This is a genomic window from Shewanella sp. SR43-8 (assembly GCF_014163775.1).
In the GTDB taxonomy this organism is placed as follows: domain Bacteria; phylum Pseudomonadota; class Gammaproteobacteria; order Enterobacterales; family Shewanellaceae; genus Shewanella; species Shewanella vesiculosa.
This window is the reverse complement of the sequence record NZ_JACJDX010000006.1, coordinates 1-115,343: the sequence shown is the minus strand read 5'-3', so window position 1 is coordinate 115,343 and position 115,343 is coordinate 1. Positions and strand designations below refer to the sequence as shown.

The following is a 115,343-nucleotide window of genomic DNA, read 5'->3' as shown; positions in this document are numbered from 1 at the left end:
GCACCTGGCGCATTGAGAATGTTTAAGTCAACAGCATTGATTTCAGCAATACCATGAGAAATTAGGGTACTTTCCCCCCAAGAAACCACTTGATTACCGACACGAACGCTTAATGGATTAGCGCCGTCGTTTAAATCCCAGTTGGCATAGACAAATGCATCCAATAAGCGAATGTCTTTACATTGCACTTCTGATGCTTTGCTGTCTGCACAAGGATCGAACTCTTTACCGGTTAATGGGTCATTAAAACCATAGTCACCATCATTGAGTTTGCGATCATAAAAATACATACCACGTAAAAACAAACCGTAGTTTTCATACTTAAGTGATAACTCATGAAGACCTTTAACGATCTCTGAAGTCGTATCACCTTTTGCATACAATAAGTTACTTAAATCATTGTTGCTTGAATATGAGCCAGGTTGAGCCCAAATTTCGGCTGACGTATATTTGGTTGAACCAAATGCGCCACCAAATGCTGAGTAACCTGACCAATCAAATTGTGGCTGATTCACCTTACCAATTTGACCACTCCAGTCTCTATCTGACACACGCCAACTGGCACCTGCGGTCCAAGTAGAGTCAAACGTACCTCGTACATCGCCCCATTGAAAAGAAGCAGCTGAGGCTGAAGTGCTCATTCCCAAACATAATGCCGACACCACCCCCAAAGCGAGAGCCGACTTGTTAAATCTTTTTTTAACAATATTCATTTTAGTTCATCTCCGTAACCTGTTGGATTAGTTGTTATAGGAATTTAACCAACATCTTGTTAGCCCACAGGCAACACCATTGTTACAGCATTTAACTATATTGAGCAAGGTCAAAAAAAAGAAAATGTTTAAGAAAATTAACGATGTCGGGGTAAAAATGGCTAAATAAAACCTGCCTATATTTGAATTAACACAGGCGATAAAAATACAATCATTTAACCACTAACGAAAAAAGTTTATTTTCATGTACTTATAAATGTTAACAGCTTGCTACTTCACACACGATTAATCAATCAAACGTTTGAAGTAAATACTCTATAATTTATTAAGGGATTTGAAATTCCCGTCAGGGCAAAGGACTAATTTAAACTCGCCATGGATGCCATTAGGGGTTAAATAAGGTCTAAAATACTTACCATTGATGTGCAATACACGACCTTTGTGGTCCCTTACTTGCACTTTTTCTGCAACCCCTTGGTAATATGGCAAAAAAGCTTCATAACTTACGTTAAGAGAAAAAAATAACTCCATAAATCACTCCATAAAAAGGAGAGCAAGCTCTCCTTTTTAACACACTAAACAGACTGATTAATCCTACTGGATAAATAGTAATTTAAGACTTTATTCAGCTAATGATTTAGTCACTTTCTCATATAAATCGTTCGACAAATCCGGTAATGATTTTAACTCGACCAAACACTGTTTCATTAATTGCTGACGTTCTTGGTCAAATTTAGCAAACTGAATTAATGGGGTAATCATTCGCGAAGCAACTTGTGGATTAGATTTATTCAATTTAACTAAAATTTTAGTTAAATAACGGTAACCTTCTCCATCAGCACGATGAAATTGGTAAGTGTTTGCCGCAGCAAAAGCTCCAATCAATGACCGAATGCGATTAGGATTAGAGAAACTAAAGCTGCTATGTTTAGTAAGTGTCTTAATCTGATCAATCACATCGTCACTATTAACTAAAGCTTGTAAAGTAAGCCACTTATCCATTACGAGTGGGGTTGATTTCCATGTGGACTCAAAGTCACTTAATAGCATAGGCAAACACGCTAACTTTGCCATCGCGGCCGCTTTCAAAGCACCTAAACTGTCGGTCATATTTCTGGCTGAATAGTATTGTTTTTCAACCAACGATTCATGGGTATCAGAGACTTGGCATAATAATGATAAGGCAATATTTTTAAATGCTCTGGCAGCTGGGTTATCGATTAATATCAGTGCTCGATAACACACTAACAGCTCATCTTCGCAAGCAGAGGCGAGTTCTTCAACAACAAATTCTCTGGCTTTTGCCAATGCATCTAAATCAACATGATCTACCTGCTCAATAAGTGCTGAAGCACTCGGGATAGACAAAATTTCAGCGACTAAAGCTTGATCAAGATTAGCATCTAAAATAACACCTCTAAAGGCTTCTATCACTCTGGTGTCAATCATCATTACTTGTTGCTGTTGTAACTGTGCAACGTTATCCCAGATGGTTTGACTGATTAATTGCACCGATGCTTCCCAGCGTGCAACTTCACTCGATGCATGGCGCATAAGATGAACAAGCTGGTCAATGCTAAAATCGTAAACGAGTTTCACCGGTGCAGAAAAATCTTGAAGCAAGGAGGCTGTAGGCGCACTGTCCAGTCCATCAAACACAAATGTTTGGCTGGCTTGTGTCACATCAAGTACTTTATTGACAATGGACTGTCCCGCTCGGTCCAATAACTCCACACTAAAAGGTATATGCAGTGTTTGGCCCTTTACACCTTGTGATACCACCTGCTGAGTAACAGTTAAATGATATTCGCCCTTGTCTGCATCGAAATGATCTTTGACCGTGACGACTGGTGTACCCGCTTGGCTGTACCAACGACGGAATAAGGTTAAGTCTTTACCGCTGGCATCTTGCATGGCATTAACAAAATCATCGCAAGTTACAGCTTGACCATCATGACGTTCAAAATAGCACTTCATACCCGCTTGAAAACCGGCCTCACCTAGAATAGTGTGCATCATGCGGATCACTTCAGCACCCTTGTTATAAACCGTCACTGTGTAGAAATTGTTCATTTCAATCACACTTTCAGGACGAATAGGATGAGACATAGGACCGGTGTCTTCAGCAAACTGTTGATTTTTCATCACGCGAATGGCTTGGATACGATTAACAGCGCGAGACCCCACATCAGAGCTAAATTCTTGATCGCGAAAAACGGTTAAGCCTTCTTTTAAACTCAGCTGAAACCAATCACGACAGGTTACTCGGTTACCCGTCCAGTTGTGAAAGTACTCATGACCAACAACTGACTCAATGCCGTGATAATCTTCATCGGTAGCACTGGCTTTATCAGCAAGAACGTATTTAGTATTAAACACATTCAAACCTTTATTTTCCATCGCTCCCATATTGAAAAAATCAACTGCCACAATCATATAGATGTCGAGATCGTACTCAAGACCAAAACGGGTTTCATCCCATTTCATCGATTTTTTCAATGACGCCATCGCGTGATCGGCTTTATGTAAATTACCTTTATCAACAAAAACTTGCAGCGTCACCTCGCGACCAGACTGAGTGGTATAGCTGTCATTAAGCAAATCAAAGTCACCAGCGACAACTGCAAATAAGTAACTTGGTTTTGGAAATGGATCATGCCACTTAACAAAGTGACGTCCAGAACGTGGCATCTCGCCTTTATCAATTAAATTACCGTTACTTAACAAAAAAGGAAAAGCATGTTTATCGGCTTCAATACGCACGGTATAAATAGCCAAAACATCGGGTCTGTCTAAGAAGTAAGTAATGCGACGAAATCCTTCGGCTTCACATTGCGTGCAATAAGCACCATCAGACATGTAAAGACCTTCAAGGCTCGAATTTGCCTCAGGGTCAAGTAAAGTAACCACCTCTAATTCAAACTCATTTAGCTCAGTGGTGATCGTTAATTGGCTTTCGTGTTGACGATAGTTTGCCGTTGTACCATTAAGCTTGACTGAGCTCAGAGAAATTTGTTCACCATCAAGCACTAAATCATGCTGATGTTGGCCATTACGGATCACCTTACTAACAGCCGTTACTTTGGTATTCTTGCCATCAAGAATAACGTTTAAATCTACATGAGAAATGGTAAATGCAGGCTTAGTATAATCTTTGAGGTGTTTCTCTTGCGCTTGGTTCATACAGGATCCTTTTCAATGGTACTCATGCCAATATGATTAAACTTGTGTGGGAACGTTATCGAATTGGTATTGTTTTTATTTCACTTCAGCCGTGGTTAAGTGATTGGATAAATGGGATAAAATATCAATATGCTGCCTATTCCACCTCAAAAAGGTCATTTTACTAACAAGCCGAATCGACCGCCGTTAACCTACTGCAAGTCGATACAACGCAGTTAGAGATGCGAAGGACTGTTTGCAACCGTTTATTATCCAGAGCTGAGGTTGTTATTATTAAGAAAAAACGCGCCTAAGCGCGTTTGTTAACTGTCACAAAAAATCACTTTGAGTTTGTTTTTGCCAATTTCTCTGCATCCGCCATATCAAGCGTGATATAAGCCGTTTCATCTAAAAAGGCATCCGGTAACTTACTGTCATCGGTCTTTTCTATATCATCTAGTGACTTAACAATTGCTAAACCATCGTGCTCTCTTCGGGCATTTTCTCGATCGAGTGCACGCTTGTCATCATCTTCACGAGAAGCAAGACGTTCACTTTCAACAAGCGAGATGGTTTTGTCATTGTGATGCTTTTTAAATTCAGCTATATCTTGATAAATATAACTAAACTCTTCGTCATTACTGATCCGCGCTTGATGTTTAACATCAAGAGAACTTATCAACATAGGCGTAATATTGCCCAATGTAGTGTATTGAACAGCAGGAACTTTATCCCATGGAAGTGCATTTTTCTCTTCCGATTCCCCATATTCACCCGCTTCTAAAGCAGTAGGCAAGCGCACATCTGGGGTAACACCCTTACGTTGTGTGCTGCCACCATTGATACGGTAAAACTTGGCAATGGTATACTGAACATGACCAATTGGTTTTTCATACATGTCATAAATTCGACCTAAACTTTTATGCTGCTGAACCGTGCCTTTACCATAAGTCGATTCACCCACAATCAAAGCGCGATCATAGTCTTGTAAAGCCGCAGCAAAAATCTCTGATGCAGATGCACTGTAACGATCTACCATCACAGTCAGTGGACCACTGTATGCACTAATACCATCATTATCGCGATTTTGATTAATGCCACCATTGGCGTCACGAATTTGCACAACAGGCCCTTGATCAATAAACAATCCGGTCAATAATGTGGCTTCAGTTAACGCCCCACCACCATTACCACGAAGGTCAATAATAATGCCTTCAACATTGTCTTTTTCAAGTTTAGCGATTTCTTTAGCCACGTCTTGCGACAGATTCATGTAAAATCCAGGGATTTGAATCACACCGACTTTACGATTGGCGTACTGACCTTCTTTAGGTTCAATTACTTTTGAGGTAGCTGCGCGATCTTCTAAACGAATTTTGTCACGGGTAATGACCACTTCAAAAGGTTTAGCATTTGCGCCACCTTTTTTGGGTAAAATTTGTAATACAACTTCGCTACCCTTTGGACCTTTGATCAAATCAACCACATCATCTAAACGCCAGCCAATAACATCAACAATGCCACCGTCTTTTTGACCAACACCAACAATTTTATCTTCTGGCGATAATTTATCACTGTTGGCAGCAGGGCCTCCTGCCACTAAACTTTTGATAACAGTGTAATCATCATCCATTTGCAACACAGCACCAATGCCCTCTAAGCTTAGGTTCATTTCCATTTGGAAACGTTCAGCATTACGTGGGGATAAGTAACTGGTGTGAGGTTCAACGCTGCGAGCAAACGCATTCATTACGGTTTGAAATACGTCTTCGCTTTGGGTTTGGCTTAAACGTTTAATGGCATTATTGTAACGTTTCTCGAGCACTTCAACAATTTCAGGCCATTTTTTACCGGTCAACTTGAGATTTAATGCATCATACTTAACCCGCTGACGCCAAAGCTCATTAACTTCAGCTTCATCTTTTGGCCATTGTGCATCTTTGCGATCAAATTCATAAGCATCGCCTGCTTGGGTAAAATCAAACTCTTTATCGAGCAAAGATAAAGCATAAGCAAAACGTTCGTAGCGACGTTGTTGCACAACTTCATACATAGCAAAGGCGGGGCTAATATCGCCAGACTCGACCATATTATCAAACTGTTCTTTATACTGACTAAAGCTCGCAATATCTGCCGCAGTTAGTACATTACGACGATAATCAAGCTGCTCAAGAAAGCGGGAATATATTTGTTCAGAAAATGCATTATCAAGATTAAAGCGATGATAATGCGAGCGAGTGAACAATGTTGTCACTCGCTTGCTAGCCACTTTATGTTGTGGCTCTTGTGCTAGTTTAGGTAACTCGCTGATTTGAATCGTTGGTGAAATTGCCCATGCCGAAAAGCCGACAAATAAACTGGCAATTGACGCGGCCAAGGTAAGTTTTCGCATCAACAAGTACTCCTTAAATTTCTATAATAGTATGTGCTCTGCACGTACTTTGATGGACAAGCCAGAATCTAACTGAACATGCACATCTTCTTTATTAATATCAGTCACAACACCTGGTACTGGGGTAGCACCTAACTTAACATTAACGCGTTGTTTTTGTTTTAAATCTTCAAGCTTAGCTGGCACAAGTTGAATCACAGGAGCAACGACTGGCGCTGGACGTTCTTTTTTGACAGCTGGAGCGCGTTTAGGTGCCACTTTCTTAGCCGGCTTTTTGGGTGCTAAAGCTTGACGTTTTGCTTTGGCTTTATCTTGGCTCTCTTTGAGCGTCAAAATAGCATGGTCAATATGCTCTTGCTCTAATTCAGCACATTCATTACCGTCAAGATCAATACGTTTAGCGCCCGCTTTAACGCCTTTCAAATAGCGCCAGCTGCTGGTGTAACGACGAAGCGCTACACGTAGTTGTGTTTTACTGACTTTAGAATCATCAGCTAACCGTTCAGCCAAATCTTGAAACAGACCAATTTTTAATGGCTTAGTTTCACCTTCTGCAATAAAGCATAAAGGAAAGGTTTCATATAAATACGCTAAAATTGCGTTGGTGTCGGTCAACTTGTCTGTTGATTCCATTTTTACTTCCACGTTAATAAAGGGACTGATTATGCGGCAGAAATTTGCCATGCAGTCGTTCATCTTTCGTTAAACCTTACCGTTAAGGCTCAACGTACAAAATATCACTATCCGCCAGTTTGCTAAAGTCATTGAAACAAACCTTAACAATTTAACCAAACTTACTCTCAGCTTAATCATCGCTCATCAGTAAATCCAGCACAAATGCGTTTAGCGGCATATTATAAAGCCCGCGACAGCGAATGCGACCATGATTTAATCTATTTTGTTCGCTATTTAACCAAATAGGCAAGTTTCGAAACTTTTTACCATGTTTTCTAAGCCAATTTGATCATCTTGATCGAAACGATTGAGTAATGGACTGTCAATATCTAACACTGCCACCACTTCATTGCCCTGCCTTACAGGAATGACTATTTCGGAATTACTCGCAGAATCGCATGCTATATGACCATCAAATTGATGCACGTCGGCGATGCGTTGGGTGATATTTTCTGCAGCAGCGGTGCCACAAACACCTTTGCCCATATCAATTCGAGTGCACGCAACTTTACCTTGGAAAGGACCAAGGACGAGCTGTTCACCACGCTTGATGTAAAAACCAGCCCAGTTGAGATCCTCAAGGTTGTCATTTAACAACGCTGAAAAATTTGCCATTGCCGCAATCAAATCATCTTCGCCTTCAAGTAACGCTTGAGCTTGACGATTTAATGTTTGGTAAAATTCGGTTTTCATTTCCATTCCTTAAGCTGGTATCTACTTCAAAAGTTTGAAATACGGCTATTCTGCAGCGGTATTTTTAGCCGTAGTCTTTTTGGTTTTAACTGCAGGAGCGTTTTTAACCTGTACTACGCCTTTTAGCAAGTTAGAAAGCTCATCTTTATTGTTTGCGAGATAAAATGCCAACTGTTCGCACTTATTTTCATCGAGTCCAAGATCTGCCTTTATAAGAAAAGGCACTAGGTTATCGGAAATATCGAGCATCTTATCGTAGGCATCAGCCTCTTTTTTCGATATAAATGTCATCTTTTCCACCCCTTCTCTGACCACGACAAATTGGGTTATCACTGCCATGATGTAATCCTCACTGTTTTTATATACAGTGCATAGAATCTCACATAGTTAACTTATGATGCAAGTGTTCTGATTATTCTGATATTATCAAATACACATTAATGAGTTTCTTTTAACAAATGACACATTTATTTGCCAATATGAGGCAAAGTTGAGAGGTTTACCTCTTAGCTACCCGATAATGATTTTCACTATGGATTAGATTAATTTTTCATGAATGAATTTGATGATCATGATTCTATAATATTATGCCGATCATGTGATTTGGCAGTGAGAAAACGAGCGTTACCCTCTAGTTCTCGCGCTATTTGTCCGCGTTGTCATACTGTTCTCTATGATTCACCGTACTGCTCTATCAATGGTATGTTGGCGCTATGCGTTGCCGCGTTAATTATTTTCATTCCCGCTAATTTGTTACCAGTACTCGAAATTCACTTTCTTGGCAGTGTCAGAACCACGACCGTAATGCAGGCTGCTATGACGGTTTGGGCCGAAGGATATTGGGTCGTAGGCTTAGCGGTAATGGTTGCGGCTGTTATCGCCCCTGGATTATTAATATTGTCGATACTGGCGCAAGTTGTTATTGTCAAATTAGAATTGCACAGCTCATTTTGGCAAAGAACTTATACGACATTGCTAAAAAATCATGGTTTGATATCACAAATGACCATGCTAGAAATTTATGTCATCAGCTTCTTGGTATCTGCATTCCAACTATCTGATTTTTCTGATGTCTATTTTGGTATGGGGACATTCAGTTTTACCATGCTGTTTGTCATCATTCTTTTTTTACAACGTGAATATAAACTTGAGCACATGTGGAGTTATGTTGATGCCTAAAACTCCAATGAATCCCGCTAATGAGCTATCCTCAGCAAGTGAAGAGCCTCATGTAAATATTAACCAGGAAGCCCCAAAAAAAGCTCAAGCCTCTTTGCAAGGGCAAAAGTTAGGCTTATGTTTATGCCCTGTCTGTCGCAAGCTGAATTTAACCAGCAAAAATCATTGCCAGCGCTGTTTTAGCCAATTGAGCAATCGTAATTATGCCAGTATCCAGCAGAGTTGGGCTTTATTGATTACAGCCACTATTTTACTTATCGTCGCTAACATCTACCCTATCACCCTCCTGACAAACCGCGGGGTGGTCACTAAGGATACTATTTTTAGTGGTATTAGCCATTTAGTGCAAACAGGCATGTTGCCGATAGCGGTAATTGTTTTTACTGCCAGTATTTTAGTACCTTGGCTTAAGATTTTTGGCTTAGCCACTTATTTAACCGCCATCAGTTTTAACTTGCCGGTATCAAAAAGAAAATTAATGGTTGGTTTTCACATTATTGAATGGATTGGCCGTTGGTCGATGCTCGACTTATTCGTTATCTCATTAACCGTTGCTTTAGTGAATATGGGACAACTGTTAGATGCTAAACCTGCACCTGCTGCAACTGCATTTGCGTTAGTGATCTTACTGACACAACTTGCGGCAAAAGTGTTAGATACTCGTTTACTCTGGGACCGCTTGGAAAACACCGATGACACAAATTGAATCACCGAAAATTGTTAAGAAAAAATTATTCTCGCCAATATGGTTATTGCCTATTGTCGCCTTAATATTGGGTGCTTGGTTAGGGGTAAAAAGCATTAAAGAGTCAGGCATTGAAATTTTAATCCACTTTCCCAGTGCCGCAGGCATTGATATTGGTAAAACATTAGTAAAATACCAAGGTTTATCGGTCGGTAAAGTCACCGATATTGGTATTGATGATGACCTTAAAGGTGTTAATGTCAAAGTGGTAATGGATTATCGCGCCGACCCATTTTTGAATAAAAACACCTTGTTTTGGTTAGTCAAACCCAAAGCCAGTATTACCGGAGTCGAAGGCTTAGATACGCTATTTTCGGGTAATTATATTGCCATCCAGCCCGGAGATGGCCGTTCGGCAACTGAATTTGAAGCACAGCGCGAAGCACCCGCAATTCTCCCCGGCAGTGAAGGCATAATGATCGAGCTTAAATCGCCTAAACTGGGTTCGATTGATGTAGGTTCACCAGTCTTTTTCCGTCAAGCACCCGTTGGCAGCGTTGTCAGCTATCGCTTAGATGGTAATAAGCAAATTATTATCAGCGCTTTTGTTCAAGAGCAATATGCCCATTTAGTTAACAAAGACTCACACTTTTGGAATGTATCTGGGCTGAAGATTGATGCCTCTTTAGCGGGTATTAAAGTCAGTACTGAGAGTATTGCATCTATTTTGGCTGGCGGGATCAGCTTTGATACCGGAAGCTATACTGAAAAAGCGCAAAATGGTGATGCTTATATTCTTTACCAGGATGAGCTTTCTGCTATTGGTGGGGTACATTTTAGTTTAACCGCGACAGACAACGATGGTGTAAATGAAGGCACGTCTATCATCTACCGCGGTATTGCTATTGGTGAAATAGAAAAAGTGAGTTTGACCGACACTGGAGTGCAGTTTAGCGCTCGAGTTGAACATCAATACCGAGGGCTGATCACCAGCGATAGTCAATTTTGGTTAAGTGGAGCTGACTTATCATTAAAAGGCATTAAAAACCTCAGTCGACTGGTCACTGGTAGTGTAATTAATGTGTTACCTGGTACTCAAGCATCTGATAAAGCAATGCAATTTGAGTTAGCCTCTGAGGCCCCAGATTTACTCACTCAAGCTAAGCTTAAGCTCACCGTAGTGGCCAATACGCATACGGGAGTCAGTAATGGCGCGCAAGTTAGATATAAGCAACTCCCTATTGGGCAAATTACCAGTATTAATTTAAGCAAAGACTTTTCAACCGTTGAGTATCAAATTGAAATTCTCCCGGAATTTAAAAACTTACTCACAAAGGGGAGTTTCTTTATTCCAGAAAGCGCCTTAGCCGTTGACGCTTCATTAGCCGGAATTAAGGTTAAGACTCGCGACGTGACCACTATGCTTGAAGGTGCGATTAGCTTAATTCCAAGTAATAGCGCTACCTTGATTGCACCTAACAGCACCTTACCCTTACATGAATCAATCGAGTCAGCACAGGTGCTTTACGCCCAGCAACAGATGACAAACTTTACCTTGACCAGTATTGATGGCGCCGATTTAACTGAAGGGTCACCGATTTATTATAAGAAAATGCAAATAGGTTCGGTCAATAAAATCAATTGGTTTGCTAAGACAGATAAATTTAATATTGATATTAGTATCGACAATAAATTTGTTGCTCTGGTCAAAGCCAATACTGTTTTTTGGCGCAATGATGCTGTCGCCATCAATGCCAGTTTAGCCGGTGTCGATATTAATGTGGCGCCTCTAAAAGGTGCAATCAATGGCAGTATTGCCCTTGGACACATTGACGAGACCGCGAATCCGCAGATCACACAACCTAATCTGCGTTTATATGAGACCAAGTCACTCGCCCTGATGCAGGCTAAGGTGATTAACCTTATCTTGCCTGTGAGTTCTAAAGTGGCTGAGAAAGCCGCTATTCGCTATCAAGGTCATAAAATTGGTGAAATATCACATGTGAAGCTAAACCAAGATTTAACCACAATTAATGCGCAAGCGTATATTTATGGCCAATATGCAAACCATTTTAGTGCCAGTGACAGTGAATATTTTATTGTTGATGCGCAAATTTCTTTAGCCGGTATTAATGCTCCAGAAACGCTACTCACTGGGCCTTACATTGGGGTAATCCCTGGTAATAGTTTGGAATTGATCGATAGCTTTGTTGCTCAACCTCACGCCAACTTTGAGGCTTCGGTGCCTAAAGATTCTTTATCATTCCAATTGGTTGATGATCAGTTAGGCTCTATTAAGGTTGGCACTCCGCTGTTTTTCCGCGGTATTAAGGTTGGTCAAATTGATGGTTATCAACTAGATAAATCAGGCATTGAAATTACCCTGTTTGCTCATGTCAATGCTGAATACAGCCACTTGATAAACCAAAGCAGCCAATTTTGGGATGCTTCTGGGATCAAGTTAGATATCGGTTTATTTTCTGGCGCACAGTTAGAAACGGGCTCACTAGAAACCATACTGGCTGGCGGCATTGCATTTGCAACGCGTGATACAACCTCTGACAGCAATGGTATTGATGCATCGAGCCGTTTTCCATTGCATAAAAATATGCAAGATGAATGGATACAATGGCAACCTTTACAAACTAAGTAGTCTTATCTCGAAATACTCGCGATATAGCAAGATCAAAAGGCCGATATATGTATCGGCCTTTTGATGTTTAACGCTCTTAAGTATCAGGAGGTAATGTTAATCATTAACCATAAAACCAATAACACACAGCGATTGCCGCAGTAATACCGGCAAAGTCGGCTGCTAATCCACAACCTAGCGCATGGCGACCATTACGAATACCAACAGAACCAAAGTACACAGCAAGGACATAAAACGTTGTTTCAGTGCTGCCTTGTAAAATAGCCGCTAGACGACCCGCAAACGAATCAACCCCATGATGACTCATGGTTTCTAACATCATGGCACGCGCGCCAGAACCGCTAAAGGGTTTCATCAATGCAGTAGGCATTGCATCAATAAAGCGCGTATCTGCGCCCAATGCACTAACGCCACTTGCCAACAAGTGTAACGCATAATCTAGTGCGCCAGAGGCTCTAAGAAAGCCAATGGCTAATAACATTGCCAACAAATACGGAATCAGCTGAATGGCTTGGCCAAAGCCTTGCTTAGCGCCGTCGACAAACTCATCATAAACAGCAATTTTGCGATAGCCTGCAACCAAAATAAAACTTAAAATCAGTAACAACAATATGCCATTGCCTAACACCATAGACACTTGCCCTATTGCATCTGCCGACAATGTCACCAAATAAGCTATTGCTGCCATGAATACACTCATAATGACAGCTGCATACGCTAAAATAACACTGTTAAATAACGAAATCCGTTGCACTAAGGCAACAACCAATAGCCCCACTACAGTAGAGACACTCGTGGCCAATAAGATTGGTAGAAAGATATCTGCAGGATTAGCCGCCCCTTGTTGGGCACGATATAGAAATACGGTGACGGGTACTAAGGTGACTGACGAGGTGTTTAACACTAAAAATAAAATTTGGGCGTTGGTTGCAACTGATTTGACAGGGTTAAGGGTTTGTAGATCGTGCATAGCTTTTAAGCCAAGAGGCGTAGCGGCATTATCTAGCCCCAGCATATTGGCAGTCAAATTCATGCTAATACTGCCATAAGCGACATGACCACGAGGCACCTCTGGCATCAACTTAGACAGCAAAGGCTCGAATATCCGCGCAAACAAACCGACAACACCGGCCTTTTCGCCTACTTGCATCAAGCCCATCCACAAGGCTAATACGCCAATTAACCCAATTGAAATGTCAGCTGCTAATTTAGCACTGGCAAACAATGCCGTAACCGACTCACTTAATATATTGACGTTGCCATTCACTAATTGGATTACGATAGACAAGGCTGCAATGATAAAAAATAATAACCACACTCTATTTAACACGCATATCTCCATCATCTAGTCAGTTTTACTAACGTCAATATACAGTAATCATTGCCGATCAGGGCGCACAATTCCGTGATATGATCGCTGCAATGACTGCAAAAATAATTTATCGTTTATTATTATGGCCCAATTAAATACAAACTTTATCAATCATATTGAGAAAGAGTTACCCACTCACTTATCTTTAGAAGAGTTTATCGCCTATTGCGACAAACCGCTTCGTAAATCTATTCGGGTGAATACACTAAAAATTAGCACCGCACAGTTCGTCAATATCATGAGGCAAGCAGGTTGGCTGCTATCGCCGATCCCTTGGTGTGAAGATGGATTTTGGATTGAAGGTAAAGACGATGTTCAACTAGGTAATGCCATAGAACATATCCAAGGCTTGTTTTATATTCAAGAAGCCAGTTCTATGTTGCCACCGACGGCATTGTTTTCAAGTAAAGCCAACCCTGAAATTGTTTTAGATGTGGCTTCTGCCCCCGGCTCTAAAACCACTCAAATGGCAGCCTTAATGAATAACAGTGGCTTGTTAGTGGCCAATGAATATTCTGCCAGCCGAGTAAAGGTATTACACGCCAACGTGCTCCGTATGGGCGCTAGCCACACGGCTCTAACCCATTTTGATGGCAGAGTCTTTGGCGAGTATTTATTTGAAGCATTTGACGCCATTTTACTTGATGCACCTTGCGGCGGTGAAGGTACGGTTCGTAAAGATCCATTGGCCTTAAAACATTGGGATATTGAGGATGTTACCGCCATAGGCGAAACTCAAAAAGATTTGATCGAATCGGCATTTTTAGCGCTAAAACCCGGCGGGACCTTAGTGTATTCAACCTGTACTCTGAGCCAGTTAGAAAACCAGCATATTTGCCAACATTTACAACAAACCTTTCCTGATGCAGTTGAGTTTATCTCATTGGCGCAGTTATTTGATGGCGCAGATAAAGCATGTACCGAAGAAGGTTTTCTACATGTTTGGCCGCAAATTTACGACAGTGAAGGATTCTTTGTCGCCAAAATCCGCAAAACAGCCTCGGTTGAACGACGAAAAAAACAGCCTAAGTCGCAAAAAAACTTCCCTTTTACGGTCGCAAACGATAAACAACAAACAGAGTTAAGGCATTATTTTAAAGAAAGCTTTTCCATCAATATCCCCGCCGACGACATCATTATGTTACGGGATGACGAGTACTGGTTATTCCCAGCTCAGTTTATGCCTTTTATTGGTAAAATGCGTTTTCAGCGTATTGGACTTAAACTCGCAGACGCAATGAAGAAGGGCTACAAAGCGAAACATGAAGCCATCATTGCCTTATCAGCATCAACATACGACGCCCCAAGAACCATTGAGTTGACAGCATCACAAGCTAAAGACTTTTTGATGGGACGCGATATTGCCAGCAACAGCTTTGATGATGCCATACAACAACGTTTGGCTATCACGACACAAGGCGAAATGTTAGTCAGTTATCATCACGCAGTATTAGGCGTAGTAAAGCATTTAGGCCATAGACTGAAAAACAATTTACCGCGAGAGTTAGTCCGCGATAACGTCAATCTAAGCCTATAACGACTTGTAACCAAGTCATTTTTAATCATGACGATAAACCCTATAATCAGTGGCTTGATGTAAAGATGAATTTAATATCAAATTAATAGTGATTTATTTGATTAAATTTCATGCAAAAACCAATCGACCTGACTATAGTTAATCAATGTTTGATTCACTATTTGGCTGCTTAAGCAATCTTAAGCAGCCACGACAGTAGCGCAAGGCTCTTAATCGAGCCCTTTCCCTAGACCCAGAACAATTGGATAGTTTTGGGTCTTTTTTTATCTTATTTTCCAATCAACAAGCAGCAATCCATTACCCCATTATATTGATTTAAAAGTCATTTAATGTGGGAAATGGATTATTATTGCCAGAATCTAGTTAGCGACCGATCAACTTAGCAGCATCTTTGAATAAATTAAAAAAGTTATCCGTGGTGTACTGCGCTAACGCTTCAAATTTTTCACCGCGTAATTCTGCAACAAACTCAGCAACATCTCTAACATAGGCTGGCTGATTCTCTTGACCACGATGTGGCACCGGCGCTAAATAAGGAGAATCAGTTTCTACCAGTAATCTGTCTTTGGGCACTTGACGAATAACACTGCGAAGCTCACCCGCGTTTTTGAAGGTCACAATACCTGAAACAGAAATATAAAAACCTAAATCGATGGCCGCCTTAGCCATTTCCCAGCTTTCAGTAAAGCAATGCAATACGCCGCCGACTTTGTCAGCGCCTCCAGCTTTAAGCATATTAATGGTATCTTCTCGGGCATCACGAGTATGAACAATTAATGGTTTATTCACCTCTACAGCTAAAGCAATTTGTTGTTCAAAACACTGTTGTTGCAAGGTTTTAGTATCATTTGAATAGAAGTAATCCAAACCCGTTTCGCCAATAGCCACTACGCGAGGATCGTCAGCAAAACGTTTAATGTCTTCAATATTCAAGCCTTCTTGCACATCGAGAGGATGTACACCAGAAGACAAAAAAACATTATCAAAGGCTGACACCTTGTCGCGCATGGCTTCAAAGCCTTGTTGGCGGACATTGACGCACAATAAATAGTCAACACCTTGAGTTTTGGCATTGTCCATAATGGATTGTAAACTGGCTGAGTCTGGGGCCGCTTTTAAACGGTCAAGGTGGCAATGTGAATCAATTAGCATGGGAATTCTTTCGCAACTACATTAAAAATAAAACAGATGCGCAAGAATACCTAGCTACATAGTGCAGGTCAAATCGCTAGAGGAAAGTTCGCTCGATAATAACTTTTCAATATGGTGTTTATGGCTTTCAACATCCGTTTTAATTTTAACCCCAATACCAGCAGGACGCCCACCGGATGCCCCTAATGGATTAATCCATACCACAGTGCCTTTAAATTCTGTGGCCTGGGTTGCATCAGGTAATCGATAAGCAATCGTAAGCTCTTGGCCTAAAAAATGACTTTCTGTAGTCGCAATAAATAAACCAGCAGGCTTAATAAACGGCATATAAGCACGATAGAGTTTATGTAATGTATCGTAGTGAACAACAAGATCGACCATAAGTAATTATTTTCATTCCATAAATAGGTTAGATGTTAGTATAACCAAATAGCGTTAATTGGTTAGCTTCCTAAATGCGAGAACATATTGTTGACACAATGCTTGAGTATTCACGCTGGGCATAGTTTCAAGCTTATGACACATCTTCATCACTTGCCCGCCAAGATCAATCACTTTAGCTTGAACTAACGGATTTAATGGCTGACGATCCGCTTTTACTCTACTACTTTTTAACACATATTGACGTAAGTACAAATACAAAACATTAAGTGCATCAACAATTTGTTGTTCAGACACCTTGAGTAAACTAGCACTTAAATGACCCGTTTTTAAACTGTGAGCCCAATCTTGGCGAAATGTTAGCAATTGTTGATAATGCTGACTGGTTAAACTGTTTGCTAACGCCAAAGGACCACCCACAACACTAAGACACCAAGTCACATCGTGAGTTTTACCCTCGGCATTGGCTGCAGGCAACAGCTGCTGCGCAGCTAGCCAGTGTTGGATATCTAACTTAGTCGGTTCAATAAATTTAAGAGTTTGGCAACGGCTAGTAATAGTCGCGAGTAACTGAGCTGATGTATTGGTTTGCAAAATGAGCACAACATCATCACCAGGTTCTTCAAGTGTTTTGAGTAATGCGTTTGCTGCGGCTAAATTTAAGCGCTCAGCATCAACGATTATCGCCACGCGCGCCCCACCTTGCTGAGCCGTTTGCGTTAATTTTTGACATAGCTGACGAATTTGATCAACTTTAATTTGGTTACCATCTGGCTCAATAATATACAGATCTGGATGATTACCAGCAGCCAATAGCAAACAGCTTTTACATTGACCACAAGCACCCACTGGGGTCAGTTGTTGGCAAAGTATTGTTTGTGCCGCAGCTTTAGCGAGCTTATCCCCCCCAAGCGCTCTATCAATATTGAACAAGTGGGCATGGCTAGTTTTACCGCGATAATGTTGATCAACAAAGCGCTGATGCGGCTCGGCTAACCATGGTAATTGGTCAATCTGATAATCACTCATATCGCCACATTATCCTTTTTTATAACAATCACAGCTCTGCCATAAGAACGGGCAAATGATGTTGTAATTGCATCTGTATATCATGATGAACCTGCGCCATAGATTGACTTGCATCGATAACCACTATGCTGTCATCCTCATGGGCTAATTGTAAGTAGGTACGCCTGGCTCGTTCGAAAAAATCAATCGCTTGCTGCTCAATTCTATCAAGTTTGCCGCGACTTGCCGCACGACTTAAGCCGAGTGTTGGATCGATATCTAAATACAAGGTGAGATCAGGTTTAAAGCCTCTCAAACAAGCATCACTGACCGCTTTGACTAAGGGCATTAATCCTCGGCCACCACCTTGGTAAGCCAGTGAAGATAAGTTATGCCTATCACCCAGCACCCACTTACCTGCAGCTAATGCCGGTTTGATAACATTAGCGATTAACTGTGATCGGGCAGCATAAATAAGCAAACACTCTGCTTCGTCACACAAGGGGTCAGTCTCATCAGCAATTTTAACTAAATCGCGCATTTTTTCTGCTAATGGCGTGCCGCCTGGCTCACGGGTACACACAGGAGCCTGACCAATATGGCGCTGAATAATATCATTAACCAGGGCTATCGCGCTTGATTTACCCGCACCTTCTAATCCTTCAATGACAATAAACTTGCCTTGCTGTTGACTCATTTTCTTTTTCTCTGAAATTCATTTACGGCATTGTTATGTGCTTTTAACGTGGATGAAAACACATGGCTACCATCATTACGTGACACAAAATATAAATAATTTACGTTAGCAGGATTGGCCGCTGCAAAGAGTGATGCTCGGCTAGGGGCAGCAATTGGCGTTGGTGGTAAACCATCAATAGTATAAGTATTAAATGCAGTCGCTTGGCGTAAATCTTTACGGGTAATATTGCCTTTATAACGCTCACCCATACCATAAATAACCGTCGGGTCGGTTTGCAAGCGCATGCCTTTTTTGAGTCGATTATTAAACACTGCGGAAACCCAATCACGTTCTTCAGGTTTACCAGTTTCTTTTTCAATAATAGAAGCAATAATCAATAGCTCATAGGGTGACGATAAAGCTAAATCAGGATCACGCCCTTCCCATGCTTGGGCTAAGCTCTCCTGCATCATGTTGTAACTACGATTTAATATGGTCTGTAAATTATCATCCGCATGATAATGGAATGTTTCCGGATAAAACTTACCTTCAGGCAAGCCAGATGTATCACCATGTTGTAATAACACTTGGTTAAAGTCATCTGCGTTTTTTGCTAAATGTTCAGTCGTTGCCAGAGTTTGTTGCCACTCAGCAATGGTTTTGCCTTCGATTAGGGTCACACTGAAAACCACTTGTTGGCCTAAATACAAACGTTTTAATAATGCTTCTAATGTATCGCCGGGGATCAATTGGTATAAGCCCGTCTTAATATTGGCAAACTTTGGTTCAAGTTTAACCAGGTATTTAACTTTCCAACTATCAGTAATCAATGATTGTTGCTCAAGCTGTTGCGCAAGCTTAATCACCGATGTGCCGGGCTCTACTGTCAGCGTCTGGCTTTCAGTTAACTGCAATGGCTGTTTTTGATAAGTCATTAGGCCAGATACTAGCCAATAGCCACCAATACAAGTCAAGGTGAATAAAGGAATTAAACTAGCTAATATAAATGTTTTTATTTTTTTAATCATATTATAAATTCACACTTAGAATTTGCCTGAATCGCGGTGTTTGCGTCCAACGGCTAAATTGAAAATCGTCAATGGCGGTAACATCAATCATGCCAAATAAACTGTTGGTTATAAATATATGCTCAGCAGCTTGAACATCGCTTAACGTAAGTCGTGTTGCCATCACAGCAATACCATGACAAAGCAGCGTATCAATGATGATTTCGCGCATCACGCCGCTGACACCCGCATGCGTTATTGCAGGGGTAAGTACTTGATTATTTTTGACGATAAAAAGATTAGCCATTGATGACTCAATCACATAACCATCACAATCAAACACCAACCAATCTTGATAAGTGTCAACTAGAGGTTGAGACTTAATTAGCACCTGTTCCAACCGATTAAGATGTTTTATGCCCGCTAAAAGTGGTTGTCTGCCTAGACATATCGATGATGATGCTAACGAAATGCCACTTTGCTGCCAATCAAGATAATGATCTGGAATGGCATTAACGGACACAACTTCAGTCACGTTTGAGCTTGACGGTGCTTGATAACCACGGCCGCCGACTCCGCGCGTGAGCAAAAGCTTAATACAATGTTGTGGGTATTGCCTTGCGAGTTGCTGCAGTTGCTCTATTAATAAATCACTGGCATGCCACTCAATACCCAAGCGTTCACAGCCCTGCTGCAAACGACAAATATGACCATCAAGGAATAAAATCCCTGCCGGCATATCAGCTGATGCGGTGCGCATAGTTGCAAACACACCATCACCATAAGCAACAGCACGATCAAATGGATTTATCGTGCCGTTCTCGTGATGATTAACCCAAACTGGCGCCATTATTTATCCTGGCTGATCCGGCTTGCGACAGCCTCTTGTTGATCTTTATATTTCGAACTTTTACGAGTGTTATAAGGGCGAGCGACCGCTGAACTTAAGCGCTCAAAATTAAGCGCGCCGATGGTCATGCCTGGGCGTAATGCTAATGGCAACTTGCCACTGTTAAAGAACTCAAGCACGATTTTCCCTTGCCAACCAGGATCAATACGATGCGCAGTCACATGCACCATTAAACCTAAGCGCGCAAGCGATGAGCGACCATCTAACCAGCCGACAACATCGGCAGGTAAAGTGACACTTTCATAGGTCACAGCCAAAGCTAACTCGCCAGGATGGAGGAAAAAAGCTTGGTCGTCAGCGATTTCAATTTTATCGCTCATAATTCGATCAAGGGCTATTTGCATTTCTGCACTGGGGCCACTTAAATCAATAAAAGGTGCCGTATGGTCTTTAAATACCCGAAATTGGCTGCCTAAACGGACATCGACACTGACACCAGAAATGGCTTCTATACCAGGGCGAGGATCGATGATAATGCTACCATTATCTAAACATTGCTCAATTTCTATATCGGTTAAACGCATGCGGCACTCTCTTAAATAAGGCTATCTAGCCAATAAATGCTGAATTCTAGTTTTTAAAATATCCGTTGCGATGCGGTTTTTACCACCACGAGGCACGATAATATCGGCATATTGCTTCGACGGTTCGATAAACTGTAAAAACATTGGACGTACTGTTCGTTTATATTGCGCAATAACGGTTTCCATTGTGCGGCCGCGCTCAGCAACATCGCGGGTTAACCGACGTAAAAAACAAATGTCTAATGGCGTGTCCATAAACACACTGGCATCCATTAACTCACGCAGCTTAGGGTCGGTTAATAACAAAATACCTTCAAGGATAATGACTTTTTTAGGCTGCATGTTAAGCGTTTCAGTGGTACGCGTATGCTCAGTATAGCTATAACAAGGAATACTAACGGCTTCACCTCGTTTTAGCTGAGTTAAATGAGTCGCTAATAATTGATGATCCAATGCTTTTGGATGATCGTAATTGGTTTTGACTCTATCTTCCATGGTCAAATGACTTTGATCCCGATAATAGGCATCTTCATTGATCACACCAATTTGATTGGTTCCTAAATCACGACACAATTCTTCAAAAATTGTTTTAGCAATTAAACTTTTACCTGAAGCCGACGCACCGGCAATCCCAATAATGACACACTGCTGAGAATTCATCTCTTAACCTTACTCGTCTTCTGATATGCTAATTTTTACGGTTGATTGTACTTGTTGAAGTGATAACTCAGCCCCAAGCTTGCGGGCAATTTCGCGATATATCCCTGACACTTCACTTTCTGGTTCGCTCATTACGCTCGGCGTACCATTGTCCATTGATTCACGAATATTGATATGCAGTGGCAGTGCGCCTAACAACGGCACGTTATAGCGTTTAGCTATTTCACTACCACCATGAGTACCAAATGGGTGTTCTTTATGACCACATTCAGGACAAAGATGGAAACTCATGTTCTCGATAATCCCAAGTACTGGGATATTGACCTTGTTAAACATGGTAATGCCTTTTTTAGCATCCGCTAAGGCAATGTCTTGTGGCGTGGTAACAATGACGGCACCGCTTACTGGCACTTTTTGCGACAAGGTTAATTGAATGTCACCGGTTCCAGGTGGCATATCGATAATCAAATAGTCTAATTCAGGCCATTGGGTTTCATTGAGTAACTGCGCTAATGCACCAGCCGCCATAGGACCACGCCATACCGCAGCTTCATCACCACTTAACATAAAACCAATTGATTGCGCAGAAATACCATGAACTAGCGCTGGCGTCATGTGCTTGCCATCTGGCGATTGTGGACGAAAATTAGGAATACCTAACATCAATGGAATAGACGGGCCATAAATGTCGGCATCCAAAATACCCACTTCAGCGCCTTCAGCCTTTAAGGCTAATGCAAGATTCACTGCGGTAGTTGATTTACCCACACCACCTTTACCTGATGCCACGGCAATAACTTGCTTTACGTTAGGAATAGGTGCAATAGCAGGCAGTGCTGAATAAACTCGAGGCTGAAAATCAATTTCACACTCCACTTCATCAATCGCGTCAAGTACAGCCAATTTATTGGTCACAGCCATCACAGTATCGCGATATTGTGTCATACACGGATAAGGATAAACTAAGCCTAATTGTAGGCGTTTTCCTTCTATCGACAGTGCGGTTACACATCCTGCACTCACTAAGCCTTTACGCAAATAAGGGTCTTCAAATGCTTCTAAAATATCTAACACTGGTGACAATAATTCATCACTTAATTGATAATTTGTATGTGTATTGACCAAAACGGCAACTCCGAAGTAGAAATTTGCTCAAGTGTATCAGAACTTGGTAAAAAAATAGCGACTATTAAGCTTTTTTAAGTCATGTTTTGGTGAAAAAAGTCTGCAAATCAGTTAGTATCAGGCAATATTTTTGGTGTAATTTGATATCGAGACAAAATGACAAAATCACAGCGTAAAATACTGGTCACAAGTGCCCTACCTTATGCCAACGGCCCGATCCACCTAGGCCACATGCTTGAGTACATCCAAACGGATATCTGGTCACGTTTTCAAAAATTACGTGGTCATGAATGCCACTACATTTGCGCCGACGATGCTCACGGCACACCGATCATGCTCAAAGCGCAGCAAATGGGTATTACACCAGAAGAAATGATTGCTCAGGTTCAAAAGGAACATCAGCAAGATTTCGCCGACTTCAATATCCAGTTTGATAATTTCCACAGCACTCATAGCGAAGAAAATCGCGCCTTAGCCTGTGATATTTACCTAAAACTGCGTGATGGTGGTTACATCAAAACCAAAACCATTTCACAATTATATGACCCTGAAAAATTAATGTTCTTACCAGACCGTTTTGTTAAAGGCACCTGCCCAAAATGTAAGTCTGAAGATCAATACGGCGATAACTGTGATAATTGTGGCGCAACCTACAGCACTACGGATTTAATCAATCCTAAGTCAGCCGTATCTGGCGCAACACCGATAATGAAAGACACCGAACATTTCTTTTTTGACCTACCTGCATTTGAAGGCATGTTAAAAGAGTGGATCCAATCAGGTTCCTTGCAACAAGAAATGGCCAACAAGCTTAACGAATGGTTTGATCAAGGCCTAAAGCAATGGGATATCTCCCGTGATGCACCTTACTTTGGATTTGAAATTCCTGACGCTCCAGGTAAGTTTTTCTATGTCTGGTTAGATGCACCTATTGGTTATATGGGGTCATTTAAAAACTTATGTAATAAGCGTGATGACTTAAACTTTGACGATTTCTGGGGCCTAGACTCAACCGCAGAGGTGTATCACTTCATCGGTAAAGACATTGTCTATTTCCACAGTTTATTCTGGCCTGCCATGCTTGAAGGCGCTGGTATTCGTAAACCGACTAGCGTGTATGCTCACGGCTATGTCACTGTTAATGGTTCAAAAATGTCGAAATCAAAAGGCACGTTTATCAAAGCGCGCACTTATCTAGACAATTTGGATCCTGAATACCTACGTTATTATTACGCCGCTAAATTAAACAGCCGTATTGATGATTTAGATTTAAACTTAGAAGATTTTGCCCAACGCGTTAACTCTGACTTGGTCGGAAAATTAGTTAACCTTGCCTCTCGTACCGCTGGTTTTATCAGTAAACGTTTTGACGGTAAATTAGCCAAGGTTACTGACAGCAGCCTAAGCGACATATTCTTAGCCAAAAGCGAGATTATTGCTGAATTATATGAAACCCGCGAATTTGGTAAAGCGATGCGTGAAATCATGGCGCTAGCAGATATTGCTAATGCTTATGTTGCTGACGCCGCACCTTGGCAATTAGTTAAGCATGAAGATAAACAACAAGAAGCACATCAGGTTTGCAGTAATGCATTAAATCTGTTCAGAATTTTGGTGACTTATCTTAAGCCTGTATTACCTAAGCTTGCCGAAAATGTTGAAGGATTTTTACAGTTAACCTTAACATGGGATAATTTGGCCCAAGATTTATCAGGCCATGAAATTGCACCATTTAAAGCCTTAATGCAACGTATCGAACCTAAGAGTATTGAAGCTATCATCGATGCCTCTAAAGAAAACTTGCAAGCCACTAATACGGACGCTCCTAAAACCGATGCGCCGACACAAGCCGTTAATCAATTAGAGCAAGATCCTATCAGCCCAGAAATAAGCTTTGAAGATTTTGCAAAAATTGACTTACGAATTGCTCGTATCAGCAAAGCGGAACATATCGAGAAAGCCAATAAACTACTGCGTCTAGAATTAGATTTAGGCGGCGAAACTAAGCAAGTATTTGCGGGTATAAAATCGGCTTATGCGCCTGAAGACTTAGTGGGTAAACTCACCGTAATGGTGGCAAACCTTGCCCCACGCACGATGAAGTTTGGTGATTCAGAAGGTATGGTATTAGCGGCTGGCCCGGGTGGTAAAGATTTATTTATACTTGAGCCTCATGAAGGTGCGCAGCCAGGTATGCGAGTTAAATAACACTTAACTTCATAAAAAAGACCGCTGCGGCGGTCTTTTTTTTAGTTTGCACCTTCATCAAATCAATAAGCAATTATTAATTATCAAAGCCATTGCAGCTAGTTAGCAGGTTCATCGACAATAATAAAATCATCCATTAATCATTAGCGCTAACATCACCGTCAGATTTTTGGGTTAGCTTAATAGCATGCTGAAGATCAACATCAGCATGATGAGCGGCATTATCTTCATCCATTGCTTGTTTCAATCGCTCTTCATACAACATAAACAGTTTAATAAAATCATTACTATAGCGCTCACCTGCTGATTCTTTCAACCAAAAATCATACAAACGTTTTGAGGCTTCTTTTTCAACACGCTTATAGGTTGCCTTTCGTCTTAAAACATATTCTTCACTGTTACCAAGCAACTGTAACGAGGACACACTCAGTTCAAGTGCTGAATGATGGGTTTCTGATTCGACGATGTCAGCCCCTGCATCTTTTAACAAATGACCATGGCCTCGATCGAAGGCTCTGGCGACAATTTTCAGTTTTGGGTAAGTTTGATGCAAATATTTGACTAATTCGACGCTGCTTTCGCGATTATCGATAGCCACCACAAAAAGCGATGCTTGTTCTATACCGGCAGTTTTTAATAAGTCAGGTCGAGTGGCGTCACCATAATAGGCTTTGGTATTAATACGCCTAATAGTGTCCACTTGCGATACCTGATAATCGAGCACGACAGTTTTAATATTATTTGATATTAAAAAGCGATTGACTACTTGGCCAAAACGGCCAATACCCGCAATAATAACAGTGCCCTCATCATCGATATTATCTTGCTCACGTTGATTGGTTTTCACTTGAAAGCGCGGGTAAATGACTTTATCAAATAAAATGAATAGTCCAGGGGTTAAAAACATCGATAGTGCTACTACGATAGACAAGGTCTGAGCTAAGTCAGTTGGAATAACATGTTGTTGCACACTAAAATTTAGCAATACAAAGCCAAACTCACCCGCTTGAGCTAGGCATAAGGTGAATAACCAACGATCGCTGCCTTTAATCCTGAAAATCAACGCTAGCACGTACAACACCATCGCTTTTATCAACATCACACTTAAAGTGATGGCAATTATTTCAGCAAAATCAGCAAACAACACCGAAAAATCTATCCCGGCACCCACGGTGATAAAAAACAAGCCTAACAACAAGCCTTTAAACGGACCTATATTTGCTTCAAGCTCATGCTTAAACTCACTGTTTGCTAGCACCACGCCCGCTAAAAAGGTACCTAATGCAGGCGAGATCCCCACCAAACTCATTAATGCGGCAATGCCTATCACTAACATAAGTGCTGCAGCTGTTGATATTTCACGCGCACCAGACTCAGCAACGATTTTAAATAAAGGTCGGCTTAAATAATGACCGCCCAACACCACGACACTAATGGCTAACAACAATACAATCGCATACGCCCACCCAGGTAAAGATGCCACTAAGCTTAGCTGCTCGTGTTGTTCACTCATACTGCTTACAGCAGCTTGGGCTTGCTCAACTAATTCAGGTAAAGCCAATAACGGAATAAAGGCCAACATGGGAATAACGGCAATGTCTTGAAACAACAATACCGAAAAGGCATTTTTACCTGCATGAGTCTTATTGAGACGTTTTTCAGATAACGTTTGTAATACAATTGCGGTAGAAGACAGAGAAAAAATTAACCCGATAGTTAATGCAATACTCAATTGATAGCCAGCATAAATGGCACAGGCCATAACCGCCACAACCGAACCCACAACTTGCAGGCCACCCAGTCCGAGTAAACGATTTCGCATCGCCCACAACATTTTTGGTTCAAGTTCTAAGCCAACCAAAAATAGCATCATCACAACACCAAATTCAGCAAAATGTTGGATAGTGTTGGTTTCACTGCCCACTAAACCAATAATAGGTCCAATAACAACCCCAGCAATGAGGTAGCCGAGTACCGAACCCAATCCCAATTTATTTGCTAAAGGGACGGCGATAACGGCAGCGGTTAAATAAATAAAGGCTTGTAAAAAATACTCGGTCATTTACCCAATCTCAAAGAAAGCAATATCATCCGCACACGCTCTGTCATCAATGATACTGGCCACATTCAATACCAATGACCCAGTAACCTTGCCAGAGCGTCGCTACAACCATTTGTGATCTACACAATAGCAAAGTCTTTAAAAACCATGCAGAACACAGTCAACACCGCTAAGCGCCAAGTTATTAATCCAGCTATACCGGATTTACAATATCAATAAAATGATGCTCAATATTGTATTTTTCCGCTAAATGATCGCCTAACGCTTGAATGCCAAATAACTCAGTCGCATGGTGACCAGCAGCAAAATAATGTAAACCTTGCTCGATTGCGGTGTGAAATGTGCGCTCTGATACTTCGCCGCTAATAAACGCATCAACGCCCATTTGTGCAGCATGATCAATATAGTCTTGCGCGCCGCCAGTACACCAAGCCAAGGTCGAAATCATTTTGGTTTCATCCCCTATGTGCAAAGGTTTACGGTTTAATACTGTATTAAGTAACTCACTAAACTCTGCAACCGTCATTGGGTGTTCCAAATGACCATGCCATAATAAATCTTGAGCTACCTGCTCATAAACTCTTGGGCTAATAATGCCTAACTGTTGGGCTAACTGAGCATTGTTACCAACACCATGATGAGCATCTAACGGTAAGTGATAACCAAATAAACTGATATCATTTTCTATTAAGGCCTTGATCCGTCGATATTTCATGCCGGTGATCACTTCGGGCTCATTTTTCCAAAAAAAACCATGATGAACCAAAATAGCATCAGCGTTGACCTTTATCGCCGCATCAATTAATGCTTGGCATGCAGTGACACCGGTGACAATGGTGCGAATATCCGACTTGCCTTCGACCTGTAACCCATTTGGTGCATAGTCTTTAAAGGCAGAAACATTTAAAAAACTATCGAGATAAGACGCTAATGCTTGGCGAGAAACAACTGATGTCTGATGATGTGTGGACATAAAACCCCTAGAAATTAACTAATCTTAAGCAACAAAGATATAAACTTATTCGTATAAACCATGCGGACTTAACCGATATTCACTCAGCCGATAGCGATCCATACTGTACGCCATGGCGATATCATCAGTTTAACCGAATACTGTCGCTCTCGCGAAGAATATCCAAGCTAAAAATTAATTTAAAAAACAAAAATAACCACCAAATAAATTAGGCTTGAGCCGCCAATAAGTACAGTCGATTGTCAAATTCAATCAATATTAAATCCAGATTAAATCGAAACCTAATGATGCAGAAAATATCACTCTACTCGCTGATAAAATCAACTTTCAGATGGAAAATCCGCCAATTTATAGCTCAATTGGACTTTTGATGCATTAACACTTTAAAATTAGTGACAACCTTAATTTAACATGACAACCAATAGGTTATTTACTATGACAACATTGACTAAAGAAGAGGTCATCAGCCAACTACAAACGGCACTAGAACGACAATCTGGTAACACAGTATCAATTGAGCAAGCTGGCAGTTGGTACAAAATTGACGGCCAGAAATCTGTGCGCTTTAGCGAACTTGAAACAATGCTTGCACAACTTACTGCCTCGACGACAAATAAACAGCCTGCGGCAGAGATGCACAAACCTATCGCTAAACCTGCAGCCAAGCCAATCAACAATGCGGCAGCAAAAAAATCACCCAATCGCCAAGCTCAAATAACTTCAGGCGGTTTAACGCCTAAGCAGTTATGGCGTCAAAAGCTCGAGCACACTTCAGGTAAGCAAACATTACCTCGTGGGTTTTAATCACCTTTAGCAAAGTAGCCAATGTACTGTTGCAAATGGATTTTGCCCTTGTAATACACAAAAGGAGCCTAGGCTCCTTTTTGTTTTATTGCGTATGCCATTACATCGCCAAATCAACCCTGACATAACCGCTTAAATAAACAACTCTCACTTCATCACCGGCAGCAAAACGCATCCCCGGATCTGCATCTTGGATAACCATAACTTGGCTTCCGTCTTCTTGTTTTATCATGAGTTCAACTAATTTAGTTTCAAGATAATACTGTTGGTTTCCATGCTGACTGCCTATACCGCCACCAATTAATGCCCCTAAAACGGTAGCTACATCTTGGCCTGAACCGCCACCGAACTGATGTCCTATAACTCCACCGACTAAGGCGCCACCAAAAGTTTTCCAGCCGCTATGGCTGTCTTCAACGAGCTGTTTTTCAGTGATGTTTTTTACCGATTCAATCTGACCATAGATGACTTTTTCCACGGGTACGGCTTGATTTCGCTCATAAGCAGCTTGGCTTTGACCACAAAACAAGCACATAGTCAGTAAAACTACAAAAATACTCTTCACATTGACAGTTATGATTTTAAACATGATCAATATCCGCTAAGTTAACGATAAGGTATGCCAAATAATATACTCATTTTGAACTCACTGTCTTATTTAAATCAATCCATCGACTTCCCGCCACCCGAGCTGGCGCTTATCGATCCCAATGGCTTATTAGCCATTGGGGGAGATTTACGTCCAGAGCGCTTAGCAGAAGCCTATTATCAAGGTATTTTCCCTTGGTTTAATGTCAGTGATCCCATTTTATGGTGGTCACCAGATCCTCGAGCGGTATTTGAACCTCGTCATCCATTTGGCAGCAAAAGCTTGATTAAGTTTCTTAAAAAATCCACCTGGCGATACACTATCAATCATGCCTTTTTAGATGTCTTAGCCGGTTGCGCTCAGCCACGAAGTTCACAGGATGGCACGTGGATTTCTGCCGAAATCCAAATGGCTTATTATGAACTTCATCTGCAAGGTCTTGCGCATTCTATTGAAGTCTGGGATGGCGACGATTTAGTGGGTGGGCTTTACGGTATTCCAGTGGGCAGTGTTTTTTGCGGTGAATCGATGTTTCATCGGCAAACTAATGCATCAAAAGCTGCATTTGCTATACTGAATCAACACTTGGTGAAACATGATTTTCAATTAATTGATGCGCAAGTAATGAATCCACATTTATTAAGTCTTGGGGCTATGGCGATACCAAGAAGTGAGTTTTTATCCATACTTCACTGCGGCCGAGATCAAACAAAGTCAGCATCCATATGGATCAAACAAGAGGTGTTTATTGAATTCTAAATCGGTTAGTGTCGGCATAAGCCAACCTTTTGATTGCAACTATATTGAAGGCAATAAAGAGCAATTATTGGTAATCCAAGAACCACAAATAGACCCATCGCTGTTTGAACAACTTCTTGCGATGGGGTTTCGTCGCAACGGTAACGCAATTTATAAACCACGCTGCCCGAGTTGCCAATCTTGCCAATCTATTCGACTGAATGTGAATGATTTTGTGTTGTCCAAACGCCAAAAAAGAACCTTAAAAAACAACCGAGACTTGCATTGGAAGATCAGTCATACATCACGGCCAGAGCACTATGACTTATACCAACGCTATATCAATGAACGCCATAGCGATGGCCCTATGTACCCGGCATCACAAGCTCAATATGATGATTTTTTACTATCAGATTGGTTACCGCCAATGTTTATTGAACTGTTTGATAAAGACCAATTAATTGGCGTGGCGGTGACCGATGAGATGGCGCAAAGTTTCTCGGCCATATACAGCTATTTCGACCCAGACTACGCAGAACGATCACTGGGTTCATTGATGATTTTAATTCAATGCCAATTGGCTAAGTCGTTAGGTAAACGATTTTTGTATTTGGGCTATCAAATTGATCAAAATAGAAAAATGAGTTACAAACGCCAATATCGTCCATATCAAATTTTAACGGCTCTTGGTTGGCAAGTTGGCGAAAATCTTACGCCTCTTTCTTGTTAACGGCCTTTACAGTTCGGCGTTTTTGGGGCATGATACGCCCGATTTTTTCATATTTGAAGGCTAATGGGATAACTAATTAATGGCGAAAGAAGACAACATTGAAATGCAGGGCACTATCCTTGAGACCTTGCCAAATACAATGTTCCGCGTAGAGCTTGAAAATGGACATGTGGTGATAGCCCACATCTCTGGCAAAATGCGCAAAAACTACATCCGTATTTTAACGGGTGACAAAGTCACTGTACAGTTGACACCTTATGACTTATCTAAAGGTCGTATCGTCTTCCGCGCACGTTAATCGCTAGCCTCAACAATGTAAAAACCGACTGCCTGTCGGTTTTTTTGTTGTTATACCAAACTGCATAAATACAGTGTATTCAACGTAACGCAACACGCATCAAACAAGACGAATGTTCAACGTAATGGGTAACCCTTTTATCAGACATTCAACCAAGCATCGCGATGGTTGTAATCCGTTTTGCAGAAGCACCTCATACGATCCACTGCTATGTTTATTGATTTAAAAGGGGATACCCATTTTGTTATCAATACCCATTGAATTGAACAGTAAGAAATGCTTTACCTTGATGACTGATTTATTGAAGCAACGGTAATAGGCGCAATTAACACGCATAAAAAAAGATGACCCATGGGTCATCTTTTTTAATAGCATATTGTGAATCAAATTGATTATTACGAGACTTTTTCCAACGACTCGCAATCGATGTTGATCTCACCATCTTTGACGTCAATATGCGCAATACCACCTCGTTCAAGCACACCGAACAAGATTTCATCGGCTAACGGACGTTTAATCAATTCTGTCACCACACGTGACATTGGGCGCGCACCCATTGATTTATCATAGCCCTTCTCAGCCAGCAAGGTTCGCGCTTCATCACTGACATCCAGGGTGACACGTTTATCATCTAGCTGTGCCTGCAATTCCACTAAGAACTTATCCACCACTTTGGCAATAACTGTCATGTCTAAATGGTTAAACCAGACGATTGAATCTAAACGGTTACGGAACTCAGGTGAAAACATCTTATTGATTTCAGCTAACGCATCTTGGGTGTGATCTTGCTGTCTAAAACCAATCGATTTACGAATAGTTTCTTGTACACCAGCATTGGTGGTCATCACTAAGGTGACATTTCTAAAATCAGCTTTGCGACCATTGTTGTCGGTCAATGTCCCGTGATCCATGACTTGCAATAGTAAATTGAATACATCCGGGTGTGCCTTTTCAATCTCATCAAGCAACACCACACAATGCGGATTTTTAATCACAGCGTCGGTGAGCATGCCACCTTGATCATAACCAACGTAGCCAGGAGGCGCACCGATTAAGCGTGACACGGTATGACGTTCCATGTACTCAGACATATCAAAGCGGATCAGTTTAAGGTTAAGACAATTGGCCAATTGATTGGTCACTTCTGTTTTACCTACCCCTGTTGGGCCTGCAAACATAAAGCTTCCTACTGGCTTTTTCTCAGAACCTAAACCACTACGCGATAAGCGTATGGCAGCGCTAAGGCTCTCAATCGCTTTGTCTTGACCAAATACAACCATCTTAAGGTTACGTTCAAGGTTGCGCAGCATATCCTTGTCAGTCGACGATACCGACTTCTCAGGAATACGGGCTAACTTGGCAATGATGGCTTCAATTTCAGCTTGGCCAATGGTCTTTTTACGTTTGCTTTGCGGCATCATCACCATACGAGCACCGGCTTCATCAATCACATCAATCGCTTTGTCAGGTAAATGACGATCGTTGATGTGTTTCGCCGACAAAATAGCCGCACTGCTGATAGCAGCTTGGGTATAACGCACACCATGGTATTCTTCGTACTTGGATTTAAGCCCCATCAATATTTTGGTGGTTTCGGCCACAGAAGGCTCATTGATATCAATTTTTTGGAAGCGACGAGCTAAAGCGCGGTCTTTCTCAAAAATACTTTGATACTCTTGGAATGTAGTCGATCCCATGCAGCGTAACTTACCACTAGACAATAATGGCTTGAGTAAGTTAGAGGCATCCATGACCCCACCAGACGCGGCGCCAGCACCAATAATGGTATGGATTTCATCAATAAATAAAATCGCATGTTCATCTGCAGCCAATTCTTTCAACAAGCTTTTAAAACGCTTTTCAAAATCACCACGATATTTAGTGCCCGCTAATAACGAGCCTAAATCTAGCGAGTACACGGTGGCATTAGCCATCACATCTGGCACTTGTTTATTGACAATCCGATAAGCCAAACCTTCTGCAATAGCCGTCTTACCGACGCCAGCTTCACCCACAAGCAAGGGATTATTCTTGCGGCGACGACACAGGGTTTGAATTGCACGCTCAATTTCAGCATCACGCCCAATAAGTGGATCGATAATACCGTCTTGCGCAAGTTGGTTTAAATTGGCGGCAAATTGCGCCAACATGCTGCGATCTTCGGCAGTTTCAGATTGGTCTTCAACACGTTCTTGATCTGGTGATTCACCAGAATCATCTTCTTTAGCCATGCCATGAGAAATAAAATTCACTACATCTAGGCGAGTAATATCACAACGGCGCAACAAATAAACCGCTTGTGATTCTTGCTCACTAAAAATAGCCACCAGCACATTGGCACCGGAGACTTCGTTGCGACCAGATGATTGCACATGGAACACCGCACGCTGCAGAACACGTTGAAATCCCAAGGTAGGTTGAGTTTCACGTTCTTCAGTCGATTCAGCAATAATCGGCGTGGTTTGTTGAATGAAATTAGCCACTTCTTCACGTAAACGATTCACATCCGCACCACAAGCAATTAATGCTTCGTAGGCAGAGGGATTGTCGATCAGCGCTAATAATAAATGTTCTACCGTCATGTATTCATGACGTGAATCTCTAGCTTGCTGAAACGCTAGGTTCAAGGTGACTTCCAGGTCTTTGTTCAGCATAAGCACCTCTTAAATTTAACCACAGACTATGAGAAATCGATATTATGCTTTCTCTAACGTACACAGTAACGGATGTTGGTTTTCTCTTGCAAACTGATTTACTTGAAAAACTTTTGTTTCTGCTATTCCAAATGGAAATACACCACACAATCCTTTACCTTGATTATGAATAGCTAACATTATATCAACAGCTTGCTGTTCATTTTTCTCAAAGAATCGTTGTAATACTTCTACCACAAAATCCATTGGGGTGTAATCATCATTATTTAACACCACTTTATACATATTGGGCGGTTGTAGTTCAGATTCAACCTTTTCCGCAATATGTTCTACGTTGCCTAATTTAGCCATTGTTTAATACTAGCCTCTCGTTTGGTTCCCGACCACTTGATATTGTTAAATTAATTAAATGTTGCCTTTTTGTTAATTAGCTCTTGACTTCTTTTCGTACAAATTTCATTCTGTTTGCTAGGCGGCGAATACTAGACCGCTGGATAATAAGTTTTACTATCTTACTGGTAAGTAGACAACAGAAGGAAGTGGAAGTATGGCAAACGGAACTGTTAAATGGTTCAACAACGCCAAAGGATTCGGGTTTATTTGCCCTGATCAGGGTGGTGAAGATGTATTTGCGCACTATTCAACTATCGAAATGGAAGGTTATCGTACCTTAAAAGCAGGTCAACCTGTATGCTTCGAAGTTGAAGAAGGCCCTAAAGGAATGCATGCTTCAGCCATCTCGCCAACAATTTAATTGGTGAGACTATAAAACAAAAAGACAGGGATTTTAATCCCTGTCTTTTTTTATTATCTAAAAAACGTCAAATTTATCAATTTAACACCTTGATACCAAGATGGATTCATTAAACAAAAATCACGTTTAGTGAGCGGTTATGCCCTTAACCAATAACAAATTGGTTTAATGTTGCACTAGGACGCATAGCGTGTTCGGCTTTAGTTGCATCTAAACGGTAATAACCACCTAAATCAACTGCAGGACCTTGTGAACCATTCAACTCTGCAAGGATAACCGTTTCATTTATAGCCAATGATTGGGCGAGTGGAGCAAAATGCGCCGCCAGCTCTGCATCCTCAGTTTGCTCTGTTAATGCTTGTGCCCAATACATCGCTAGGTAGAAGTGACTACCACGGTTATCGAGTTCGCCTACGCGACGAGAAGGTGATTTATTGGTGTCAAGGAACACGCCAATAGCCACATCTAAGGTATCTGCTAGCACTTGCGCTTTAGCATTGTTTGTTGTTTGGCTTAAGTGCTCTAAAGAAGCCGCTAGTGCCAAAAACTCACCTAATGAATCCCAACGTAAGTGACCTTCTTTTTCGACTTGTTGCACGTGTTTAGGCGCTGAACCACCGGCACCTGTTTCAAATAAGCCACCACCACTCATCAATGGAACGATAGACAACATCTTTGCACTGGTACCCAGCTCAAGAATTGGGAATAAGTCTGTTAAGTAGTCACGTAATACGTTACCCGTTACAGAAATAGTATCTTCACCTTTAATAATGCGCTCTAAAGTAAAACGAGTCGCATCTTCTGGGGTCATGATTTGGATGTCTAAACCAGCGGTATCTTGCTCGGCAAGATATACAGTCACTTTCTTAATTAACTCAGCATCGTGAGCACGATTGCTGTCCAACCAGAATACTGCAGGAGTGTTGCTTAAACGCGAGCGCTTAACGGCTAGCTTAACCCAGTCGCGAATAGGCGCATCTTTCACTTGGCACATACGGTAAATATCGCCAGCTTCAACGTTATGACTCATTAATACATCGCCAGCTTGATTAATTACATTAACCGTACCTGCAGCTTTAATTTCAAACGTTTTATCATGGCTACCGTACTCTTCTGCTTTTTGAGCCATTAAGCCCACGTTAGGCACGCTGCCCATAGTGGTCGGGTCAAATGCACCGTGCTTTTTACAGAACGAAATAGTTTCTTGATAAACACCGGCGTAACTACGATCTGGGATCATTGCTTTGGTGTCTTGCAACTGGCCATCTGGGCCCCACATTTTACCAGAAGAGCGAATCGCTGCTGGCATTGAAGCATCAATAATGATGTCGCTTGGTACGTGTAAGTTGGTGATACCTTTGTCTGAATCTACCATTGCAAGTGCTGGACGAGCAGCATAAACAGCAGCAATATCAGCTTCAATTTCGTTGCGCTTAGCTTCTGGTAAAGTACTGATTTTGGCATAGACATCACCAAAACCATTGTTTACATCTACGCCGAGCTCAGCAAATAATGCGCCATGCTTATCAAATACATCTTTAAAGAACACTTTCACTGCCAAACCGAATAATATTGGGTCAGACACTTTCATCATGGTGGCTTTAAGGTGTAAAGATAATAATATATATTCAGATTTTGCCGCTTCAATTTCACGAGTATAAAATTCTACAAGGGCTTTTTTACTCATCACTGAAGAATCAATCACTTCGTCAGCCAATAGTGCTAAACCACTTTTCAGAACAACGTCTTTACCGTCTTGCTGAGTCAATACGATATTGACTTTATCTGCAGTTGCTAAGGTTACAGACTCTTCGCTACCGTAGAAGTCACCTTCGCTCATATGTGCAACGTGAGACTTAGAATCACTGGCCCATTTACCCATTGAATGAGGGTTTTTCTTGGCGTAGTTTTTCACTGAGGTTGGTGCACGACGGTCAGAGTTACCTTCACGTAATACTGGGTTTACTGCACTGCCTTTAATTTTGTCGTAACGTGACTGCGCTTCAACTTCAGCGTCATTTTTAGGCTCATCAGTATAATTAGGAATGTCATAGCCTTTTGCTTGAAGTTCAGCAATACATGCTTTTAACTGAGGCACTGACGCACTGATGTTAGGTAACTTAATGATGTTGGCTTCTGGCTTGTTAGCCAATTCACCTAATTCTGTTAACGCATCGGCAATTTTTTGCTCTGCGGTTAATTTTTCAGGGAAGTTAGCAATAACACGACCCGACAAAGAAATATCACGCGTTTCAACTTTCACACCTGCTGCGTCAGTAAAAGTACGGATAATAGGCAATAAAGATAGCGTAGCAAGTGCCGGCGCTTCATCAGTTTCTGTGTATATGATCGTTGGAGTGTTATCTTTCATTTTATTTCCTACATTATTGTAAATTAATAATTTATTAGAATAAATTGCGTAAGCATTTGACGGGCTTTGATGGATAACACTCGCATAAGTAAGCCAAGATCAGCGATCTAGGTCCACTTGTTATCAGCCAAGTATGTGAAATCCCCTATCCCATTTTTTATTATATTTTGTTCTCAAACCTCTGAGATTTGACGGTTAAATTCGCCAGCTCAGAATGATAAATTAGGCACAGATCACAATTTTTAGGCGGACATCATAGATCATTCTTAATAATTTTCAAATTCCACTAAGGGCGAATACGCAGTAAACTAACATAAATTGATTTATATTCGCTTACTTATCACTCACTCGTATTAGCAAAGGATGTTAACCATACCTTTATGGCAAAAATCGGTAAATTGAGTCCATTCAAAAAAACATCTCCCTACAAAGCAGACATGTCGACAAAAGCTGGCAATCGCAGCAGGGTGAAATCGCGTCCGCCGCAAAAACCTCGACCTGAAAATCCACTCATTGTGTTATTTAATAAACCTTTTGATGTGTTGTGCCAATTTACCGATGAAGCAGGCCGGCAAACATTAAAAGACTTTATTCCAGTTGCAGATGTTTATGCTGCCGGGCGTTTAGACCGTGACAGTGAAGGTTTATTGTTACTCACCAACGACGGGCAATTGCAGGCAAAGTTGACTCATCCAGCTAAAAAAACCTTCAAAACCTATTGGGTCCAAGTTGAAGGTGAGCCGTCAATTGACACCATTAACGCACTTTGTAATGGCGTAGAATTAAAAGATGGTATGACCTTACCTGCAAAAGTCAGTCTAATGGACTCACCCGCGGTTTGGCCCAGAAACCCACCAGTGCGTGAGCGCAAAGCCATTCCAACAAGCTGGCTAGAAGTACAAATTTGTGAAGGTCGAAATCGCCAAGTTAGGCGCATGACAGCACATGTCGGCCATCCAACCTTAAGACTAATCCGTTATAAAATAGGCCAATGGTGTCTAGATGATTTACCAAATGGTGAATATAAACTGATCAACACAGCAAAGTAATCGCTGGCAGACACTGTATACAAGAGGACAAGATGACTGAACGTTATAAACCTAATACCACTGTCGCTTGCGTGGTCCACTGCCAAGGTAAATTTTTATTGGTTGAAGAACGCATTAACGGTGCCATTAAATTTAATCAACCGGCTGGGCATTTAGAGGCAAATGAATCGATAATTGAAGCATGTGCTCGTGAAATAGTCGAGGAAACCGGACTCGCGTTATCACCTCAAGCCATTGTCGGCATCTACCAATTTAGCGCCTCGGACGAGTTAGCCTTTGTGCGCTATACATTTTGTATCGAACTGTCTGAGCAACGCCAAGCGCTTCCTCTGGACTGTGCCATTATAACCACGCACTGGCTAAGCCTAGCTGAAATCATTGCCCTTGGTAGCCAGCTTCGTAGCCCGCTAGTGGTAAAAAGTATTGCAGACTTTGTGCAGCAAGCCGATAAAAACCACCCATCACAGCACACCCCTCTGTCACTGCTGAATGTCGATTACTTTTAATGACTGGTGTCAGGCAATTTGCCTGCACCTCAAGATAGCCCATTAAGCGAATGCGTGATAGAATATGCGCCGCACAAATGTCATGTTTACTCAGCATTATCGGAATCAATCGGTTCAATACGTGCAAGCAACAATATCCAACATCTCGACCAACAAAAATCGAGTGCAATTGCCTTGAAACATTGGCATTGCGGCACCATATACACACTATCTATCTTCAAGGTTTTTAGGATTTATGACATCAATCAACCCAGCATCAAACGGTAAAAAAGTCATTGTCGGTATGTCCGGCGGTGTAGACTCTTCAGTATCAGCTTACTTGTTAATGCAGCAAGGCTACGAGGTTGAAGGTCTGTTTATGAAAAACTGGGAAGAAGACGACACTGATGAATATTGCGCAGCAGCCGATGATTTAAAAGATGCACAATCGGTATGTGACAAGCTCGGGATTAAAATGCATACCGTTAATTTTGCTGCAGAATACTGGGACAATGTATTTGAATACTTTTTAGCAGAATACAAAGCGGGCCGCACACCGAACCCTGACATTATGTGCAATAAAGAAATCAAATTTAAAGCCTTTCTTGAATTTGCCGACGACATTTTAGACGCCGATTACATCGCCATGGGCCATTATGTCCGCCGTCGAGATAACAGTGATGGCAGCGTTGAAATGCTCCGCGGTGTTGATGGTAATAAAGATCAGAGCTATTTTTTATACACCTTAAGTCATGAACAAGTCAGTCGCAGCTTATTCCCGGTTGGTGAACTTGAAAAGCATCAAGTTCGCGAAATAGCCCAAAAACTGGGATTAATTACTCACGACAAAAAAGACAGCACTGGCATATGCTTTATCGGTGAACGCAAATTTACCGACTTTTTAGCCACCTATTTACCTGCACAGCCTGGTGATATTGAAACCTCTGAAGGCGAAGTCATTGGAACTCACCAAGGTTTGATGTACCACACGCTTGGACAACGCAAAGGCCTTGGCATTGGTGGACTTAAAAACAGTAATGAAGACCCATGGTATGTGGTTGAAAAAGATTTAGTCCGTAATGTGTTGATTGTAGCGCAAGGGGGTAATCATCCTCGCCTTATGTCCAACGGCATGACAGTTAATCAACTGCATTGGGTCGATCGAAAAGGTCCCGCCAATCATTGCCATATCACAGTTAAAACTCGTTATCGTCAACGTGATGTCGGCTGCACACTCTCTTATGATGACGCCGAAAACATTACCGTGATGTTTGATGAACCCGTTGCCGCAGTGACCCCAGGGCAATCAGCAGTATTTTATGATGGTGACATCTGTTTAGGTGGCGGCATAATCGATACCTTAATCCGAGGATAATCCGTGAGCCAAACTCCAGACAACATCTTGTTTGAACGCACTATGGCTTTTGCCGGTATTTTACAAGCTATCGGTCAAGTGCAGTATTTAGCCCGCCACGGTGAAAGTGACAAAGACGCCTTAGCGGCAACTCTTAACACTATTTTAGTCACCGAACCAGAATCCACAGCAGATGTGTATCAGGATAAAACCATTTTAGATAATGGTTACCAATTGATCCAAAATCAGCTTGGGGATGGCAGCAACAAAGATGTCGAAACCACTCGTTACCTTGTTGGCGTGTTAACCCTGGAACGAAAGCTTGCACGCTCACCAAATGGTTTGGGCATGCTTGCTGAGCGCATCAATCAAGTGCATCGCCAATTAGCACACTTTGCCATTACCGATGAACAAGTCCTGGCCAATTTTGCCAGTATTTATAGTGATGTCATCAGCGAATTAGGGCCTAAATTACAAATATCGGGTAATCCCGATTGCCTTAAGCAACCTCAGGTGCAACATAAAATTCGTGCATTGCTGCTTGCAGCAATGCGCAGTGCAGTATTATGGCGTCAATTAGGTGGCAAACGCCGCCATCTGGTGTTTGCTCGCAAGGCAATATTTGACACAGCAAAACAAAGCCAAAATAACAATTAATCGAATCACCCTACAACTAAGTTCATCAAGGAGCTTCAAATGGATCTTTCCGCACTAACTGCTATCTCTCCGATAGACGGTCGTTATGGTAGCAAAACCGCCTCATTACGAGGGATTTTCAGCGAGTTCGGTCTTACTAAGTACCGTGTTCAAGTTGAAATCAATTGGTTAAAGCTATTATCTAGCTGCCCAGAGATTGAAGAAGTTCCCCCTTTTAGCGAAACCGCCCTCGCCTTGTTAGACAGCATCAAAGACAATTTTAGCGAACAAGACGCCCTGCGTATTAAGGCGATTGAAAGCACCACTAATCATGATGTAAAAGCGGTTGAGTATTTCATTAAAGAGCAAATTGCCGACAACGCCGAGCTAGTTGCTATCGATGAATTTGTGCACTTTGCCTGTACTTCTGAAGACATCAACAACTTATCTCATGGCTTAATGTTAAAAGAAGCGCGCGAGCAAGTGTTAGTACCACATTGTCAGCAAATTATTGATGCTATCAAAAAATTAGCGCATGACAATAAAAGCGTACCGCTAATGTCGCGAACCCATGGCCAGCCAGCATCGCCATCAACACTTGGTAAAGAAATGGCTAACGTTGCTGTGCGTTTAGATCGTCAATTAAACCAAATCAACGCAGTTGAAATCATGGGTAAAATTAACGGTGCTGTGGGTAACTATAATGCCCACATTTCAGCCTACCCTGAAGTTAACTGGCATGAGCTGTCGCAACGTTTTGTAACCAGTCTTGGTATTAATTGGAACGCGTATACCACCCAAATTGAGCCGCATGATTACATTGCTGAATTGTTCGATGCCATTGCCCGTTTCAACACCATCCTAATCGATTTTGATCGTGATATTTGGGGTTATGTTGCACTAGGCCACTTTAAGCAGCGCACTATCGCTGGCGAAATTGGTTCATCAACCATGCCGCACAAAGTCAATCCAATTGATTTTGAAAACTCCGAAGGTAACTTAGGTATCGCTAACGCGCTAATGCAACACTTAGCGGCTAAATTACCGGTATCAAGATGGCAACGTGACCTAACTGACTCAACCGTATTACGTAACTTAGGTGTAGGTATGGCTCACTCGTTAATAGCTTATCAAGCGACCTTAAAAGGCATTAGCAAGTTAGAAGTCAATGAAGCACAACTTTTAGCTGAATTAGACAAAAACTGGGAAGTTCTGGCAGAACCAGTACAAACCGTTATGCGTCGTTACGGCATTGAAAAACCGTATGAGAAACTAAAAGAACTGACACGTGGTAAGCGCATTGATGCGGCACAACTTGCTGTATTTATTGATGGTCTTGAATTACCAGAACACGTAAAAGTTGAATTGAAAAAAATGACCCCAGCAAACTATATTGGCCGCGCAGAAGCCTTTGTTGATGAGCTAAAATAGTCTTACACGCTTTATGCATATTATGAGCGGTCGCATATGTGGCCGCTTTTTTATTGTATGAAATACCTGTTATTATTCTGCTGAAAATACGTTATTGTTCATTAAGACTCACTAATCTCAACTCAGATTAAGAGATGGGCTAAGTAAGCTAAATCAGAATATTGCACCTATTTATTATCCCGATCTGAGATTAACCATGTACACATTAAATATTGATACCCAAGCCTTTATTAAACAGCATTGGCAACAAAAACCACTTGTGATCAAACAGGCTTTTGTCGACTTTGACGACCCTATCGCAGCAGATGAACTTGCTGGACTTGCCTGTGAAGAAGAAATTTCGTCACGTGTTGTGGTGACCAAAGGTGATGACTGGGACGTTGTTCAAGGTCCATTTGAAGACTACGACCAATTTGGTGAAGACAACTGGCAATTATTAGTCCAAGCCGTCAATCATTGGTACCCAGATTCGCAAGCTTTAGTCGAAGCGTTCCGATTTTTACCAGACTGGCGCTTTGACGACTTAATGGCATCATTTGCCACACCTGGTGGTGGTGTTGGCCCGCATATCGATAATTACGATGTGTTTATCATTCAAGGTGATGGGGAACGTCGTTGGAAAGTGGGCGATAAAGGGCAACATAAGCGCCGCGGCGATAATCCAAACTCGCCTTTGGTTGACGATTTTGAGCCGATTATTGATGTGATTTTACAAAAAGGTGATGTACTTTATATTCCACCAGGATACCCACATTGCGGCGAAACATTATCACTGGCTATGTCGTATTCCATTGGATTTAGAGCCCCAAGTCAGCAAGAGCTATTAACTGAATTAGCTGACGCGTTAATTGACAGCAACCAGGGGCAGAAGCGTTTCACGTCATCTGACGAGCCAGCAGAACCCGGCCTTATCAGCCAAACTCATCAACAAGGCATCATGGATTTATTGACGCAGTTGGCACAAGATCCTGCCAGCTACCAGACTATGTTAGGTAAATTACTCAGTCAAAATCGTTTTGAACTGGATATTTGTGAAGGCGAAGAGCCATTAACGGCTGATGATTTATTAGAAGCCATTGAACAAGGTGCGGTTATTCAACGTATCGGTGGTCTAAAAGTCTTGCGCTTAGAAAATGATAACCTACCACGTTTGTTTATTAACGGTGAAGTGTACACCTTTGCTGATGCGCCGAATGACATGCTACAACTTTTGGCCAATCAAGTGAGCATTACCCCTAATGAGGCTCATTTATTCACTGACAATCTGGCAGCGCTAGATGTCATCACGGGATTACTCAATCAAGGATTATTCTACTTAGCAGAAGACGATTGCGAATAAGCGTCTGAGCAATAGCGTATAAGCGACTAAGCTGAGTGATGGTTATTAACCTCGCTTAGCTAAAATAATAAAAAAGGCACTAGCAGTGCCTTTTTTGTGTCTGTTACTTTAGTTTGGTGACTCAGGCTGTTACGCCCACAATTTTTCATCTTGATGCATTTTATATAGACTTTCTGCACGCGACACCAATAACTGCGCAAATTTCAGTTGGGTAGCATCTTTGGTGACACCTGACTTATGCAAGTTTTCCGCTTTAAGTTGCCACATCATCGAAAAATGTCTAATCGCGTCACGCGCCGTTGCGGCCACTTTCACATCAACATAGTCCGACGGTAAATCGCCTGACATCACCCAAAAGGTTTGTTTTTTAGGCTGTTTCGATTCCATCTTCCAAATAGCTAAATAAGGTGCAAGATAACGACTTTCGTCAGCAAGGACTTTGCTTGGGATCACCCCTTTTTCAGCCAAAAAACGATTCGCCTTTTGGAATTGAGTTCGCACCCATTCTTGTCTTAATGCTTCTGGCTCTGGTGTTGGCTGTGCAACCTGTTCTGCAACTTCTTCAGTCATAATACTTCCTATCTTATTGTTATAATGCAGATTAGAACAAAAAACTTACCTGCGATTTAATCAAAAAACAATTACGTAACACAAAATACTTTACGTTTACGTAAAGTGGCAAGCTAAATTGCCACACTAATCACAAAAATAACTAAATCATGCTTTGTTGAGAGTATCTCTAAATGCTATCTTGCTGCAATAAATATAACAAGCAGTCGTTAGCACCTTATGTACTCAATTGCATCAGGTGCCAAAACTTTACTTTAACAAGCTAGTAAACGGAGATGTCACGTGGCAGTTTTTAATCATGTTTCGTTCGATGAACACGAACAGGTGGTCTTTTGTCATGATAAGCAAAGTGGTTTAAAAGCCATCATTGCCGTACACAACACTAACCTCGGCCCAGCGGTAGGTGGTTGTCGTATGTGGAATTATCAATCGGATGATGAAGCTTTAACAGACGTATTACGCCTTTCTCGCGGTATGACTTATAAGAATGCATTGGCCGGTCTTACTATGGGTGGTGGTAAAGCGGTTATTATTGCCGATCCGAAAACCACCGACCGCGAAGCGTTATTTCTTGCATTCGGACGCTTTGTGAACAGTTTAGGCGGAAAATACTACTCAGCTGAAGATGTTGGTGTTTCAACGTCAGACATGATGATAGCCAATCGTGAAACTGAATTCGTAGCAGGTCTGGAAGGTAAATCAGGTGATCCATCACCTCTGACCGCCTTAGGCACTTACCTTGGTATTAAAGCTGCGATAAAACATCAACGAGGTATCGACAGCCTACAAGGCATTAAAGTGTCAGTGCAAGGAGTCGGTCACGTGGGTTACTACTTGTGTAAGCATTTACACGAAGCAGGCGCTGAGCTGATTGTAACCGACATTCATCAAGCTTCACTTGACCGTGTTGCTAGCGAATTTGGTGCAACTCTTGTCGCACCGCAAGATATCTATACCCAAGATGTTGATGTATATGCGCCATGTGCATTAGGTGCAACACTTAACGATACGACCTTACCATTACTCAAAGCCACCATAGTTGCCGGTTGTGCCAACAACCAGTTAGCTGAAGTTCGCCATGGTGAAAAACTCAAGCAAATGGGTATTTTGTATGCGCCAGATTATGTGATTAACGCTGGCGGTATTATCAATGTGTCGTTCGAGAAAAACTATGATGCTATAGCGTCAACCGCCAAAGTAGAACAGATTTACAATACGCTACTGACCATTTTTGAGTGTGCTGATGCTGAAGATCGCACCACAGGCTCAGTTGCAGATGAAATGGCTAAAGCGATTATCGACGCGGCTCGTTAATATCAATCATTAATATGCTTGATTAAGAGTGATTTTTACTCTGATGTACAAGGAAATGCTCAGGCATTTCCTTTTTTTATGACCCAACTTAAGCAGCAAGCTTAATCAAGTTGCAACAAATCGTTCACCTTAGCGTCAAATAACTGCCCTACTCTAAGTTAACACTGACGCAATCTGTGTATTAGGGTGAAGGCAGATGAACTCCCACAGCAATAAGAGTAACCAGCAACGCCAACCGTTATCTCATTTAACTACGTCTGGGAAAATCCAGCATTTTCATGCACTGTGGATTTCTGATGTGCATTTAGGCAGCATAGATTGCAAAGCAGAATTTTTATTACATTTTCTAAATCATAGCCAGTGCCAATATTTGTATCTGGTGGGCGATATTATTGATATTTGGGCATTAAAAAAACGGGTCTTTTGGCCTGAAAGTCATAACAACGTCATCCAGAAAATCCTCGAACTGGCCAGTAATGGCACTCAAGTTATCTATATCCCCGGTAATCACGATGAAGCGTTTAAAAGCTACGCAGATAGTCACTTTAGAGGCATTACCCTCGCCAAACAGTATGTCCATCAGTCCATTAATGGCAAACGCTTTTTAATTCTTCATGGTGATCAATTTGACGCCCAAGTTTGTGTCAGCAGGATCTACGCTAAATTAGGTGACCATTTATATGATGTTTTACTTTGGTCAAACCGCCAATTACACAGTGTTAGAAGCTGTTTAGGATATCCGTATTGGTCATTAGCCAGCTATATAAAGCTGCGGGTCAATAAAGCCCAACAAGCCATTAATCAGTATCGAGATGCAGTACTTCGCTATTGTGCTAAACAACAGGTCGACATGGTTATCTGTGGTCATATCCATCAACCAGAGTTATCACAGCACACTATCAATAATCGCACTATCACCTATGCCAATGATGGCGACTGGGTCGAAAATTGCACCTTAATTGCTGAAACCCTGACGGGTAACGTGGAGTTGCTCAAGTGGGATGAACAAACGTTACAAGCAAAAGTTGTCAACACGATTTATTTCGGCGCTTCACAAACCGAGTTAATCATTACGCCTCAGCCCCAACACGTTGCATAAATAAGGCTAAAATATGATATTTTCTGTCGATAATGTAGTAGAAAAAAACCTGCCTAATGTGCATAACAAGCCTTGGTTAGCCGTGCCAACAAGAGCAATGTTGCGCTATTTACTGCATGAAAAGCAGTGTAACGACATGGCCAATGAACACGCGCATTTATCCGGCGTCGATTTTGTTGAACAAATTCTTGCATGTTTAAATTTCAGTTACAGTGTACCTAATAACGAAATTGAAAATATTCCTATCGAAGGTCGTGTGGTGATCTATGCTAATCACCCTATTGGTTCGTTAGACGCATTAGCGTTAATCAAATTAATTAGCCAAGTTAGACCAGACATAAAAGTCGTTGCCAATGAATTACTCATGGCCATTAAGCCACTGCATTCAATTTTATTGCCAGTACGCAATATGACTGGCGGTACGCCGAAACAACACTTAAATGAAATCCATCATCACCTTAACAACGAAGGTGCGGTATTAATTTTCCCCTCAGGTGAAGTATCACGCTTGCGCCCTACAGGCGTAACAGACTTACATTGGCACAGTGGTTTTTTGAAAATGGCCCGCGCGTGTAATGCACCGCTTTTACCTATATTTGTTGATGCAAAAAACTCAGCCACATTTTATGGTGCATCAATGATCTACAAACCATTAGCCACCTTGCTGCTGGTTAAAGAAATGTTTAAGCAGATGGACCATGTGATGCCGGTGAGAATTGGTCAATTAATTGCCAAGGAAGTGGTCGGCAGCCAAGACTTCCCCCTTAAAACCAAAGTAAAACTGCTTAAAAATCATTTATACCGCATTGGTAAAAATCGCAGCCCATTATTTATAACTCAGAATGCCATTGCCCATCCAGAAAAACGCAGTGAGCTTCAACAAGCGCTACAACAATGTGAATTACTGGGGCAGACCCAAGACAACAAACAAATCTATTTATACAAGCATAGTCAAAGCAGTGCGATTATGCGTGAGATTGGCAGGCTTCGTGAAATTGCATTTAGAGCGGTGGGCGAAGGTACAGGTAAGCGACGTGATACCGACAAATATGATAATCATTATTATCATTTAGTGTTATGGGACAAGGATGAGTTAGAGATTGTTGGCTCTTACCGTTTTGCCAGTGCCAAAATGCTACATGAAACCATTGGTAAAAACAGCCTCTATAGTCAGTCATTATTTGAATACCACGATGCGTTTACTCCCTATTTTGACCAAGGACTCGAGCTAGGACGCAGTTTTGTGCAACCTAAATATTGGGGGCGTCGTAGCTTAGAATATTTATGGCAAGGTATTGGGGCATTTTTAATTAACAATCCCCAGTATCGCTACCTCTTTGGTCCGGTATCATTAAGCGACAATTTACCCGTACAAGCCAAAGAAATGTTGGTGTTTTTTTATAAACATCAATTTGCTACCCAAGATGTTTTAGCCAGCTCATTTAATTCATATCAATTCACTGACGAACGTCAGCATCAATTACACCAGCTATTTAATGGCAGTGACTATGCTGAAAACTTTAAAATACTCAAACGGACACTTGCAAATATGGCTGTATCAGTACCGACACTATTTAAGCAATATGGTGAACTGTGTGATAACCAAGGTGTTCAGTTTTTAGACTTTGGTATTGATGCAGAGTTTGGTGACTGTATCGATGGTTTAGTGTTAGTCGATATCCATCAATTAAAACCGATTAAATATCAAAAATATTTAGCGGGGCATTTACCCGAAAACAAAATTGCATCGTGAGCCAATCGCGCACTAACCTGAGTAAGCAACTGTCATTGGCCGTTAAATGATTGTTACACTGATATTTATCTGATATAAAAGAATAAATATGTGGAGAATCGCTTATGACAACTTCTACCGAAATGCTGACAGAGACATTATCAGATAGCACGACTAACCGTATCAGTGTCTCGGACATCATGACAACTCGAGTGGTTACCATAGAAATGGATGATCGCCTGGTACTTGCCAAAGAAATTTTTGACAATGTCAGCTTTCACCATTTGCTCGTGGTTGATAACGAGAAATTGAGTGGCATATTGTCTCATCGGGACTTTTTACGGGCGCTTAGTCCTAATATTGGTACTGCAGCTGAACTCATTCGAGACACAGAAACCCTGCAAAAAAGGGTTCATCAAGTCATGACTCACAACCCGATCACTATTGCCCCTCATTGCGATATTAACCAAGCAACTAAAATGATTCTAGACAATGATATAGGCTGCTTACCAGTTTTAGAAAACAACATCATTGTCGGTATTATTACTTGGAAAGATCTATTAAATGCCTATTGCGTTCGATAAATTCTGATGACCATCTCGATGAAGCGATGGCTAATATTAGCAATCAACGTCATAGCAAAATCTAATTAACCCTCCAGATATACTACTCGTAATGCTGCTGTTTGAATTATGCTTGTCGTCGCTTTTTTACCCGCTAACTTAATTGCTTATTGTGCCACTCCCGGCACGCTTAATTCATCATAGATAGCTAATATTAGAGTGTACATAAAACCCATTTTTGCAACCGAATCTGTAAAAAATAAATATTATTAAGCTGGCCAACTAGATAGCTACATTTCGTAAATTGTTCATATTTATATGCTGGAAAATGTCACATTACTCTGCTTTTATTGTACACAGGGCTCGCGAGTATCATGTGATAAGGACGGCATTATGATTAAGTTTACTTACCATCTCAATCAAGACAATATTGAGCTACAAGCAAGTAATTGGTGTGGACTAGAGCGGGTATTTATTAACGGCAAAGTCGTGTCACGAAAATTCAACTTTGGCCTACAAAGTATGCATGACGTGCTGCTTAATAATGGTAAAAAATGCCGATTCCAATTAATTGTTGATCCACAGACAGAATTAGTCTCGTGCCGTATTTATAAACAAAACCAACTCGTTACTATTTTAAAGCAAGGCAAAAAACAGCTACAAAAAAGCCAGTTTCTGATTGAAACTAGCTTTGTTGTCTTGTGCATTGCCATGTTGAGCGTGTATTGGCTGAGTTAACTAAACATATCTAATGGGATTAGTATAAAACCAGCTGATTGAGCTATTAACCTATAGTGAACTCAAGCTGGACAGTAGACTTTGCTTCTGTTGGCTTGCCATCAACAAATTTAGGTGCATAACGCCACTGGCTAAGTGCTTCTATCGATTCTTTTTCAAACTGGACACCACCTTTAGAGTCAATAATCTCCGGCGATTTAACAAAGCCATTTGCATCAACCGTAAACTCAACTTTCACCCAACCAGATTTTCTTCTTTGGGCATATGATTGAGGGTAATTAGGTGGTTTTCTAAATAACGGGGTTTGTTCTTGTTGGTCATTCCATGGAGTCATTTTACCAATTGCAACGCAATGCTCAGTAGCTTTATCGCCAAGGCCTTTTTGTTCATACAGTTTCACTAACAAGGCATGCGCACGAAGCTCATAGGGATGACTATAAGGCAATGCCTGATATTGTTTGATAACTTCAACTAAATTGTCGATAGCTTGAGTTGGCTTACCCATAGCTTCATATAACGCACCAGCTAGGTAAGTAGCATCAACTCGTTTTATGGCATCTTCTGGTAATTTACGGCTATAAATATCATAAGCATCAAACGCAAAATCTCTCACTTTACGAGTATAATACTCGGTGCGTGATAAGCGATGAAACGCGATGAGTTTCACTTCGGCAACCGTCAACTGATTGTCAGCTTTATCAGCAATCTCAATTGCTTCAAATAATAACGTTTTCGCGTATTTATCATCTGTTGTCGATTCAGCTAACCCAACCAAAGGATCAATTAACTCGATGCCATTATCCGTCACGTTTTCTCGGTATACGGCTAATGCAGATGTAAATAATTGATGCGCCTTAAGTGTCGCTTCATCTTCAATAACACGACCCTGATTGTTGTTCTTTGGTTCAACCATTAACGCATTTGCATAATTGATGGCTAACTTAGCGCTATCAAAGCTATCTTGACCAAACTTGATTTGGCCTAACTCATAGGCTTGTTGCGCATATTTCAGCGTATCTTGGTTATTGTGGCTTTCAAGAGAAACATTGTATTGCTGGTAAGCTTGAGAAAAGCTGTCTATGTCGGCAGGTTCTGCATAAGCAAACTGACTCACAAACGCCGCGGCTATTGATATACGTAAAAGTGTTTTCATTACTGTCTAAATCCTTTTTATTTTTTATCCTTGGCCCTTTGTTATTCTTTGCACAATGTGAGCCATTATCGATATCGTAAACAGTTTGGATCATTTTTATGACTCACGTCAACTTAATGAAAACTTTTGTAAACAATATGTTGTTTAATCTCTCTTAATTGGCAAACTGAATGACGCCGCCTACGATGGTATAGGCCCATATAATAACACCGGCACCAATGATAATAATGACCAAAAACTACAGGAGCCAAGATGTCAGCCATCATGAAATTGCTCCACGCCATGCTAAGCAGTTTTAAAGATCTTATTCCGATTATCTTAGTGGTCAGTTTTTTTGAACTATTTGTACTTCATCAAGCACCGGCAGAACTTGGCTCTATTCTTGTGGGGATAGTGTTTGTTGTATTAGGCTTGACCTTTTTTGTCTTTGGTTTAGAAATGGGCTTATTTCCTATAGGCGAATCACTTGCAGAAGCCCTGGCCCGAAAAGGCAGTGTATTTTGGTTAATTATTTTCTCTTTCTCATTAGGTTTTGGGACCACATTAGCAGAGCCAGCACTGACTGCCGTGGCAAACGAAGCCGCACAGGTTGCCTCTGACGCTGGCGCCATAGAATCCAATGAACAAGCAATGAGCTCATATTCCATGGGATTAAGGTTAACTGTTGCCGTTTCGGTTGGGCTCGCGATATTACTGGGGGTGATCCGTATCCTTAAAGGTTGGCCAATTCATTACCTTATTATTGGCGGTTACGTATTGGTGATGATCCTTACCAGCTTTGCTCCAGCTAATATCATAGGTATTGCTTACGACTCTGGCGGCGTCACTACATCGACCATTACGGTTCCGTTAGTCACCGCTCTGGGCGTTGGCTTAGCCAGCGTCATTAAAGGCCGTAATCCGATGATTGATGGCTTTGGTTTGATTGCTTTTGCCAGCCTTAGTCCGATGATTTTTGTATTGCTGTACGGCATGGTATTTTTAAATTAAGTCGTATCATCAAAAGAAGAAGGCGTACATTTGTTTAATGAACTGATGTCCACTCTGTTACTGACTGCTCGCGATGTGATCCCCATTGCGGTGATTTTGTTTGGCTTTCAATTAGGCGTACTAAAACGTCCCGTTAGCCAATGGCGCAAAGTACTACTCGGCTTTGTGTATGTCATTATTGGGCTAACATTTTTCTTAGTAGGCTTACAACTTGCGCTATTCCCTATTGGTGAAAGCATGGCCAATCAACTCACCACCAGCGCATTTTTACATCCTGACGGTAATAATACGCCGTTCATTTGGCAAGACTATTTTTGGGTGTATGTATTTGCTGCTGCAATAGGTTTTAGTACCACAATTGCTGAACCCTCACTCATTGCTGTGGCCATTAAAGCTAACCAAGTGTCCGGTGGCACCATAGGCATTCAAGGTTTGCGAATGTCAGTGGCACTTGGAGTCGCTATTGGCATCACTTTAGGCTGTTTTCGCATTGTGGTTGGCGACCCCATTCATTACTACATTATGGCCGGCTACGTGGTGGTGGTGATCCAAACATTTTACGCCCCTAAAATGATTGTGCCATTAGCCTATGACTCCGGAGGCGTAACAACCTCTACTGTGACTGTTCCGCTTGTCGCCGCATTAGGCCTTGGGCTTGCTACTAATGTTGAAGGGCGTAATCCATTGATTGATGGGTTTGGTTTAATCGCCTTTGCCAGCTTATTTCCGATGATCACTGTGATGGGCTATGCCCAAGTGGTTGATTACTTATCAAAACGAAAAGCCATTAAGGAGTAACCTATGCGCTTTAAATTAATTGTCGCCTTTGTCGATGATGACTGTACCGACAAGGTACTCGATGCAGCGCGTATCGCTGGCGCAACTGGCGCTACGGTAATTAATCATGCCCGAGGTGAAGGATTAGAAAAAAAGAAAACCTTTATGGGACTGACCTTAGATGTGCAGCGGGATGTGATCTTATGGCTGGTAGAAGAACACATGAGTCGGCATATTCTAGAAACTATTGCAAAAGTAGGTGAATTTGACACCAATTCTGGTAAAGGTATTGCGATTCAAATTGATGTTGAAGACGCCGTTGGTGTGGCGCATCAAGTTGAAAAGCTAAGTAAAGACATTGAGGATCAAATATGAGTAGCACAATCCAGACCCGCAATCGCGATGTGATGAATAACCATTACGCTATGATCGATGGAATGCATACGGTAGCAGAAGCCATTGAAGTTGCCGTCAGTAAAAAAGTGAACATTTTAGTGGTCAATAAGCGCAATGAACATGACGAATATGGCATGGTATTAATGAGTGATATTGCCCGAAAAGTTTTAGCCAGGGACAAATCACCTGAGCGCACCAACATTTATGAAATCATGATTAAACCGGTATTTGCTGTTTCTGCAGACATGGATGTGCGCTATACCGCACGCTTATTTGAACGTTTCAATATAAACAAAGCCCCAGTAATTGAATCTGGTAATATTTTAGGCTTTGTCGCTTACGATGACATAGTATTAAAAGGAATGCTCAACCCATAATCTTATGCCAATGTATTGTTAATTGATTGACGATAAAGATAACCACTGTTGTGAGCCCTAGCGGTATTAGAAGGCAGCACTTGTCACCACACCACTAAAAGCTAAACACTCATTGATTCGCTGTTGTTGCACTGCAGATAGATCGGCAACAGCGAAATAAGCATATTCACTGTGTTCATCACTTAAGATAATTTGAGCCGACTCAGGTAGCTGGCAACGAAAGATAAACGCTTGAGATTGATAAGCACTGTGAAAGTACACCCCAGAGAGATAATTTATCGTCACAGCATGACCCAGCTCTTCAATACATTCTCGCTGCAGCGCCTGATGTATGGTTTCATTAGGATCAAGCCCACCACCAGGCAGACCCCAATGTTTATTACCATAATTGGCTTTTAACAACAGCACTTGTCCATCGTCATTGGTGATCACCGCATGGGAACTGAGTCTAAATAAATCGTTAAAAGCCATGATGGTTTTCTCATTAGAAATAGATATGGTTACTGGCTAACTTCCATTCAATAAATGAATAAATGAATAAATGATCATCGCGATAAATGATGTACAAAAATGCGGGGGGCTGCAAAATACCTTGGTTGATCCTTGTTGCTCGCCATTTAGCTATTGCAGGATAGAAACTGGCAAGCTTCATTTTGTCTCGGTGAAGCCCTATGGTCTTAGTAACCAAAAACAATATGTTATTGGTTAAATTTATTCACTTTATTCAACAAACGCATAAACTCGTGCTGCTCAGAATCTGTCAGCGCTTCTAAAAATCGTTCATTAACCCACGCAGCCTCGTGAAGTAAATCTTGTTGCAACGCTTTACCGTTGTCGGTTAGAAATATTTGAAATGCACGGCGGTTGTCCGCTTCTTGATGACGGGTAATAAACCCCTGAACTTGCAGATGGTCGAGCAGACGGGTCATGGTGTAATTGGCCACATCACAACGTTTAGAAAGCTCAGTTTGGCTTAAGCCCTCTTCTTGCCACAAGGTAAACAATACCGGCCAAAGTTTACTGTCTAAATCGTAGCGCTTTAAGCGCGTATCGATTTCTTGCTGCAAAGCAATATTCAGATGAGAAATCAGGTAACTTAAACTTTCAAAGCGTTTCAAATGAAACCTCCTACATCGTCAGTGGGATGTATTGGCCCTATTACCATATTGGCCTATACAGCAGCTAACCACACTTGAACATGTTTACATTACCATCTCTATACGTTAAAAAAAGCGCTTTTAGTCAAAAGATAAATATTCATTAATATAACGATAGTAGCAGGCTCGATTCAATTGCCCGACCAAACCGCGAACTAATGGTACATATATACCATCATCGGTGACTATGATATCAGCACGATCAACAACGGAATGCTGTTTACCTATGCTATTGGTAAATATCAGCTTAATACTGTCATTAACATCAACAGAATTAGCTTGATAGTCCACCAGTAGTAAAGGATATGCCTCAACAGAGACTCTCACCTTCTCCACCGGAGTCATTAAGAAATACTCGCCATCGATACAATGTAAAATACTGCTGAATAAAGCCGCAAATTTTGCGGGCAACGGACTGTCTAAATATAACCAATCGCCATTAGCTTGGATGTGAAACAGTGCATCATCATTGCACAGCGCCACTCCATCAGGCTGGGTGAACGAAGCTAATGCTGCTGTTTCATCTGCCATTATGCTGATACCTTTATGCCATTAACTTGAGCAAGGCTTCAATTGGGTGCTGAGGTTTAAAGCCTGTAAAGCGCTTAACTTGGCTACGACAAGAATAGCCCGACACCAAAACTTGACTTTGTTCAGCTATTTTTTCAATGCTAGGTTGCCAAGACATTTCAAACAGTTTTTCAGAGCGTTCAAGGTTTTCAAGTTCATGGCCATAGGTGCCAGCCATCCCACAACAGCCTAAATTAACACTGCTCAAGTTTGCGCCAAAATGACTAAAAATGGCTTTCCATTCATTAGCGGTATTAGGCTTTGCGGTAGATTCTGTACAATGACTAAACCAGGTATATTGTGGCGCATCATTGGCTAACGTTGTCGCTTCTTTTCGATTTGCAACAACATCCATTAACCATTCATTGGCTAATAGCACCTCAAAGGGACCACGGCGCATGCCGAGGGCTTCTTTATACTCATCGCGATAACACAATACCAAAGCAGGGTCTAAGCCGACCATCGGCATACCAAGGGCATGTACACGGTTTAAGAAATCAGCACTGTTTTGCGCTGTTTTGGCAAACTTGTCTAAAAAGCCTTTTATATGGGTCGGTTTACCATTGGGTTTAAATGGCAGTAAAACCGGCTTAAAGCCGAGCTTTTCGATTAATTGAATAAAGCGATAAACTAAGTCAGCATCATAAAAGCTGTTAAACGGGTCTTGTACAACTAGCACATACTGATTGCGCTGGTCTTCTGGGATGGTGTACAAAGAATCCAAATCATAACCACGACTAGAATGCCCGTCTAAACGCTGTTTAAGTGTCGGCACAGATAGTTTGGGGGCATCGACATACCCAATCGCTTTTTTAATCACCCATTTACTCAACGGATTTTGCGAAGCTAAATTAGTCAATTTAGGCATAGCAGCCATTAACGGCAATGAATCTTCGATTCCTGCAACCAGATAATCTTTAGCCGGACGCAAATAACGTTTGTAGTAAATATTGAAAAACTGCGCCCTAAACTTTGGTACATCGACCTTAACCGGACACTGACCTGAACAAGCTTTACAGGCTAAACAGCCTTTAAGAGATTCCATGACTTCGTGCGAGTAGTCATAATCACGTTGGTTATTTAAGGTATTTTGAGTACGTTGCATCCACCCAAGTGGCTTCGACTTTGCCAGCGCGTCAACATCAACACCTTCAGCTTCAAGCAAACGTAACCATTCACGCATTAACCCGGCACGCCCTTTTGGTGATTGTACTCGATCACCAGTGACCTTAAACGACGGACACATAGGCGAATAGCTGCTGTAGTTAAAACACAATCCATTACCATTACAGTTCATCACGTCAGGAAAAGCATTACGCACTTGCACTGGGATTTGTCTATCGAAACTGCCACGTTTGGCACTGTCAACATTAAACAGTAGTGGGCCAGATTGAGGTGGCGCGACTAATTTACCAGGGTTTAAGCGATTGTCAGGGTCAAATAATCCTTTAATCTGTTCAAGTACTCCGTAGAGTTCTTCGCCAAACACCGCGGGGCCATATTCACCGCGAACCCCTTTGCCGTGTTCGCCCCACATTAAACCGCCATATTTTAGCGTTAATGCAGCCACTTGATCAGATATCACTTTGAGTAATTGTTCATCGGCGACATCGCACATATCAAGCGCCGGACGCACATGAAGTACGCCTGCATCGACATGACCAAACATGCCGTACTGCAAGTTATGGCTATCAAGCAGTGCGCGAAACTCCATAATATAGTCGGCTAAGTGTTCTGGTGGCACCGCGGTATCTTCAGCAAAGGCTAGCGGCTTACGGGTGCCTTTGGTGGCACCTAATAAGCCAACGGCCTTTTTACGCATGGCATAAATACTGTCAATATCACTTCTGTCGGTAATGATTTGAAAACCGACTAAACCAAACTGAGGTTGACTGAGTTGTCCGCTGAGCATTTCTTCTAACAGGGCAACTTTATGTTTAACTTCATCATCTTCACCAGCAAATTCAACCATGTTAAGACCTTCGATGATCTTATTCGGTACGGCTTTAATGTGATCGGCCACCGAGTGCCAAATAATGTCTTCGCGAGCAAGGTTAAGTACCTTGGAATCAACAGTCTCAACAACTGTGGCACTGGCCTTAACTAATGATGGGGCATGACGTAACGCTGACTCAAAGGAGTCATACTTAATATTCACCATCCTGCGCGTTTTCGGTAATGGCGTTAGATTCAGCTTGGTTTCGGTGATCACCGCCAGCGTCCCTTCGGAGCCAGCTAAAATGCGCGATAAATCAAACTGGCTTAGGTCGTCATTCCACACGTGCTTTAAATCATAACCAGTTAAAAATCGGTTCAATTTAGGGAAACGTTCAATAATGGTGTCACGTTTTTGTAAGCATAAATCTGCTACTTGGCTAGCAATGGCATTGCCAAGTTGATTAGCAGCAAAAGGGTGTTGATCAACTTTGTCATGATCTATCGGCGTAGTAGTGAGTACACTGCCATCAATGAGAATACTGGTCAGTCCTAACACATGATCCGATGTTTTACCGTAAACCAGTGACCCCGCACCAGAGGCATCGGTGTTAACCATGCCGCCAACTGTCGCGCGGTTTGACGTAGATAAATCTGGACTAAAAAAGAAGCCGTGCGGGCGCAAAGCATCATTTAACGCATCTTTAACCACACCTGCTTGTACCCTAGCCCAACCCTCTTTGACATTAATCTCGAGTACTTGGTTCATGTGCCGCGACACATCTAAAATCAAGCCGTGGGTTAATGACTGGCCATTAGTTCCCGTTCCACCGCCGCGCGCACTGAAAGTCACAGCTTTGTATTGAGGTTGCGCCGCTAACGATAATACCAACTCGACATCTTGTTGATGTAAAGGATAAATCACCGCTTGTGGCAAAAATTGATACACAGAATTATCGGTTGCCTGAATAAGCCGCGCACTGTAGCGCTTGTCTATTTCACCTTCAAACTCGCTTTGCTCCAGCGCGTCAAGATACTCAAGATAGATAGGTTCTAATGTTTGTTTATGTGATAGTAAAGGTAACATAGAGGACTTATTATTTATTGGCATATTGCAGCCATTATAAACAAAAAAAAGCCGCTAAAAAGCGGCTTTTCTAACAACTTGATAAAATTGCATGTTAGGCAGACAATCCACCAGCAATTTTTAGCATAATTTAGCCATGAGCTTCAGCTAAATATAACCAAGTATCGATAACGGTATCAGGATTAAGCGATACAGAATCAATACCTTGCTCAACTAACCATGCAGCAAAATCAGAATGGTCTGAAGGACCTTGACCACAAATACCGACGTAAGCACCTTTCGCTTTAGCCGCTTTAATCGCCATGGCTAATAATGCTTTAACCGCATCATTACGCTCATCAAACAAGTGACTGATGATTCCTGAGTCACGATCAAGCCCTAATGTTAACTGAGTTAAATCGTTTGAACCAATAGAAAAACCATCAAAATGCTCAAGGAACTGGTCAGCTAGCAAGGCGTTTGAAGGTAGTTCACACATCATGATAACGCGTAAGCCATCTTTACCGCGCTCTAAGCCTTGTTCTTTTAGTAACTCAATAACTTGAGATGCTTCGTTTACGGTACGCACAAACGGGATCATCACTTCAACATTGGTTAAGCCCATTTGATTACGAACACGTTTAATCGCTTCACATTCGAGCGCGAAACAATCGCGGAATGATTCAGAAATATAACGGCTCGCACCACGGAAGCCCAACATTGGATTTTCTTCATCTGGCTCGTAACGATCACCACCGACTAAGTTTGCATACTCGTTAGACTTAAAGTCTGACATACGTACGATAACTTTCTTCGGATAAAAAGCCGATGCGATAGTCGCGATACCTTCAACTAGACGCGCAACATAAAACTCAACTGGCGAGTCATACCCAGCGATCATTTCATTAATTTCGGTCTGTAGCTCAGCAGTTTGGCCATTGAAGTCAAGCAATGCTTTAGGATGAATACCAATCATGCGGTTAATGATAAACTCTAAACGCGCTAAACCCACACCTTCGTTAGGTAAACGAGCAAAGTCAAATGCACGATCAGGGTTACCCACGTTCATCATAATTTTCATTGGTAAAGGCGGTAAGGTATCAACACGGTTAGTGACGATTTCAAACTCTTGTTTACCCGAGAAAATTAAGCCAGTATCACCTTCAGCACAAGATACGGTAACTATGTCGCCAGTCTTAATGCGGTCAGTCACATCACCACAACCTACAACAGCAGGAACACCTAGTTCACGTGCAATAATCGCAGCATGGCAAGTACGGCCACCACGGTTGGTTACAATCGCACTAGCACGTTTCATGATAGGTTCCCAATCTGGGTCTGTCATGTCAGTCACTAACACATCACCTGGCTCAATTTGATCCATCTGGTCAATAGAGGTTAATACCTTGGCGACACCAGTACCAATCTTATGGCCAATAGCACGACCTTCACAGATCACCTCGCCTTTGGTTTTTAAGTGATAACGTTCAATTAACTGCACATCTTCACGGCTACGAACGGTTTCTGGACGAGCTTGGACAATATATAACTTTCCGTCGTTACCGTCTTTGGCCCATTCGATATCCATTGCACGACCATAATGCTTTTCAATCACCATGGCTTGCTTAGCAAGCTCCATGACTTCTTCATCATTAATCGAGAATACACGACGTTGCTCTGCAGCAACGTCTTCAATTTTAACTTGCTTACCATGGCCGGCATCATCAGAGTAAACCATCTGAATCAACTTACTGCCGATGTTACGACGCACAACAGCCTGATGGCCTTGCGCTAAAATAGGTTTGTGCACATAGAATTCATCAGGGTTAACAGCACCTTGTACAACCATTTCACCTAAACCAAAAGATGAAGTGATAAATACAACGTCATTATTACCTGACTCAGTGTCCATAGTGAACATCACCCCAGATGCGGCTTTGTCTGAACGGACCATACGTTGTACGCCAGCAGATAAAGCGACACCTTGATGTTCATAACCTTGGTGGACACGGTAAGAAATTGCACGGTCGTTAAACAGTGATGCGTATACATGCTTAATTGCCAGCATGACAGCATCGAACCCTTTAACGTTGAGGAAGGTTTCTTGTTGACCAGCAAAAGATGCATCAGGCATATCTTCAGCAGTGGCTGAAGAACGCACAGCAAATGATGCTTCTTTCGTTTCGCTCGACAATTGCTCGTAAGCTTCGCGAATCGCGTCTTCTAATGCGGGTTGAAATGGGGTTTCAATAACCCATTGTCTAATCTGGGCACCTACTTTTGCCAGTTCATTGACATCATCAACATCCAATGTCGCCAGAATGTCAAAAATTTTCTGGTTAACTCCACTTTGTTCAAGGAACTCATTGAACGCATGAGAGGTCGTTGCAAAACCGCCAGGAACTTGAACCCCTGCATTAGCCAGATTGCTGATCATCTCACCAAGGGATGCGTTTTTACCGCCAACCTTGTTTACATCACCCATGCCTAATTCTTGATACCAGAGTACGTATTGCTGCACAGTTTTATCTCCGCAAGTTTTTATTTCAGTGGCCACTTCACACGAGGGCAATAGCATCTTACACTCCCATACAACACGCGTAAATCTATAATTTTATTTGTAATTTTATTACTACAAGAGGTCAGAATGACACCAAAAGTATTCTACATTTCAGATGGGACCGCGATCACAGCTGAGGTTTTTGGGCATGCGGTGCTTTCGCAATTTCCCATAGAATTTGAAGCACTTACGATTCCGTTTGTGGAAACGATTCAGAAAGCACAAAAAGTGAAGCAACAAATAAATGATTGTTTTATTACAACAGGTGTAAGACCACTTGTGTTCCACTCAATCATTAATCCGGAAATCCGCAATGTGATTTTTTCAAGCGAATGTGTCGATTATGACTTTTTGAATACCTTTGTTGCGCCATTAGAACAACACTTGGGCGTGCAAGCTAAGCCTTTATTGCATCGAACTCATGGTAAAAGTAACCACGGTTACGAAACTCGTATAGATGCGATTAACTACACAATGGAAAACGACGATGGCCAAACCATGAAACACATGGATAAAGCCGATATCATTTTATTGGGCGTATCTCGCTGTGGTAAAACCCCCTCCAGTTTATATCTGTCGATGCAGTTTGGTATAAAGGCTGCAAACTACCCGTTTACTGAAGATGATATGGATAACCTTCAGCTACCTGAGGCATTAAAACGCAATAAATCAAAATTATTTGGCTTAACAATCGATCCACATCGTTTGCATGAAATTCGTCAAAGCCGAATGGAAAACAGCCGTTATTCATCATTAAGACAATGCAAGCTTGAAGTGAAAGAAGTGGAAATGATGTATAAAAAAGAACGTATCCCTTTTGTGAATACCACTAATCATTCGGTTGAAGAAATTGCCACAAAAATTATTGATATAACCGGTTTAGAACGTCATATGTTCTAATTTATAAACAATAAAAAACGCTGTAAATAGGCTTTCAAACCCAGACTGACTCGCTTAATTCGAGTAAGCCGTTTACAGCAATCTGTTTATTCAGCCAGAGAATCCGAGGCTAAGCCTCGCATCTTGAACTTCTTTGGGTATATAATCCCGAGTAATATGATGCTGATGCATCTCACGATTTCTCGGTAATATGCATGACAATTAAAACAGATGAACTACGAACTACCCTTTTAAGCAAAGTCATTTCACCCGCTCAACTGGCATCAGAATACCCTTTGACTCAAGATGCTGCAGACTATCTTGTTGCACAGCGCCGAGAAGTTGAAGCCATTATTGCCGGTGAAGACCAACGCTTATTAGTCATTATTGGCCCTTGTTCAATTCACGATACCAAAGCGGCACTTGAATATGCCGAGCGCTTATCGGCACTTCACCACGAACTAAAAGATGACTTATGCATTCTGATGCGGGTCTATTTTGAAAAGCCTCGCACTATTGTTGGCTGGAAGGGATTAATTTCGGATCCTGATTTAGACGGCAGCTTTAGCCCCAACAAAGGCTTGCGCTTGGCGCGTGAGCTATTGCAGCAGATCACCGAATTAAAACTGCCTATCGCCACTGAATTTTTAGACATGGTAAACGGTCAATATATTGCTGACTTAATCACTTGGGGCGCTATTGGCGCACGTACCACCGAAAGCCAAATTCACCGTGAAATGGCGTCTGCGTTGTCCTGTCCTGTGGGCTTTAAAAATGGTACCGACGGTAACATTAATATCGCTGTTGACGCCGTTCGCGCAGCCCAAGCTCCACATATTTTTTATTCTCCGGATAAAGATGGCGCCATGGCGGTATATCGTACTCACGGCAATCCATTTGGGCATATTATTTTACGTGGTGGGAAAACACCAAACTATTGTGCAGAGGACATTGAAGTGGCTCGCGCCCAACTTGAACAAGTGGGTGTAACTCAGCGTATGGTGGTTGACTTTAGCCACGGCAACAGTGAAAAACAGCATAAAAATCAGTTAAATGTTGCCGATAGCATCATAGCGCAACTGCGCAGTGGTAGCACAGCTATCGCCGGTATTATGGCTGAAAGCTTTATGATTGAAGGTAATCAAAAAGTCGTTAAAGGTGAACCTTTAGTTTATGGTCAAAGTATTACCGATGCCTGTTTACATTGGGCTGATTCAGAAAAACTGTTACGTGATTTAGCTCAAGCATCAAGAGAGCGTAAAGCCTTACTCGCACAATAAGCCCTTACTGATTTATTCGTTCTTGATGAACGTTTACCAATGCCAGTCATTTATGACTGGCATTGCCATTTATAGTCTTAAATCCATCCTATTACTCTTGTTCTAGTAAAGAGGCTTTAGACAATACGGCAAACTGTTCACTGATCATCACCAGGCTGTCGACTAACTCAGGGTCAAAATGTTTACCTTTACCTTCTAAAATAAGCGTCATCGCTTCTTCATGGCTAAACGGCCTCTTGTAACAGCGTGGTGATGTTAATGCGTCATATACATCAACCAGAGCCACTATTCTCGCAGACAAGGGAATGGCATCACCGATTAACCCCTTAGGATAGCCGCTGCCATCCCACTTTTCATGGTGAGCTCCGGCAATGTCGCGCCCCATCCGAATAAATGAACATTCTGGGGCATAGGCTAATAGACTATTCAGTACTTTTTCACCGATCACTGGATGCGCCTTAATTTGCTCGAACTCTTCTGCCGTTAAGCGTCCAGGTTTTAATAAGATATGATCGGCAATACCCACTTTACCTATATCATGCAAAATGGCTGAGAGGCTTATTTCTTGAATAAAAGCTTCGGTTAATTCTTGTGGAACATGCTCATCAGTTAATCGTTGTTTTGCCAGCATATTGGCATACTGCTGCATTCTGATTAAATGCGCCCCCGTTTCATTATCACGGTACTCAGCTAACTTAGCTAATCCCATCACAGTGGCTTTACGTGAGGCCAAAGTAGATGCTAACGAATGCGTTAATTTACCCAACAAATAAGATATAGACTGAGTCACAATGGCATTAGTCACTAAAAAGTTAATCGCTACCACATACCAGATCAAGGTCGAAAATCCACTCACATCAGGCCAATGAACTAGTTGGTATTGATAGGCTATACCGATTAGTAATAGCGATATCGCGTTGACAACTTGAGCCCATAGCGCCATTTTTTCGCCGAGCAAAATGCTGCACAGTGGAGGGAAAGCAAATAGCCAAAAAAAGCCCGCGCCAGAGGGGCCGATAGCAATGACAAAACCAATACCGATACCAAACGCAAGGTAACATCCTACGATAAATTTTTGCCTATCAGTAATGCGAGGATAAAACAAAATGAATAACAATATTCCATAAGCGAGAGTATCAAATATTGCCATGCCCCATAAGTTTTTAACGACGCACAAATAGACACTGGTGATGTAAACCGGAATACACAATAAAGCTAATATGCTAAATAATCGTTGAAAAATCACTCGACGCCATGCTGGTAATGAATCATCAAATCCATGAAGAATAAGCTGTGCGGTTAACCGAGAAGACATATTAATTCCTTTAAGGCGAGGTTGTGCTCACAGCATTGAGTTTTTTTAATATAGTAAATTGAATAGCTTAAAACGTTATCCAAGTGATAAAGGCAATATAGCAATTGTGTTATTTGCGCTTGTAAGTATTGTTGCAACACTGACAATACGCAAAAAATAGGATTAAAAATAATCCATAAAACCAATATTGAGTCCATATTCGATTATGATCGCCCTTCATTGGACTGACGATGATTGTTGATAGTGCCTTATTTGACCTTAATGATGCCCTTATATGATAATGAAGTACTTCTATTCATTCTCTGCAACAAAGAGTCACCTTCGTCGAGCCACACTGTTACCTATTAATAAGGATGTTATTATGCAAAGTTCGTCTCGTAGTGCTGCTGTTTTTGGAATATTCATTGCGCTGGGCTTTGGTGCTTTGGGTCTGTTACTCAAACAAGCCATTGTTGAATACAAATTACTTGAGCGCAGTGTCACAGTTAAAGGCTTAGCAGAAAATGAATATCCTGCTGACATTGTGATCTGGCCTATCCAATTTACTGCAGCCAATAATAATCTCGATGAACTGTATAAACAGCTGGAAGCACAAAACAACCAAGTGGTCAGTTTTTTAACTGAGCAACATATCGATCCAAAAGAAATTACCCTCACAGCGCCGACAATTACCGATAAATTGGCGCAACAATATGGTGGTAATCAACCAATAGAATTGCGCTATACCGCGACACAAACCATTACGGTTTATTCTAATGACATCGATAAAGTGCGTGGTGTCATGCCGCAATTAACTGAGCTGGGGAAAACGGGCATTGTATTCTCGCAGAATAACTATGATGCCCAAGTCGAGTATATTTTCAGCCGATTAAATGACGTTAAGCCAAAAATGATTGAAGAATCGACCACCAATGCCCGCTCAGTGGCCGAAAAATTTGCTAAAGATTCTCAAAGCCGATTAGGAAAAATTAAAAAGGCCACTCAAGGGCAATTCAGTATCAGTAACAGAGATAAGAATACGCCCTACATTAAGCAAGTGCGTGTGGTATCAACCATCGAATATTACTTAGCGGATTAACCATATGAAACAGATAATCACCAGCATACTGATTGGTTTGATGAGCTTGATGAGCATATCGATAATGGCACAGTCGCCAGAATCGACATCAGTTGATCTTAACCATAAAGGGGCCACAAGTAATCACGTTATCTTTATCGTTAGGCATGCAGAAAAAAATGCTGGTAAAAATCCCAGTTTATCTGCCCAAGGACAATTACGAGCCTTACGTTTAGCAACAGTGTTATCTGCGACCCCTTTACAAAAAGTCTACACCACTGATTATAATCGTACCCGTGAAACAGCCAAGCAAGTCGCTCAAGATCAACACCTGGAGCTGAGTGTTTATGATCCTCAACATATGGCAAACTTTGCCCAGCAGTTATTAGCCGAACAGGGTAATATTTTAGTGGTAGGCCACAGTAATACTTCGACAGATTTAGTTGAAAAACTCGGGGCAAAGCAACAAATACCGATTGATGACGCCAGTGAATTTGATCGTTTATATATTGTGACCCTAAATGCCAACAAACAAATAGTATCAACGGTATTGCTTCGTTATTAATTAGCCTGTGCAGAATAGACATCAACTCAATCGACAACTGCATTTAAGCACATTAGGTTAATCAAATAATTCAGTTGTTACTATTAAACAACATATTGTCGATAAGGTTGCACAATCGTGAGGCCTTATCGACAAATAAGCACCACAACATCGACACGAATACGCTCAATACAGTACAATGCGCGGCTTTTTCGCTTAATTCTTTATTGAACCGCATAACATTAGGTCGTTGTATGTCCCTTGCTCAAAACCCAGCACAAACTCAAAACCATTTCCCTGATGACATTGCAGCACGTATTGCTCAATCAGAAGCCCGCGTTATTAAGGCAATTTTCCCATCTAATACTAATCACCATAACACCTTATTTGGTGGTGATGCATTAGCCTGGATGGATGAAACAGCATTTATTGCCGCTACACGTTTTTGTCGTAAATCATTAGTAACCGTGAGTTCTGATCGGATTGATTTCAAAAAAGCGATACCCGCTGGCAGCTTGGCTGAGCTGATTGCAAATGTGATCCATGTTGGTAACACATCGCTAAAAGTTGAAGTGAATATTTATGTTGAAGATATGTACCGCGATCATAGGGAACATGCAATACGTGGCGTGTTTACTTTTGTTGCGGTAGATGAAAATCGCAACCCGACCCAAGTGTGGCCACATAATTAATAACACCCCAGTAAATGCAGTCAGATAGATGGCTGCATCATCATTTCGCTCACTAGACTAAAGTCTATAGTTTGATTGTTTTTATTCAAATCAATGATAATCTTGCACAAAGCAATAGAATACTCGATTACTTTTCTGTTACATTGAGTTTATCTTCACGTGCAACATAGAATAAAAAACGCCATGAAGCTCGAAAATTTAAATATCATTATTGCAGATGACCATCCATTATTCCGTAATGCCTTAAGGCTAGCGCTGAGTAATGCCTTTGAACACACGCAATGGTTTGAGGCTGATAGTGCCGAGGCATTACAACATGTCCTTGATGAGAAAGACCAACCGTTTGACTTAATCTTACTTGACCTACAGATGCCGGGCTCTCACGGTTATTCAACGTTAATCCACCTTAGAACCCATCATCCAGACATTCCTGTGGTGGTGATTTCTGCCCACGAAGACATCAATACCATAAGCCGAGCAATACATTATGGTAGTAGCGGATTCATTCCGAAGTCAGCGTCTATGGAAGTGTTGGAAGAAGCATTAAACGCGGTGTTATATGGTGATATTTGGTTACCCAAAGGTACCCAAATTGTACCGGTTTCTGATGATCCAACTGACAAAATGGCCTCACGTCTATCTGATTTAACCCCACAGCAATATCGCGTACTGCAGATGTTTGCCGAAGGGTTACTCAACAAACAAATTGCTTATGATTTTGGGGTATCAGAAGCCACCATCAAGGCTCATGCAACGGCAATATTTCGCAAATTGGGTGTTCGCAATCGCACTCAAGCGGTGATAGCATTACAACAATTAGAAATGGATAGAATTGATATCTCGTAATGCCTCAATCATTAACGTTACAACAGCTACCTTTTTCGCAAGCTTGTGAAAATAACCAGCAGCCTATATTAACGCTATTAACAAAGTGGCTTCCTAGTTGCGTTCATTTGCTTGAAATAGGCAGTGGTACTGGCCAGCATAGCGTGTATTTTGCTAACCATCTTCCGCATATACGCTGGCAACCAAGCGATCAACGGCATTATCTGCCTAATTTGCAAGCTCGTCTCAATTTGCAAGCATCACCAAACTTACAGCCGGCTATTGAATTAGATGTCACCCAGCCTTGGCCGCAACTGACATCAAATGTCGATGCGATATTCAGTGCTAATACTCTGCATATTATGAGTAAGACGATGGTTGAAGCATTTTTTATTGGCGTGGGTAATCTATTGGTAAACGCTGGCTCATTAGTTATTTATGGTCCGTTCAATTACCAAGGCCAATTTACCAGTGACAGTAATCGACAGTTCAATATGTCTTTACAACACAATAATCCCCAAAGCGGCATCCGCGATATCGAATGGATCTGTCAATTAGCACAGCAGCAAGGGCTAACGCTTCGAGAAGACATTGCTATGCCGGCCAATAATCGTTTACTGCATTTTATTAAGTAAGCCCAAATCATTTAACCAATAAGCCAATTGCTTCTGTTCATTTATAAGCTATCGGCTTGGATTAACACATATAAGGACACAGATTATGGGTTCAGTTACCACCAAGAGACATGCCAATGGTCTCGATTATGTTGCTGTCGATACCGCGTTTTGCCAAGCGCGTATTTTTTTGCAAGGGGCGCAAATAGATCAATTTGCACCCAGTGGAAAATCACCACTTTTATGGGTCTCAAGTGCCGACGATTACCAACCAGGCAATGGCATCAGAGGTGGAATTCCAGTTTGTTGGCCTTGGTTTGGGATGAGCGATATCCAAGGCTTTCCGCAGCATGGTTTTGCGCGCAATAAGATTTGGTCATTAGAATCCATCAACATGGGCGATCAATCTGTTGAGTTGCTGTTTGCCCTGCCCGCCAGCGAAATAGATAAGCAGTATTGGCCGCATAATACCCAAGTGAAGGTGCTATTTAACTTAGGTGAAACATTATCGGTAAGCATCATCAATATTAACAATGCAGATTACAACATCGAGCTCACACAAGCATTGCATAGCTATTTCCCCATAGAAGATATTCACCAACTTAAGGCCAGTGGATTTGGCGGTTCACAATACATTGAATTTGATCAAGGACCTTTTGAACAAGTCGACGATGTGGTTAAATTTGATCGAGAAACCGATAGAGTTTATACCAAACTAGCGCCCATTCAGGAATTACATACTCCACATGGAACGATTGTGGTGAGCCGGGAAAACAGTCAATCAGCAGTGTTATGGAATCCTTGGATAGACAAATCAACCCGCCTATCTCGGTTTAATCATGATGATTACTTAACCATGGTCTGTTTAGAAGCGGCCAACGTACGAGACGACAGCATAGTGTTAGCGCCAGGACAAACCCACACGTTAACCACTCATATCGGTTGGAAATAAATAGGCTAGAAATAATATCACTTAATTGTGGCTAATCATGTCAGCCATAGACTGATGAAACACGCAGTTATCAAACTAATTTGACTTCAGCATAATCAACAGGCAGCCTCGGCTGCCTGTTGATTATCACATGTTGCTTAATAGCATTAAGGATATCGCTCACATAGAGCTAATCGCTTATCGTAAAATGACTAATCAGCTTAGCGGTTAGAATTAACTAATGGTTCGATTGGTAGATTTTCGAAACAAACCAAACCAAAAAGCAGTTTCAAGTAATCCTCCAGCCACAAAAAAAGTCACCGCCCCGGTTTGGCTGCCGGCTAAATAACATGTCAACGCCAGCGCAATTAATGCGATTAAGACCACGACTCTGTAGATACCTGTCATATTAATTTCTCTCAACCCAATCAATGAACTGTTCATCAGTCACTATATTCTCCAATCACATTAGCCCTTTAATCCACTGTAAGTCAACTAAATAGCAGCCAATAAAAAAGGCAGCTTCAGCTGCCTTTTTTGCAATCGTACCTTTGGTCGAGATAAGAAATGGTTATACCATCTGTTTACCCAAATTGAGGCTAATTAGTTTGCTGTTACATCACAACCTAGTGGGCTGTTTGAGTTTTCATAAACAATGTCACCCATTGGAGCATAATCTGCAGCCGCAATGGTGCCTTTATCTTTGAAGAAAGTGTATAACACTTCTGCATCAACATAACCTGTTTGAATTGGTGCAAGCTCAGGATAGCCATCACCACCAGCAGCATTGAAACTTGGTACAGTAAAGCTGTATGAGTCAGTGGCACTGTAATCTTTACCATTGATTTCACTGATAGCAACTGTTTGAGCAGTACAATCTACTGTCATTTTCACACCGGTGATTTGTGCATATGCGCCAGAACCACGTTGGAAAGATGCTACAGTGTTTAAGTACTCAGTGACTTCTGCACCTGTCATAGTGCTTAACGTTACCATGTTGCCAAAAGGCTGCACGGTTAACACGTCACGGTAAGAGATATCACCTTCAGCAATTGAAGCACGCACACCACCAGAGTTCATTACACCGATATCGGCACCGACTTTAGTGCGTTGCGCTTCTGCAACCAAACGGCCTAAATTAGTTTGCATATTACGTACATTTGCACGTTCGCCGTCTAATAAACCATCGGTGGTAGCAATCACTTCACTAAGTTGGCCTTGACCACGTTCTTGATAATAAGAAAGTAGTTGTTTTAAGTCTGCATCTGCGGCGATTTCATCAGCAACCAATACTTTCGTTTTATTGCCATCTGCATCAGTCACTGATGTTTTCAAATTAACCGGGATTAACTTGTAACTAGCAAGGTGAAGCTCGCCATTGAAATATTCAAAATCAGCACGACCGACATACTTACCCCACTCGTGAGCTTGCATAATGTAAGTGCCATTTTGCATATCAGGCGTACAGTCATCGCCAGGAGCAAAGTCAGCGTAATCGTTTGTACCTGGTTCCATACATACCGGGTTTTGTGAATGACCACCAATAATGGCATTCAAATCACCTTCTGCTAGAGCACGAGCCATGGCGACGTCGCCAGGGGCGTTACTACCATTCATAGCATCAGCATAGTGACCCATATGAGTGGTTGCAAAAATAAGATCCGCAGTATCTGCAGCTTTAATTTCTGCAATCACTTTTGCTGCTTCAGTGGTTGGATCGGTAAAGGTTAAATCTTTGATAAATTCTGGGTTACCAATCTTCGCAGTGTCTTCAGTGGTTAAACCGATCACAGCAATGCGCAAACCATTTATATTAAATACTTTGTAAGCATCAAAGTAGCGAGTGCCATCAGCTTTATAAATGTTAGCCGCTAACATTGGGAAGTTAGCAATTGAGCGTTGTGAATCTAATACCGCAAGTGGATTATCAAACTCATGGTTACCGACTGCCATTGCGTCATAAGCAATTTCATTCATACCGATAAAATCTGGCACTGCGTCTTGTAAGTCTGACTCAGGGACGCCAGTGTTGATATCTCCGCCCGAAAGTAAAATAGTTTCACCGCCGTTTGAGCTAACTTCAGCACGGATCTGGTCAATCAGCGTTTTACGTGCTGCCATACCGTATTCGCCGTCACCGTTTTCCCAAAAACGACCGTGGTTGTCATTGGTATGTAATACTGTAAATATTTTACAATCTGCACCAGCTTCGGCACACGTCGTCGGTGCAACGACAGCGGTATTGTCGTCGTCACTGCCACAACCGGTCAACGCTGCTAGTACAGCCGTTGCGACCAATCCTTTAATTAACATATTTGTCATGATTTACCCCGATGTTATAATTTATATTTTTAAATCCGTGAATTATCCTATTCACGGCCAGAATGATAACAAAGATTGACGGTTTTTGATGTCACTTTTATGACAGAATGTGATTTTTAATACATTATTTAACAATAACTTACACCTCAATAGTTCCCAGTAAAAAACAATTACCATGTTAACGGGTATGTTAAAGTAAAGTAAAAAAAATGGCTTAAGCATTTTTGCTGCTAAGCCATTTAAATAGATTGATTTTTTTATATAAAGACAATAACGATTATTGTCTTTATATAAGAACAGTGATGAACTTGCGTTATTTCAATACTTGCTGCAACCATTGACCAATATCAGCAAGTTGATTAGGCAATACACTGTGAGCCATCGGATAAGTTTTCCAGGTACTCTGATAACCTGCCGCAATCAGTGCGTCATAAGCCATTTTACCTGCAAACATCGGGACAACATCATCTTGCTCACCATGATGTTGTAAAATAGCAGTATGAGCATTAGCATCAGCAAGTTGCTCTGGCAATGTTTCGCCACCGGGTAAATAACATGATAACGCCATAATACCGGCCAGTTTTTGTTCAAAACGCAGCCCGGTGAACAAACTCATGACCCCACCTTGACTAAAACCAGCTAAAACGATTTTATCAGCAGGTATACCACTATTCATCTGCTCGACAATTAACTGACGGATGGCTTGCTCAGACGCCATAACACCTTGTATATCGGCGCGATCGTGTAAATCCATGCTTTTAATATCGTACCATGAGCGCATAACAAAACCGCCATTGATGGTCACTGCTTGTTCTGGTGCATGAGGAAAAAGAAAACGAATATTGTGCTGACCAGCTAAGCCTAATACGGGGACGACGGGCGCAAAGCCAGCACCTGAATCACCCAATCCATGAAGCCAAATAACGCATGCTGTCGCAGGTGTTTGCGGCTCGATTACAATTTTTTCTAGCTTAAAAGACATATATATCAATCCTATCAATGCAATAAAATATTGCAGGCTATATTACGTCAATTGATTTTTAACATCGATCTATTCACACCCCATCACCACAAATAATCAACCTTGACGGCAATGTAATTAATTTAATCGAACAAAACTAGCGATTAATTACACTTTTATTCGATTTTATTTGTTGTAACCTAAGACTAAAGCCACTAAGGAGATGAGAGATATGGGATTACTACAAAATGGCCAGTGGGTCGATCAATGGTATGCAACCGAAGAAAATGGCGGTAAGTTTGTTCGAGAAGATGCGCAATTACGTCATTGGGTAACTGCGGATGGCCAAGCTGGCCCCTCTGGCGATGCAGGCTTTGTTGCAGAAGCAGGCCGCTATCATTTGTACGTGTCTCTAGCCTGCCCTTGGGCGCACCGCACCCTTATCTTTAGAGAATTAAAGCAATTACAATCACTTATTGATGTTACTGTTGTTGAAGCACATATGCGAGAAAACGGCTGGGAGTTTGCCAATGCTGTTGATGGCAAAATTGGTCAACACATAGCAGGGGCTCAAGCCGATCCTTTACATCAAAAAGACTTTTTATACCAAATCTATCAATTAGCGAAACCACACTACAATGGTCGAGTCACAGTACCAGTATTGTGGGACAAAAAAACCAACACTATCGTCAGTAATGAATCATCTGAAATCATTAGAATGTTCAATACCGCCTTTAATGATATTACCGGCAATACACTCGATTATTATCCTCAAGCCTTACAACCGCAGATAAACCAACTCAATGAGTTCATTTACGAGAAAATCAATAATGGGGTTTATCGCTGTGGTTTTGCTACCTCACAAGCCGCTTACGAAGAAGCCTATGATGCCTTATTCTCGGCGCTGGACACCATCGAGACCCGCTTAAGCACAAAACGGTATTTATTGGGCGATAGCATTACTGAAGCGGATTGGCGTCTGTTTACTACCCTGATCCGTTTTGACAATGTGTATGTCGGCCATTTTAAAACCAACCGCAATACAATCGAAAGCATGGCCTATATTTCAGATTATTTACGTGATTTATATCAACAACCTGGGATTGCTACCACAGTCAATATGGATCATATCAAGCAGCATTATTACTTTAGTCATCAACAAATTAATCCGACTCAAATCGTCCCTGCCGGGCCTGATATTGACTTTTTACGCCCACATAACCGTGAGCAACTAATGACGTCAACATCTCACCCACAAGGTTAATCTGTCATAGGTTTTTGAACACGCTTAAGGAGTTTAGTGGACTCGCGGCAATATGCAGTCAGAAGTGCAGCGAAAACGGCAGCAATAATATAAGCCACAAACTTTGGGTTAGCTTTGGTTGGAGGTTAAATAGATAGTAATCGTATTGACATGTCATGCATCGCTCAGAGCATGTCAATACCTTCAGTTTGTCATTCAAGTTGAATCAAGGCTCATGGCCGAGCAGCCTATTCCCATTCATCTTGCCACTAAGCCGATACAAATTAAGTTATTGCGCTTGAATGCCAGTGTGTTGCAATAGCGCGTCTAATTGCGCTGGATTATCCAGTTTAATACTCCACCTCACCGTTCCCGCATCGGCAACAATCACTAAGCCTTGATGAAAACAGCTAATGTCATCCATGGATGCGGTAAGCACTAATTGGCTATCATGAAACCGGCACTGAATTTCATGCACAGTGACAATAATTTTACCTAATGAGAAATCAATAATCATATCTACTCTCTTAAAACAAAAAATCCCAAGTCTTCACTTGGGATCTATACAGGGTTAAACCATAAGTAAATATCAATTTACCCAAGCGGTCCCCTACTAGTGGTGATGACCACCAGCGCCATGGGCATGACCATGGGCAATTTCTTCATCAGATGCATCGCGGGCACCGACAATTTCAATGTCGAAAGTTAATTCACGGCCAGCAAGTGGATGATTAACATCAACCGTCGCCATAAACTTACCGACTTTAATAATGGTCACTTGACGCTGGCCTTGCTCAGTATTCACCACGGCAGCCATGCCCGGTTTCCATACTTTAGCACCTACAAGGTGTTTAACCGACACGCGCTGCTCAGAATCTGGTTGACGTTCGCCATAAGTATCTGCAGCTGGCGGAGTAATAGTGAATTTCTCGCCAATTTCTTTGCCATTAATCGCATCTTCAATACCAGGCATCATGTTGTCATGACCATGCAAATAGGCAATCGCCTCACGACCTTCGTTTGATTCAAGTACTTCGCCTTTTTCATCACGTAGCGTGTAATTAAACTGCACGACCATATTGTCTTTAATGCTCATTATCGTTCCTTAATTCAAAAATTTGCCGAAGCTTAGCAAAAGCGTACTAATGCATCCACAAAAAATGCTCATAAAAATACTGATTATAGTTTGATACCCAAGGCGGTAAACGTCTCTACATCAGGAAATCCATCAGCAATAAGCCCTTTTTCATGTTGAAAAGCTTGTAACCCTAATACTGAATTACGCCCTAAAATACCGTCAGGCTTACCCACATCGAAACCTGCATCATTGAGCTTTTGCTGAATTTGTTTGACCGTTTCTCGGCTTAGCCTTGGCTGTTTAGGTACTGCACGGGTTAATACCGCACCACCATTAATACGATCGGCTAAATGCCCCACTGAAATGGCATAAAATTCAGAACGATTCCAACGCATTATCACATTAAAGTTGTCATATCCTAAAAAAGCAGGCCCTGTGTGCCCTGCTGGCAAATATAACGCTGCTTGCATATCTGGTGTAGACAAAGGCTGACCATTAACTTGCTTAACATTAAGCTCACGCCACTTAACCAGTGGTAGAGGATGTTTACCGCCTAAGTAAGCAAAAGAATAATCGCTAGGAATCAACACTTCACGCCCCCATCGTTCATCTGCTTTCCAACCTAGATGCTGTAAAAAGTTTGCCGCAGATGTCAGTGCATCATCAGTACTGTTCCATAAATCAGCAACACCATCGCCATCGCCATCTACCGCATACTTTCGATAATTGGTTGGCATAAATTGAGTATGCCCCATAGCTCCGGCCCATGAACCAACCATTTTACTGTCGGCAAAATTATACTGCTGCTTTAAGGTCAACGCTTGCAGTAACTCACCAGTAAAATAATCACTACGCCTTGGATCGCACGCTAATGTTGCTAATGAATCAAGCACAGGCATGCTGCCTTTATAACTCCCAAAATTAGTTTCTAGCCCCCAGAAAGCAACAATGTATTGCCCTGGTACGCCATACTCTTTTGTGAGCTTAGCTAATAATGATTTATGCTCAGCCAACATTTTTTTACCTTGCTCAACTCGCCACGCAGTGACACGTTTATCAAAGTAATCACCAAAGGTGGTGGTAAATTCAGGTTGCTGATTATCTAATTCAATCACTCTAGGGACATACTTTAAATTTGCCACTGTTGTGTCGATAATCTGTTGTGAAATCCCTGCGGCTTTAGCTTTTTGCTGTAACGTAACGACACAAGTTGCAAAATCAGCTTGCTCTTGAGCAGGAGCAACATCCGCAACAGGATCGGGTGATGCCGATACCGCACAAGCACTTAATAAGGTACTAGATAAAAACATTGAAGCAATAAACACAGATAAACGTCTTTTATGGGCCATGAACAACACTTAATTTACGCAAAATGAATATTGAATATCGTGACGCATCAGCCTTAAGGAAACAAGAGCTGTTAACATTAAACCCTGTTTATTTATGCTAAACCGAAGTGAAAAATGAAAAATCTGCTAACAAGTGCGCAATCATGGTGAACCGACTCAAAACCACAGCAGCATTTAAAATAGCCCCATGGTTTATCCATTATGAATACCTCATAAAACCAAGCAATCATCGCATTTAAACGTTAGTTTAATAGGCGCCATGCCATAAAGACTGGCAGCAACCACAACAAGCCACTAGCTATTATCACCGAAACACTTTTGATGTGTCTATTATCTATGCTGCTCTCATTTACCGCAGAGTCACAAGATAATGAGTCAATTTAGCCTTTAAACACTGCTTAAGTCTCCACCTAAATATAATTGTCATTAATTAAGCCTTTTCCTTATTCAATGAGTCCGTATAATGACATTAATTCTAACTCATTTGAGCGATTAATCATGACAGAACAAACTGCAGCATTATCAAGCTTTATCGAAAGCGTAAAACAACATCAAGTCTTATGGGGCTTACAAGATGAAACTGGTGAGGGTTGGGTAGTATGTGACTCATCAGAATTTGAAGAAACAGATGTTATGCCACTTTGGTCAAGCGAAGCTGCAGCAAAAAGTCACTGCACTGAAGAATGGGCTGACTATAATCCGGTTACTATTACGCTAACAGAGTTCTTAGAATACTGGGTGAGTGATTTAAATGACGATGGCGTTCTAATCGGTGTTAATTGGGAAGCAGAACAAGAGTGCTTAGAAATTGATCCTATCGTACTTGCTAAAGAATTAGTCGATTTTGAAAAAGAATAATCGTCACTAATTTAAGCTAAACATGGAATAAAAAGCGCACTTTAAACAGCGTCTTTACCTTTTGTTAAGGTTATTCTTTACACTAGGTTCGACTTTGTAGGTCATTCAAAGAGCGCCATTCGCAGTGATAACTCACAAGCCACAGCTTGGTGTTATCGCTGCGTATGATAATCCTAAGCTCAGATTAATTTACGCTTAGCCACTAAGTTCAGCCATCATTTCACTGCTCATTAATAGTATTGCATCCATGCCTACACAGATTGATATTCCTTTTGATAAACGTCATACATGTTGGTTTTGTAACGAGCCAAGTAATCAATTGTTTGATTATTATAGAATGACTCACACTCCCCACCCCTCTTTAACGATTCCGGCGTGTAAAGAATGCCATATGCTAGCCAAGAAAAATCTGCTGACCTCTATTTGGGATTGTCGAGATGCAGTAAAAGACAATTTAATGCATTTATACCGTAAAGACTTGGCCATTGGAATTAACTGGACTGAAGAAGAACTCGAACAATCAGAATTTGACTGTATGATTTTTGGAGGCTTTAAGAAAAGTGCTTGGATGATGTACCAAATTGCACAAAGTCGAATGAATGCAAGAGGTTGGCCATTAAGTCTGGAAGGTATATTACTCGATGGCGAGATTGCTGGCGATGTGAGTCAATATCAAACAGGTTTTGAATTTGACGGCATTGTGTTTACGTCACTCACTAAAGCCATTAGCCACTACAGCCAAACATTGTCTTTAGACAGTATTTTTTTACAGCAGCTCGTTACGCTATTGGGTAAAGCCCAATTTGGCCATGCGGTCAAAATAGCTCGGCTCAATATTGGTATTACCCCTGGAAACCAGCGTCGAATTCTTGATGAATTAATCGAAGATATGGACCAAGGTGCGGCTCAATAACTCAATCCACACTGAATACATGCCTCTGGTTAACGATTTATGCTCTTGCCTATGAAAGAATAGCACGTAAACGATCTTGAACAACACTCACTAACAAGTCGGGTTGAAATTTAGAAATAAACTCATTGCAGCCGACTTTTTTCACCATCGCTTGGTTAAAACTGCCGCTTAAAGAAGTATTGAGTGTAATAAATAATGCCGCCATTCGGGGATCATTACGGACTTCATGAGTCAACTTATAACCATCCATTTCAGGCATTTCTGCATCGGTTATCATCATAAGCAATTCTTCGGCAACGTTTTGACCTTTATCGGCCCACGATTGTAATAACCGTAACGCTTGTAGCCCGTCTGATGCCTCAAGGATCTCAATGCCTAACTTACTTAATGTGTCTCTCACTTGCTTGCGAGCTGTGGAGGAGTCATCGACGACTAATATCTTACGCCCTGGCATATGAGAAGTCAGAGATTCATCAAGCACACCATCTGACAACTTCACATCATAGCTAATGATCTCAGCTAAGACTTTCTCTACGTCAATAATGGATACTAATCGTGATTGACCTTGGTCTTCTATTTTAGTTATCGCGGTTAAGTAATTATGTCCTCCAGAGGTTTTGGGCGGAGGCATAATATCACTCCAGGTCATGTTAACAATATTCTCAACTTTACCGACTAAAAACCCCTGCACACTGCGGTTATATTCAGTAATAATCAAGTTACTGTCTTCAGTCACCGGCATAGGTGAAAAACCAATTGCTTCACGCAAATTGATCACAGGGATCGACACCCCTCTAATATTAGCGACACCATAGACGTTGTGGTTACTGCCAGGCAAGTTACTTAGCGGAGGTAACTTAACCACCTCTTTAACTTTAAATACATTAATGGCAAATAACTGGGTCGAGTTAATGCGAAACAGCAATAGTTCTAAACGATTTTCGCCAACTAGCTTAGTCCTTTGATCAACCGTATCGAGCACTTTTCTCATGGACGAGTCCCACCTACAAACAACGTAAAAATGTATTATTAACGCTAATTATACTTAAAAAAGATTTATTAACAGTGTTAAAACAAGATTTATCCCCCAAAAAAAGAAAAAACCTTTAAACAAGATCAAAAAGTGTCCTTAATTCGTATCATATTTTATTAGAGATGCAAGCAGTTTCATCTCGCAAACTTTCTGCAAAGGTTATACATGATAAATATCACCCAACCTCTGAGGCACTTGAGCATATGGCTCTCAATAATGAGTTTATCTGCTTGTACCTTAATCGATAAACCGGTCACTGTTGTAAAACCGTTTGAGCTAAATCAGTACTTAGGAACTTGGTATGAAATCGCCCGCCTCGAACATTCATTTGAGCGAAATATGTCCCATGTGACCGCACAATATACACTTCAAGGAAGCAAGGTTGTGGTGACTAACCGTGGATTTAAACAAGATGAACAGCAATGGGATGAAGCTAATGGTAAAGCTTATTTTATTGATGGCAGTGACCAAGGCTTACTTAAAGTGTCATTTTTTGGTCCTTTTTATGGCGCATACCAAATACATGACGTAATCCAAGAGCCTAATGGTCAATATACCGATGCCCTAGTGATTGGCCCTAACGCGCAATATGCATGGATCCTCTCGAGAACAGCTGTGATTAACCCCAACACCAAACAAGGTTTTATAAACAAACTCTCAGCATTGGGGATTAATACCAACAATCTAATTTGGGTGGATCAAGGCACATTAAAAGATGATCGTTAAGCCCTTTTTACACGTACATTAAGTAAGTTTATTTGTTATATCTGACACAGGTGCCGTTATGAATATCCCATTATTTCCACTACCCGTTTGCTTATTGCCTCAGGGATATACCCAATTACGAATTTTTGAACCCAGATACAAACGCTTAGTATCTGAATCACTAAAGAGTGGTATTGGGTTTGGCTTATGTATGCTGGCTGATGATAAAAAAACCATTCTACCTATTGGTACGTTAACCCAAATTATTGACTTTGAGACGCTTGACGATGGCTTATTAGGTATCAGTGTTCAAGGAAAACAAACCTTCACCATTAACCACATTAGCGTTGATGATGACGGTTTGAAACGAGGTGACGTCAGCTTAATTGATTCTTGGCCAAGCGATATCATTGAACAACAAATTGAACCGGCTCAAAGCAATAAGATTAACCGAAAAAAAGATAAAATACTGAGTCAAACGTTAAAGCAAATTTTACAGCAGTATCCGCAGCATCTGGCCCATTACTCTGAAGAAAGTTTTAATGATATGTCTTGGGTATGCCAGCGTTGGCTTGAAATTATCCCATTGAGTTCAAAACAAAAATATCAGTGTATAAATAGTCATGACCACCAATTAGCTAAATCATTCTTATTCGATATCATAAAATAATAACAAAAGTGATCTTAATTAAGTGAGCTTTCGTATACATGATCATAGCTATTGTTTGTCAATGAAGTTGCTAATGTCTTTTTAGGCCACATCAGCAACTGCATGGATAAGATAATTAATTATGCTTAATGACGTAATTATTGGATGCGAGTGAAAATAATGGAAAATATTCAATCACAAAGCGCACAAAATCGTTATGATAAGGGACATCTTGCACAGAGATCCCTAATTAAACGAAGCGGTGCTATGAAATCAGACGAACCAAATCCAATGGCAGATGAACTCGCTGCATTAATGATGAAAGTCGCTAATCATCGATGCAAGACTTCTTTTGCCAAACTTTTTTCGCATTTTGGCCCTAAAATTAATTCTTTTGGCGTACAGCGTTTAAGTCAACAGGGCTTAGCAATGGATTTAGTGCAAGAGACAATGACTCGAGTATGGACCAAAGCACATCTTTATAATGCAGATAAAGCAGCTGTAAGCACTTGGGTTTTCACCATAATGCGTAATCAATGCTTTGACATGCTTCGCAAAGTGCAACATAACCGCGAAGATGCATTTGGTGATGACATTTGGCCATTGTTTGAATCTGATGATGCAGAAAATGACGACAATGACTTCTTATTATCGGCTTCTTTATTGCAGCATGTAGAGGAATTACCTCCCTTACAACGCCAAGTAGTACAAGGTATTTATATGCAAGAGCTGACTCAACAAGAGCTTGCAGACAAACTTAATATTCCAATTGGAACGGTTAAATCTCGACTTAGACTAGGTTTAGAAAAATTGAAAAGCTTTATGGAGAAACACTATGATTAATTACCACCCTGACCAGCACATGCTGTCTCTCCATGCTAAAGGCGAATTACCGCTGTCCATGTCGATTGCAATCTCTGCCCATGCTGAGTTTTGTCAGCATTGCCAACAGCAGCTTGACCAGATGACAATTGCCATGTCTGAACAGCAATTTGAATCGGCAGTAGCACCACAATTCACTAATAGTAAAGATAATGATCAGTTAGACGCATTATTGAGCCAGTTATTAAATTCAACTCTAGATACATTAGCGGCCGAGCAGCCGACGAATATCGACAAGACAGAAGATAACAGTGTCAACATCAAAGGTCAGCATTACCCTTTACCAAGAGCATTTCGCAATCAAATCAATGCATCATGGCAAGGTATTGGTAAAGTGAGTCGTTTAAGACTTGATACCGGAGAGCCGCAAGCAAGAGCGAGTTTGTTGCACATTGCTGCTAATGGTGAAATACCTGAGCATACTCATAAAGGTGCAGAGTTAACCTTGTTACTGGCAGGAGAGTTTAGCGATTGCTATAACACTTATAAACCAGGTGATTTTATGTTGCTTGATAAAGCGCACCAACATTCACCTAAAACAATTGATGGTTGTTTGTGTTACACCGTAGTCGATGCGCCCTTATACTTCACTAAAGGTATAAGTAAGTTACTAAATCCAATTGGTGATCTAATTTACTAAATATCAATATCCTTGCGAGTTATTTACTGCTCGCTGCAAAGATAGCTTACGTATGCCAACTTATCACTTAGCTGATGATGGCGGCATAAGTTAGATTATTAGTTTAATTTCTTCTAAAAGAATGATTTAGAAAATGGATGATGAGGTACCTCATCATCCATTTTTATGAGCTAAACTGTATAACGCAGTGAAATTATCCTATGAATAACCAGTAATGCCATTAGGATTAGCTATTTTTTAATCGAAAAGCACATTAATTTGATTAAAAATTGAAAAAGACTATTGCCATATGCAAACACTCAGTATATTATCTACACAGATTTAGTTTTCTTGTTAATTTTGGTTACCTACCTGTAAGTCTGCTCAACTTCACTTCGTAAATAAACCCAAGACAAGCTTCTGTACATTGTTTTAAATTCAATTGATTTCTGTTGATATGATAATTTCTATTGGCGTAATCTTATTGTCATAAAACTATGTTCAACTTACAAATTAAGTGCTGTATGTATTACTGTGATTTTAGGCTATGTGGCAACATAAAAGTTGTAGACACAAATTAGACCTTAATCAACTATTCACATAACAACACTTGATTAGTGAGTAAAAGATAGGTTAAGTTAAATCTCGAAACATTAATCTTTTGCAACACTAAAAAATGCCAAGGATATTTTATTGAACAATTGTCTCACCTAATGGGTGAATATATAGAAGGAGTGTGGCCAATGTCATACAACATTAATGGACACGAAATTTCAGTTAGCTTTCCAGTTAATTCTATTTCGTCAAACAAAAACTCAATTGCTTTTACCGACAGCCTAGGTAAAAACAAAAAAACCTTTTCAAAGCGTATTGAAGCAATAAACTTCATGAAATGGTTATTATCAGCTAATAAGTAATCCCCCCTAACGCTTTGCGTTAATCATTTACTCTGTTATTTAATAAACTCATTTCTCGGTATTCTCCTCTCAATTACCGATGTTTATTAAAACAGAGTAAAATGAATAGCTCACTAGCTTATTTTCAAGTTATTCTTCAGTTTTAAACCCCAAGTTAACCATCTAAAAAACCTATTTCTCTTACTATCAATACCTTGTAGCAAAAATGCATCCTGCACTGGTGTGATCAAACCGAGTGAGGAAATTTTCGTTGGTATCTTGGTAACATGGTTTTATTGCCTAAGGCTCCCCCCTGATGTATGTAAAGAACATTGGTGGCACTGACAGCCTGACTATTTAAATAATGTTGTAATACTAAAAAGCCAACCGGATCATACAACAATTCAAATTCAATTCCCGACTGGCAAACTGTTTTCCACATATCAAAACAACGTTGTGATAATTTCCCAAAATGATATTTATGACCATCATTAATAATTCTAGGAAAATAAATCTCATCAACTAATTGTGAAAACTGTTGGCGTAAATATTTATCTCCGCCAACGGTACTGCAAGTTAACACCTCAATAGCAAAAACTTCCGTTAATGATAATTGAGTCAGTTGTTGAATAATTTGTTTATTTAAATAAGCCGCAGTGGTCCCCGTGCCTGAGGGGAGAAATACCATCAACTCATTTAGTCGTCGGTCTTGAGCCCATTGAATAATTTCAGTGGCGAGTTGTGTTATCCCGGTTTCGGCATACCCACAACGTCCACCTTCGGGAATAAATAGTAATTGATTTTTATCTGTGTAATTTGGGTGCGACGACACAATGTATTGCATCGCATCGTCTAAATGCATACCTTGAAGGTTTTCGGCATCGGCCAAATGACTGACATCAATAATATTGGCACCATTTTGTATCGCAGCAGCATAGTTACCCTGAGGATGTTGTAACAAGAATGTGTTGATATGACTTACATAGTAATCAAATTTCCATCCTTGCAGCTTTGCAAGTACAGACAAGGAGTACAATGAGTTGGCTTGTGCCGAGCCCGATGCCACTAGCTGGTTAACGTGTGAATAATCATGATGGAGGAAATGATAAAATTTACGCGCTTTATTACCACTAAAATCAGCATGTAATAGATCATCCCGTTTAATATAGATGCTGCGTCCATCAAAGTTCATCGCTTGTACTGGGCTTATCGAAAACATACATTGCCTTAATCAACTGTAATATGAGTATTTTAACTAAAAAATGATAAATCTCATCGATTCATTTGTATTACTCATCACACACATCTAACTATAAAGTAAAAAACTCACATTTAACCTATTATAATCAAACAGTTAAAAATATGGCATGAATATCGCTTCATTCTAAGTAATATTGACTATTGATAGGATTGAAAATGTCACTTTTACGCTTAATCTTTAATATTGCTTGGTTTCTTATGGGGGGGTTTATCATGGGCCTAGCATGGTGGTTGGTGGGGCTATTATGCTTTATCAGTATCATTGGTATCCCATTTGGCCGTGCATGTTTTGTTATTGGCGAGCTGGCTTTCTGGCCATTTGGGCAAGAAACGGTTAACCGAAAACACATTTCAGGCCAAGAAGATATTGGCACTGGCACGTTAGGTTTAGTTGGTAATGTTATATGGTTTTTATGCTTTGGTATTTGGCTTGCGATTGGCCATCTAGTCCATGCATTGGCTTGTTTTGTAACAATTATAGGTATTCCTTTCGCGTTACAACATCTTAAGTTAGCCTTATTAAGTTTAACCCCTATTGGTCAAACTGTTATTGCCAAACCGACTTATTAGCATTCATTAATAACTGTTGAATGACCACTGTTATAAAAAGCCGATAGCACAGTGCTATCGGCTTTTTATTTGCCTAATTGTCTTAGCTGCGTGTACATTGCCATAATCAAGCACAGAAAAGTAATTCACTCTCTTTAATGACAGTAATGGAATCGCATGAACTATTGGTTAATGAAGTCTGAACCAGATGACTTTAGCATTGATGATCTACAGATGTGTAAGCAGCAAACGGTTGCTTGGCAAGGTATTCGTAACTATCAAGCACGTAATTATATTCGCGATCAAATCACATTGGGTGATCTAGTGTTGTTTTACCATTCTAGCTGCAAAGTACCTGCCATTGTAGGTTTAGCCAACATTAGCAGTGAGCCTCAAATTGATGTCAGCGCTTTTGATGACCGCTCAGCGTATTTTGATATGAAATCTGACGCCAGTGCACCTCGTTGGTGGCAAGTGCATATTCAATTTATGGCCAAATTCTCTAACCCAGTCAGCTTGAAGCAATTGAAGGCAGATCCCTTACTGCAAGATATGGTACTAGTGGCTAAAGGTACTCGCCTGAGTGTTCAGCCCGTCACACAAGAGCAATACCAACATATTATAAAACTAACAAACGTAGATTAATAACCTTGAATTAACCACTGGGCAGCTGGTCGCTAACAGGTAACTATTCTTTTAAAAGCCGCTTCCTAAAGACGGCTCAGACAATTAGCGCTAAATCGTCTGAGCATCTAACTGCGAACGAAAATGAATAAGATCAGCCAATGCCCAGATTAGTTAATCATCCGCCCTATTCCACCAAGCACAGATCCTTCACCCTGATCTTTGCCACCACGAGATGGTGCATGAGCAATAATTCTGTCAGCCATGCGAGAAAACGGTAAGCTTTGTAACCATACTGTCCCATGACCTTGTAAGGTCGCAAGAAACAAACCTTCGCCACCAAACACCATTGATTTTAAAGAACCAGCGCGCTGAATATCATAATCAATCCCGGGCGTAAATCCGACTAAACACCCAGTATCAACTCGCAATGTCTCACCACGCAGTTCTTTTTTTATCAGTGTGCCACCGGCATGCACAAATGCCATACCATCACCTTTAAGGCTTTGTAGAATGAAACCTTCACCACCAAAAAAACCGGTTCCTAATCGCTTATTAAACTTCATACTCACTTGCGTACCTAAAGCCGCTGCTAAAAAGCTGTCTTTCTGGCAGATAAGTTCGCCTTGATGTTGAGCTAAGTCGATCGCCAAAATAGTCCCAGGAAACGGCGCAGCAAATGCCACTTTTCGTTTATGTTGACCTTCATTGGTAAAGTGAGTCATAAAAATACCCTCACCCGAAATGGCACGTTTACCAGCCCCCAGTAGCTTGCCAAAAAAACCAGATTCAGGCTCAGAGCCATCACCCATTTTAGCCTCAAAACTAATGTCTTCTTCGATATAGGTCATCGCGCCGGCTTCAGCAATCACTGATTCATTTGGATCAAGTTCAACTTCAACAAGCTGCATACTCGAACCGATAATTTCATAATCTACTTCATGGCATTTTCTGGTCATTTTCATTCCTTAAAAATTTATGATTGATTGTTGTCGCCTAACATTGTTGTCGCCTAACAAAGCTAAATAATTTCCCTGTAACAATGTTATAAAATAACAAAAGGATCCGCAATTTAACACGACAACTTTTCACTATGCTAGGCTACCCAATAAATCTGATGATGGCTCTCCAGACGTATGCCAATGATTAACCCAATCCTGCACCACTTAACCCTAATTGTTGCTGTTGCTGATATTGGGCAAATTCTTGCAAAATTAATTCAGTAAATAATTGCCCTGCTCGACCAAGTGGTCGCTCTAAAGTTGATACTAGTTGCGGGGTAAAACTAAACCTATTACCACCAATAAAATCAACTTCAATAAGTTGTCCTTGATGTAATTCTTCAGTAATTAAAAAATCCGGCATCCAGCCAAAACCTAGGCCTTTTAGTAAGGCATTTTTTTTCATGATAAAACCCGACAAATAAAAGACTTTATCGCCGCCAAACTGCATTTCATCGCGGTCACGTTTACCAGGAGATGAATCTTCAATGGTCAACTCTACATGTTGCTGTAACTCAGGCAAACTAATCCTCTTAAGCTGACTTAATGGATGCTGTGATGATGCCACCAGCACACTGGTAATGGTAGGCAATGCTTTAGGATGATAAGAGGGCCCGGTACGATAGTCTTTCACTAGCATTAAGTCGGCTTGATCACGTTCAAATCGATGCTGGACTCCGCCTAAAAACTCCATATTGAGTTGAATTTTAGTGGGTATGTTATGCTCCGACATCCGTTTTAATGCGGTCATAATCGGTTCCATCGGCAGTGCGCCGTCTATCACTAATTCAAGTTTAGGTTCCCATCCTTGACTAAAGCGACTGGCAAGATGTTCTATATTGGCTAAATGCTGTAATAAGCGCTGCCCTTCGGCCAAAATCACTTTACCTTCGGGGGTTAATTCCGCTCGATAATGATCTCGATTAAATAATGTTACCCCCAGATGTTGCTCCAGTTTTTTAATCTGATAGCTTACTGCCGATTGTGCCTTGTGTAACCGTTCTGAAGCTTTTGCAAAACTTCCTTCTTCAACAAGTACTTGCAGTACATTAAAGGCATCTATATCTATTCGCATAAGATTTCCACTGTCCCGTTATCCATACACAAATGTAAAGCTAACATAACAATCAAAAAAGTCGATTGAGTTGAGTTATTTATTATTCTTTTTTTTGTTGATCTTTACCACTAAATTGTTAGTTAGATCACATATTGGTTTAGCCAATGAGATTAGGCCATAACAATAAATAACATAAACGCCACGACACTCGCAGTCGATTCACCATAGGACAATCACATGCCATTCTATGTTAAGCAAGGTCAGATCCCGACCAAACGTCACATTGCCTTCGAAAAAGATAATGGTGAGTTGTACCGTGAAGAATTATTTTCGACCCATGGCTTTTCAAATATCTATTCGAATAAATATCATCATAATATGCCAACCAAAGCGATCGATGTTAAACCTTACGCTCTGTCACATGGCGAACAATGGCAAGATCCGCTCATTCAAAATTACAAGTTAGACTCGCGCCAATCCGACTGCCAAGGCAATTTCTTTAGTGCCCGCAATAAAATATTTTTCAATAATGATGTCGCCATGTACACGGCTAAAGTAACTGAAGACACAAATGAGTTTTATCGCAATGCTTATGCCGATGAAGTGGTGTTTATTCACCAAGGTGAAGGGCAACTATTAAGTGAGTATGGTGTTATCAATACTCAGAAGTGGGATTATTTAATTATTCCGCGCGGAACCACCTACCAGCTAAAATTTAACGATTATCATGATGTACGTTTGTTTGTGATTGAATCCTCGTCAATGATAGAGGTGCCTAAGCATTTTAGAAATGAATATGGCCAAATGCTCGAGTCCGCTCCTTATTGCGAACGTGATATTCGAACCCCTACCTTAACCGAGGCTGTGGTCGAAAAAGGCGAGTTCCCGTTAATGTGTAAGTTTGGCGATCGCTATCAGCAGATGACACTTCAATGGCATCCATTTGACTTAGTAGGTTGGGATGGTTGTGTCTATCCATGGGCATTTAACATCAGTGAATATGCCCCTAAAGTTGGCAAAATTCATTTACCACCATCTGAACATTTAGTGTTTACTGCACACAATTTTGTAATTTGTAACTTTGTGCCACGGCCATATGATTTCCACCCTAGATCAATTCCGGCGCCTTATTACCACAACAATATCGATAGCGATGAAGTGCTGTATTACGTCGACGGTGATTTTATGAGCCGTACCGGTATTGAAGCCGGCTACATGACCTTACATCAAAAAGGTGTCCCCCACGGCCCGCAACCTGGACGGACCGAAGCCTCTATCGGCAAAACTGAAACTTACGAATACGCGGTGATGGTCGATACCTTCGCCCCACTGAATTTAACCGCTCATGTAAAAAATTGCATGAGTGATGATTACAATCGCTCTTGGTTAGAAAACTAAGACCACATTTATATCAATCCTAAGTCATCTAAGAGTGATGGTGTTGACATAAAATAAAGGAAAAAAAAATGGCAAGCGAACTAAACCCACTGGGCCTGTTAGGCATTGAATTCACCGAATTTGCCAGTCCAGATACCGAATATATGCATCAAGTGTTTATTGATTTCGGTTTTTCAATGTTAAAAAAAGCCAAAAATAACGACATCGTTTATTACAAACAAAACGACATTAACTTTTTGTTGAATAAAGGCCGCGCAGGCTTTTCTGCAGACTTTGCTAAATCACACGGCCCAGCTATTTGTTCAATGGGTTGGCGGGTTGAAGATGCTAATTTTGCATATACCGAAGCAGTCGCTCGGGGTGCAAAACCGGCAGATGATGCCAACAAAGACATGCCGTATCCGGCTATTTATGGCATTGGCGATAGCTTAATTTATTTTATTGATATCTTTGGCGAACAAAACAATATTTATCAAACTGACTTTGTTGATTTAGAGCAGCCTATCGTCACACCAGAAAAAGGCTTTATGGAAGTCGACCATTTAACCAATAATGTCTACAAAGGCACTATGGAAAAATGGGCTAACTTTTATAAAGATATCTTTGGTTTTACCGAAGTGCGTTACTTTGATATTAGTGGCGCGCAAACGGCTCTAGTGTCTTATGCTTTGCGTTCTCCAGATGGCAGCTTCTGCATTCCGATTAACGAAGGTAAAGGCAACGACAAAAACCAGATTGATGAATACTTGGGTGAATACAATGGCCCAGGTGTGCAACATCTAGCATTTAGAAGCCGTGATATTGTTGCTTCATTAGATGCAATGGAAGGCACTTCAATTAAGACTCTGGATATTATTCCTGAATATTACGACACTATTTTCGATAAGTTGCCACAGGTCACGGAAGATCACGATCGGATCAAGCATCACCAGATTTTGGTTGATGGTGATGATGACGGTTATTTACTGCAAATTTTCACCAAAAATTTATTTGGGCCAATCTTCATTGAGATCATTCAGCGTAAAAATAACCTTGGCTTTGGCGAGGGTAACTTTACCGCATTATTTGAATCCATTGAACGTGATCAAATGAAACGTGGTGTGCTGTAATTTTATAGACACTAAGTGATACATAAAAACCAGCAAAGTGCTGGTTTTTATCATTTTAGGCCATTACACTCTGCCATCCATATTGCTAACCAAAGACGTTACCCATGCCAGATTATGCTGTTCTTGCGGTTTTTATCCCTACATTCTTTTTTGTGTCTATCACCCCTGGGATGTGCATGACATTAGCCATGACCCTCGGCATGAGCATTGGTGTGCGTAAAACATTATGGATGATGCTCGGTGAATTAGTGGGCGTGGCATTGGTCGCCATTGCTGCAGTACTTGGGGTGGCCAGCATCATGTTAAATTACCCACAAGTGTTCGATATCCTTAAGTGGGTGGGTGGCGCCTACCTGGCTTATATTGGGATTAATATGTGGCGCGCCAAAGGCAGAATGGCCATCATTACTGGCCTTGATGTGAAAACCAACCGAGTCAGTTTAATCAGTCAAGGTTTTATCACCGCCATTGCGAACCCTAAAGGTTGGGCCTTTATGATTTCACTATTGCCACCGTTTATTAATGTCGATTATGCCGTTGGCCCACAACTTGCGGTGTTACTCGGGATTATCATGATCACTGAAAGTGTCTCTATGTTGGCTTATGCCAGTGGTGGTAAAAGCTTACGTTTATTCTTAAGCCGCGGCGATAATATTCGTTGGATGAACCGTATTGCAGGGAGTTTAATGATCGTTGTTGGTATATGGTTAGCATTAGGCTAACCACACAATCCCACTGACTTAGCCATTTCACTACCGATATGTCTATTATTCTATTGCCTTATACGGCAGTTGTTCGCACATTTGTTGCATGTAGATGTCAATGTGCGCGCGTTCTTGCTGACAAAAATGACCAATCGCATCATTAAAACCTTCATGAGCAATAAAATGACTTGAGAAAGTTTTGACCGGACGAAATCCTCGCATAACTTTATGTTCACCTTGGGCGCCAGCATCAAATACCATTAATTGATTGGCAATGGCAAACTCAATACCTTGATAGTAACAGGCCTCAAAATGCAATCCATCACATTCAGTTAATGCTCCCCAATAGCGGCCAAATAAGTGTGTATCTGACACGAAGTACAGCGCCGATGCCACTAGATTTCCATCAACATCTTCAATAATCAATAAGCGTATCGACGCGCCCATCGTTACTGCTATTTGTTCGAAAAAGGCAGGTGATAAATACCCTGTGTGACCGGAACGTTTTAAATAGGTATTTTGATAACAGCGAACAAAACCCTGCCACAGTTCAGGATTGGCCTTATCACCATCAATAAAACTAAATTGTAGCTGTTGTCTTGCTATGGTTCGCTCTTTGATGATGTTTTTACGTTTACGTGACGTTAATCTGGCAATAAAATCATTAAAATCAGCATAACCTTGGTTGTGCCAATGAAACTGGCACCCCAAGCGTTGCATAACATCTGCCTGAGAAAACTGATGCTGTTGCGCCTCATGGATAAATAAACAATGCCAAGATGACCAGTTATGCTCAATGACAGTCTGCGACAAGAAGTGCTGAATGCTCTCGATTAAAGCTTGCTGTGCCGTGATAGACAAAGCAGCACTAAAACCTATACGCTGACCAGTGGTAGGCGTAAAAGGAATACTCGCGACAAGTTTAGGATAGTATTCAATGTGATTACGCTCATAAGCCTCTGCCCAAGCCCAGTCGAACACATACTCGCCCCAAGAATGCGTTTTAAGATACAAAGGCATTAAGGCGATAACATTATCAATATCCATCACCACAAGATGCATGGGAGTCCAGCCCGTTTCAGCACTAACACAACCGCTCATTTCGAGTGCGGATAAATATTCATGACGGGTAAAAGGATGAGACACCCCAAACATTTCATTCCATACAGAAGGATCTATAGTATTAATACTATTAACAAATTTATATTGATAACTTTGCTTTTGTGCTTGTTCCACCCACACCTACCCTATAATAATTAACGTTGTAAAGTTAAAACACATACCAATTATTGTTATCATGTGGCATGTTCTATCACAATATCTTTTCCATTCACGCCAAGGATTAATCGTGACACTATTCCCTAAATTAACACCGCTTCTGTTGAGCTCAGCCTTAACACTAACACTTTGTTATCCCGCCATTCACATTGCTAACAGCCAAGCAAACGAAGCCTCAATTTTTAGTGAAATGGCAACGGCTCAGCCAATCTATGCTAAGCATGGCATGGTTTCAAGCCAAGAAGCATTAGCAAGTAAAATTGGCGTAGATATCTTAAAACAAGGCGGTAATGCGGTCGATGCTGCTGTCGCGGTAGCATATGCACTTGCCGTGACATTACCTCGCGCGGGTAATGTTGGTGGCGGTGGTTTTATGTTGGTGCATTTAGCCGAGCAACATAAAACTATCGCTATCGATTACCGTGAAACGGCGCCAGCTAAAGCACACAAAGACATCTTTCTTGATGAACAAGGTAATGCTGTCGATAAGCTCAGCCGTGAGCACGGTTTAGCTGTTGGCGTTCCTGGTACCGTCATGGGAATGGAACTGGCCCTGACAAAATATGGCACCATGAGCATGGAACAAGTCATAAAACCTGCTATTAAACTGGCTAAAGACGGTATTTTAGTCACCTCAGATTTGTCTAACTCTCTTGCTGGCCTTAAATCGCGCATTACACAATGGCCAAGTTCAGCAGAGGTTTTCTATCATGCTGATGGCAGTAATTATCAGGTCAATGAGTTATTCAAACAACCGGAATTAGCACAATCGTTATCGTTAATAGCAGAGAAAGGCAGTAAAGGGTTTTATCAAGGTGAAACCGCTGAAAAAATTGTTTCTGCGGTCCAGAATGCTGGTGGGGTGATGAGCCTAACCGATCTTGCAAACTATAAAGTGATTGAGCGCCAACCGGTTCGTGGTCAATATCGCGGTTATGAAGTGGTATCAATGCCGCCGCCTTCTTCTGGTGGCATTCATATTATCGAAATGCTGAATGTGCTTGAGCAGTTCCCAATTGACAAATTAGGTCACAATACCGCTGATACCTTGCATCTTATGGCTGAAACCATGAAATATGCTTATGCCGATCGGAGTAAATTTTTAGGCGACCCTGATTTTGTTGACGTTCCGGTTAAACAATTGATCAGCAAAAAATATGCTAAGAGTATTGCCAGTAAGATCTCCATTAATAAAACCACCCCAAGCAGCGAAATACTGCCAGGAGAATTGGCGCCATATGAGAGCGATCAAACTACCCACTTCTCTGTTATCGATAAATGGGGCAATGCAGTTGCCAACACTTACACCCTTAACTTCAGTTATGGTTCTGGCTTAGTCGCTAAAGGCACTGGTATTTTATTAAACAATGAAATGGATGACTTTTCGGTTAAACCTGGTACACCTAACGGTTATGGTTTAATTGGTGGTGAAGCAAACTCTGTTCAAGGGAATAAGCGCCCTCTGAGTTCAATGAGTCCAACCATTGTAATGAAAGATGGTAAACCATTCATTGTGACCGGCAGCCCTGGTGGCTCGCGTATTATTAATATTACTTTGCAAATTATTATGAATGTTATTGATCATAATTTAAATATTGCCGAAGCCACTGCAGCAGCACGTATTCATCATCAATGGTTACCGGATTTTATTTGGGTAGAGCACACCTTGAATAAAGATACGATTTCATTACTTGAAGCTAAAGGTCATAAAGTCAAAATTCAAGAATCAATTGGCAGTACTCAATCAATAATGATGACAGAACAAGGTCTTTTTGGCGCATCAGATCCAAGACGTGCAGGATCTGCCGCCATCGGCTACTAGAGCGTTAATCTGCAAGTATAAAAAGGCAGCGGCTTTACACCATCTAAAGCCGCTATTACATATAATTAATACCAAGATATGCATTGATATCGACTATAATTTTACGCTTAATATTCTACCACTGTACTAGTGAGCAAGATTTGTTCAAAAATTCCAAACCTCATGTCCAGTAAAACTCGAAACGACTCGCCAGCAAAGCTATACCCTGCTCTGCAGGATAAACAATGGCAATAATTAAATATAAGCTTGAATGTTATTTAGTCAGACTCATGCTAATCCTCAAACTGTTTAAATATTATTAAGATTAATGAACCACTTTGCTGCATCTGCTATTATTGTTAATAATTATATATCTCGAGTTAATCAAACGTTAATATTTCTAAGTCACAATCTAAGTTGTTATTATCTTTTTATAGCTTAACTAAATTAACAAAAGGCCTCATGCAACTCATTAATTTAAAAATCAAACATAGAATTGCCCTACTCACCTTTGTCGCTATCGTGTCGTTTGTCATTTCGATTATCATCAATAATCAAACAGGTAAGAATAATGAACAACGCTTAAATGGGCTCCAAAATCAACTTTATCCAGCCTTAAATCTTGCAACGATCAACCAAGGCTTAATATTACAATTGGATCAAACAATCCAATCAGCAATTACTACAGGTGAAGAAGATGCGTTAGATGTGGCCAATAACATGGTATTGCAAATCTCAACTAATTTACGCCAACTTATCGATCTACTGCCAGCAGAGGCAGCTGCGGCGCAAAAAATGAACCGCGATATGAACATCTACTATGATAATGCTAGCAGTTTAGCCGCTGAGTTTATCAAAGATGATGTCGATTTTAGCAAAATACAGCTGCAAGCTGCTGAAAATGCAAAGCGATACCAAACATTGGTCAAACAATTTGCTGAAAAAAAATCACTTTTGGCAGAACAATTTCAACAAAGTATTCAAACGACGATTACCAGTTCAAAAAATGCGGAAAATAGTGTTCTGCTTATTGGCGTGATTGCTACTGCACTGATGATCATTATGGGATTACTGGTTAATCGCTCAATCATTAATACCATAGACAATGTCACTCAATCTTTGCGAAATATTTCACAAGGTGAAGGCGATCTTCGCGCACGGATCCACTATGCGGGCAAAGACGAAATAGCACAGCTTGTTTACTGGTTTAACCAATTTGTCTCTAAACTTCAATCGTCTATTGCCGATACAAAGAACACCACAGAAAACTTATCTGAAGTAGCTGCAACCTTACTCAGCGGCAGTCAATACAGTGAGCTCAACGTAAAGCAGCAAAATGAGGCTATTGAGCAGATATCACAAGCGATGAAAGAGATGTTTGTTAGTGTGACTCACATTGCCGAGTATGCATCCAGTGCAGCATTAGAGGCTGAAGATGCCAACACAGAGGCAAAACAAGGCCTTGTCATAGTTAATGATGCCGTTTCTACCATTAACACCTTGGCTGACGAAGTGCAGCAAACAGCCGTCGTGGTAAATCAACTCGACGCATTTACCCATAATGTTAATGACATATTAGACACAATCCGCAGTATTGCAGATCAAACTAATTTACTGGCTCTCAACGCTGCAATTGAAGCCGCTCGTGCGGGGGAACATGGTCGTGGTTTTGCGGTAGTAGCTGATGAAGTCAGAACATTGGCTTCTAGAACACAAACGTCGACCCAAGAGATCCAGCAAGTATTACAAGAATTACGTTCTACTTCTAAACAAGCGGTTGACGCTATGGATCGCGGTATTCACACAGCGGCCAAAGGGGTGCAATCAACCTCTTTAGCCGGTGAAGCATTACAACGTATCACAGGTAAAGTCAGTGCAATCTCTGAAGTTAATGATCAAATTGCTACTGCGACAGAAGAACAACACACCACTTCGGTGTTAATCCAGCAATATATAACTGAAATGGAAACCGGTTCGCAAAAAGTAAGAGTAACGACTGCTGATATGGGAGGTATCAGTGTTGATATTCAAAATATTAGCGAAAGACTGCAATCAATTACCAATCAATTTAAGGTTTGAGATTGATTGCATTGCTAGTATTAAAAACCAAAAAATATAAGCCTTAATGGCGTATTGATGAGTGATGTTCAAGGAGTAAAACCATGCAATTTAATTTAAAAGTGTTATCTGTTGCGATATCGATGGCAATGGTCCCTAGCCTGGCAACAGCTGATGAAGCTGCTGATGCTAAAATTGCTAAACTAGAGCAACAAGTACAAACCTTGCAGGCGCAACAAAATGCCAGCTTAGCAGATAAGGTCAAATTTAATGGCTTTATTAGCGGAGCCTATATTAGCTCTGATAATGATGCGGGTTATAACGGTGCAGACTCAAGCGCTGACTTTAGTGAAGACAGTAAATTAGGTCTACAAGGTACCTTCAACATTTCTGACAACACTCAAGCGGTATTGCAGTTAATGATGCGCGGTAAATATGACTGGGAAGTTGAAGCTGAATGGGCTTATTTATCTCACCGCTTTGAAAACGGTATCAAGGTTCGTGGCGGTAAACTGCGTGTACCTTTGTTCATGTATTCTGATTACCTCGATGTAGGATATGCACAGCCTTTTGCTCGTCCACCACAAGAAGTTTACGGTGCCATTCCGTTTTCATCTTACACAGGTGCTGGTATATCTTATGATGTTGAATATGATGACTCAACCCTAACAATGCAAGCATTTGGTGGTGAATCAAAAGTTAAAAACACAGCGGTTGAACTCAGTAATCTTATGGGTGCTAACGTGAGTTGGACCGACGAAATATGGACTTTACGTGCCGTATACGCACAAGCCCAATTAGACGGACCCGTTGTGACAGAAGTAACCGTTCCTTTAGCGCCAGGGGTGAATACTCAAGCTAACTATACTCTGTTAGAGCTTAACGATGATAAAGGCTCTTTTGTTGGTGTGGGTGCCAGTTATGACAACGGTGAAGTCATTGCAATATCTGAATGGACTCGTTCAGAAATTGATAATGCCTACCCTGATATTGATTCAGGTTACTTGACCTTAGGCTATCGTATTAAGGCATTCACGCCTTATGTCACCGTTGCTTACTCGAAAACTCAAGACAATGAAGATCGTTTACCGCTATCAACTGCTGCGGCAACACAAATGATCGCATTCAATGCTGAGCGTATGGCTTATAGCTTAGGTTTACGTTGGGATGCAATTGATAATGTCGCGATAAAATTTGATGTCACCTACGCTGATGACTTTGGCAATACATCAGGTGGATTAGATACCAACAGCTTCGACGCATCAACAGGTAAGTTTGCCTATGATGACACCTTGATTTACACCGTTAAATTCGACGCAGTATTTTAAGGGGTATGATAATGAACAAGTTACTGACTATTTTAGCGCTAAGTTTAACAGCCGTTACCTCAGCTAATGCAGCGGTTGTTGTCATTGGCAATCCTGCTGCTGCAGATATTTCAATTAATGATGTTAAAAAAGCGTTTTTGGGTAAAGGGGATTCTTCTGTCGTCGTTTACGAATTAGAAGAAGGCAATCCTGTACGCAGTGAGTTTCATCAAGCAGTAACCGGTAAGTCAGATGCACAGCTCAAAGCATTTTGGTCTAAGCAAGTCTTTACCGGTAAAGGTACGCCACCACCAGCGGTTTCTGGTGCGGGTGCAATGAAATCTGCGATTGCAAGCAATCCAAATGCCATTGGCTACATTGATGAAGCTGATGTTGATGCCACAGTAAAAGTCATACTGAAGCCATAGATTGATTACTACTGTGATTAACTCACCATAAAAACGTGAGCACATAATCACCGATCTTAGTTAATTGGAAGATGAAATATAAACCGAGTAATGATATTTATTGCTCGGTTTTTTTATGACTAACCTAATAAAAAATCAGCACCAAAACTTGTTTGGTTTATAACCATCATTTATAACGTCGAATTAGATGATGACGAGCAAAAGCAATATATCGCACTCTATCCTTAATAGCTTATCGAGTTAAATTTAACAATTCAATATTACGTAAATTCTGGCGAATATAAAATACTCAATTATTCGTTGCGTTATTTCGCCACATTTTTGCCGAAGAAAAATAACACCACTTATTAACATTGACACCGTACATTAACATTGCGTAGCCTGTTATCATTTCTGATGATGATTAATTGCGCAATCTCACTCACGAATAGATTTTATTTAGCCTTGTATCACAATTTATTCATTTACTATGCTTATAATCACCGCTGTATTTTCATCTTATTATCAATTAGATAAAAAGAAGTTAACACTACGTAAGAGGTAAAAATAACAAATATACCTCAGGGTCAAATAAAAATAGAGAGTAAAATATGTTAAATAAAAAACTACTTGCTGTCGTTATCGCGGGTGCACTAGGACTAGGCGGTTGCAACTCAAATAACGACGACCAAACAAGTACTGTTGCTGCAGATATTAATTTACGAGTGATGGAAACAACTGATCTTCATACTAATATGATGGATTATAACTACTACTCAGGTAAAGAAGACAAGACTATTGGTCTTGTACGTACTGCCAGTTTGATCAATGCCGCTCGCGCTGAAGTAACGAACTCAGTGTTAGTCGATAATGGCGATTTATTACAAGGTAGTCCGATGGGAGACTATATTGCCAATAGATTTAAAACTGACAGTAACACGCTTACCGAGACCCATCCCGTCTACAAAGCAATGAATACTTTAGACTATGAAGTCGGCAATATTGGTAACCACGAATTTAACTACGGTTTATCGTTTCTTGAGCAATCTATATCCGGTGCAAACTTCCCTTATATTAACTCAAATGTCATTTGTGCTGATAAAGACGGCTGCTGGGATAATGTATTATTTAATGAGAATATGTTCACACCGTATATTATTAAAGACAAAGTGGTCCTTGATGTCGACGGTAATGAGCACACCATAAAAATAGGCTATATCGGTTTTGTACCACCACAGGTTTTACAATGGGATAAAGCTAACTTAGAAGGTAAAGTTGAAGTATTAGGCATAGTTCAAGCGGCTAATAAATTTATTCCGCAAATGAAAGCTGAAGGTGCTGACATTATTTTAGCCATTCCGCATTCAGGAATTGGATCAAGTGAAAACCCTGGTGATCCATGGGCTGAAAACGCAACTTATGCACTCACCAATGTTGCTGGCATCGATGCTATCTTCTTTGGTCACAGCCACTCGGTATTCCCTGCTGCAAGCTACAGTGATTTACCTAATACCGACGTAGAAAAAGGTTTATTAAATGGTATCCCTGCAGTGATGCCTGGTCGTTGGGGAGATAACTTAGGCGTTGTTGACTTAGTGGTGCGTCAAGTTGAAGGTAAATGGACCGTAATCCATGAAGAATCAACGGCTAAAGCACGCCCTATTTACGACAATGCCAATAAAATTGCCTTGGTTGAAGGTGAAGCAAGCTTACGTGATGCGATTGAAATTGAACACCAAGGTACGATTGAATACGTCAGCCAACCTATCGGTGTTGCTGCCGCCAATATGTACAGTTTCTTAACACTGGTCCAAGATGATCCAACTGTGCAAATTGTTTCAGATGCCCAAATTGCCCGCGTTAAAACATTAATTACCGATGATCTAAAAGATTTACCTATTTTGTCTGCTTCTGCACCATTTAAAGCCGGTGGACGCTATGCTGAAGGTGATGCTAGCCAGTATGTGCAGGTTGATGAAGGTAATTTATCTTATAAAAATGCCGCTGACTTATATCTGTACCCAAATACCATGGTAGCAGTTAAAGCGACTGGGGCTGAGTTAAAAGACTGGTTGGAATGCTCTGCAAATCAGTTTAATCAAATTGATCCAACCTTGAGTGCTCCTCAAAACTTGATTAACCGCGCCGGCCACCCAACCTATAACTTTGACGTAATTGATGGTTTAACTTACAAAATTGATGTGACCCAACCGAGTAAGTTTGATCGGGATTGCAAAGTCGTTAACCCAGATGCAAATCGAATTGTTGACTTGGCTTATACAGATGCAGACTCAAAGGTTATCACCGGTGATGATTTGGCTGCTATGTCATTTGTTGTAGCATCAAATAACTACCGTGCATTTGGTGGGGCATTTGCAGGTACTGGTTCTGATCATGTAGTACTTGAGCTACCTGATACCAACCGTGATGCATTGTCTGCTTATATTACTGAGCAATCAAAGCCTAATGCTACTGGCGGATATGATGCTAAGGTTGATCCATCAGCTGATTACAACTGGGACTTTAAAACCATAGATAATGCCACCGTGGCATTAGACATTCGTTTTGAAACTCAAGACAGCGATGTTGCCGACAAGTTCGTTGCTGATAACCAACAACGAAAAATGGTCAAGTTACCTAAAACAGCTGATGTAGTGTCAGGATTTGCTATATACAGCATAGACCTAACAACGCCGGTTGCTGCTAAGTAATAATTATCCAATAAAAAAGGCGCTATATGCGCCTTTTTCTTAATACCATTGCAAGATATAAGCATAACGTTATGGCATCAACTGTATTGTCAGACAATTATTGTTCAAATCACCACTCTTCAAACAACTGGGCCATTTTTTGGATCTGTATTAATGGAACATGATGCTGGTTTCGTTGAGCACAAAGCTGTTGATGCGGCTCATCTTTAGGTTGTCCAACTAATACTACATTAACTTTATAACCTAATGCTTTAGCCGCTGCCTCATAAGCCATAAATTCCCACTTGGCAATATTGGTATTATCGCAAATCACAATCGGTTCACTTCGGGCTAATGCTTGGATAAATGCTGTTAAATTAGCCTGATGATACTGCGCAATTTTTTGCGGATTAAAGCGATATTCACCTTGATAATAAAAATAGCGATCTGTTGAAAAGTAACCGTGTTGTCGAATATGAATCGCCTGCTCAATACCTTGAGATATAATAAATTGTTCAGCCCAATAAGACTTACCACTACCAGGTAAGCCACGCATGATAATGGCTAACTTTGGCACTATCACCTCATTGTTCGTCCCATCAACTAACACTTTACTCACTACCAATCACCTTACCCGCTAAAATATCTGCCACTAAACTTGGTAAAATATCACCTGCTTTACCGGTAAAATGATATTGGAACTGACTGTGGCGATCAGCAGGATCGAGATTAACTTCTACCGTCTGTGCACCATGATGATTAGCGCTATCGACAAAACCGGCTGCAGGATAAACGGTACCAGAGGTGCCGATGGCTATAAACAAATCACAATTATCTAAGGCATCGTGAATTCTATCCATACCAAAGGGCATTTCGCCAAACCACACAATATGTGGTCTTAAACGCTTACCAGGAATACAACAGGTACAGCAATTGTCAGCGCCAAATGGCTCACGTAAAATAAATGTTTGTAATGATTGTGGACAGCGACCTTTAGCAAGTTCACCGTGCATATGCAGCAATCGTTTAGAGCCTGCTCGCTCATGCAAATCATCAACATTTTGGGTTATAACTAACAACTCACCCGTAAATTCGGTCTCAAGCTTGGCTAATGCTAAATGTGCAGCATTGGGAACAACATCATCACTGTGTAATTGTTGCCAGCGACTATTATAAAAACGCTCAACGAGTTCAATATCTCTGGCATAGCCTTCTGGAGTGGCAACATCTTCAATATGATGCTGTTCCCATAAGCCATGCTGATCTCTAAATGTGCTCATACCCGACTCAGCAGATATACCCGCGCCGGTTAGCACTACAATTTGCCGGTACATTGTTTATCCTTTAGTGTGATGATGTAAAATATAATGCCATATACTTTCAATACGATATCAAAAATACGCCCTTACGTTTCAAAATGTTGTGACTTGACGGCCTAAAAAGCCATTTTATCGATAATATAATCATATCGAATTAGCCAAATGGCACAATAATCCCTTAGTATAAGTAAGTTTATTGAGAGATTAGTAACAAATAATATCAACTTCAGCGAGTGTTTTGCTAAATATGCTCCATATAGGTTGATTAAGCACCTTAAGAGGTTTATGTTTTTAAACTCAAGACATATAATGATTAGAATATCCACCGATGAACCGATTGGTTCTGCAATCAAGAGATTAGCAATGACAGATGGAAATCAAGCGCTCAAAAAAGCCGGATTAAAAATAACCCTGCCGCGAGTTAAAATTCTAGAACTGATGCAAGAACCAAATAATCAGCATATCAGTGCAGAAGACTTATACAAAAAGTTACTCGAAATTGGTGAGGAAATTGGCCTTGCTACTGTGTATAGAGTATTAAACCAGTTTGATGATGCTGGTATTCTTAATCGTCATCATTTTGAAAGTGGCAAAGCGGTGTTTGAATTATCGACTCAACAACACCACGACCATTTGGTTTGTCTGACCTGTGATAAAGTCATTGAGTTTTCTGATGATGTAATTGAGCGTCGTCAAGACGAAATCGCCATGCGTCATAACATCAAGTTAACTCACCATAGCTTGTACCTTTATGGTCGTTGCACCAACGACACATGTGATCACGCTGACGAATAGTCTATATGTGGGCAACAAATAAACCAGCAAATTTGCTGGTTTTTTATTGCTTGAAATTTATCATCTGCATCTCTTTTTGGGGTAAAAAGTATAGAACAGGGAGTCGTGCATAGCACACAAGTGCGGATGGCATTGTAAAAAGTCTTATTAAATAAATACGGTTAAATTAACAGTGTTAACCATAGACTGAAACTCAGCACAGATAACAAGGTCGATAATACCACTGTGCTGCCCAAGGTTGATTCATGCTGTTTAAGCTCTGTAGCAATTAAATAAGCATTAACACCTAATGGCGAGGCGCTAAGTAACACTAACATGGCCGTATTTTGTAATGTTAACTGAAACACAAAATGCGCCATCACATACACTAATGCGGGTAACAAGATAATTTTCAAACTACTTGCCACTAATGCTAAACGCCAATGATCGCCAATCCGATAGAAACTTAAATTAGCGCCTAGAACAAATAATGCACAGGCTAATGCCGGTTTTGCGAGTAATGCTAGCCCTGCACTAAGCTGTTCCCCCAAGTTAATACTTATCGCATTAGCTAAAATGCCCAAGCTAATGCTCATCACCACCGGATTGAGTAGCATAGAGCGAGTAAATCGACGCCACGAAAAGCCTTGTTCTTGCGCGCGTGCCGCTAAGATAAATGTCAACGCAAACAAGGTAGCACTGTGAAAAGTAATGATCATAAATACCTGCCCGATCATCGTGTCGCCCAAGGCGGCAGTAATGATCGGTAATCCGACCAATACAGTATTAGAATAACTGCTGCCTAGGGCAAAAACGGCACTGGCATCTCGGCTTTGTTGCGCTACGGGACTACAATATCGATTAATTTGATAACCAATGGAAAATACCACCACGACCGGTATATAAAAAGCCAGCAACGCAAGTGGATCAATACTTTGTGCCAGTGGCGCAGCTAACATATTGATAAATAAAAATGCCGGAATGCTGACATAAAAAGTGAATTTGCTGATGCCTGCAATATGTTCTTGAGTAAAAAAGCCCACTCGGGTTAAGCCATAGCCTAGGGTGACCATAAACATTAACGGGAAAATAATACTCACTATATGCATAACAACCTTACTAACGCTGAGGTAACCTAAACTTATAATACGTGATAACAATCTCAACCGTACTGAGAAAAAAGCAATAAAAAAGGCGCCTAAGCGCCTTTTTAAGCCGAGTAAATATTACCAGCCAGTACGAATACGTAATGCTTTACCGATGTCAGCTAAAGAGCGAACAGTCGTAACACCAGCAGCTTCTAGAGCAGCAAATTTATCAGCAGCAGTACCTTTACCACCAGCGATAATTGCGCCAGCATGACCCATACGCTTACCTTCTGGTGCAGTAACACCAGCAATGTAAGACACAACAGGCTTAGTTACATGTGCTTTGATATATTCAGCCGCTTCTTCTTCAGCGTTACCACCGATTTCACCGATCATTACAATCGCTTCAGTCTGTGGATCGTTTTGGAACATTTCCAATACGTCGATGAAGTTAGTACCAGGAATTGGGTCACCACCGATACCTACACAAGTAGATTGGCCGAAACCTTCGTCAGTCGTTTGCTTAACCGCTTCGTACGTTAATGTACCAGAGCGAGAAACAATACCAACTTTACCTGGCTTGTGAATGTGACCAGGCATAATACCAATCTTACATTCACCAGGAGTGATTACGCCTGGGCAGTTAGGACCGATCATGCGAACGCCAGTTTCTTCAAGCTTCACTTTCACTTGCAGCATATCAAGTGTAGGAATACCTTCAGTGATACAAACGATTAGCTGAATGCCAGCATCGATTGCTTCAAGAATTGCATCTTTACAAAATGGTGCAGGAACGTAGATAACAGATGCTGTTGCACCAGTTTGTGCTACTGCATCTTTAACTGTGTTAAATACTGGAAGACCAAGGTGAACTTGACCACCTTTTCCAGGAGAAACACCGCCAACCATTTGCGTGCCATAAGCAATCGCCTGCTCAGAGTGAAAAGTACCCTGACCACCAGTGAAACCTTGACAGATCACCTTGGTATCTTTGTTAATTAAAACAGACATTATTTGCCCTCCGCAGCTTTAACAACTTGCTCAGCCGCGTCAGTTAGACTTGTTGCCGCGATGATATCAAGACCAGACTTAGCCAATACTTCACGACCTAATTCGGCGTTAGTACCTTCAAGACGAACAACTACTGGCACTTTAACGCCAACTTCTTTAACTGCACCGATAATACCTTCAGCGATCATATCGCAACGTACGATACCACCGAAGATGTTAACCAATACCGCTTTAACATTGCTGTCAGAAAGAATGATTTTAAAGGCTTCAGCAACACGTTCTTTAGTTGCTCCACCGCCAACGTCTAAGAAGTTAGCTGGTTTGCCGCCGTGTAGGTTTACGATGTCCATTGTACCCATTGCTAGGCCTGCACCGTTCACCATACAACCTACGTTACCGTCTAAAGCAACATAGTTTAATTCAAATTTAGCAGCATGTGCTTCACGAGCATCATCTTGTGATGGGTCATGCATCGCTTTGATTTTTGGCTGGCGATATAATGCGTTGCCATCAATACCAATTTTGCCATCTAAACAGTGAAGGTTGCCTTCAGTAGTGATAACAAGTGGATTGATTTCTAATAATGCAAAATCATGGTCGTTAAACATGTTCGCAAGACCCATAAAGATCTTAGTGAACTGCTTCATTTGTGTTGGGTTTAAACCTAACTTGAAGCCAAGATCGCGAGCTTGGAAAGCTTGCGGACCCGTTAACGGATCGATGATTGCTGTATGAATAAGTTCTGGCGTTTCTTCAGCCACTTTTTCAATTTCAACACCACCTTCAGTCGACGCCATGAACACAACGCGACGAGTGCTACGGTCAACAACTGCACCTAAGTACAATTCGTTGGCGATATCAGTACAGCTTTCAACTAGAATTTTAGCAACTGGCTGACCTTTAGCATCAGTCTGGTACGTTACTAAGTTCTTGCCTAACCAGTTTTCAGCGAATGCTCTGATTTCGTCTTTACTACCGGTAACTTTAACGCCACCTGCTTTACCACGGCCGCCTGCGTGTACTTGACACTTAACAACCCATAAATTTCCGCCAATGTGGCCAGCTGCTTCAACTGCTTCTTGAGCAGTATCACATGCAAAGCCTTCAGAGACTGGTAAACCATATTCGGCAAATAAAGATTTTGCCTGATACTCATGCAAATTCATGATGATCTATCCATATACTTCTAATCAAATCCAACTGGCTCAATATGAGCCAGCGACGAGGGTTTATCTACTGACTTATAGATCAAGCAGCAGACGAGTTGGATCTTCTAAGAAGTCTTTAATCGCAACTAAGAAGCCAACTGACTCACGACCATCAACAATACGATGATCGTAAGAGAGTGCTAGGTACATCATAGGCAGGATTTCAACCTGACCATTTACTGCCATTGGGCGATCTTTAATAGCATGCATGCCTAAGATTGCGCTTTGTGGCAGGTTCAAAATTGGAGTCGACATTAACGAACCAAACACACCACCGTTGGTGACTGTGAAGTTACCGCCAGTCATATCTGCAACAGATAGCTTTCCGTCACGGCCTTTGATAGCCAATTCACGAACTGCTTTTTCAATTTCAGCAAGACTCATGGTATCGGTATCACGTAATACTGGTGTTACCAGACCACGAGGTGTCGATACTGCAATGCTGATATCAAAATAGTTGTGATACACAATATCATCACCGTCAATAGACGCATTCACTTCTGGAAAACGCTTTAACGCTTCTGTTACTGCTTTGATATAGAAAGACATAAAGCCTAAACGAATACCATGGCGTTTTTCAAAAATGTCTTGATACTGTTTACGAATATCCATGATTGGCTTCATGTTGACTTCGTTAAACGTGGTCAACATTGCCGTTGAATTTTTCGCTTCTAAAAGACGTTTAGCAATGGTTTTACGAAGACGTGACATTGGAACACGCTTCTCACTACGACCTTCAAGTGGTGCAACAGGTGCAGCTGGCGCGGTTTTAGCTGGTGCAGACTTAAGAAATGCATCAACATCATCCTTAGTCACACGTCCGCCAACACCAGAACCTTTAATTTTGCTGGCATCAAGATTGTGCTCTGCAATCACACGACGTACTGAAGGACTCAATGCATCGTTAGATTCATCAGTAGCCGCTTCGGTAGATGCCGCAGCAGAAGGCGCTGACGCTTCAGCTTTAGTCACTTCTTGGCCAGAAACTGCACCAGCGACAAAATTAGCAATCACTTGCTCGCCTAAAACGGTGTCACCTTCTTGGAATAACAATTCAGAGATTGAACCGTCTTCAGGTGCAACCACTTCTAAAACAACTTTATCAGTCTCGATATCAACTAAGTTTTGATCACGAGTCACCTGCTCACCAGGTTTAACATGCCAAGTAGCAATAGTTGCATCAGCAACAGATTCTGGTAATACGGGTACCTTAATTTCGATACTCATGGAAAGCTTCCCTTATATAAATTATCTATTACGACAGTTTTAATGCGCTATTAACTAATGATTCTTGCTGCTGTACGTGCAAGCCAGGATAACCACATGCTGGTGCAGCAGACGCTTCACGACCGGCATAAGTTAATTGACCACCTGCAGGAATATTAGCCCAGAAATGATGCTGACTACAGTACCATGCACCTTGGTTTTGCGGTTCTTCCTGACACCAAACAAAATCAGTAACATGTTGATAAGTTTCTAATGCTGCACGAAGTTCCACATCAGGGAACGGATACAACTGCTCAACACGCACGATGGCAACGTTAGTGACATTCTCTTTGCGACGTTTTTCAAGTAACTCGAAATACACCTTGCCACTACAGAATACAACACGGTCAACTTTACTTGCGTCTAAGGTATCAACCTCACCGATGATATTTTGGAAAGTACCTTCAGCAAGCTCTTCTAAGCTAGACACAGCTAATGGATGACGCAATAAAGATTTAGGCGACATTACCACTAATGGACGACGCATCGGACGAACAACTTGACGACGCAGCATGTGATAAACTTGCGCCGGAGTTGATGGCACACACACTTGCATATTGTGGTTAGCACATAGTTGCAAGAAGCGCTCTAAACGGGCACTTGAATGCTCAGGGCCTTGACCTTCGTAACCATGAGGTAGCAGCATAGTGAGACCACATAAACGGCCCCATTTTTGCTCTCCAGATGATAAGAATTGATCAATTACCACTTGGGCACAGTTAACGAAATCGCCAAACTGCGCTTCCCAAATGGTTAAACCACCTGGTTCAGCTGTGGCGTAACCGTATTCAAATGCCAACACTGAAGCTTCAGACAATACCGAGTCAATAATATCAATTGGCCCTTGCTCATCTGCCACATTACGCAAAGGTAAATAGGTAGTGCCGTCTTTTTGGCTATGCAATACCGCATGACGATGGAAGAATGTGCCACGACCAGAGTCTTGACCGGTAATCCGCACACGCTTGTTGTCTTCAAGGATAGAAGCATAAGCTAGCGTTTCTGCGAACCCCCAATCAAGTAACTTCTCGCCTTTTGCCATCGCAGTTCTGTCGCCATAAATTTTGGCAACGCGAGATTGCAGCGGATGATTATCAGGAATATCGACTAACTTATTGGCTAAGTTTTGTAGACGGTCCATCGACATCGCACCGGTATAATCTTCATCCCATTCGCGATTAAGATAAGGCGTCCAATCAACCGTATGCAGCGTCATTGGACGCCACTCTTTAACAACACAATCACCGGCATCTAATGCATCACGATAATGATTAATCAAACCAGTCACTTCATCGGCTGGAATACTATTTTCAGCGATTAACTTATCTGCATAGATTTTACGTGGCGTTGGATGTTTTTTGATTTTAGCGTACATTAGCGGTTGTGTAGCACTAGGCTCATCAGCTTCGTTATGGCCATGACGGCGATAACACACTAAATCAATAACCACATCGCGTTTAAACTCATTACGATAATCAACTGCAAGTTGCGAAATAAACGCCACCGCTTCTGGATCGTCAGAGTTGACATGGAAAATTGGCGCCTGAACCATCTTAGCGATATCAGTACAATATTCGGTTGAACGAGTGTCGGCATGGTTAGATGTGGTAAAACCAACTTGGTTATTGACCACAATCCGAATGCTACCACCAATGGTAAAACCACGTGTTTGAGACATGTTAAACGTCTCTTGCACAATTCCTTGACCCGTTATAGCAGAGTCACCATGAATAGTAATTGGCATCACTTGCAGGCCATCTTTACAACCACGACGATCTTGACGAGCGCGAACTGAACCAATAACCACTGGATTAACGATCTCTAAGTGAGATGGGTTAAAGGCTAACGCTAAATGGACATTACCACCTGGCGTTTCAAAATCTGATGAGAAACCCTGATGATATTTAACATCACCTGAACCATGGGTATCAGCGTGTTTACCAGCAAATTCGTCAAACAATTCAGCAGGACGTTTACCTAACACGTTAATAAGCAGGTTTAAACGACCACGGTGAGCCATGCCAACAACGATTTCTTTGGTACCCGCTTCACCGGCACGGTAAATGATTTCACGCATCATAGGAACGAGCGAATCACCACCTTCTAGGGAGAAACGTTTAGCTCCAGGGAATTTAGCACCAAGGTATTTTTCGATACCTTCTGCAGCATTCAACCCTTCAAGAATACGCTTTTTAACATCGTTACCGTATTGGGCTTTACCTAATGTCGGTTCAAGACGTTGTTGGATCCAACGTTTTTCATCGGTATCAGTAATATGCATGTATTCAGCACCAATAGAGCCACAGTAGGTGCTCTTTAATGCATGAATAATGTCAGCAAGCTTCATGGTTTCACCGCCGAGGGCGAATGAACCAGTATTAAACTGACGCTGCATGTCTTCTACAGTTAAGCCGTGATAAGCAGGATCTAACTCCTGAACAACCTCACGCTTCCACAATCCTAATGGATCTAAATTGGCATTTTGATGGCCACGGAAACGATGGGCATTGATCAATTGCAGGACTTTAACTTGCTTCGCGTCTAGCTCTGGATCGGTTACGCTGTTTGCGTTTTTAAAACGACCTTCTAGGGCTAAGCTACGGAAATAGTCACGGACTTTAGAGTGGGCTGTTTCGGGTACGTCTACTGAAGCACCGTTAACGGGAGGGAGATTATCAAAAACAAGCTGCCAATCAGCAGTAACTGATTGCGGATCTTCTTGATAGGCTTCATACATCTCTTCTACGTAGGTCGAGTTCGAACCACTTAAATACGACGACTCGAGCCAAGCTTTCATGATGCCTTGGTGCATTGTTATTCCTTTCAAACTTGATACACGTGCTAGCCATAAACATAACAGTGAGTAACATAAGTTACATCACACGTAGACTGAAACTATCTTAAAAAACCTAATTTCAGGAGGTATTGCATAAACACACAAAAGAGCCATCCCCGTTATTGGAGATGACTCTTAATAGAGCTAATAAGTCAGACTATTTTGCTCTTCTTGGTGCATTAAACTGCCCGCTTTAGCAGCATCGACTTAATATGACCAATCGCTTTCGTTGGGTTTAATCCTTTAGGACAAACATCAACACAGTTCATGATGCCATGACAACGGAACACACTGTACGCATCATCTAGATCAGATAAACGCTCTTCAGTTGCCGTGTCGCGGCTGTCAATTAAGAAACGATAAGCATGTAATAAGCCACTTGGTCCGATAAATTTATCCGGATTCCACCAGAATGATGGACAAGCAGTTGAACAACATGCGCACAAGATACATTCGTATAAACCATCTAAATGAGCGCGCTCTTCAGGTGATTGTAAATGTTCGCGAACAGGTGCCTTTTCATCATTAATCAGGAAAGGCTTAATTTTTTCATATTGCTTGTAGAACTGAGTCAAGTCGACGACTAAATCTCGAACTACTGGCATGCCTGGTAATGGACGGACTTCAATTTTCTTCCCTTTAAAGGTTGAAATTGGTGTAATACACGCCAATCCATTTTTACCATTCATGTTAACACCGTCAGAACCACACACACCTTCACGGCATGAACGACGGAACGCAAGCGTTGGGTCTTGTTCTTTCAGTTTAATTAACGCATCTAACACCATCATATCAGAGCCATCTGGCACTTCTAGGGTGTAATCCTTCATATAAGGCTTGGTATCTACATCAGGATTATAACGATACAATGCAAATGTTAATTTCATCTTTTGCAACTCCTGCCTAATAGGTACGTTTTACTGGTGGAAACGCATCGCGCAATTTAGGTGTCATGTTGACATCACGTTTACTCATAGCGGTAGTGACTGGGTCAAATATGCTATGACATAACCAATTGTCATCATCACGATCTAAATAATCTTCACGAGAATGCGCACCACGGCTTTCAGTACGGAAGTTAGCTGCATAAGCCGTTGCCAGCGCGGTGGCCATCAAGTTGTCTAATTCTAAGCACTCAATACGTTGAGTGTTAAATTCTGTTGAACTATCAGATAACTTGGCATTTTCAAGACGCTTTTGAATTGCTTGAAGTTGTTCTAAACCTTCTGCCATGGCTTCGCCACTGCGGAAAACAGAGAAATTTAACTGCATGCACAATTGAAGGTCTTTACGGATAACCGAAGGATCTTCACCGTCTTTGTTGCTTTCCCAACGATTAAGACGTGTAAGTGATGCACTTATTTCTTCGTCTGTCGCCGCTTTAGGCTCAGGCGTTTCGTCTAACGCTTTACCTAAATGCTGACCGGCAGCACGTCCAAACACCACTAAATCAAGTAGTGAGTTACCACCTAAACGGTTTGCACCATGTACTGATACGCAGGCAATCTCACCCACAGCAAACAAACCTAATACATCTTGCTCGGTGCCATCGTTATTCTGGCGAATAACTTGTCCACTCACTTTAGTCGGTAAACCGCCCATCATGTAATGACAAGTCGGGATCACAGGAATTGGACCATCAGCTGGATCAATGTGAGCAAAAGTACGGGATAATTCACATACACCAGGAAGACGTGCTTCAAGGGTTTCTTTACCTAAATGATCAAGTTTAAGCAACAAATGCGGACCTAATGGACCGTCTAAACCACGACCTTCACGAATTTCAGTCATCATTGAACGTGCTACCACGTCACGAGATGCCAAATCTTTCGCATTAGGAGCATAGCGTTCCATGAAACGTTCGCCATCTTTATTTAAAAGATATCCACCTTCACCACGACAACCCTCAGTCACCAATGTGCCTGCACCAGCAATACCCGTAGGGTGGAACTGCCACATTTCCATATCTTGTAACTGAACACCAGCGCGAGCTGCAATACCAACGCCGTCACCGGTATTGATATGAGCATTGGTGGTAGACGCGTAAATACGCCCTGCACCGCCGGTGGCTAAAATAGTGGCTTTGGCTTTGAAATAAACAATATCACCGGTTTCGATTTCAATCGCAGTACAACCGACAACAACATCATCTTCATTTTTAACCAAATCTAAGGCATACCACTCAGAATAAACGTCAGTTTTATGTTTAACGTTTTGTTGATATAAACAATGAAGCAGTGCATGGCCTGTTCTGTCAGCAGCAGCGGCAGTTCGAGCGGCTTGCTCGCCACCAAAGTTTCTAGACTGACCACCAAACGGACGTTGGTAAATGGTGCCGTTTTCAAAACGAGAGAAAGGTAAACCCATTTGCTCAAGTTCGATGATGGCTTCAGGACCTGTTTTACACATAAATTCGATGGCTTCTTGGTCACCGATAAAATCGGAACCTTTGACCGTGTCATACATGTGTTGTTCCCAATGATCTTCGTGTGCATTACCTAATGCTACGGTGATACCACCTTGAGCAGAAACGGTATGTGAACGAGTAGGGAATACTTTAGATAACAGCGCGCAGCTCTTACCTTCTTTAGAAATCTGTAATGCTGCTCGCATACCTGCGCCACCGGCGCCGATCACAATTGCATCAAATTCGCGTACTGGAATACTCACTTAAACACCCCACACTATTACTATGCCTGAAGCTAAATAACTCAATGCGATAACAACAAAAGTAAACTGTAGTACACCACGCAACGCTGTATTTTTGACATAATCAGTCAACACTTGCCATACACCAATCCAAGCATGGATAAGCAAAGCAACCAACGTTATAAGAGTAAAGACTTTCATTGGAAGTGAACTGAATAAGCCACTCCAAATTTCGAAAGTTAACGGGGCACTACACGCGATAAAACCTACTAAGAAAATAGTATAACAAGCGAGGATCACTGCACTTGCGCGTAATAGAATATAGTCATGAACACCACTACGTCCAAAACTTGCTGCATTTGTTACCATACCCAAATCCCCGCTATGATTGATAGAACCGCTGCTAAAGCAAACGTAGCTTTAGCCGATGCTGTACCCGAAGCTAACTCTTCCCAGCGACCAGTATCCATAATCAAATGACGAATGCCACCTAACAAGTGATAACCTAACGCGGTTAGAATGCCCCAAAGGATGAACTTCATCACGAAACCATCGAACAAGGATTGTACGCTAGCGAACCCTTCTGCTGATGTTAAAGTCGAATTTAACAACCATAGAAGAATACCAATAGCAAATAGCATGATAACACCGGAAACACGGTGTAGGATTGACGCGATCGCTGTTGCAGGAAAGCGAATCGTCTGCAGGTCTAGATGGACAGGTCTTTGCTTTTTCACGTTCTGCTCACTCAGCTCCGTCGAGCATTATTTTTGTTATATATCTGTTATTTGTTTAACCACTAACGCTAACACTTAGCTTACGTTTTAAAACAAATAACAGATCACTCTAAAACATCTAATCAGTTGAGAAACCACTATTTAGTGCGTAAATTAATCGTTTCTAAACTGTGACGTTAGTCTCCCTTAGGGACGCAGGCAAGTATACTCGCGGGAATTGTCAAATACAAACATCACATTATGCAAAATAAGTTTTTTTACTGTTTTTTTAATTTAATTCAAGCCTAGAGCGGTTTACAGCAGACATATACCTTGGTCTAACGAATTTAAACGCTTATTTAAATTGATCTGTGATCCCGATCCACTGTAAAGTAATGACCGCTTAACATGCCGCACTCATATAGAAGAATGAAGTAAGGAGAACGGGGTATGGCTGATAATATAGCCAAATTAGAGTTACCAGGAAACGATTCAATCGACCTACCTATTAAGAAAGGTACTGAAGGTTTTGACGTTATCGACATCAGTACACTTGGAAAAAAAGGGTATTTCACCTTCGATCCAGGCTTTTTAGCTACTGCATCTTGTGAGTCAGCAATTACTTATATCGACGGTGAGCAAGGTATCTTGTTGCATCGTGGTTATCCAATTGACCAACTTGCTACTGAATCGACATACTTAGATTTATGCTACTTGCTATTGTATGGTGAATTACCGTCTAAAGCTGATTACGAACAATTTGTTTCCACAGTGAAAGAACACACTATGGTTCACGAGCAAATTGCATTCTTTTTCAGAGGTTTCCGCCGTGACGCACACCCAATGGCAATGCTATGTGGTGTAACGGGTGCATTATCTGCTTTCTATCAAGATTCTCTTGATGTTAACAATCCAAAGCATCGTGAAATTGCAGCTTACCGCTTAGTGTCGAAAATGCCGACAATCGCAGCGATGTGCTACAAGTACTCAATGGGGCAACCTTTTGTCTACCCACGTAACGATTTAAGTTACGCAGGTAACTTCTTGTCGATGATGTTTGCTACTCCTTGTGAAGAGTACAAAGTCAACCCAGTTGTTGAAAAAGCGATGGACCGTATTTTTGTATTACATGCTGATCACGAGCAAAATGCATCTACATCTACTGTTCGTTTAGCCGGTTCTTCAGGCGCTAATCCATTTGCATGTATTGCAGCGGGTATTGCTTCGTTGTGGGGCCCAGCTCATGGTGGTGCTAACGAAGCTTGCTTAGAAATGTTAGAAGAAATCGGCAGCGTTGATCGTATTCCTGAGTTTATCGAGAAAGCGAAAGACAAAAACGACCCATTCCGTCTAATGGGCTTTGGCCATCGTGTTTATAAGAACTTCGACCCTCGCGCTAAAGTGATGCGTGAAACCTGTCATGAAGTGCTTAAAGAACTGAAAGTGGTTGATCCATTATTAGACGTGGCAATGGAACTTGAGCGTATCGCTCTTGAAGATGAGTACTTCATCTCTAAGAAGCTATACCCGAACGTTGATTTCTACTCTGGTATCATCATGAAAGCCATTGGTATCCCTAACGATATGTTCACAGTGCTATTTGCATTGTCTCGTACTGTTGGTTGGATTTCACATTGGAAAGAAATGTTAGATCAACCAGGCCATAAAATCAGCCGTCCTCGCCAGTTATACACTGGTGAGTCTGCGCGTGATTTTGTGAGCGTTGATAAGCGTTAATCATCTGATTAACCAAACAGAAAAAAGCGCCGAAAGGCGCTTTTTTGTTACCTAGATTTAAACATCAGCAACTATTGAACGCATTGTATAAATCAACACTAAACACCTTCTGCCTTCTCAAGATTTATAATCTGTTAGAAGCTATATATTACAAGTGTTAACAGATTAAAGTCGTATTACCGTAATCAGTTTGAGTTGGTGGTAATTAAACTCAAATTAGTCTTTGCTGATGACTCTATTACAATCCGGATCACCTGTGTGCAAGCTAAGAGGTACTAAACCTCTCCAAGGACCCATATTAACGGCTTTTTTTACACAATAGCTCCAGCTTTTAGGAGCATTAATTAAGTTTTTTGGCACTGTTGAACTGCAACATTAATTGTTAAGTTGTGATCATCTATATCAATTGAATTATTCCACCTCGGACCTGCTGCGTTGGTGAAAGATATAACAATGACAAAGCAAACAAAAATGTTTTCCCCATGTCAAAGTCTCTTCTGAAGAAACTCTTTTTTGAGAAATATAAACTGTAAAAGAAAGCATAGGCGAAGGTATGAATGAGCCTGTTCAGCAAAATAGACCTGCTTTTCTAATTCATCATCTTGGTACATTTATTCCACTTTAATCACTTTGATTTTAGCAAGATAATGAACATTTTTAATTTACTAGAAATCTTCAACAGAGCCTAACTTACTAAAACCTGAATCATCACAAAGCCAATATTCTTTTTTACCAATTTTTTGTATTGTTACTGATGTTTCTTTAGTAATCATATTAAGTTCTTCGCTGTAGTAGTCACTCACGATGACTTCACTATCGCCGTGTGTAAAAGTCATACTGTGCTCAGTGACTAAAGAGCGGTGGAAGCTCGATTTACTCACATCACTAATTAGCTCTGCATTAGCAAGCTTTGAACTTGCAATGTTAAATTGCTCTAATTTAAACGTGTTATCCATTTTACTAATAACAACATCAATCGATTTGGGCTGCTCAGCGTGGCATTTAAATATAATCTCTGCCTCATCATGCTGAGAGGCACTACACGATGCAACTAAAAATAAGGGTAAAACCCACAAAGCGTTAGAGAGTTTACTTTTTGTCATATTTTTCAAATGCCTTCTGTAATTTAACATCATACTTATTCTGTTCGTACTGCGACCCGTTATAACCTTTAGCAAATGAAGCCCAGTCTAGCGTTATTAGGTACTTTTCTAGCCCTTTATTCTTTACAAAGCTAACGAAAGCATCAAGCTGTTTTCTTTCTGAGCTGAACATTGCTTTAACAAATGCTTCTACGCTAGTAAAACCTGACTCACTATAATTAAAGCCCATAATTTGAAAGCGCCCCCATGAAGTCGACTTCAAAGCCTCTGAAGAATCTAACGTCATGGCAATTTCAAGCCTTGCATACTCCTGGGAGCCACCGTTATATAAGCTTCGATTCCAAGTTCTGCTGGATACAGATGGGTTACTCTGATCATACTTGTGATTTGTCAAATGAGAAAAAATATGGGCTTCATATAAAATTTTTGGCTTTCCGTTTGAAAAAAATGCATCACCAGAAGACTCAACGTCCGCAACAGCTTTGACTGCAGCGACTTTACAGCCAAGTTGATTCGCAATATCTAGATAATCAGACTCTGATAATGTTGGAATATCAATAGATGCTATCGGTAACTTATAGTTAAACTTGCTTGATACGGCTATTAACTTTTCATTTATCTTTCGATGAGTTCGACCATTAGCGTCAATTTTGCCATCTGGACGTAGCATATTAAGTACTTTGCTTTGAAATAACTTAATCGCTGCAACGGTTTTAGAGCTTTCAGGGCTAGAGCCTAAACGGCCATCAACAATTAATGATTTTGTAGG

The 115,343-nt window shown here is 41.2% G+C and carries 109 protein-coding genes (1 of these 109 running past the window's edge); 53 read left to right on the top strand and 56 right to left on the bottom strand.

What is annotated here, in order from left to right:
• From H5114_RS09320 to H5114_RS09290, 7 genes are all read right to left on the bottom strand, one after another.
• Positions 1-713, bottom strand: the 5' end (the start) of a protein-coding gene (locus H5114_RS09320) for a DUF1302 domain-containing protein (protein ID WP_124015897.1). It extends 1,336 nt beyond the left edge of the window; 713 of the gene's 2,049 nt are visible here — the first part of the coding sequence; it begins with the start codon at positions 711-713; its stop codon lies beyond the left edge, outside the window.
• 315 nt (positions 714-1,028) lie between these two features.
• Entirely contained in the window at positions 1,029-1,244 is a 216-nt protein-coding gene (locus H5114_RS09315) for a DUF2835 domain-containing protein (RefSeq protein WP_124015896.1), read from the bottom strand.
• A gap of 90 nt (positions 1,245-1,334) precedes the next feature.
• A complete protein-coding gene (pepN, locus tag H5114_RS09310; RefSeq protein WP_182722781.1) occupies positions 1,335-3,896 on the bottom strand; it encodes an aminopeptidase N in 2,562 nt (853 codons plus the stop codon).
• A gap of 319 nt (positions 3,897-4,215) precedes the next feature.
• Positions 4,216-6,267: a carboxy terminal-processing peptidase gene (gene prc / locus H5114_RS09305; RefSeq protein WP_182722780.1), complete on the bottom strand. Its 2,052-nt coding sequence runs from the start codon at positions 6,265-6,267 to the stop codon at positions 4,216-4,218.
• A 21-nt stretch (positions 6,268-6,288) separates the two neighbouring features.
• Positions 6,289-6,900, bottom strand: coding sequence for an RNA chaperone ProQ (gene proQ, locus H5114_RS09300; protein ID WP_124015893.1), 612 nt, complete (start codon positions 6,898-6,900; stop codon positions 6,289-6,291).
• Between the two features lie 276 nt (positions 6,901-7,176).
• Positions 7,177-7,635: a GAF domain-containing protein gene (locus tag H5114_RS09295; RefSeq protein WP_124015892.1), complete on the bottom strand. Its 459-nt coding sequence runs from the start codon at positions 7,633-7,635 to the stop codon at positions 7,177-7,179.
• Between the two features lie 45 nt (positions 7,636-7,680).
• Positions 7,681-7,974 carry a YebG family protein gene (locus H5114_RS09290; protein WP_124015891.1) on the bottom strand — a complete coding sequence of 98 codons (294 nt, stop codon included), beginning with the start codon at positions 7,972-7,974 and terminating at the stop codon, positions 7,681-7,683.
• 213 nt (positions 7,975-8,187) lie between these two features.
• Between H5114_RS09290 and H5114_RS09285 the strand changes: the two genes are divergently transcribed.
• Genes H5114_RS09285 through H5114_RS09275 form a run of 3 tightly spaced genes read left to right on the top strand, consistent with a single transcriptional unit; the run spans position 8,188 to position 12,152 of the window.
• The gene (locus tag H5114_RS09285; protein WP_124015890.1) at positions 8,188-8,814 is read left to right on the top strand and encodes a paraquat-inducible protein A; all 627 of its coding nucleotides are present in this window, start codon (positions 8,188-8,190) and stop codon (positions 8,812-8,814) included.
• On the top strand, positions 8,807-9,520 hold the full coding sequence (locus H5114_RS09280; RefSeq protein ID WP_259395264.1) for a paraquat-inducible protein A: 714 nt from the start codon (positions 8,807-8,809) through the stop codon (positions 9,518-9,520). Before H5114_RS09285 ends, H5114_RS09280 begins: the two co-directional genes overlap by 8 nt.
• Entirely contained in the window at positions 9,507-12,152 is a 2,646-nt protein-coding gene (locus H5114_RS09275) for a PqiB family protein (RefSeq protein WP_182722779.1), read from the top strand. Before H5114_RS09280 ends, H5114_RS09275 begins: the two co-directional genes overlap by 14 nt.
• Before the next feature lie 103 nt (positions 12,153-12,255).
• On the opposite strand, the gene H5114_RS09270 is transcribed toward H5114_RS09275, so the two are convergent.
• A complete protein-coding gene (locus H5114_RS09270) occupies positions 12,256-13,482 on the bottom strand; it encodes a nucleoside recognition domain-containing protein (protein WP_182697155.1) in 1,227 nt (408 codons plus the stop codon).
• Between the two features lie 124 nt (positions 13,483-13,606).
• Between H5114_RS09270 and rsmF the strand changes: the two genes are divergently transcribed.
• Entirely contained in the window at positions 13,607-15,061 is a 1,455-nt protein-coding gene (rsmF, locus tag H5114_RS09265; RefSeq protein WP_182722778.1) for a 16S rRNA (cytosine(1407)-C(5))-methyltransferase RsmF, read from the top strand.
• 363 nt (positions 15,062-15,424) lie between these two features.
• Here the strand turns inward: rsmF and H5114_RS09260 are convergent, their stop codons facing one another.
• Genes H5114_RS09260 through apbC form a run of 9 tightly spaced genes read right to left on the bottom strand, consistent with a single transcriptional unit; the run spans position 15,425 to position 22,507 of the window.
• The gene (locus H5114_RS09260) at positions 15,425-16,213 is read right to left on the bottom strand and encodes a TatD family hydrolase (protein WP_182722777.1); all 789 of its coding nucleotides are present in this window, start codon (positions 16,211-16,213) and stop codon (positions 15,425-15,427) included.
• Between the two features lie 54 nt (positions 16,214-16,267).
• Positions 16,268-16,594 (bottom strand): PilZ domain-containing protein, encoded by a 327-nt coding sequence (locus tag H5114_RS09255; protein WP_124015885.1) that lies wholly within the window; start codon positions 16,592-16,594, stop codon positions 16,268-16,270.
• Between the two features lie 54 nt (positions 16,595-16,648).
• Entirely contained in the window at positions 16,649-17,623 is a 975-nt protein-coding gene (gene holB, locus H5114_RS09250) for a DNA polymerase III subunit delta' (RefSeq protein ID WP_182722776.1), read from the bottom strand.
• A 28-nt stretch (positions 17,624-17,651) separates the two neighbouring features.
• Positions 17,652-18,299 (bottom strand): dTMP kinase, encoded by a 648-nt coding sequence (tmk, locus tag H5114_RS09245; protein ID WP_182697152.1) that lies wholly within the window; start codon positions 18,297-18,299, stop codon positions 17,652-17,654.
• Positions 18,296-19,306, bottom strand: coding sequence for an endolytic transglycosylase MltG (gene mltG / locus H5114_RS09240; protein ID WP_404948298.1), 1,011 nt, complete (start codon positions 19,304-19,306; stop codon positions 18,296-18,298). The genes tmk and mltG overlap by 4 nt, the downstream gene beginning before the upstream one ends.
• A 4-nt stretch (positions 19,307-19,310) precedes the next feature.
• Positions 19,311-20,138 carry an aminodeoxychorismate lyase gene (gene pabC, locus H5114_RS09235; protein ID WP_182722775.1) on the bottom strand — a complete coding sequence of 276 codons (828 nt, stop codon included), beginning with the start codon at positions 20,136-20,138 and terminating at the stop codon, positions 19,311-19,313.
• Positions 20,138-20,722 (bottom strand): dCTP deaminase, encoded by a 585-nt coding sequence (gene dcd, locus H5114_RS09230; protein ID WP_124015880.1) that lies wholly within the window; start codon positions 20,720-20,722, stop codon positions 20,138-20,140. The genes pabC and dcd overlap by 1 nt, the downstream gene beginning before the upstream one ends.
• Positions 20,723-20,743: 21 nt before the next feature.
• Positions 20,744-21,382, bottom strand: a complete 639-nt coding sequence (gene udk / locus H5114_RS09225; RefSeq protein WP_182722774.1) for a uridine kinase — start codon at positions 21,380-21,382, stop codon at positions 20,744-20,746.
• A gap of 9 nt (positions 21,383-21,391) precedes the next feature.
• Positions 21,392-22,507, bottom strand: a complete 1,116-nt coding sequence (gene apbC, locus H5114_RS09220) for an iron-sulfur cluster carrier protein ApbC (RefSeq protein WP_182722773.1) — start codon at positions 22,505-22,507, stop codon at positions 21,392-21,394.
• Positions 22,508-22,663: 156 nt separating this feature from the next.
• On the opposite strand from apbC, the gene metG reads away from it, so the two are divergent.
• Positions 22,664-24,715 (top strand): methionine--tRNA ligase, encoded by a 2,052-nt coding sequence (gene metG, locus H5114_RS09215; RefSeq protein ID WP_124015877.1) that lies wholly within the window; start codon positions 22,664-22,666, stop codon positions 24,713-24,715.
• 136 nt (positions 24,716-24,851) lie between these two features.
• Here the strand turns inward: metG and H5114_RS09210 are convergent, their stop codons facing one another.
• Positions 24,852-26,777, bottom strand: a complete 1,926-nt coding sequence (locus H5114_RS09210; protein ID WP_124015876.1) for a monovalent cation:proton antiporter-2 (CPA2) family protein — start codon at positions 26,775-26,777, stop codon at positions 24,852-24,854.
• Between the two features lie 193 nt (positions 26,778-26,970).
• Entirely contained in the window at positions 26,971-27,750 is a 780-nt protein-coding gene (locus H5114_RS09205) for a Nif3-like dinuclear metal center hexameric protein (RefSeq protein ID WP_182722772.1), read from the bottom strand.
• A gap of 435 nt (positions 27,751-28,185) precedes the next feature.
• On the opposite strand from H5114_RS09205, the gene H5114_RS09200 reads away from it, so the two are divergent.
• Positions 28,186-28,554, top strand: a complete 369-nt coding sequence (locus H5114_RS09200) for a hypothetical protein (protein ID WP_124015874.1) — start codon at positions 28,186-28,188, stop codon at positions 28,552-28,554.
• Positions 28,555-28,654: 100 nt separating this feature from the next.
• Here the strand turns inward: H5114_RS09200 and H5114_RS09195 are convergent, their stop codons facing one another.
• A complete protein-coding gene (locus H5114_RS09195) occupies positions 28,655-29,089 on the bottom strand; it encodes a glycine zipper 2TM domain-containing protein (protein WP_124016006.1) in 435 nt (144 codons plus the stop codon).
• Positions 29,090-29,194: 105 nt separating this feature from the next.
• On the opposite strand from H5114_RS09195, the gene aat reads away from it, so the two are divergent.
• The 3 genes from aat to infA all read left to right on the top strand — a co-directional run bounded on the left by aat (position 29,195) and on the right by infA (position 30,909).
• Positions 29,195-29,902 carry a leucyl/phenylalanyl-tRNA--protein transferase gene (aat, locus tag H5114_RS09190; RefSeq protein WP_182722833.1) on the top strand — a complete coding sequence of 236 codons (708 nt, stop codon included), beginning with the start codon at positions 29,195-29,197 and terminating at the stop codon, positions 29,900-29,902.
• Positions 29,892-30,611: an arginyltransferase gene (locus H5114_RS09185; RefSeq protein ID WP_124015873.1), complete on the top strand. Its 720-nt coding sequence runs from the start codon at positions 29,892-29,894 to the stop codon at positions 30,609-30,611. Before aat ends, H5114_RS09185 begins: the two co-directional genes overlap by 11 nt.
• 79 nt (positions 30,612-30,690) lie before the next feature.
• Positions 30,691-30,909, top strand: a complete 219-nt coding sequence (gene infA / locus H5114_RS09180; protein WP_011496276.1) for a translation initiation factor IF-1 — start codon at positions 30,691-30,693, stop codon at positions 30,907-30,909.
• A 395-nt stretch (positions 30,910-31,304) separates the two neighbouring features.
• On the opposite strand, the gene clpA is transcribed toward infA, so the two are convergent.
• Positions 31,305-33,563: an ATP-dependent Clp protease ATP-binding subunit ClpA gene (clpA, locus tag H5114_RS09175; protein WP_124015872.1), complete on the bottom strand. Its 2,259-nt coding sequence runs from the start codon at positions 33,561-33,563 to the stop codon at positions 31,305-31,307.
• Between the two features lie 42 nt (positions 33,564-33,605).
• Entirely contained in the window at positions 33,606-33,914 is a 309-nt protein-coding gene (clpS, locus tag H5114_RS09170) for an ATP-dependent Clp protease adapter ClpS (protein WP_124015871.1), read from the bottom strand.
• A 196-nt stretch (positions 33,915-34,110) separates the two neighbouring features.
• Here clpS and cspD point away from each other — a divergent pair, with 196 nt between their 5' ends.
• A complete protein-coding gene (gene cspD / locus H5114_RS09165; protein ID WP_011637711.1) occupies positions 34,111-34,317 on the top strand; it encodes a cold shock domain-containing protein CspD in 207 nt (68 codons plus the stop codon).
• Between the two features lie 145 nt (positions 34,318-34,462).
• Here the strand turns inward: cspD and H5114_RS09160 are convergent, their stop codons facing one another.
• Complete coding sequence (locus tag H5114_RS09160) at positions 34,463-36,688, bottom strand: NADP-dependent isocitrate dehydrogenase (protein WP_182722771.1); 2,226 nt, start codon at positions 36,686-36,688, stop codon at positions 34,463-34,465.
• A gap of 437 nt (positions 36,689-37,125) precedes the next feature.
• On the opposite strand from H5114_RS09160, the gene H5114_RS09155 reads away from it, so the two are divergent.
• The 6 genes from H5114_RS09155 to H5114_RS09130 all read left to right on the top strand — a co-directional run bounded on the left by H5114_RS09155 (position 37,126) and on the right by H5114_RS09130 (position 42,982).
• Positions 37,126-37,737, top strand: a complete 612-nt coding sequence (locus H5114_RS09155) for a pseudouridine synthase (RefSeq protein WP_259395263.1) — start codon at positions 37,126-37,128, stop codon at positions 37,735-37,737.
• A gap of 32 nt (positions 37,738-37,769) precedes the next feature.
• Entirely contained in the window at positions 37,770-38,243 is a 474-nt protein-coding gene (locus H5114_RS09150) for an NUDIX hydrolase (RefSeq protein WP_182722770.1), read from the top strand.
• Positions 38,244-38,478: 235 nt separating this feature from the next.
• Positions 38,479-39,597, top strand: a complete 1,119-nt coding sequence (gene mnmA / locus H5114_RS09145) for a tRNA 2-thiouridine(34) synthase MnmA (protein ID WP_124015867.1) — start codon at positions 38,479-38,481, stop codon at positions 39,595-39,597.
• A gap of 3 nt (positions 39,598-39,600) precedes the next feature.
• A complete protein-coding gene (gene hflD, locus H5114_RS09140; protein WP_273057104.1) occupies positions 39,601-40,233 on the top strand; it encodes a high frequency lysogenization protein HflD in 633 nt (210 codons plus the stop codon).
• Between the two features lie 39 nt (positions 40,234-40,272).
• The gene (gene purB, locus H5114_RS09135; protein WP_182722769.1) at positions 40,273-41,643 is read left to right on the top strand and encodes an adenylosuccinate lyase; all 1,371 of its coding nucleotides are present in this window, start codon (positions 40,273-40,275) and stop codon (positions 41,641-41,643) included.
• 196 nt (positions 41,644-41,839) lie between these two features.
• Positions 41,840-42,982: a cupin domain-containing protein gene (locus tag H5114_RS09130; RefSeq protein WP_182722768.1), complete on the top strand. Its 1,143-nt coding sequence runs from the start codon at positions 41,840-41,842 to the stop codon at positions 42,980-42,982.
• Between the two features lie 129 nt (positions 42,983-43,111).
• On the opposite strand, the gene H5114_RS09125 is transcribed toward H5114_RS09130, so the two are convergent.
• The gene (locus tag H5114_RS09125) at positions 43,112-43,552 is read right to left on the bottom strand and encodes a DUF4826 family protein (protein ID WP_124015864.1); all 441 of its coding nucleotides are present in this window, start codon (positions 43,550-43,552) and stop codon (positions 43,112-43,114) included.
• A 282-nt stretch (positions 43,553-43,834) separates the two neighbouring features.
• On the opposite strand from H5114_RS09125, the gene H5114_RS09120 reads away from it, so the two are divergent.
• From H5114_RS09120 to H5114_RS09100, 5 genes are all read left to right on the top strand, one after another.
• Positions 43,835-44,866: a Glu/Leu/Phe/Val dehydrogenase gene (locus H5114_RS09120; protein ID WP_182722767.1), complete on the top strand. Its 1,032-nt coding sequence runs from the start codon at positions 43,835-43,837 to the stop codon at positions 44,864-44,866.
• 196 nt (positions 44,867-45,062) lie between these two features.
• The gene (locus H5114_RS09115; RefSeq protein ID WP_182722766.1) at positions 45,063-45,965 is read left to right on the top strand and encodes a UDP-2,3-diacylglucosamine diphosphatase; all 903 of its coding nucleotides are present in this window, start codon (positions 45,063-45,065) and stop codon (positions 45,963-45,965) included.
• Positions 45,966-45,978: 13 nt separating this feature from the next.
• Positions 45,979-47,718, top strand: a complete 1,740-nt coding sequence (locus H5114_RS09110) for a lysophospholipid acyltransferase family protein (protein WP_182722765.1) — start codon at positions 45,979-45,981, stop codon at positions 47,716-47,718.
• Positions 47,719-47,822: 104 nt separating this feature from the next.
• Positions 47,823-48,281: a CBS domain-containing protein gene (locus tag H5114_RS09105; protein ID WP_182697138.1), complete on the top strand. Its 459-nt coding sequence runs from the start codon at positions 47,823-47,825 to the stop codon at positions 48,279-48,281.
• Between the two features lie 372 nt (positions 48,282-48,653).
• Positions 48,654-48,998, top strand: a complete 345-nt coding sequence (locus tag H5114_RS09100; RefSeq protein WP_124015859.1) for a hypothetical protein — start codon at positions 48,654-48,656, stop codon at positions 48,996-48,998.
• A gap of 46 nt (positions 48,999-49,044) precedes the next feature.
• On the opposite strand, the gene H5114_RS09095 is transcribed toward H5114_RS09100, so the two are convergent.
• The gene (locus H5114_RS09095) at positions 49,045-50,151 is read right to left on the bottom strand and encodes an energy transducer TonB (protein WP_182722764.1); all 1,107 of its coding nucleotides are present in this window, start codon (positions 50,149-50,151) and stop codon (positions 49,045-49,047) included.
• Between the two features lie 252 nt (positions 50,152-50,403).
• Here H5114_RS09095 and H5114_RS09090 point away from each other — a divergent pair, with 252 nt between their 5' ends.
• Genes H5114_RS09090 through H5114_RS09075 form a run of 4 tightly spaced genes read left to right on the top strand, consistent with a single transcriptional unit; the run spans position 50,404 to position 52,691 of the window.
• On the top strand, positions 50,404-51,141 hold the full coding sequence (locus H5114_RS09090) for a DUF1538 domain-containing protein (protein ID WP_182722763.1): 738 nt from the start codon (positions 50,404-50,406) through the stop codon (positions 51,139-51,141).
• Between the two features lie 45 nt (positions 51,142-51,186).
• A complete protein-coding gene (locus tag H5114_RS09085; protein WP_182722832.1) occupies positions 51,187-51,939 on the top strand; it encodes a DUF1538 domain-containing protein in 753 nt (250 codons plus the stop codon).
• A 3-nt stretch (positions 51,940-51,942) separates the two neighbouring features.
• A complete protein-coding gene (locus H5114_RS09080; protein WP_124015856.1) occupies positions 51,943-52,293 on the top strand; it encodes a P-II family nitrogen regulator in 351 nt (116 codons plus the stop codon).
• Positions 52,290-52,691, top strand: a complete 402-nt coding sequence (locus H5114_RS09075; protein WP_182722762.1) for a CBS domain-containing protein — start codon at positions 52,290-52,292, stop codon at positions 52,689-52,691. Before H5114_RS09080 ends, H5114_RS09075 begins: the two co-directional genes overlap by 4 nt.
• A gap of 66 nt (positions 52,692-52,757) precedes the next feature.
• On the opposite strand, the gene H5114_RS09070 is transcribed toward H5114_RS09075, so the two are convergent.
• From H5114_RS09070 to ppsA, 6 genes are all read right to left on the bottom strand, one after another.
• Positions 52,758-53,162, bottom strand: a complete 405-nt coding sequence (locus tag H5114_RS09070; RefSeq protein WP_182722761.1) for an NUDIX hydrolase — start codon at positions 53,160-53,162, stop codon at positions 52,758-52,760.
• Positions 53,163-53,175: 13 nt separating this feature from the next.
• Positions 53,176-53,343: a hypothetical protein gene (locus tag H5114_RS09065; protein ID WP_182722760.1), complete on the bottom strand. Its 168-nt coding sequence runs from the start codon at positions 53,341-53,343 to the stop codon at positions 53,176-53,178.
• Between the two features lie 46 nt (positions 53,344-53,389).
• Positions 53,390-53,809 (bottom strand): MarR family winged helix-turn-helix transcriptional regulator, encoded by a 420-nt coding sequence (locus H5114_RS09060; protein ID WP_124015853.1) that lies wholly within the window; start codon positions 53,807-53,809, stop codon positions 53,390-53,392.
• Positions 53,810-53,929: 120 nt separating this feature from the next.
• Positions 53,930-54,379 carry a DUF1285 domain-containing protein gene (locus H5114_RS09055; RefSeq protein WP_182722759.1) on the bottom strand — a complete coding sequence of 150 codons (450 nt, stop codon included), beginning with the start codon at positions 54,377-54,379 and terminating at the stop codon, positions 53,930-53,932.
• Between the two features lie 13 nt (positions 54,380-54,392).
• Entirely contained in the window at positions 54,393-57,440 is a 3,048-nt protein-coding gene (locus H5114_RS09050) for an FAD-binding and (Fe-S)-binding domain-containing protein (RefSeq protein ID WP_182722831.1), read from the bottom strand.
• Between the two features lie 130 nt (positions 57,441-57,570).
• Positions 57,571-59,940: a phosphoenolpyruvate synthase gene (gene ppsA, locus H5114_RS09045; RefSeq protein WP_124016001.1), complete on the bottom strand. Its 2,370-nt coding sequence runs from the start codon at positions 59,938-59,940 to the stop codon at positions 57,571-57,573.
• Between the two features lie 126 nt (positions 59,941-60,066).
• On the opposite strand from ppsA, the gene H5114_RS09040 reads away from it, so the two are divergent.
• Positions 60,067-60,879: a pyruvate, water dikinase regulatory protein gene (locus tag H5114_RS09040; RefSeq protein WP_124015851.1), complete on the top strand. Its 813-nt coding sequence runs from the start codon at positions 60,067-60,069 to the stop codon at positions 60,877-60,879.
• A 194-nt stretch (positions 60,880-61,073) separates the two neighbouring features.
• Entirely contained in the window at positions 61,074-62,138 is a 1,065-nt protein-coding gene (locus H5114_RS09035) for a 3-deoxy-7-phosphoheptulonate synthase (RefSeq protein ID WP_124015850.1), read from the top strand.
• 91 nt (positions 62,139-62,229) lie between these two features.
• Here H5114_RS09035 and H5114_RS09030 read toward each other — a convergent pair whose 3' ends face one another.
• Positions 62,230-63,453, bottom strand: coding sequence for an HD-GYP domain-containing protein (locus H5114_RS09030; RefSeq protein WP_182722758.1), 1,224 nt, complete (start codon positions 63,451-63,453; stop codon positions 62,230-62,232).
• Positions 63,454-63,814: 361 nt separating this feature from the next.
• Between H5114_RS09030 and H5114_RS09025 the strand changes: the two genes are divergently transcribed.
• The 6 genes from H5114_RS09025 to H5114_RS09000 all read left to right on the top strand — a co-directional run bounded on the left by H5114_RS09025 (position 63,815) and on the right by H5114_RS09000 (position 68,137).
• Positions 63,815-64,531, top strand: a complete 717-nt coding sequence (locus tag H5114_RS09025; protein WP_124015848.1) for an SIMPL domain-containing protein — start codon at positions 63,815-63,817, stop codon at positions 64,529-64,531.
• Between the two features lie 4 nt (positions 64,532-64,535).
• Positions 64,536-65,075 carry a histidine phosphatase family protein gene (locus H5114_RS09020; RefSeq protein ID WP_182722757.1) on the top strand — a complete coding sequence of 180 codons (540 nt, stop codon included), beginning with the start codon at positions 64,536-64,538 and terminating at the stop codon, positions 65,073-65,075.
• Between the two features lie 233 nt (positions 65,076-65,308).
• Complete coding sequence (locus H5114_RS09015) at positions 65,309-65,746, top strand: acyl-CoA thioesterase (RefSeq protein ID WP_124015846.1); 438 nt, start codon at positions 65,309-65,311, stop codon at positions 65,744-65,746.
• A 183-nt stretch (positions 65,747-65,929) separates the two neighbouring features.
• Positions 65,930-66,592: a response regulator transcription factor gene (locus H5114_RS09010; protein WP_182697130.1), complete on the top strand. Its 663-nt coding sequence runs from the start codon at positions 65,930-65,932 to the stop codon at positions 66,590-66,592.
• Complete coding sequence (locus H5114_RS09005; protein WP_182722756.1) at positions 66,592-67,206, top strand: DUF938 domain-containing protein; 615 nt, start codon at positions 66,592-66,594, stop codon at positions 67,204-67,206. The genes H5114_RS09010 and H5114_RS09005 overlap by 1 nt, the downstream gene beginning before the upstream one ends.
• Before the next feature lie 85 nt (positions 67,207-67,291).
• A complete protein-coding gene (locus H5114_RS09000; protein WP_182722755.1) occupies positions 67,292-68,137 on the top strand; it encodes a D-hexose-6-phosphate mutarotase in 846 nt (281 codons plus the stop codon).
• 213 nt (positions 68,138-68,350) lie between these two features.
• Here the strand turns inward: H5114_RS09000 and H5114_RS08995 are convergent, their stop codons facing one another.
• The 3 genes from H5114_RS08995 to H5114_RS08985 form a co-directional block, all read right to left on the bottom strand.
• Positions 68,351-68,524 carry a hypothetical protein gene (locus H5114_RS08995; RefSeq protein WP_165870071.1) on the bottom strand — a complete coding sequence of 58 codons (174 nt, stop codon included), beginning with the start codon at positions 68,522-68,524 and terminating at the stop codon, positions 68,351-68,353.
• 195 nt (positions 68,525-68,719) lie between these two features.
• On the bottom strand, positions 68,720-70,438 hold the full coding sequence (gene ushA / locus H5114_RS08990) for a bifunctional UDP-sugar hydrolase/5'-nucleotidase UshA (RefSeq protein WP_182722754.1): 1,719 nt from the start codon (positions 70,436-70,438) through the stop codon (positions 68,720-68,722).
• Positions 70,439-70,751: 313 nt separating this feature from the next.
• Positions 70,752-71,420 (bottom strand): alpha/beta hydrolase, encoded by a 669-nt coding sequence (locus H5114_RS08985; RefSeq protein ID WP_182722753.1) that lies wholly within the window; start codon positions 71,418-71,420, stop codon positions 70,752-70,754.
• 211 nt (positions 71,421-71,631) lie between these two features.
• Between H5114_RS08985 and H5114_RS08980 the strand changes: the two genes are divergently transcribed.
• Positions 71,632-72,663: a glutathione S-transferase family protein gene (locus H5114_RS08980; protein WP_124015840.1), complete on the top strand. Its 1,032-nt coding sequence runs from the start codon at positions 71,632-71,634 to the stop codon at positions 72,661-72,663.
• Positions 72,664-72,931: 268 nt separating this feature from the next.
• On the opposite strand, the gene H5114_RS08975 is transcribed toward H5114_RS08980, so the two are convergent.
• The 3 genes from H5114_RS08975 to H5114_RS08965 all read right to left on the bottom strand — a co-directional run bounded on the left by H5114_RS08975 (position 72,932) and on the right by H5114_RS08965 (position 75,069).
• Positions 72,932-73,159 carry a DUF3389 domain-containing protein gene (locus tag H5114_RS08975; RefSeq protein WP_124015839.1) on the bottom strand — a complete coding sequence of 76 codons (228 nt, stop codon included), beginning with the start codon at positions 73,157-73,159 and terminating at the stop codon, positions 72,932-72,934.
• A 96-nt stretch (positions 73,160-73,255) separates the two neighbouring features.
• Positions 73,256-73,738, bottom strand: coding sequence for a peptidylprolyl isomerase (locus H5114_RS08970; RefSeq protein ID WP_124015838.1), 483 nt, complete (start codon positions 73,736-73,738; stop codon positions 73,256-73,258).
• Positions 73,739-73,821: 83 nt separating this feature from the next.
• Positions 73,822-75,069, bottom strand: coding sequence for a lytic murein transglycosylase (locus tag H5114_RS08965; protein WP_182722752.1), 1,248 nt, complete (start codon positions 75,067-75,069; stop codon positions 73,822-73,824).
• A gap of 498 nt (positions 75,070-75,567) precedes the next feature.
• On the opposite strand from H5114_RS08965, the gene H5114_RS08960 reads away from it, so the two are divergent.
• Together H5114_RS08960 and H5114_RS08955 are read left to right on the top strand one after the other, a co-directional pair.
• A complete protein-coding gene (locus H5114_RS08960; RefSeq protein ID WP_124015836.1) occupies positions 75,568-75,927 on the top strand; it encodes a DUF2750 domain-containing protein in 360 nt (119 codons plus the stop codon).
• A gap of 238 nt (positions 75,928-76,165) precedes the next feature.
• A complete protein-coding gene (locus H5114_RS08955; RefSeq protein ID WP_404948347.1) occupies positions 76,166-76,840 on the top strand; it encodes a hypothetical protein in 675 nt (224 codons plus the stop codon).
• Positions 76,841-76,889: 49 nt separating this feature from the next.
• Here the strand turns inward: H5114_RS08955 and H5114_RS08950 are convergent, their stop codons facing one another.
• On the bottom strand, positions 76,890-77,831 hold the full coding sequence (locus H5114_RS08950) for a chemotaxis protein CheV (protein WP_124015834.1): 942 nt from the start codon (positions 77,829-77,831) through the stop codon (positions 76,890-76,892).
• A 258-nt stretch (positions 77,832-78,089) separates the two neighbouring features.
• Between H5114_RS08950 and H5114_RS08945 the strand changes: the two genes are divergently transcribed.
• The 5 genes from H5114_RS08945 to H5114_RS08925 all read left to right on the top strand — a co-directional run bounded on the left by H5114_RS08945 (position 78,090) and on the right by H5114_RS08925 (position 81,645).
• Positions 78,090-78,599, top strand: a complete 510-nt coding sequence (locus H5114_RS08945; protein ID WP_220492520.1) for a lipocalin family protein — start codon at positions 78,090-78,092, stop codon at positions 78,597-78,599.
• A 58-nt stretch (positions 78,600-78,657) separates the two neighbouring features.
• Complete coding sequence (locus H5114_RS08940) at positions 78,658-79,248, top strand: LON peptidase substrate-binding domain-containing protein (RefSeq protein WP_124015833.1); 591 nt, start codon at positions 78,658-78,660, stop codon at positions 79,246-79,248.
• Between the two features lie 159 nt (positions 79,249-79,407).
• On the top strand, positions 79,408-80,070 hold the full coding sequence (locus H5114_RS08935) for a sigma-70 family RNA polymerase sigma factor (RefSeq protein WP_124015832.1): 663 nt from the start codon (positions 79,408-79,410) through the stop codon (positions 80,068-80,070).
• Positions 80,063-80,749, top strand: coding sequence for a ChrR family anti-sigma-E factor (locus H5114_RS08930; protein WP_182722750.1), 687 nt, complete (start codon positions 80,063-80,065; stop codon positions 80,747-80,749). The genes H5114_RS08935 and H5114_RS08930 overlap by 8 nt, the downstream gene beginning before the upstream one ends.
• Positions 80,750-81,471: 722 nt before the next feature.
• Positions 81,472-81,645: a hypothetical protein gene (locus H5114_RS08925; RefSeq protein WP_124015830.1), complete on the top strand. Its 174-nt coding sequence runs from the start codon at positions 81,472-81,474 to the stop codon at positions 81,643-81,645.
• Between the two features lie 226 nt (positions 81,646-81,871).
• Here the strand turns inward: H5114_RS08925 and H5114_RS08920 are convergent, their stop codons facing one another.
• Positions 81,872-82,843, bottom strand: a complete 972-nt coding sequence (locus H5114_RS08920; protein ID WP_182722749.1) for a 1-aminocyclopropane-1-carboxylate deaminase/D-cysteine desulfhydrase — start codon at positions 82,841-82,843, stop codon at positions 81,872-81,874.
• A gap of 197 nt (positions 82,844-83,040) precedes the next feature.
• On the opposite strand from H5114_RS08920, the gene H5114_RS08915 reads away from it, so the two are divergent.
• Both H5114_RS08915 and H5114_RS08910 read left to right on the top strand, forming a co-directional pair.
• The gene (locus tag H5114_RS08915; RefSeq protein WP_124015828.1) at positions 83,041-83,454 is read left to right on the top strand and encodes a YccF domain-containing protein; all 414 of its coding nucleotides are present in this window, start codon (positions 83,041-83,043) and stop codon (positions 83,452-83,454) included.
• A gap of 156 nt (positions 83,455-83,610) precedes the next feature.
• Complete coding sequence (locus tag H5114_RS08910; protein ID WP_182722748.1) at positions 83,611-84,078, top strand: EVE domain-containing protein; 468 nt, start codon at positions 83,611-83,613, stop codon at positions 84,076-84,078.
• A 149-nt stretch (positions 84,079-84,227) separates the two neighbouring features.
• Here H5114_RS08910 and H5114_RS08905 read toward each other — a convergent pair whose 3' ends face one another.
• Positions 84,228-85,016 (bottom strand): TIGR00266 family protein, encoded by a 789-nt coding sequence (locus H5114_RS08905; RefSeq protein ID WP_124015826.1) that lies wholly within the window; start codon positions 85,014-85,016, stop codon positions 84,228-84,230.
• A 187-nt stretch (positions 85,017-85,203) separates the two neighbouring features.
• On the bottom strand, positions 85,204-86,133 hold the full coding sequence (locus H5114_RS08900) for a LysR family transcriptional regulator (RefSeq protein WP_124015825.1): 930 nt from the start codon (positions 86,131-86,133) through the stop codon (positions 85,204-85,206).
• A 219-nt stretch (positions 86,134-86,352) separates the two neighbouring features.
• On the opposite strand from H5114_RS08900, the gene H5114_RS08895 reads away from it, so the two are divergent.
• From H5114_RS08895 to H5114_RS08885, 3 genes are all read left to right on the top strand, one after another.
• The gene (locus H5114_RS08895; protein WP_182722747.1) at positions 86,353-87,513 is read left to right on the top strand and encodes a homogentisate 1,2-dioxygenase; all 1,161 of its coding nucleotides are present in this window, start codon (positions 86,353-86,355) and stop codon (positions 87,511-87,513) included.
• Positions 87,514-87,581: 68 nt separating this feature from the next.
• Entirely contained in the window at positions 87,582-88,622 is a 1,041-nt protein-coding gene (gene hppD, locus H5114_RS08890; protein ID WP_124015823.1) for a 4-hydroxyphenylpyruvate dioxygenase, read from the top strand.
• Positions 88,623-88,726: 104 nt separating this feature from the next.
• The gene (locus tag H5114_RS08885; RefSeq protein ID WP_124015822.1) at positions 88,727-89,344 is read left to right on the top strand and encodes a LysE family translocator; all 618 of its coding nucleotides are present in this window, start codon (positions 88,727-88,729) and stop codon (positions 89,342-89,344) included.
• A 45-nt stretch (positions 89,345-89,389) separates the two neighbouring features.
• Here H5114_RS08885 and H5114_RS08880 read toward each other — a convergent pair whose 3' ends face one another.
• Entirely contained in the window at positions 89,390-90,562 is a 1,173-nt protein-coding gene (locus tag H5114_RS08880; RefSeq protein WP_182722746.1) for a GNAT family N-acetyltransferase, read from the bottom strand.
• Between the two features lie 112 nt (positions 90,563-90,674).
• Here H5114_RS08880 and ggt point away from each other — a divergent pair, with 112 nt between their 5' ends.
• The 5 genes from ggt (at position 90,675) to H5114_RS08855 (ending at position 98,888) form a co-directional block, all read left to right on the top strand.
• Positions 90,675-92,426 (top strand): gamma-glutamyltransferase, encoded by a 1,752-nt coding sequence (gene ggt / locus H5114_RS08875; protein ID WP_182722745.1) that lies wholly within the window; start codon positions 90,675-90,677, stop codon positions 92,424-92,426.
• 441 nt (positions 92,427-92,867) lie between these two features.
• On the top strand, positions 92,868-94,484 hold the full coding sequence (locus H5114_RS08870; RefSeq protein WP_182722744.1) for a methyl-accepting chemotaxis protein: 1,617 nt from the start codon (positions 92,868-92,870) through the stop codon (positions 94,482-94,484).
• An 83-nt stretch (positions 94,485-94,567) separates the two neighbouring features.
• Positions 94,568-95,791 (top strand): hypothetical protein, encoded by a 1,224-nt coding sequence (locus H5114_RS08865; protein ID WP_182722743.1) that lies wholly within the window; start codon positions 94,568-94,570, stop codon positions 95,789-95,791.
• A gap of 11 nt (positions 95,792-95,802) precedes the next feature.
• Positions 95,803-96,198: a phosphate ABC transporter substrate-binding protein gene (locus tag H5114_RS08860; RefSeq protein ID WP_182722742.1), complete on the top strand. Its 396-nt coding sequence runs from the start codon at positions 95,803-95,805 to the stop codon at positions 96,196-96,198.
• 590 nt (positions 96,199-96,788) lie between these two features.
• Positions 96,789-98,888 carry a bifunctional 2',3'-cyclic-nucleotide 2'-phosphodiesterase/3'-nucleotidase gene (locus tag H5114_RS08855; protein WP_182722741.1) on the top strand — a complete coding sequence of 700 codons (2,100 nt, stop codon included), beginning with the start codon at positions 96,789-96,791 and terminating at the stop codon, positions 98,886-98,888.
• Positions 98,889-98,997: 109 nt separating this feature from the next.
• Here the strand turns inward: H5114_RS08855 and H5114_RS08850 are convergent, their stop codons facing one another.
• Both H5114_RS08850 and cobB read right to left on the bottom strand, forming a co-directional pair.
• Positions 98,998-99,447 (bottom strand): ATP-binding protein, encoded by a 450-nt coding sequence (locus H5114_RS08850; RefSeq protein WP_182722829.1) that lies wholly within the window; start codon positions 99,445-99,447, stop codon positions 98,998-99,000.
• A gap of 31 nt (positions 99,448-99,478) precedes the next feature.
• A complete protein-coding gene (gene cobB / locus H5114_RS08845; RefSeq protein ID WP_182722740.1) occupies positions 99,479-100,201 on the bottom strand; it encodes a Sir2 family NAD+-dependent deacetylase in 723 nt (240 codons plus the stop codon).
• 348 nt (positions 100,202-100,549) lie between these two features.
• On the opposite strand from cobB, the gene fur reads away from it, so the two are divergent.
• Positions 100,550-100,981: a ferric iron uptake transcriptional regulator gene (gene fur, locus H5114_RS08840; RefSeq protein WP_124015998.1), complete on the top strand. Its 432-nt coding sequence runs from the start codon at positions 100,550-100,552 to the stop codon at positions 100,979-100,981.
• A gap of 161 nt (positions 100,982-101,142) precedes the next feature.
• On the opposite strand, the gene H5114_RS08835 is transcribed toward fur, so the two are convergent.
• The 9 genes from H5114_RS08835 to sdhC all read right to left on the bottom strand — a co-directional run bounded on the left by H5114_RS08835 (position 101,143) and on the right by sdhC (position 111,755).
• On the bottom strand, positions 101,143-102,069 hold the full coding sequence (locus tag H5114_RS08835; RefSeq protein ID WP_182722739.1) for an AEC family transporter: 927 nt from the start codon (positions 102,067-102,069) through the stop codon (positions 101,143-101,145).
• Between the two features lie 117 nt (positions 102,070-102,186).
• A complete protein-coding gene (sucD, locus tag H5114_RS08830) occupies positions 102,187-103,059 on the bottom strand; it encodes a succinate--CoA ligase subunit alpha (protein WP_124015813.1) in 873 nt (290 codons plus the stop codon).
• Positions 103,059-104,225, bottom strand: a complete 1,167-nt coding sequence (sucC, locus tag H5114_RS08825; protein WP_124015812.1) for an ADP-forming succinate--CoA ligase subunit beta — start codon at positions 104,223-104,225, stop codon at positions 103,059-103,061. Before sucC ends, sucD begins: the two co-directional genes overlap by 1 nt.
• Positions 104,226-104,300: 75 nt before the next feature.
• Positions 104,301-105,494: a 2-oxoglutarate dehydrogenase complex dihydrolipoyllysine-residue succinyltransferase gene (gene odhB, locus H5114_RS08820; protein ID WP_124015811.1), complete on the bottom strand. Its 1,194-nt coding sequence runs from the start codon at positions 105,492-105,494 to the stop codon at positions 104,301-104,303.
• A gap of 28 nt (positions 105,495-105,522) precedes the next feature.
• The gene (sucA, locus tag H5114_RS08815) at positions 105,523-108,345 is read right to left on the bottom strand and encodes a 2-oxoglutarate dehydrogenase E1 component (RefSeq protein ID WP_182722738.1); all 2,823 of its coding nucleotides are present in this window, start codon (positions 108,343-108,345) and stop codon (positions 105,523-105,525) included.
• 203 nt (positions 108,346-108,548) lie between these two features.
• A complete protein-coding gene (locus H5114_RS08810) occupies positions 108,549-109,256 on the bottom strand; it encodes a succinate dehydrogenase iron-sulfur subunit (RefSeq protein WP_124015809.1) in 708 nt (235 codons plus the stop codon).
• 16 nt (positions 109,257-109,272) lie between these two features.
• Positions 109,273-111,039 carry a succinate dehydrogenase flavoprotein subunit gene (gene sdhA, locus H5114_RS08805; RefSeq protein WP_182722737.1) on the bottom strand — a complete coding sequence of 589 codons (1,767 nt, stop codon included), beginning with the start codon at positions 111,037-111,039 and terminating at the stop codon, positions 109,273-109,275.
• Complete coding sequence (gene sdhD / locus H5114_RS08800; protein WP_124015807.1) at positions 111,040-111,387, bottom strand: succinate dehydrogenase, hydrophobic membrane anchor protein; 348 nt, start codon at positions 111,385-111,387, stop codon at positions 111,040-111,042.
• Positions 111,381-111,755: a succinate dehydrogenase cytochrome b556 subunit gene (sdhC, locus tag H5114_RS08795; RefSeq protein ID WP_124015806.1), complete on the bottom strand. Its 375-nt coding sequence runs from the start codon at positions 111,753-111,755 to the stop codon at positions 111,381-111,383. Before sdhC ends, sdhD begins: the two co-directional genes overlap by 7 nt.
• A gap of 429 nt (positions 111,756-112,184) precedes the next feature.
• Between sdhC and H5114_RS08790 the strand changes: the two genes are divergently transcribed.
• Positions 112,185-113,471, top strand: a complete 1,287-nt coding sequence (locus tag H5114_RS08790) for a citrate synthase (protein WP_124015805.1) — start codon at positions 112,185-112,187, stop codon at positions 113,469-113,471.
• Positions 113,472-114,136: 665 nt separating this feature from the next.
• Here the strand turns inward: H5114_RS08790 and H5114_RS08785 are convergent.
• Together H5114_RS08785 and H5114_RS08780 are read right to left on the bottom strand one after the other, a co-directional pair.
• On the bottom strand, positions 114,137-114,574 hold the full coding sequence (locus H5114_RS08785; RefSeq protein ID WP_182722736.1) for a hypothetical protein: 438 nt from the start codon (positions 114,572-114,574) through the stop codon (positions 114,137-114,139).
• The coding region (locus H5114_RS08780) for an N-acetylmuramidase family protein (RefSeq protein WP_182722735.1) at positions 114,561-115,343 on the bottom strand (783 nt) is incomplete at its 5' end. The genes H5114_RS08780 and H5114_RS08785, both read right to left, overlap by 14 nt.

Coding starts and splice junctions, on each gene's coding strand:
- H5114_RS09195 (WP_124016006.1), bottom strand. CDS start 29,089: ATGTGCTTGTTTTGTGGTCAAAGCCAAGCTGCTTATGAGCGAAATCAA.
- H5114_RS08885 (WP_124015822.1), top strand. CDS start 88,727: ATGCCAGATTATGCTGTTCTTGCGGTTTTTATCCCTACATTCTTTTTT.
- H5114_RS08950 (WP_124015834.1), bottom strand. CDS start 77,831: ATGAGAAAAGTGCTCGATACGGTTGATCAAAGGACTAAGCTAGTTGGC.
- pabC (WP_182722775.1), bottom strand. CDS start 20,138: ATGGCGCCAGTTTGGGTTAATCATCACGAGAACGGCACGATAAATCCA.
- udk (WP_182722774.1), bottom strand. CDS start 21,382: ATGAATTCTCAGCAGTGTGTCATTATTGGGATTGCCGGTGCGTCGGCT.
- cspD (WP_011637711.1), top strand. CDS start 34,111: ATGGCAAACGGAACTGTTAAATGGTTCAACAACGCCAAAGGATTCGGG.
- rsmF (WP_182722778.1), top strand. CDS start 13,607: ATGGCCCAATTAAATACAAACTTTATCAATCATATTGAGAAAGAGTTA.
- H5114_RS08970 (WP_124015838.1), bottom strand. CDS start 73,738: ATGAGCATTAAAGACAATATGGTCGTGCAGTTTAATTACACGCTACGT.
- H5114_RS09150 (WP_182722770.1), top strand. CDS start 37,770: ATGACTGAACGTTATAAACCTAATACCACTGTCGCTTGCGTGGTCCAC.
- H5114_RS09280 (WP_259395264.1), top strand. CDS start 8,807: ATGCCTAAAACTCCAATGAATCCCGCTAATGAGCTATCCTCAGCAAGT.
- H5114_RS09025 (WP_124015848.1), top strand. CDS start 63,815: ATGCAAAGTTCGTCTCGTAGTGCTGCTGTTTTTGGAATATTCATTGCG.
- H5114_RS09000 (WP_182722755.1), top strand. CDS start 67,292: ATGGGTTCAGTTACCACCAAGAGACATGCCAATGGTCTCGATTATGTT.
- H5114_RS09050 (WP_182722831.1), bottom strand. CDS start 57,440: ATGTTACCTTTACTATCACATAAACAAACATTAGAACCTATCTATCTT.
- H5114_RS08925 (WP_124015830.1), top strand. CDS start 81,472: ATGTCATACAACATTAATGGACACGAAATTTCAGTTAGCTTTCCAGTT.
- H5114_RS09255 (WP_124015885.1), bottom strand. CDS start 16,594: ATGGTCGATCTTGTTGTTCACTACGATACATTACATAAACTCTATCGT.
- H5114_RS09005 (WP_182722756.1), top strand. CDS start 66,592: ATGCCTCAATCATTAACGTTACAACAGCTACCTTTTTCGCAAGCTTGT.
- H5114_RS09080 (WP_124015856.1), top strand. CDS start 51,943: ATGCGCTTTAAATTAATTGTCGCCTTTGTCGATGATGACTGTACCGAC.
- clpA (WP_124015872.1), bottom strand. CDS start 33,563: ATGCTGAACAAAGACCTGGAAGTCACCTTGAACCTAGCGTTTCAGCAA.
- H5114_RS09285 (WP_124015890.1), top strand. CDS start 8,188: ATGAATGAATTTGATGATCATGATTCTATAATATTATGCCGATCATGT.
- H5114_RS08995 (WP_165870071.1), bottom strand. CDS start 68,524: ATGACAGGTATCTACAGAGTCGTGGTCTTAATCGCATTAATTGCGCTG.
- H5114_RS08930 (WP_182722750.1), top strand. CDS start 80,063: ATGATTAATTACCACCCTGACCAGCACATGCTGTCTCTCCATGCTAAA.
- H5114_RS09010 (WP_182697130.1), top strand. CDS start 65,930: ATGAAGCTCGAAAATTTAAATATCATTATTGCAGATGACCATCCATTA.
- H5114_RS08900 (WP_124015825.1), bottom strand. CDS start 86,133: ATGCGAATAGATATAGATGCCTTTAATGTACTGCAAGTACTTGTTGAA.
- H5114_RS08945 (WP_220492520.1), top strand. CDS start 78,090: ATGAGTTTATCTGCTTGTACCTTAATCGATAAACCGGTCACTGTTGTA.
- H5114_RS09205 (WP_182722772.1), bottom strand. CDS start 27,750: ATGTCCACACATCATCAGACATCAGTTGTTTCTCGCCAAGCATTAGCG.
- H5114_RS09275 (WP_182722779.1), top strand. CDS start 9,507: ATGACACAAATTGAATCACCGAAAATTGTTAAGAAAAAATTATTCTCG.
- metG (WP_124015877.1), top strand. CDS start 22,664: ATGACAAAATCACAGCGTAAAATACTGGTCACAAGTGCCCTACCTTAT.
- fur (WP_124015998.1), top strand. CDS start 100,550: ATGACAGATGGAAATCAAGCGCTCAAAAAAGCCGGATTAAAAATAACC.
- H5114_RS09155 (WP_259395263.1), top strand. CDS start 37,126: ATGTCGACAAAAGCTGGCAATCGCAGCAGGGTGAAATCGCGTCCGCCG.
- ushA (WP_182722754.1), bottom strand. CDS start 70,438: ATGACAAATATGTTAATTAAAGGATTGGTCGCAACGGCTGTACTAGCA.
- H5114_RS09035 (WP_124015850.1), top strand. CDS start 61,074: ATGACAATTAAAACAGATGAACTACGAACTACCCTTTTAAGCAAAGTC.
- H5114_RS09040 (WP_124015851.1), top strand. CDS start 60,067: ATGACACCAAAAGTATTCTACATTTCAGATGGGACCGCGATCACAGCT.
- sucC (WP_124015812.1), bottom strand. CDS start 104,225: ATGAATTTGCATGAGTATCAGGCAAAATCTTTATTTGCCGAATATGGT.
- tmk (WP_182697152.1), bottom strand. CDS start 18,299: ATGAGTCAACAGCAAGGCAAGTTTATTGTCATTGAAGGATTAGAAGGT.
- infA (WP_011496276.1), top strand. CDS start 30,691: ATGGCGAAAGAAGACAACATTGAAATGCAGGGCACTATCCTTGAGACC.
- odhB (WP_124015811.1), bottom strand. CDS start 105,494: ATGAGTATCGAAATTAAGGTACCCGTATTACCAGAATCTGTTGCTGAT.
- H5114_RS08905 (WP_124015826.1), bottom strand. CDS start 85,016: ATGACCAGAAAATGCCATGAAGTAGATTATGAAATTATCGGTTCGAGT.
- H5114_RS08870 (WP_182722744.1), top strand. CDS start 92,868: ATGCAACTCATTAATTTAAAAATCAAACATAGAATTGCCCTACTCACC.
- H5114_RS09055 (WP_182722759.1), bottom strand. CDS start 54,379: ATGGCAGATGAAACAGCAGCATTAGCTTCGTTCACCCAGCCTGATGGA.
- H5114_RS09020 (WP_182722757.1), top strand. CDS start 64,536: ATGAAACAGATAATCACCAGCATACTGATTGGTTTGATGAGCTTGATG.
- H5114_RS08835 (WP_182722739.1), bottom strand. CDS start 102,069: ATGCATATAGTGAGTATTATTTTCCCGTTAATGTTTATGGTCACCCTA.
- proQ (WP_124015893.1), bottom strand. CDS start 6,900: ATGGAATCAACAGACAAGTTGACCGACACCAACGCAATTTTAGCGTAT.
- H5114_RS08860 (WP_182722742.1), top strand. CDS start 95,803: ATGAACAAGTTACTGACTATTTTAGCGCTAAGTTTAACAGCCGTTACC.
- H5114_RS09065 (WP_182722760.1), bottom strand. CDS start 53,343: ATGAAGCTTGCCAGTTTCTATCCTGCAATAGCTAAATGGCGAGCAACA.
- H5114_RS09200 (WP_124015874.1), top strand. CDS start 28,186: ATGACAACATTGACTAAAGAAGAGGTCATCAGCCAACTACAAACGGCA.
- H5114_RS09085 (WP_182722832.1), top strand. CDS start 51,187: ATGTCCACTCTGTTACTGACTGCTCGCGATGTGATCCCCATTGCGGTG.
- clpS (WP_124015871.1), bottom strand. CDS start 33,914: ATGGCTAAATTAGGCAACGTAGAACATATTGCGGAAAAGGTTGAATCT.
- sucA (WP_182722738.1), bottom strand. CDS start 108,345: ATGCACCAAGGCATCATGAAAGCTTGGCTCGAGTCGTCGTATTTAAGT.
- H5114_RS09115 (WP_182722766.1), top strand. CDS start 45,063: ATGAACTCCCACAGCAATAAGAGTAACCAGCAACGCCAACCGTTATCT.
- H5114_RS08985 (WP_182722753.1), bottom strand. CDS start 71,420: ATGTCTTTTAAGCTAGAAAAAATTGTAATCGAGCCGCAAACACCTGCG.
- purB (WP_182722769.1), top strand. CDS start 40,273: ATGGATCTTTCCGCACTAACTGCTATCTCTCCGATAGACGGTCGTTAT.
- H5114_RS08915 (WP_124015828.1), top strand. CDS start 83,041: ATGTCACTTTTACGCTTAATCTTTAATATTGCTTGGTTTCTTATGGGG.
- H5114_RS08810 (WP_124015809.1), bottom strand. CDS start 109,256: ATGAAATTAACATTTGCATTGTATCGTTATAATCCTGATGTAGATACC.
- hppD (WP_124015823.1), top strand. CDS start 87,582: ATGGCAAGCGAACTAAACCCACTGGGCCTGTTAGGCATTGAATTCACC.
- prc (WP_182722780.1), bottom strand. CDS start 6,267: ATGCGAAAACTTACCTTGGCCGCGTCAATTGCCAGTTTATTTGTCGGC.
- H5114_RS08790 (WP_124015805.1), top strand. CDS start 112,185: ATGGCTGATAATATAGCCAAATTAGAGTTACCAGGAAACGATTCAATC.
- H5114_RS09290 (WP_124015891.1), bottom strand. CDS start 7,974: ATGGCAGTGATAACCCAATTTGTCGTGGTCAGAGAAGGGGTGGAAAAG.
- H5114_RS08940 (WP_124015833.1), top strand. CDS start 78,658: ATGAATATCCCATTATTTCCACTACCCGTTTGCTTATTGCCTCAGGGA.
- H5114_RS08895 (WP_182722747.1), top strand. CDS start 86,353: ATGCCATTCTATGTTAAGCAAGGTCAGATCCCGACCAAACGTCACATT.
- H5114_RS08965 (WP_182722752.1), bottom strand. CDS start 75,069: ATGGCCCATAAAAGACGTTTATCTGTGTTTATTGCTTCAATGTTTTTA.
- H5114_RS09210 (WP_124015876.1), bottom strand. CDS start 26,777: ATGACCGAGTATTTTTTACAAGCCTTTATTTATTTAACCGCTGCCGTT.
- mnmA (WP_124015867.1), top strand. CDS start 38,479: ATGACATCAATCAACCCAGCATCAAACGGTAAAAAAGTCATTGTCGGT.
- H5114_RS09070 (WP_182722761.1), bottom strand. CDS start 53,162: ATGGCTTTTAACGATTTATTTAGACTCAGTTCCCATGCGGTGATCACC.
- H5114_RS09100 (WP_124015859.1), top strand. CDS start 48,654: ATGATTAAGTTTACTTACCATCTCAATCAAGACAATATTGAGCTACAA.
- H5114_RS09095 (WP_182722764.1), bottom strand. CDS start 50,151: ATGAAAACACTTTTACGTATATCAATAGCCGCGGCGTTTGTGAGTCAG.
- H5114_RS08865 (WP_182722743.1), top strand. CDS start 94,568: ATGCAATTTAATTTAAAAGTGTTATCTGTTGCGATATCGATGGCAATG.
- H5114_RS08855 (WP_182722741.1), top strand. CDS start 96,789: ATGTTAAATAAAAAACTACTTGCTGTCGTTATCGCGGGTGCACTAGGA.
- H5114_RS08785 (WP_182722736.1), bottom strand. CDS start 114,574: ATGACAAAAAGTAAACTCTCTAACGCTTTGTGGGTTTTACCCTTATTT.
- H5114_RS08920 (WP_182722749.1), bottom strand. CDS start 82,843: ATGTTTTCGATAAGCCCAGTACAAGCGATGAACTTTGATGGACGCAGC.
- holB (WP_182722776.1), bottom strand. CDS start 17,623: ATGAGTGATTATCAGATTGACCAATTACCATGGTTAGCCGAGCCGCAT.
- H5114_RS09030 (WP_182722758.1), bottom strand. CDS start 63,453: ATGTCTTCTCGGTTAACCGCACAGCTTATTCTTCATGGATTTGATGAT.
- H5114_RS09260 (WP_182722777.1), bottom strand. CDS start 16,213: ATGCTAATTGATTCACATTGCCACCTTGACCGTTTAAAAGCGGCCCCA.
- H5114_RS09075 (WP_182722762.1), top strand. CDS start 52,290: ATGAGTAGCACAATCCAGACCCGCAATCGCGATGTGATGAATAACCAT.
- H5114_RS09110 (WP_182722765.1), top strand. CDS start 45,979: ATGATATTTTCTGTCGATAATGTAGTAGAAAAAAACCTGCCTAATGTG.
- H5114_RS09160 (WP_182722771.1), bottom strand. CDS start 36,688: ATGAAAGATAACACTCCAACGATCATATACACAGAAACTGATGAAGCG.
- sucD (WP_124015813.1), bottom strand. CDS start 103,059: ATGTCTGTTTTAATTAACAAAGATACCAAGGTGATCTGTCAAGGTTTC.
- H5114_RS08975 (WP_124015839.1), bottom strand. CDS start 73,159: ATGATTATTGATTTCTCATTAGGTAAAATTATTGTCACTGTGCATGAA.
- H5114_RS08960 (WP_124015836.1), top strand. CDS start 75,568: ATGACAGAACAAACTGCAGCATTATCAAGCTTTATCGAAAGCGTAAAA.
- H5114_RS09105 (WP_182697138.1), top strand. CDS start 47,823: ATGACAACTTCTACCGAAATGCTGACAGAGACATTATCAGATAGCACG.
- dcd (WP_124015880.1), bottom strand. CDS start 20,722: ATGCGTTTAACCGATATAGAAATTGAGCAATGTTTAGATAATGGTAGC.
- H5114_RS08910 (WP_182722748.1), top strand. CDS start 83,611: ATGAACTATTGGTTAATGAAGTCTGAACCAGATGACTTTAGCATTGAT.
- H5114_RS09315 (WP_124015896.1), bottom strand. CDS start 1,244: ATGGAGTTATTTTTTTCTCTTAACGTAAGTTATGAAGCTTTTTTGCCA.
- pepN (WP_182722781.1), bottom strand. CDS start 3,896: ATGAACCAAGCGCAAGAGAAACACCTCAAAGATTATACTAAGCCTGCA.
- H5114_RS09130 (WP_182722768.1), top strand. CDS start 41,840: ATGTACACATTAAATATTGATACCCAAGCCTTTATTAAACAGCATTGG.
- H5114_RS08980 (WP_124015840.1), top strand. CDS start 71,632: ATGGGATTACTACAAAATGGCCAGTGGGTCGATCAATGGTATGCAACC.
- H5114_RS09125 (WP_124015864.1), bottom strand. CDS start 43,552: ATGACTGAAGAAGTTGCAGAACAGGTTGCACAGCCAACACCAGAGCCA.
- cobB (WP_182722740.1), bottom strand. CDS start 100,201: ATGTACCGGCAAATTGTAGTGCTAACCGGCGCGGGTATATCTGCTGAG.
- H5114_RS08935 (WP_124015832.1), top strand. CDS start 79,408: ATGGAAAATATTCAATCACAAAGCGCACAAAATCGTTATGATAAGGGA.
- H5114_RS09015 (WP_124015846.1), top strand. CDS start 65,309: ATGTCCCTTGCTCAAAACCCAGCACAAACTCAAAACCATTTCCCTGAT.
- H5114_RS09295 (WP_124015892.1), bottom strand. CDS start 7,635: ATGAAAACCGAATTTTACCAAACATTAAATCGTCAAGCTCAAGCGTTA.
- H5114_RS09090 (WP_182722763.1), top strand. CDS start 50,404: ATGTCAGCCATCATGAAATTGCTCCACGCCATGCTAAGCAGTTTTAAA.
- sdhD (WP_124015807.1), bottom strand. CDS start 111,387: ATGGTAACAAATGCAGCAAGTTTTGGACGTAGTGGTGTTCATGACTAT.